General features: G+C 67.2%; 94 protein-coding genes, 1 tRNA gene, 1 other RNA gene and 1 riboswitch. Of the genes, 50 read left to right on the top strand and 46 right to left on the bottom strand.

Annotation, left to right across the window (positions count from 1 at the left end):
• Positions 1-181: 181 nt before the first annotated feature.
• Complete coding sequence (locus tag SB786_RS26495; protein ID WP_410730060.1) at positions 182-1,309, top strand: exonuclease domain-containing protein; 1,128 nt, start codon at positions 182-184, stop codon at positions 1,307-1,309.
• A gap of 35 nt (positions 1,310-1,344) precedes the next feature.
• Here the strand turns inward: SB786_RS26495 and SB786_RS26490 are convergent, their stop codons facing one another.
• Together SB786_RS26490 and SB786_RS26485 are read right to left on the bottom strand one after the other, a co-directional pair.
• Positions 1,345-1,938, bottom strand: coding sequence for a chorismate mutase (locus tag SB786_RS26490; protein WP_410730059.1), 594 nt, complete (start codon positions 1,936-1,938; stop codon positions 1,345-1,347).
• A 220-nt stretch (positions 1,939-2,158) separates the two neighbouring features.
• The gene (locus SB786_RS26485; protein WP_162269111.1) at positions 2,159-2,263 is read right to left on the bottom strand and encodes a chorismate mutase; all 105 of its coding nucleotides are present in this window, start codon (positions 2,261-2,263) and stop codon (positions 2,159-2,161) included.
• Between the two features lie 239 nt (positions 2,264-2,502).
• Here SB786_RS26485 and SB786_RS26480 point away from each other — a divergent pair, with 239 nt between their 5' ends.
• The 4 genes from SB786_RS26480 (at position 2,503) to SB786_RS26465 (ending at position 7,100) form a co-directional block, all read left to right on the top strand.
• Positions 2,503-2,892 (top strand): DUF2946 domain-containing protein, encoded by a 390-nt coding sequence (locus tag SB786_RS26480; RefSeq protein ID WP_410730058.1) that lies wholly within the window; start codon positions 2,503-2,505, stop codon positions 2,890-2,892.
• Between the two features lie 127 nt (positions 2,893-3,019).
• Entirely contained in the window at positions 3,020-5,374 is a 2,355-nt protein-coding gene (locus SB786_RS26475; protein ID WP_410730057.1) for a TonB-dependent receptor, read from the top strand.
• On the top strand, positions 5,362-6,621 hold the full coding sequence (locus SB786_RS26470; RefSeq protein WP_410730056.1) for an exo-alpha-sialidase: 1,260 nt from the start codon (positions 5,362-5,364) through the stop codon (positions 6,619-6,621). The genes SB786_RS26475 and SB786_RS26470 overlap by 13 nt, the downstream gene beginning before the upstream one ends.
• A complete protein-coding gene (locus SB786_RS26465; protein ID WP_011656233.1) occupies positions 6,618-7,100 on the top strand; it encodes a TlpA disulfide reductase family protein in 483 nt (160 codons plus the stop codon). Before SB786_RS26470 ends, SB786_RS26465 begins: the two co-directional genes overlap by 4 nt.
• A gap of 82 nt (positions 7,101-7,182) precedes the next feature.
• Here the strand turns inward: SB786_RS26465 and SB786_RS26460 are convergent, their stop codons facing one another.
• The 4 genes from SB786_RS26460 to pepN form a co-directional block, all read right to left on the bottom strand.
• Positions 7,183-7,437 carry a GlsB/YeaQ/YmgE family stress response membrane protein gene (locus SB786_RS26460; protein WP_006753220.1) on the bottom strand — a complete coding sequence of 85 codons (255 nt, stop codon included), beginning with the start codon at positions 7,435-7,437 and terminating at the stop codon, positions 7,183-7,185.
• Positions 7,438-8,001: 564 nt separating this feature from the next.
• Positions 8,002-8,077: transfer RNA gene (locus tag SB786_RS26455), tRNA-Thr, on the bottom strand.
• A gap of 211 nt (positions 8,078-8,288) precedes the next feature.
• The gene (locus tag SB786_RS26450) at positions 8,289-9,308 is read right to left on the bottom strand and encodes a class 1 fructose-bisphosphatase (protein ID WP_410730055.1); all 1,020 of its coding nucleotides are present in this window, start codon (positions 9,306-9,308) and stop codon (positions 8,289-8,291) included.
• A gap of 288 nt (positions 9,309-9,596) precedes the next feature.
• On the bottom strand, positions 9,597-12,290 hold the full coding sequence (pepN, locus tag SB786_RS26445; protein WP_410730054.1) for an aminopeptidase N: 2,694 nt from the start codon (positions 12,288-12,290) through the stop codon (positions 9,597-9,599).
• A 186-nt stretch (positions 12,291-12,476) separates the two neighbouring features.
• On the opposite strand from pepN, the gene SB786_RS26440 reads away from it, so the two are divergent.
• Positions 12,477-13,181 (top strand): DUF4136 domain-containing protein, encoded by a 705-nt coding sequence (locus tag SB786_RS26440; protein ID WP_410730053.1) that lies wholly within the window; start codon positions 12,477-12,479, stop codon positions 13,179-13,181.
• 88 nt (positions 13,182-13,269) lie between these two features.
• Here the strand turns inward: SB786_RS26440 and SB786_RS26435 are convergent, their stop codons facing one another.
• From SB786_RS26435 to SB786_RS26400, 8 genes are all read right to left on the bottom strand, one after another.
• Entirely contained in the window at positions 13,270-13,842 is a 573-nt protein-coding gene (locus SB786_RS26435) for a TMEM165/GDT1 family protein (protein ID WP_126227339.1), read from the bottom strand.
• 78 nt (positions 13,843-13,920) lie between these two features.
• Positions 13,921-14,058, bottom strand: a riboswitch (yybP-ykoY riboswitch).
• Between the two features lie 93 nt (positions 14,059-14,151).
• Positions 14,152-15,471 carry a guanine deaminase gene (guaD, locus tag SB786_RS26430; RefSeq protein WP_410730052.1) on the bottom strand — a complete coding sequence of 440 codons (1,320 nt, stop codon included), beginning with the start codon at positions 15,469-15,471 and terminating at the stop codon, positions 14,152-14,154.
• Positions 15,468-15,851: a hypothetical protein gene (locus tag SB786_RS26425; RefSeq protein WP_410730051.1), complete on the bottom strand. Its 384-nt coding sequence runs from the start codon at positions 15,849-15,851 to the stop codon at positions 15,468-15,470. The genes guaD and SB786_RS26425 overlap by 4 nt, the downstream gene beginning before the upstream one ends.
• Positions 15,852-15,878: 27 nt before the next feature.
• Complete coding sequence (locus tag SB786_RS26420) at positions 15,879-16,904, bottom strand: adenosine deaminase (protein ID WP_410730050.1); 1,026 nt, start codon at positions 16,902-16,904, stop codon at positions 15,879-15,881.
• A gap of 18 nt (positions 16,905-16,922) precedes the next feature.
• Positions 16,923-17,927 (bottom strand): xanthine dehydrogenase accessory protein XdhC, encoded by a 1,005-nt coding sequence (gene xdhC / locus SB786_RS26415; protein WP_410730049.1) that lies wholly within the window; start codon positions 17,925-17,927, stop codon positions 16,923-16,925.
• Positions 17,928-18,527: 600 nt separating this feature from the next.
• Entirely contained in the window at positions 18,528-19,040 is a 513-nt protein-coding gene (locus SB786_RS26410) for a disulfide bond formation protein B (RefSeq protein ID WP_410730048.1), read from the bottom strand.
• Between the two features lie 149 nt (positions 19,041-19,189).
• Positions 19,190-20,566 carry an amidase gene (locus SB786_RS26405; protein WP_410730047.1) on the bottom strand — a complete coding sequence of 459 codons (1,377 nt, stop codon included), beginning with the start codon at positions 20,564-20,566 and terminating at the stop codon, positions 19,190-19,192.
• Positions 20,567-20,573: 7 nt separating this feature from the next.
• The gene (locus SB786_RS26400) at positions 20,574-21,254 is read right to left on the bottom strand and encodes a GntR family transcriptional regulator (protein ID WP_410730046.1); all 681 of its coding nucleotides are present in this window, start codon (positions 21,252-21,254) and stop codon (positions 20,574-20,576) included.
• Between the two features lie 279 nt (positions 21,255-21,533).
• Here SB786_RS26400 and SB786_RS26395 point away from each other — a divergent pair, with 279 nt between their 5' ends.
• Together SB786_RS26395 and SB786_RS26390 are read left to right on the top strand one after the other, a co-directional pair.
• Complete coding sequence (locus tag SB786_RS26395) at positions 21,534-22,733, top strand: gamma-glutamyl-gamma-aminobutyrate hydrolase family protein (RefSeq protein ID WP_410730045.1); 1,200 nt, start codon at positions 21,534-21,536, stop codon at positions 22,731-22,733.
• A gap of 164 nt (positions 22,734-22,897) precedes the next feature.
• Positions 22,898-23,542, top strand: coding sequence for a DUF2968 domain-containing protein (locus SB786_RS26390; RefSeq protein WP_410730044.1), 645 nt, complete (start codon positions 22,898-22,900; stop codon positions 23,540-23,542).
• 77 nt (positions 23,543-23,619) lie between these two features.
• Here the strand turns inward: SB786_RS26390 and SB786_RS26385 are convergent, their stop codons facing one another.
• Positions 23,620-24,546: a hypothetical protein gene (locus SB786_RS26385; protein WP_410730043.1), complete on the bottom strand. Its 927-nt coding sequence runs from the start codon at positions 24,544-24,546 to the stop codon at positions 23,620-23,622.
• A gap of 293 nt (positions 24,547-24,839) precedes the next feature.
• On the opposite strand from SB786_RS26385, the gene SB786_RS26380 reads away from it, so the two are divergent.
• A complete protein-coding gene (locus SB786_RS26380) occupies positions 24,840-26,135 on the top strand; it encodes an MFS transporter (protein WP_410730042.1) in 1,296 nt (431 codons plus the stop codon).
• Positions 26,136-26,211: 76 nt separating this feature from the next.
• On the opposite strand, the gene SB786_RS26375 is transcribed toward SB786_RS26380, so the two are convergent.
• Positions 26,212-28,050 carry a tetratricopeptide repeat protein gene (locus tag SB786_RS26375; RefSeq protein WP_410730041.1) on the bottom strand — a complete coding sequence of 613 codons (1,839 nt, stop codon included), beginning with the start codon at positions 28,048-28,050 and terminating at the stop codon, positions 26,212-26,214.
• A 130-nt stretch (positions 28,051-28,180) separates the two neighbouring features.
• Here SB786_RS26375 and SB786_RS26370 point away from each other — a divergent pair, with 130 nt between their 5' ends.
• Positions 28,181-29,833, top strand: a complete 1,653-nt coding sequence (locus tag SB786_RS26370) for an FAD-dependent monooxygenase (protein WP_410730040.1) — start codon at positions 28,181-28,183, stop codon at positions 29,831-29,833.
• An 8-nt stretch (positions 29,834-29,841) separates the two neighbouring features.
• Here SB786_RS26370 and SB786_RS26365 read toward each other — a convergent pair whose 3' ends face one another.
• Genes SB786_RS26365 through SB786_RS26350 form a run of 4 tightly spaced genes read right to left on the bottom strand, consistent with a single transcriptional unit; the run spans position 29,842 to position 35,144 of the window.
• Positions 29,842-30,093, bottom strand: a complete 252-nt coding sequence (locus SB786_RS26365; protein WP_410730039.1) for a formate dehydrogenase subunit delta — start codon at positions 30,091-30,093, stop codon at positions 29,842-29,844.
• Positions 30,094-30,100: 7 nt separating this feature from the next.
• Entirely contained in the window at positions 30,101-33,052 is a 2,952-nt protein-coding gene (fdhF, locus tag SB786_RS26360) for a formate dehydrogenase subunit alpha (RefSeq protein WP_410730038.1), read from the bottom strand.
• 17 nt (positions 33,053-33,069) lie between these two features.
• Positions 33,070-34,647, bottom strand: coding sequence for a formate dehydrogenase beta subunit (locus SB786_RS26355; RefSeq protein ID WP_410730037.1), 1,578 nt, complete (start codon positions 34,645-34,647; stop codon positions 33,070-33,072).
• Positions 34,644-35,144, bottom strand: coding sequence for an NAD(P)H-dependent oxidoreductase subunit E (locus tag SB786_RS26350; protein WP_006756781.1), 501 nt, complete (start codon positions 35,142-35,144; stop codon positions 34,644-34,646). Before SB786_RS26350 ends, SB786_RS26355 begins: the two co-directional genes overlap by 4 nt.
• Positions 35,145-35,275: 131 nt before the next feature.
• Between SB786_RS26350 and SB786_RS26345 the strand changes: the two genes are divergently transcribed.
• The 3 genes from SB786_RS26345 to SB786_RS26335 all read left to right on the top strand — a co-directional run bounded on the left by SB786_RS26345 (position 35,276) and on the right by SB786_RS26335 (position 37,426).
• Positions 35,276-36,382 (top strand): substrate-binding domain-containing protein, encoded by a 1,107-nt coding sequence (locus tag SB786_RS26345; protein WP_410730036.1) that lies wholly within the window; start codon positions 35,276-35,278, stop codon positions 36,380-36,382.
• Positions 36,383-36,482: 100 nt separating this feature from the next.
• On the top strand, positions 36,483-36,752 hold the full coding sequence (locus tag SB786_RS26340; protein WP_410730035.1) for a hypothetical protein: 270 nt from the start codon (positions 36,483-36,485) through the stop codon (positions 36,750-36,752).
• 320 nt (positions 36,753-37,072) lie between these two features.
• On the top strand, positions 37,073-37,426 hold the full coding sequence (locus SB786_RS26335; protein ID WP_410730034.1) for a DUF4148 domain-containing protein: 354 nt from the start codon (positions 37,073-37,075) through the stop codon (positions 37,424-37,426).
• A 235-nt stretch (positions 37,427-37,661) separates the two neighbouring features.
• On the opposite strand, the gene ssrA is transcribed toward SB786_RS26335, so the two are convergent.
• The 4 genes from ssrA to ompA all read right to left on the bottom strand — a co-directional run bounded on the left by ssrA (position 37,662) and on the right by ompA (position 40,300).
• Positions 37,662-38,031: a transfer-messenger RNA gene (ssrA, locus tag SB786_RS26330) on the bottom strand.
• Between the two features lie 17 nt (positions 38,032-38,048).
• On the bottom strand, positions 38,049-38,765 hold the full coding sequence (gene gph / locus SB786_RS26325) for a phosphoglycolate phosphatase (RefSeq protein WP_410730033.1): 717 nt from the start codon (positions 38,763-38,765) through the stop codon (positions 38,049-38,051).
• Positions 38,766-38,778: 13 nt separating this feature from the next.
• Positions 38,779-39,477 (bottom strand): bifunctional 2-polyprenyl-6-hydroxyphenol methylase/3-demethylubiquinol 3-O-methyltransferase UbiG, encoded by a 699-nt coding sequence (gene ubiG, locus SB786_RS26320; protein WP_166722797.1) that lies wholly within the window; start codon positions 39,475-39,477, stop codon positions 38,779-38,781.
• A gap of 154 nt (positions 39,478-39,631) precedes the next feature.
• Positions 39,632-40,300, bottom strand: coding sequence for an outer membrane protein OmpA (gene ompA / locus SB786_RS26315; RefSeq protein WP_006400736.1), 669 nt, complete (start codon positions 40,298-40,300; stop codon positions 39,632-39,634).
• Between the two features lie 542 nt (positions 40,301-40,842).
• Between ompA and gyrA the strand changes: the two genes are divergently transcribed.
• The 16 genes from gyrA (at position 40,843) to cysM (ending at position 58,574) form a co-directional block, all read left to right on the top strand.
• Entirely contained in the window at positions 40,843-43,446 is a 2,604-nt protein-coding gene (gene gyrA, locus SB786_RS26310; RefSeq protein ID WP_410730032.1) for a DNA gyrase subunit A, read from the top strand.
• An 88-nt stretch (positions 43,447-43,534) separates the two neighbouring features.
• Positions 43,535-44,134 carry a DUF2059 domain-containing protein gene (locus SB786_RS26305; protein WP_006750759.1) on the top strand — a complete coding sequence of 200 codons (600 nt, stop codon included), beginning with the start codon at positions 43,535-43,537 and terminating at the stop codon, positions 44,132-44,134.
• Positions 44,135-44,295: 161 nt separating this feature from the next.
• Entirely contained in the window at positions 44,296-45,378 is a 1,083-nt protein-coding gene (serC, locus tag SB786_RS26300; protein ID WP_006756788.1) for a 3-phosphoserine/phosphohydroxythreonine transaminase, read from the top strand.
• A gap of 34 nt (positions 45,379-45,412) precedes the next feature.
• Complete coding sequence (pheA, locus tag SB786_RS26295; protein WP_006756789.1) at positions 45,413-46,495, top strand: prephenate dehydratase; 1,083 nt, start codon at positions 45,413-45,415, stop codon at positions 46,493-46,495.
• A 187-nt stretch (positions 46,496-46,682) separates the two neighbouring features.
• Entirely contained in the window at positions 46,683-47,609 is a 927-nt protein-coding gene (locus SB786_RS26290; RefSeq protein ID WP_410730031.1) for a prephenate dehydrogenase/arogenate dehydrogenase family protein, read from the top strand.
• Positions 47,610-47,623: 14 nt separating this feature from the next.
• Positions 47,624-48,928, top strand: coding sequence for a 3-phosphoshikimate 1-carboxyvinyltransferase (gene aroA / locus SB786_RS26285; RefSeq protein WP_410730030.1), 1,305 nt, complete (start codon positions 47,624-47,626; stop codon positions 48,926-48,928).
• A 13-nt stretch (positions 48,929-48,941) separates the two neighbouring features.
• Positions 48,942-49,628 (top strand): (d)CMP kinase, encoded by a 687-nt coding sequence (cmk, locus tag SB786_RS26280; RefSeq protein WP_006756792.1) that lies wholly within the window; start codon positions 48,942-48,944, stop codon positions 49,626-49,628.
• A 141-nt stretch (positions 49,629-49,769) separates the two neighbouring features.
• Positions 49,770-51,482, top strand: a complete 1,713-nt coding sequence (rpsA, locus tag SB786_RS26275) for a 30S ribosomal protein S1 (protein WP_410730029.1) — start codon at positions 49,770-49,772, stop codon at positions 51,480-51,482.
• Between the two features lie 22 nt (positions 51,483-51,504).
• A complete protein-coding gene (locus SB786_RS26270; RefSeq protein ID WP_006750752.1) occupies positions 51,505-51,828 on the top strand; it encodes an integration host factor subunit beta in 324 nt (107 codons plus the stop codon).
• 209 nt (positions 51,829-52,037) lie between these two features.
• On the top strand, positions 52,038-52,331 hold the full coding sequence (locus SB786_RS26265) for a lipopolysaccharide assembly protein LapA domain-containing protein (RefSeq protein ID WP_006756794.1): 294 nt from the start codon (positions 52,038-52,040) through the stop codon (positions 52,329-52,331).
• A gap of 54 nt (positions 52,332-52,385) precedes the next feature.
• Entirely contained in the window at positions 52,386-53,558 is a 1,173-nt protein-coding gene (gene lapB / locus SB786_RS26260) for a lipopolysaccharide assembly protein LapB (RefSeq protein WP_410730028.1), read from the top strand.
• A gap of 90 nt (positions 53,559-53,648) precedes the next feature.
• Positions 53,649-55,049: a UDP-glucose dehydrogenase family protein gene (locus tag SB786_RS26255; RefSeq protein WP_410730027.1), complete on the top strand. Its 1,401-nt coding sequence runs from the start codon at positions 53,649-53,651 to the stop codon at positions 55,047-55,049.
• Between the two features lie 7 nt (positions 55,050-55,056).
• The gene (gene rfaE1 / locus SB786_RS26250; protein ID WP_410730026.1) at positions 55,057-56,007 is read left to right on the top strand and encodes a D-glycero-beta-D-manno-heptose-7-phosphate kinase; all 951 of its coding nucleotides are present in this window, start codon (positions 55,057-55,059) and stop codon (positions 56,005-56,007) included.
• Between the two features lie 55 nt (positions 56,008-56,062).
• Positions 56,063-57,055: an ADP-glyceromanno-heptose 6-epimerase gene (gene rfaD, locus SB786_RS26245; RefSeq protein ID WP_006756798.1), complete on the top strand. Its 993-nt coding sequence runs from the start codon at positions 56,063-56,065 to the stop codon at positions 57,053-57,055.
• 73 nt (positions 57,056-57,128) lie between these two features.
• Positions 57,129-57,479 (top strand): ComEA family DNA-binding protein, encoded by a 351-nt coding sequence (locus tag SB786_RS26240; RefSeq protein WP_410730025.1) that lies wholly within the window; start codon positions 57,129-57,131, stop codon positions 57,477-57,479.
• Between the two features lie 192 nt (positions 57,480-57,671).
• On the top strand, positions 57,672-58,574 hold the full coding sequence (gene cysM / locus SB786_RS26235) for a cysteine synthase CysM (RefSeq protein ID WP_410730024.1): 903 nt from the start codon (positions 57,672-57,674) through the stop codon (positions 58,572-58,574).
• Positions 58,575-58,649: 75 nt separating this feature from the next.
• On the opposite strand, the gene mltB is transcribed toward cysM, so the two are convergent.
• Positions 58,650-59,996, bottom strand: a complete 1,347-nt coding sequence (gene mltB, locus SB786_RS26230) for a lytic murein transglycosylase B (protein WP_410730023.1) — start codon at positions 59,994-59,996, stop codon at positions 58,650-58,652.
• 43 nt (positions 59,997-60,039) lie between these two features.
• Between mltB and SB786_RS26225 the strand changes: the two genes are divergently transcribed.
• Positions 60,040-60,963: a histone deacetylase family protein gene (locus tag SB786_RS26225; protein ID WP_006750743.1), complete on the top strand. Its 924-nt coding sequence runs from the start codon at positions 60,040-60,042 to the stop codon at positions 60,961-60,963.
• Between the two features lie 14 nt (positions 60,964-60,977).
• On the opposite strand, the gene SB786_RS26220 is transcribed toward SB786_RS26225, so the two are convergent.
• Positions 60,978-61,898: an alpha/beta hydrolase gene (locus tag SB786_RS26220; protein WP_410730022.1), complete on the bottom strand. Its 921-nt coding sequence runs from the start codon at positions 61,896-61,898 to the stop codon at positions 60,978-60,980.
• 214 nt (positions 61,899-62,112) lie between these two features.
• On the opposite strand from SB786_RS26220, the gene SB786_RS26215 reads away from it, so the two are divergent.
• The 5 genes from SB786_RS26215 (at position 62,113) to SB786_RS26195 (ending at position 66,545) form a co-directional block, all read left to right on the top strand.
• The gene (locus tag SB786_RS26215; protein ID WP_410730021.1) at positions 62,113-63,147 is read left to right on the top strand and encodes a methionine ABC transporter ATP-binding protein; all 1,035 of its coding nucleotides are present in this window, start codon (positions 62,113-62,115) and stop codon (positions 63,145-63,147) included.
• A complete protein-coding gene (locus SB786_RS26210; protein WP_006756804.1) occupies positions 63,137-63,790 on the top strand; it encodes a methionine ABC transporter permease in 654 nt (217 codons plus the stop codon). Before SB786_RS26215 ends, SB786_RS26210 begins: the two co-directional genes overlap by 11 nt.
• A 29-nt stretch (positions 63,791-63,819) precedes the next feature.
• Entirely contained in the window at positions 63,820-64,614 is a 795-nt protein-coding gene (locus SB786_RS26205) for a MetQ/NlpA family ABC transporter substrate-binding protein (protein WP_410730020.1), read from the top strand.
• Positions 64,615-64,843: 229 nt separating this feature from the next.
• Positions 64,844-65,593 (top strand): electron transfer flavoprotein subunit beta/FixA family protein, encoded by a 750-nt coding sequence (locus SB786_RS26200; protein ID WP_410730019.1) that lies wholly within the window; start codon positions 64,844-64,846, stop codon positions 65,591-65,593.
• A 16-nt stretch (positions 65,594-65,609) separates the two neighbouring features.
• The gene (locus SB786_RS26195; RefSeq protein ID WP_410730018.1) at positions 65,610-66,545 is read left to right on the top strand and encodes an electron transfer flavoprotein subunit alpha/FixB family protein; all 936 of its coding nucleotides are present in this window, start codon (positions 65,610-65,612) and stop codon (positions 66,543-66,545) included.
• Positions 66,546-66,714: 169 nt separating this feature from the next.
• On the opposite strand, the gene SB786_RS26190 is transcribed toward SB786_RS26195, so the two are convergent.
• Positions 66,715-68,001, bottom strand: a complete 1,287-nt coding sequence (locus SB786_RS26190) for a D-amino acid dehydrogenase (protein ID WP_410730017.1) — start codon at positions 67,999-68,001, stop codon at positions 66,715-66,717.
• Positions 68,002-68,146: 145 nt separating this feature from the next.
• Here SB786_RS26190 and SB786_RS26185 point away from each other — a divergent pair, with 145 nt between their 5' ends.
• Both SB786_RS26185 and SB786_RS26180 read left to right on the top strand, forming a co-directional pair.
• On the top strand, positions 68,147-68,635 hold the full coding sequence (locus tag SB786_RS26185; protein ID WP_006762687.1) for an Lrp/AsnC ligand binding domain-containing protein: 489 nt from the start codon (positions 68,147-68,149) through the stop codon (positions 68,633-68,635).
• 103 nt (positions 68,636-68,738) lie between these two features.
• Complete coding sequence (locus tag SB786_RS26180; protein ID WP_410730016.1) at positions 68,739-69,917, top strand: PA0069 family radical SAM protein; 1,179 nt, start codon at positions 68,739-68,741, stop codon at positions 69,915-69,917.
• A gap of 17 nt (positions 69,918-69,934) precedes the next feature.
• Here SB786_RS26180 and SB786_RS26175 read toward each other — a convergent pair whose 3' ends face one another.
• Both SB786_RS26175 and SB786_RS26170 read right to left on the bottom strand, forming a co-directional pair.
• Entirely contained in the window at positions 69,935-70,402 is a 468-nt protein-coding gene (locus tag SB786_RS26175) for an NINE protein (protein ID WP_410730015.1), read from the bottom strand.
• Positions 70,403-70,511: 109 nt separating this feature from the next.
• The gene (locus SB786_RS26170) at positions 70,512-71,651 is read right to left on the bottom strand and encodes a PQQ-dependent sugar dehydrogenase (RefSeq protein WP_410730014.1); all 1,140 of its coding nucleotides are present in this window, start codon (positions 71,649-71,651) and stop codon (positions 70,512-70,514) included.
• A 153-nt stretch (positions 71,652-71,804) separates the two neighbouring features.
• Between SB786_RS26170 and rpsP the strand changes: the two genes are divergently transcribed.
• The 6 genes from rpsP (at position 71,805) to SB786_RS26140 (ending at position 75,931) form a co-directional block, all read left to right on the top strand.
• The gene (gene rpsP, locus SB786_RS26165) at positions 71,805-72,059 is read left to right on the top strand and encodes a 30S ribosomal protein S16 (protein WP_006476550.1); all 255 of its coding nucleotides are present in this window, start codon (positions 71,805-71,807) and stop codon (positions 72,057-72,059) included.
• 42 nt (positions 72,060-72,101) lie between these two features.
• Complete coding sequence (gene rimM / locus SB786_RS26160) at positions 72,102-72,779, top strand: ribosome maturation factor RimM (RefSeq protein WP_410730013.1); 678 nt, start codon at positions 72,102-72,104, stop codon at positions 72,777-72,779.
• A complete protein-coding gene (gene trmD / locus SB786_RS26155; protein ID WP_006761287.1) occupies positions 72,779-73,573 on the top strand; it encodes a tRNA (guanosine(37)-N1)-methyltransferase TrmD in 795 nt (264 codons plus the stop codon). Before rimM ends, trmD begins: the two co-directional genes overlap by 1 nt.
• Positions 73,574-73,706: 133 nt before the next feature.
• Positions 73,707-74,099, top strand: a complete 393-nt coding sequence (gene rplS / locus SB786_RS26150; RefSeq protein WP_006761288.1) for a 50S ribosomal protein L19 — start codon at positions 73,707-73,709, stop codon at positions 74,097-74,099.
• An 86-nt stretch (positions 74,100-74,185) separates the two neighbouring features.
• Positions 74,186-74,872, top strand: a complete 687-nt coding sequence (locus tag SB786_RS26145; protein ID WP_410730012.1) for a CoA pyrophosphatase — start codon at positions 74,186-74,188, stop codon at positions 74,870-74,872.
• 120 nt (positions 74,873-74,992) lie between these two features.
• Positions 74,993-75,931: a CobD/CbiB family protein gene (locus tag SB786_RS26140; RefSeq protein WP_006761290.1), complete on the top strand. Its 939-nt coding sequence runs from the start codon at positions 74,993-74,995 to the stop codon at positions 75,929-75,931.
• Positions 75,932-76,008: 77 nt separating this feature from the next.
• Here SB786_RS26140 and SB786_RS26135 read toward each other — a convergent pair whose 3' ends face one another.
• The 3 genes from SB786_RS26135 to SB786_RS26125 are packed head-to-tail and all read right to left on the bottom strand — an operon-like array spanning position 76,009 to position 78,576.
• Positions 76,009-76,326, bottom strand: a complete 318-nt coding sequence (locus tag SB786_RS26135) for a hypothetical protein (protein ID WP_006761291.1) — start codon at positions 76,324-76,326, stop codon at positions 76,009-76,011.
• 52 nt (positions 76,327-76,378) lie between these two features.
• The gene (gene rsgA / locus SB786_RS26130) at positions 76,379-77,320 is read right to left on the bottom strand and encodes a ribosome small subunit-dependent GTPase A (protein ID WP_410730011.1); all 942 of its coding nucleotides are present in this window, start codon (positions 77,318-77,320) and stop codon (positions 76,379-76,381) included.
• Positions 77,317-78,576, bottom strand: coding sequence for a M48 family metallopeptidase (locus SB786_RS26125; RefSeq protein WP_410730010.1), 1,260 nt, complete (start codon positions 78,574-78,576; stop codon positions 77,317-77,319). The genes rsgA and SB786_RS26125 overlap by 4 nt, the downstream gene beginning before the upstream one ends.
• Positions 78,577-78,675: 99 nt before the next feature.
• On the opposite strand from SB786_RS26125, the gene orn reads away from it, so the two are divergent.
• On the top strand, positions 78,676-79,296 hold the full coding sequence (gene orn / locus SB786_RS26120; RefSeq protein WP_410730009.1) for an oligoribonuclease: 621 nt from the start codon (positions 78,676-78,678) through the stop codon (positions 79,294-79,296).
• A gap of 34 nt (positions 79,297-79,330) precedes the next feature.
• Here the strand turns inward: orn and mog are convergent, their stop codons facing one another.
• Complete coding sequence (mog, locus tag SB786_RS26115) at positions 79,331-79,939, bottom strand: molybdopterin adenylyltransferase (protein WP_126360347.1); 609 nt, start codon at positions 79,937-79,939, stop codon at positions 79,331-79,333.
• Positions 79,923-80,525 carry a ribosome biogenesis factor YjgA gene (yjgA, locus tag SB786_RS26110; protein WP_410730008.1) on the bottom strand — a complete coding sequence of 201 codons (603 nt, stop codon included), beginning with the start codon at positions 80,523-80,525 and terminating at the stop codon, positions 79,923-79,925. Before yjgA ends, mog begins: the two co-directional genes overlap by 17 nt.
• A 127-nt stretch (positions 80,526-80,652) precedes the next feature.
• Here yjgA and pmbA point away from each other — a divergent pair, with 127 nt between their 5' ends.
• On the top strand, positions 80,653-82,023 hold the full coding sequence (gene pmbA, locus SB786_RS26105; protein ID WP_410730007.1) for a metalloprotease PmbA: 1,371 nt from the start codon (positions 80,653-80,655) through the stop codon (positions 82,021-82,023).
• Positions 82,024-82,106: 83 nt separating this feature from the next.
• On the opposite strand, the gene SB786_RS26100 is transcribed toward pmbA, so the two are convergent.
• Together SB786_RS26100 and SB786_RS26095 are read right to left on the bottom strand one after the other, a co-directional pair.
• Positions 82,107-82,607 (bottom strand): dihydrofolate reductase, encoded by a 501-nt coding sequence (locus SB786_RS26100; RefSeq protein WP_006753184.1) that lies wholly within the window; start codon positions 82,605-82,607, stop codon positions 82,107-82,109.
• A gap of 306 nt (positions 82,608-82,913) precedes the next feature.
• On the bottom strand, positions 82,914-83,240 hold the full coding sequence (locus tag SB786_RS26095) for a hypothetical protein (RefSeq protein ID WP_410730006.1): 327 nt from the start codon (positions 83,238-83,240) through the stop codon (positions 82,914-82,916).
• Positions 83,241-83,745: 505 nt separating this feature from the next.
• On the opposite strand from SB786_RS26095, the gene SB786_RS26090 reads away from it, so the two are divergent.
• Together SB786_RS26090 and SB786_RS26085 are read left to right on the top strand one after the other, a co-directional pair.
• Positions 83,746-85,143, top strand: a complete 1,398-nt coding sequence (locus tag SB786_RS26090; protein WP_410730005.1) for a sigma 54-interacting transcriptional regulator — start codon at positions 83,746-83,748, stop codon at positions 85,141-85,143.
• 42 nt (positions 85,144-85,185) lie between these two features.
• Positions 85,186-86,157, top strand: coding sequence for a thymidylate synthase (locus SB786_RS26085; RefSeq protein ID WP_410730004.1), 972 nt, complete (start codon positions 85,186-85,188; stop codon positions 86,155-86,157).
• 106 nt (positions 86,158-86,263) lie between these two features.
• Here SB786_RS26085 and SB786_RS26080 read toward each other — a convergent pair whose 3' ends face one another.
• Together SB786_RS26080 and SB786_RS26075 are read right to left on the bottom strand one after the other, a co-directional pair.
• Positions 86,264-88,801 (bottom strand): DUF6600 domain-containing protein, encoded by a 2,538-nt coding sequence (locus tag SB786_RS26080; RefSeq protein WP_410730003.1) that lies wholly within the window; start codon positions 88,799-88,801, stop codon positions 86,264-86,266.
• A 161-nt stretch (positions 88,802-88,962) separates the two neighbouring features.
• On the bottom strand, positions 88,963-89,670 hold the full coding sequence (locus SB786_RS26075) for an ArsR/SmtB family transcription factor (RefSeq protein WP_410730002.1): 708 nt from the start codon (positions 89,668-89,670) through the stop codon (positions 88,963-88,965).
• A 176-nt stretch (positions 89,671-89,846) separates the two neighbouring features.
• On the opposite strand from SB786_RS26075, the gene SB786_RS26070 reads away from it, so the two are divergent.
• Complete coding sequence (locus SB786_RS26070) at positions 89,847-89,987, top strand: hypothetical protein (RefSeq protein ID WP_006753078.1); 141 nt, start codon at positions 89,847-89,849, stop codon at positions 89,985-89,987.
• 143 nt (positions 89,988-90,130) lie between these two features.
• The gene (locus tag SB786_RS26065; protein ID WP_006753077.1) at positions 90,131-90,643 is read left to right on the top strand and encodes an acyl-CoA thioesterase; all 513 of its coding nucleotides are present in this window, start codon (positions 90,131-90,133) and stop codon (positions 90,641-90,643) included.
• A 66-nt stretch (positions 90,644-90,709) separates the two neighbouring features.
• Here SB786_RS26065 and fumC read toward each other — a convergent pair whose 3' ends face one another.
• The 3 genes from fumC to SB786_RS26050 all read right to left on the bottom strand — a co-directional run bounded on the left by fumC (position 90,710) and on the right by SB786_RS26050 (position 93,996).
• Positions 90,710-92,104: a class II fumarate hydratase gene (gene fumC, locus SB786_RS26060; protein ID WP_410730001.1), complete on the bottom strand. Its 1,395-nt coding sequence runs from the start codon at positions 92,102-92,104 to the stop codon at positions 90,710-90,712.
• Positions 92,105-92,260: 156 nt separating this feature from the next.
• Positions 92,261-93,649 (bottom strand): multidrug efflux MATE transporter NorM, encoded by a 1,389-nt coding sequence (norM, locus tag SB786_RS26055; RefSeq protein WP_011656317.1) that lies wholly within the window; start codon positions 93,647-93,649, stop codon positions 92,261-92,263.
• A 128-nt stretch (positions 93,650-93,777) separates the two neighbouring features.
• Entirely contained in the window at positions 93,778-93,996 is a 219-nt protein-coding gene (locus SB786_RS26050; protein WP_006753074.1) for an RNA-binding S4 domain-containing protein, read from the bottom strand.
• Positions 93,997-94,282: 286 nt separating this feature from the next.
• Here SB786_RS26050 and SB786_RS26045 point away from each other — a divergent pair, with 286 nt between their 5' ends.
• Positions 94,283-94,693, top strand: coding sequence for a hypothetical protein (locus SB786_RS26045; RefSeq protein ID WP_410730000.1), 411 nt, complete (start codon positions 94,283-94,285; stop codon positions 94,691-94,693).
• A 116-nt stretch (positions 94,694-94,809) separates the two neighbouring features.
• On the opposite strand, the gene SB786_RS26040 is transcribed toward SB786_RS26045, so the two are convergent.
• The 5 genes from SB786_RS26040 to SB786_RS26020 all read right to left on the bottom strand — a co-directional run bounded on the left by SB786_RS26040 (position 94,810) and on the right by SB786_RS26020 (position 98,434).
• Positions 94,810-95,586, bottom strand: a complete 777-nt coding sequence (locus tag SB786_RS26040) for a DUF4088 family protein (protein ID WP_410730061.1) — start codon at positions 95,584-95,586, stop codon at positions 94,810-94,812.
• A 156-nt stretch (positions 95,587-95,742) separates the two neighbouring features.
• A complete protein-coding gene (locus SB786_RS26035) occupies positions 95,743-96,081 on the bottom strand; it encodes an AzlD domain-containing protein (protein ID WP_012363382.1) in 339 nt (112 codons plus the stop codon).
• Positions 96,078-96,851, bottom strand: coding sequence for an AzlC family ABC transporter permease (locus tag SB786_RS26030; protein WP_410729999.1), 774 nt, complete (start codon positions 96,849-96,851; stop codon positions 96,078-96,080). Before SB786_RS26030 ends, SB786_RS26035 begins: the two co-directional genes overlap by 4 nt.
• A 119-nt stretch (positions 96,852-96,970) precedes the next feature.
• The gene (locus SB786_RS26025) at positions 96,971-97,888 is read right to left on the bottom strand and encodes an AraC family transcriptional regulator (RefSeq protein ID WP_410729998.1); all 918 of its coding nucleotides are present in this window, start codon (positions 97,886-97,888) and stop codon (positions 96,971-96,973) included.
• A gap of 60 nt (positions 97,889-97,948) precedes the next feature.
• Positions 97,949-98,434 (bottom strand): CreA family protein, encoded by a 486-nt coding sequence (locus SB786_RS26020; RefSeq protein ID WP_410729997.1) that lies wholly within the window; start codon positions 98,432-98,434, stop codon positions 97,949-97,951.
• Between the last annotated feature and the right edge of the window lie 150 nt (positions 98,435-98,584).

Raw genomic sequence — 98,584 nt, 5'->3', positions numbered from 1 at the left:
ACCGCCCGGTGCGGACCCGCATGCCGGGTGGTGTGGGAGGGGATCGGTCAGTTTATCTGACCGCCCCTATCCCGATTTCGGGGCATGAAACCGGGCCGCCGGCGAATCGATTCCGGTTCGGACTGGTCGTGAACGTGCATGCCGGTGCATACTCACGAAAGCACCGTTTCCCTGCCTTTTCATGCCCGATTTCCGTCCGTCCGATCCAGCCTGCGAGCAGCCGCTCGTCTTCGTCGACCTTGAAACCACCGGTGGCTCGTCCGCCGAGCACCGCATCACCGAAATCGGCGTGGTCGAAATCGGCCCGCTCGGCGTGTCGACGTGGACGACGCTGCTCAACCCGGGACAGTCGATTCCGCCGTTCATCCAGCAACTGACCGGCATTTCGGACGAAATGGTGCGCGACGCGCCGTCGTTCGCGTCGCTCGCGACCACGCTGTTCGAGCGGCTCGATGGCAAGCTGTTCGTCGCGCACAACGCGAGCTTCGACCGCGGCTTCCTGCGCGCCGAATTCGACCGTGCCGGCCTCGCGTTCAATCCGGACGTCCTGTGTACGGTGAGGCTGTCGCGCGCGCTGTTTCCGCGCGAGGCGCGGCACGGACTCGATGCTTTGATCGAGCGTCATGGCCTCGTCCCCGCGGCCCGCCACCGGGCGCTCGCGGATGCCGATCTCCTTTGGCAGTTCTGGCGGCAGTTGCACGAGATCGTGCCGCTCGAGCGTCTGCGCGACCAGATCGCGCGTACGACGCGCCACTTCCGTCTCGCGGGCGGCATGACCGAAGCTTGGCTGGATACCGCGCCCGCCGGATGCGGCGCGTACGCGCTGTTCGGGGAGGGCGACGAAGCCCTTTACGTCGGGCGCAGTGTGCGTGTGCGGCAGCGCTTGCGCGCATTGCTGACCGGCGAGCGGCGCTCGTCGAAGGAAATGCGGCTCGCGCAGCAGGTGCGGCGAGTCGAATGGCGGGAGACCGGCAACGAGCTGGGCGCGATGCTCGCCGAAGCACAGTGGATCGCCCGCCTGCGTCCGTCTCACAACCGGCGTCCCGCGGCCGATAAAGCCCGTGCGGGCAACGCGTGCTGGCCGTTCGACGGCGCGGTCGCGTTCGAAGCGTGCGGCGAGCGCCGCCTGTTTCACGTGATCGACGGGTGGCGCTATCTCGGTGCGGCCGAATCACTCGACGCGGCCATGCGGCTCGCGGCCGACGGCCTGGACGGTGCGTACGAACCCCATACCCATCGCCTGCTGCAGACCCATCTCGCGCGCGGCCTGCAACTGATTCCGCTCGCGGCGCTCACGCCCGCCGACTGAGCGCCGCGTGCCGCGGCGCGCGGTGGCCGAGTGCGTCAGCCGATCGCGCTGGCGCCGCCGGCCGAGCAGACGTGGGACAGCGCGGTGCCGAGCGCCTGCGTGCGGCTGGCGTCGTAGCGGGTGAGCGTCTTCCAGTTCGCGATGCTACGGGCGAGCCGCGCCTGACAATCGGGCGCGTCGTGCAGCGGCGCGATTCGTGCGAGGCCGGCCAGCATCTTTTGCGTGAGCTGGTCGAGCGCCGGCCGCGTGCTGGTCGCGAGGTCGGGCGGCGTGCCTTCGGGCGGCCGCGTCGCGAGCCAGGTGGCAAAGAGCGCGTTCTGCACGTCCTTGCTCGCGGCGATCTGATCCTCGAAGAACGTCCGCGCGAACGCGGGATCCACGCCCGACTGTGCGGCGCGCTTCTCCACCGATGCGAGCAGTGCCGCTTCGCGCGGCTGGTCCTCGATCGCCTTGTGGTTCGCCCATTTCCAGCGTGCGACGGGTTCGGCAAGCGCGATCCGCTGCGATGCGAGCGCGACGAGATTGGTGAGCGCGGTGTCGTCGCCGTCGGCGCGCGCGACGGGCGGTGACGAAAAAAGGGCGACGCCGAGCGCGGCGACAGCGATGCTGGCACGAATGGCTTGTTTCATCGGAACGATCGGGTGAGCCGGGCGGGCCGCAGGGGGAAAACCAGAAGGATAGACGAAGACAGTCGCGCGGCGAAACGACGCGACAGAAGAATCAGCGGACGCGCTGACCCGACACCATCAGGCCGTTGCAGCCCGGGTGCGAAGCGATCTGCGCCGAAAACGCAGCGATGAACCGCACGATATCGATCGACACGTGGCGGTTACGGAACCGAACGTAGGTTCACTTCGGCGAGTACAGCTTGTGCTGCTCGTCGAAGAATGCCCGCACGTGGTCGGGCAATTCGGCGAGGAATTCCACGCCGACGGGTTCCGGATCCGGGCTCATTACTTGCTCGGGCGGGGGCATGCGAGTTGGTCTTTCGTCCATGGTCGTTTCTCCAGCAGGTTGAATAATTATCAACCTCGTGCTCGGATTTGTGCCAGTGGCGAATCGTTAGATTTTGTCTCTGTTGTATTAACGGCACATGCGCTGCGGCGCGCCGTGCGATGCCGACTATTGCATCCGGCTCACTCGGCAACCATCGGGCGCTTGCTATACTTGCGCGCACTTTTTCCTGGACCGCGATGAAACGGACGACGCGATGGATCGGCCTCGTATGGCTGGCGCTGGTACTGAACGTACTGTCGCCCGTCATCGGCTACGCGCGTCTCGCGTCGAGCGGTTCCGGCGAGCTCACGCTCGAGCTGTGCAGCGCGGCAGGTGCTCGCCAGGTCATCCTCGCGCAGTCCGGCGACGGCCGCGGCGCAGCGTCGTTCGACCATGCCGGCGTGCCGCACTGCGTGTACTGTCCCGGCTTCGCTGCGAACGTCGCGCTCGGCACGAGCCTGCCCGCGTTGCCGGGTTTCGTACGCGCGTTCGCGTACCGGGCGGCCGCCCCGGCCGTTCCCGATTTTCCCCGCAAGGGCATCCGCCTCGCGCAGCCGCGCGGTCCGCCTGAAAACGTCCCGATCTGATTGACATCGTTCGCGCGCCCCAGTGGCGCGCGTGCCGCCCGCGGCCCGGTCCGCGCGCCGCGCCGTATGCGCGCGGCGCGGCGGCTCGCGTGCGGCGGCTCCCGGTCACGTTTTCAGGAATTCATCCATGTCGTTCACCTTCGCCGCGCGGCCGTCGCGCGGTCGGCTCGCGCTCGCTTGCGCGGCCGCTTTTGCGTGGCCTGCCGCACAGGCGGCTGCGATCGATGGCGCGCCCGCCGACCCGGCGCCCGGCCGCTCGGGCAACCCGGCCGGCCGTGCCGCATCGGTCGCCGCGGTCGTGCCCGCGCAGCCGGGCGACACGCTGACCGAAGTCAGCGTCACCGCCCGGCGGCAACCCGTCGATCCGGATACGCCTGCCGTCGTCGAGTCGATCACGCGCGAGCAGATCGACGCGCACACCAACGTCACGACCGAGGACGCGTTGAAGTACGCGCCCAACCTGATGGTTCGCAAGCGCTACATCGGCGATCGCAACAGCGTGTTCGCCGGCCGCGATTTCAACGAACTGCAGAGTGCGCGCGGGCTCGTGTATGCCGATGGCCTGCTGCTGTCGAACCTGCTCGGCTCCAGCTATGCGTACCCGCCGCGCTGGTCGCTGATCGCGCCCGACGATATCGAGCGCGTCGACGTGCTGTATGGCCCCTTTTCCGCGCTGTACCCCGGCAACGCGATCGGCTCGACCGTGCTGCTGACCACGCGGCGCCCCGACAAACTCGAGGGGTCGCTGTCGACGCAGTTCTTCACGCAGCGCTATCACGACGGCTACGGGCTGGCGGACAGCTTCGGCGGCAATCACCAGACCGCGCGGATCGCGAACCGGATCGGCAAATTCTGGTTCTCGCTGTCGCTCGACCGGCTGGAGAACGACGGTCAGCCGATGCAGTATGCAAGCCCCAATTCCGCGTACAACCCGAAGCTCGGCGCCGCGGTGCCCGTGTCGGGCGCGGCCACCGACATCGGACCCAACGGCAAGCCGCGCACGATCGTCGGCGCGCAGAACCTCGAGCGGACCGAGCAGCTCAACGAGACGGTCCGGATGGGCTATGCGTTCACGGACCGCGTCGACGCGACGCTGACGCTCGGGCACTGGGAGAACCATTACCGGCAGCACGGCGAAACCTTCCTGCGCGACGCGGCCGGCAATCCCGTCTACGGCGGCAACGTGTCGATCGGGGGCAGGAACATGACCGTCGCGCCGAGCGCGTTCGCGCCGCAGCGCGGCGACCAGGAGAACTGGCTGTACGCGCTCGGCCTGAACGGCCGGCTCGATTCGGGCTGGCGGCTGTCGGGCGTGGTGTCCGCGTACGACGTGTCGCGCGACGTGCTGCGCGCGGCATCGAACGCGCAGGGCGGGGCCGGCACGCTGTTCCAGGGCGACGGCACGGGCTGGCGTACGCTCGACCTGAAGGCCGAGGCGCCGGAAGTGAAGGGCCACACGTTCACGTTCGGCTATCACTACGACAACTATTTCCTGCGCAACGTCACGTACAACACGGCCGACTGGCTGGCCGGGCCGACCACCTCGCTCGCGAGCGTCTACCAGGGCGACACGCGCACGCAGGCGCTGTTCGCGCAGGACGCGTGGCGTTTCGCGCCCGGCTGGCTCGCGACCCTCGGCCTGCGCTACGAGCGCTGGGATGCATACGGCGGCGCGCTCGGCAACGCGGGCGGCACGCTCGGCTACGCGGACCGCGGCGCGAATGCGCTGTCGCCGAAAGTCGCGCTGCAATGGGACGCAACGGACGTGTGGCGCTTCCGGGTGTCGTTCGCGACGGGCACGCGCTTCCCGACGGTCGGCGAGCTGTTCCAGGGCACGATCTCGAACAACGCGATCGTCAACAACAACCCGAGCCTGCGGCCGGAAAAGGCGATCGACTGGGACTTCACGGCCGAGCGCGACGTGGGCGTCGGCGTCGTGCGCGCGAGCGTGTTCCAGAGCGACCTGCGCGATTCGATCTACAGCCAGACGACGGTGGCGGGCGCGTCGACCGTCACCAACATCTCGAACGTCGATCGCGTGCGCGTGCGCGGCGTCGAACTCGGATTCAGCGGTCGCAACGTCGGGCTGCGCGGGCTCGACGTCGACGCGAACGTGTCGGCGAGCAACGCGCAGATCCTGGCCGACACCGCGAATCCCGCGTACGTCGGCTCGCGCTTTCCGCGCATCCCGCGCATGCGCGCGAACCTGCTCGCGTCGTACCGCTTCGACGAGCACTGGCTCGCGAGCGTCGGCGTCCGGTACTCCGGTCGCCAGTTCAACACGCTGGACAACAGCGACGTGAATCCGGACGTATACGGCGGCACGAGCATCTTCACGGTCGTCGACCTGAAGGCGCGCTACCGGTTCGACCGTCACTGGACCGCATCGGTCGGCATCGACAACCTGACGGACCGTCGCTACTACGTGTTCCACCCGTATCCGGGCCGCACTTTCTTTGGAGAACTGAAATGGTCGCTGTGAAATCGTTCGCGGCAGGCTGCGCGCTGTGGCTCGCGGCGCTGTCGCCCGCCGGTGCGCACGACGCACCGCAAACCGCCGATCCGCATGCCGCGCACATGAGCATGCAGGCTGCGCCGGCGCAACAGAAGCAGCCGCTCGCGACCGGCGCCGCGTTCGACGCGCGGCACCGGCTGTGGGTCGCATGGGTCGAAGGCGCGCACGTCGTCGTCGCGCACTCGGACGACGCGGGCCGCACGCTGTCCGCGCCCGTGACCGTGAACGCGATGCCCGAGCCGATCTACACGAGCGCGGAGAATCGGCCGAAGATCGCGACGAGCCCCGACGGCCGTGCGGTGTACGTGTCGTGGTCGATGCCGCTCGATGCGCCGTACACCGGCATGGTGCGCTTCTCGCGCTCGCTCGACGGCGGTGCAAGCTGGAGCGTGCCCGTCACCGTGCATCGCGACCGGCAGGCGATCACGCACCGCTTCGACATGATGGCCGTCGATCCGGCCGGCAACATCGCGATCGCGTGGATCGACAAGCGCGATCTCGTCGCGGCGAAGGCGGCGGGGCACGCGTATGAAGGCGCGGCCGTCTACTACGCGGTGTCGCGCGACGGCGGCGCGTCGTTCGAGCCCGAGCGCAAGGTGACCGACCACACGTGCGAATGCTGCCGCATCGCGATGGCGATCGATCCGGCCGGACACATCGAAGGCGTGTGGCGCAACGTGTTCCCGGGACAGATCCGCGACCATGCGCTCGCGGTACTGCCCGTGTCGGCAGCGGAGCCCGTCGTGCCGGTGCGTGCGACGTTCTCGAACTGGCATGTCGAGGCCTGTCCCGAGCACGGGCCGGCGCTTGCGATCACGCCCGACGGTACGCGTCATATCGCGTGGTTCGGCGTCGTCGATGGCCGCGCCGACGTGTTCTACTCGCGCATCGGCGCCGACGGCCAGCCGCGCGGCACGCCGTGGGCATTCGGCGCGAATCCGGCGGCGCCGGCCGAGCAGGCGTCGCATGCGGCGCTCGTCGCGCGCGGCGACGTCGTCTGGCTTGCGTGGAAGGCGTTCGACGGCGACACGATGCAGATCAAGCTGCGCCGCTCGGACGATCGCGGCGAGCACTGGTCGGCGCCGCGCGTGCTCGCGTCGACGTCGGGCGCGAGCGACAATCCGCAACTGCTCGACGACGCGGGGCGCATCTATCTGTCATGGCGTACGCGTAACGACGGCTACCGGCTGATTCCCGTGGAGGGCGCACAATGAAACGGCTGATGGTGTTGATCGGCGCCGTGCTCGCGAGCCTGCCGGCGTGGGCCGGCGAGCTGCAGCCGCTGCGTGCGGCCGAGGTCGCGAAGTTGTACGCGACGGCGCACGAACGGCCGCTCGCGGTCGAGATCTGGTCGCTCGATTGCGGATACTGCCGCGAGAACGCCGCGCATCTCGTCGCGTGGCAGCGCCGGCATCCGGACGTGCAGCTCGCCATGGTCGCGATGGACGCTTATGACGACAACGGCGCCGCGATCGCCCAGGCGCTCGCGCAAATGAACCTGCCGCCGCAGGTCGCGCAGTATGCGAACGCGGAGCCGATGCCCGAGCGTCTGCGGGCGGCGCTCGATGCGGGATGGCGGGGAGAAATGCCGCGTACCGTGTGGATCGGTCGCGATGGCGCACGCGAAGCGCGCAGCGGATTGCTGACGACCGACGTGCTCGACGGCTGGTCGCAGCGCGGCAAGCGCCGCTGAAACGGAAGGCGGCGCGCGGGATGTCGCGCGCCGCTTCGATGCGAAAACAAAGGGGCGCGCCCGAAGGCGCGCGAGAAGATCGTCAGGCCGCGCGCCTGAATAGCCGGATCACGAACAGCAGGACCACGGCGCCGATGACAGCGACGATCACCGAGCCGATGAAGCCGCTGCCGATGGTGATGCCGAGCATCCCGGCCAGCCAGCCGCCGATCACCGCGCCGACGATACCGACGATGATGTCGACGATCAGGCCGAATCCGCCGCCCTTGACCAGCAGGCCAGCCAGCCAGCCGGCGATCGCGCCGATGATGAGCCACATAATCAAGCCATGAGTCATGGTGATCCTCTCCTTGTATTGAGTCGAAATGACCGGACGTCGGCTGTTTCGCCGCAAGCTGCAGGAAGGCGGCATGCGACCCGCCGCGCCGCCCACGCAATGTAACGCGATAGACGGGTCGGAATCGTTAAGTAATGTTATGCACCCTTAACGGGTTTTTCCAGGGGATTCGTCTGCCTACGGCGCGGCGGGTGTGCAAACGATGCGCGGCGAACGACGGATCCGGTGCGCCGTCGCGCGTGCAGCGCAACGCCGTGAAGCATGGGCCGACGAGATCGGTCAGATGGCCGCGGCGTGCACGTCCGGCTCGCTGCTGCCGATCGCGGCGATGAGGCCGGTCGCACGGGACACGTCCAGTTGGCGGCCGAGGTTCGATCGCTCATGACGCCAGGTGCGCATGATGCAAGGAGAGGGCAGGATGAACCGGCGATTGCAATCGCCGGTGCGCGGGGCGAGGATGCTGCCCGCAAGCGGAAACGAGGGGGCGCACGATTTCGTGTACGGAAAACGCGGCTGGAAAAGAGAAAAGGCCTGACAAGCGATGCTTGTCAGGCCTTTATGTCTTGGTGCCGGAGATAGGAGTCGAACCTACGACCTTCGCATTACGAATGCGCTGCTCTACCAACTGAGCTACACCGGCAGCAGAGAAATGAAATTATATGGTCAAATCCGAGATCTTGGCAATAGGTTTTGCGAAATTTTTTCAGCTTGCTGGTGCTGCTGCTTCGCGAAACCATCGATCCGGCGGACTTCCCGCTTTCACTTCACTGCGACGCAGCCTGTCAGGGCCACATCGCGAAGGCGCGATTGTACTGACGTCTCGCACCTTCGTCCAGTGCCGCGGGGCAAATTTATTTGCCTTCGCCTTCGGTGTGATAGCCGGTCACGCGTTCGACTTCATTCTTCGAACCGAGGAAGACCGGCACGCGCTGGTGCAGGCCGGTGGGCTGCACTTCCATGATGCGCTGCGTGCCCGTCGTCGCGGCGCCGCCGGCCTGTTCGACGATGAACGACATCGGGTTCGCTTCATACATCAGGCGCAGCTTGCCCGGGCGATCGGGCGTGCGCTTGTCGGCCGGGTACATGAAGATGCCGCCACGGTTCAGGATCCGGTGCACGTCGGCCACCATCGATGCGATCCAGCGCATGTTGAAGTTGTCGCCGCGCGGACCGTCCTTGCCGGCATTCAGTTCGTCGACATAGCGCTGGACCGGCTCGTACCAGTGGCGCGCGTTCGACGCGTTGATCGCGTATTCGCGCGTATCGGCCGGGATCTGCATGTTGCTTTGCGTGAGCACCCACGAACCGACTTCGCGGTCGAGCGTGAAGCAGTTCACGCCGTTGCCGGTCGTCAGCACGAATACGCTTTGCGGGCCGTACACCGCGTAGCCGGCCGCGACCTGCTCCGTACCCGGCTGCAGGAACGATTCCTCGGTGGCCTGCTTGCCGTCCGGGCAGCGCAGCACCGAGAAGATCGTGCCGATCGACACGTTCACGTCGATGTTCGACGAGCCGTCGAGCGGATCGAACACGAGCAGGTATTCGCCGCGCGGGTAGTTCGCCGGGATCGGGAAGAACGTTTCCATTTCCTCCGACGCCATCGCGGCGAGGTTGCCGCCCCATTCGTTCGCGTCGAGCAGGATCTCGTTCGACAGGATGTCGAGCTTCTTCTGCACTTCGCCCTGCACGTTCTCGCTGCCGGCGGTGCCGAGCGCTTCGCCGAGCGCGCCCTTCGACACGTTGTAGCTGATCGCCTTGCACGCGCGTGCGACGACTTCGATCAGCAGGCGCAGGTCGGCGGGGAGGTTGTTGGTCTCACGTTGCTGTTCGATCAGGAACTTCGACAGCGTGGTGCGGCGGGCAATGGACATGACTGACTCCGAAAGGCCAAAGAATCCTTGAATGCCCGCAATTTTACCCGCCGGGCCTCCCGTGCCACCGGCTTTTTTCGTCCGGTTACATGGCCGCGCGGCCCATTCGGCCGGGTTCCCGCGTGCGCGGCGCGGCGCACCGGCCCAGCGGCGGCGCCACTGCCGGCGGTTGAGCGCGCTCTCCGGCTCCGACCCCGGGCACCTTTCAGCCGATAAAAAAGCCGGCGCCGCAACGGAGCGGCGCCGGCTTCTTCGCGCGGGAGCGCGACGCGAATCGCGTGCGTGCCGTTACGCGAGCGCCTTCTCGACGATCTCGCGCACGTCGCGCGATTTCGCGCCGGCCGCGACCTGCTCGAGCGCTTCGCGCATCCGGTCGCGCAGCGCCGGCGTGAAGCGGCGCCACAGTTCGAGCGAGCGGGCGAGGCGCGCGGCGACTTGCGGGTTGATTGCGTCGAGCGCGAGCACCTGTTCGGCCCAGAACGCGTAGCCCGAACCGTCCGCCGCGTGGAATTGCGCCGGGTTCGCCGCGCAGAAGCTGAAGATCAGCGAGCGTGCGCGGTTCGGGTTCTTCAGGTTGAACGCGGGGTGGGCCATCAGCTTGCGGACTTTCGCGAGCGTCGGCTGGGCGGACGTGCCGCGTTGCGCGGCCTGCATCGCGAACCACTTGTCGATCACGAGCGCTTCCTTCTCGAAGCGACGGTAGAAGTCGTCGAGCGCACGCGTGGCCGCGTCGTTCGCGCCCGAGGCCGCGGCGGACAGCAGTGCGCCGAGCGCGGCGGCGCGATCGGTCATGTTGTTCGCCGCGTCGTACTGCGCGGTGGCGATGCGCACGGTGTCGGCCGGATCCTCGAGTTCGGCGAGATACGCGAGCGCGAGGTTCTTCAGCGCGCGGCGGCCGGACGCTTCGGGCGTCGGCTCGTACGCGCCGGGCGTCTGGTGCTGCTCGTGCGCTGCCAGCCACTCGGCGCGCAGCGCGGTCGCGAGCTGGCGGCGCACGAACTGGCGTGCGCGATGCACGGCGGCCGGATCGGCTTCCGCCATCTGGTCGGCGAGATAGGTTTCCGACGGCAGCGTCAGCGCGAGTTCGCGGAACGCGGGCGACAGGTTTTCATCGGTCAGCACGCGGCGGAACGCGGCGACGAAGTTCTCGCCGAGCGTGAGCGGCTGGTTCGCGGCGGCGCGCGCGGCGAGCGTCAGCAGCGCGCGCGTCGCGAGGCGCTGGCCGGCTTCCCAGCGGTTGAACGGGTCGCTGTCGTGCGCGAGCAGGAACGCGAGATCGTCGTCGCCGTAGTCGTACTCGACGATCACCGGCGCCGAGAAATTGCGCAGCAGCGACGGCAGCGGCTGTTCCGGCACGTCGACGAACGTGAAGGTCTGCTCGGTGTCGGTGAATTCGAGCACGCGCGTCGTACCCGACGCGGCGGCTTCGCCGTCGACGCGCAGCGGCAAGTCGCGGCCGTCGCGGCCGATCAGGCCGATCGCGAACGGAATCAGCAGCGGCCCCTGTTGCGTCTCGCGCGCCGCCGGCGACGCGTCGCCGTAGCCCTGCGCGAGCGTGACGGTGTAGCGGCGTGCGGCCGCGTCGTACGCGGTACGCACCGACACGCGCGGCGTGCCGGCCTGGCTGTACCAGCGCTCGAACTGCGCGAGATCGCGCCCGTTCGCGTCGGCCATCGCGTGACGGAAGTCGTCGCACGTCACGGCGTGACCGTCGTGGCGCTGGAAGTACAGGTCCATCCCCTTGCGGAACCCGTCGCGGCCGAACAGCGTCTGGTACATCCGCACGACTTCCGAGCCTTTCTCGTAGACGGTCATCGTGTAGAAGTTGTTGATCTCGACGTAGCTTTCCGGACGCACCGGATGCGCCATCGGGCCCGCGTCCTCGGCGAACTGCAACTGGCGCAGCACGCGCACGTCCTCGATGCGCTTGACCGCGCGGGCCGCCGATGCGACCTCGTCGCCCGCCGCCATGTCGGCCGAGAACTCCTGATCGCGGAACACAGTCAGGCCTTCCTTCAGGCTCAACTGGAACCAGTCGCGGCAGGTCACGCGGTTGCCGGTCCAGTTGTGGAAGTACTCGTGGCCGACCACCGACTCGATGTTCGCGAAGTCGGTGTCGGTCGCGGTCTCGGGGTTCGCCAGCACGTACTTCGTGTTGAAGATGTTGAGCCCCTTGTTCTCCATCGCGCCCATGTTGAAGTCGCCGACCGCGACGATCATGAAGCGGTCGAGATCGAGCTCGAGACCGAAGCGCTTCTCGTCCCAGTGGATCGAGTGGACCAGCGAATCCATCGCGTGACGGGTCTTGTCGAGATCGGCCGGTTCGACCCACACCTGCAGCAGCTTTTCCTTGCCGGAGCCGGACGTGATCTTCTCCTCGATCGCCACGAGCTTGCCCGCGACCAGCGCGAACAGGTAGCTCGGCTTGCGGAATGGGTCTTCCCATTTCGCGAAGTGGCGGCCGTCGGGCAGCTCGCCCGAGTCGACCAGGTTGCCGTTCGACAGCAGCACCGGATAGGCGGCCTTGTCGGCGCGCAGCGTGACGGTGTACGAGGCCATCACGTCGGGGCGGTCGAGGAAGTAGGTGATGCGGCGAAAACCTTCGGCCTCGCACTGCGTGAAGAAGTTGCCGCTCGATACGTACAGGCCGGACAACGTCGTGTTCTGGTCCGGCGCGCACGCGCTCTCGAGCGTGAGCTCGAACGCATCGGCCACGTTTTCGACGGTCAGCCCGTGTTCGTGCGCGCGCACTGCACCATACGGCGCGCCGTCGAGCCGCGCGCCGAGGAATTCGAGCGCTTCGCCCATCAGCTCCAGATGCGGGGTGGGCGCCGCGTCCGGATTGCGGCGCACGCGCATCGTATTCCTGACGATCGTGCGGGCCGGCGCGAGATCGAATTCGAGTGCGACGGAATCGATGAGGAAGGCCGGCGGCGTGTAGTCGGCGCGGCGGATCACGGTGGAGGATGCGTTGTCGGACATGGTCGTCGAGATCGGTGGGGTGGGGATCGGGTCCGCAGCGCGGACCGGGCGAACCGGGCCATTGTACAAAGGCTTGCGGCCGCGTGCCGGGCGAACTTTTTACCGGTTCGGACAGTCCGCGTATTATCGGCATCCCGTGCGGTTCGCGCGGTGCGACATACGGATGACGGATCGACGAGGATCGACATGAAACGCGAATGGATTCAACGCGGTGCGGGATGGGCGGCGGTGCTGTGCGTGGCGCTGCTGACGGGCTGCACCAGCTACGTGACGACGCAGGTCACGGCCTTCTCCGACTGGAGCGGCAGCGACGCGACACGCACATACGCCTTCACGCGCACCGATGCGCAGAAACACAGTATCGAGCAGTCGACCTACGAGCCGATCGTCGCGAACGAGTTGTCCGCGTACGCGTTCCGGCCGGTGCCGGCCGCGCAGGCGCGCTATCTGGTCGGGCTGACCTACGGGGTCGGCAGCGATCTGGTGACGGTGCCGCAGCCGGTCTACTACGACCCGTGGTTCATGGGGCCGGGGCCGTACTGGCGGGGCGGGCCGTGGGGACCGTGGGGGCCCTGGGGGCCGATGCCGGCGGGTTATGTCGCGCAGACCTACCAGGTGTTCGACTACACGCTCGGCATCCGGATCACCGAGCGCGCGACCGGCAAGGAGGTCTACAACGTGACCGCGCGCACAACCGGCGACAACGGCGCGCTGCTGTATGCGATGCCGTTCCTCGCGCGCAGCGCGCTCGCCGATTTCCCGTTGGCGAACGGCGCGATCCGCACGGTGCGGCTGCCGGTGGACAAGCGCGGCGGGCCCGCGGCGGTGCCGGCCGCCAACGAGCGTGCGGTGCCGGCCGTGCCGGCCTCGGGTGCGGCGGTCGCGAAGTAACGCGCTGTCGGCACTGGCGCGGCCGCCCGGCCGCGCCACCTGCCTGCCTGCGTTGTGTGCGTCGTATGTGTCGTATGCGTCGTATGCGTCAGAACCCGACGCCCAGCAACGCCAGCACGCCCAGCACGACGAACAGCACGGCCGCGATGCCATGCACGAGCTTCGTCGGCAGCCGGTGCGCGAAACGGTCGCCCAGCAGGATCGCGGGCACGTTCGCGAGCATCATCCCGAAGGTCGTGCCGGCCACCACGCCGATGTAATCCTGGAAGCGCGCGGCGAGCGCGACGGTCGCGATCTGCGTCTTGTCACCCATTTCCGCGAGGAAGAACGCGACGAGCGTCGCGCCGAACACGCCGAGCCGCGACCGGGCCGCATTGGCTTCATCGGCATCGAGCTTGTCCGGCACGAGGATCCACAACCCCATCGCGATGAACGAGAACGCGAGCGCCCAGCGCATGATCGACGGCGTGACGAGTATGCCGAGCCACTCGCCGAACGCACCGGCGAAGCCGTGGTTCACGAGCGTCGCGACGAGCACGCCGAGAATGATCGGCACGGGCTTGCGATAGCGCGCGGCCAGCACGAGGGACAGCAGTTGGGTCTTGTCGCCGATTTCAGCGAGGGCGACGGCGCCGGTGGAGATCAGGAAGGCTTGAGACACGTACGGGGTTCCACGGGCCGGTGTTGTGCGTGCGAGCGACGATCCGCCGCGCGCCGGGCCCTGATGCGGCGCGCAGTGAACCATCGGTCTCGCCAGGCCTCGGTGGCTGCGTCCGCCATGGCCGAATGGCCAAGTCTGTTGACGGACGCCTCCGTCACGATGCGCGCCGGGAGCGCGGGACATCGAGCGGAGCGGCTACTCCCCAATGAGGGGCGGATTCTAGCACGGCGCGTGCGGCGGGCGGCGCGAAGCCGGCGGCTCCGGGATGCGCCGGAGCGGGAGGGGAACCGGCGCGGGCAAACGCGCCTGTTACGCGGCGGCGGCGCGGCGTGCGGCACCGCGCTCGTGCACGAGCCGGCCGGCCGCGTACGTGCGGTACACGGCGCGATCGTCGCCGAGCAGCGCGAACGCGAACAGCAGTTCCTCGAGCGAATCCGCGCGCTTCGTGCGGCGCGCGAGCAGCGGCGTGGCCTGCGGGTCGAGCACGATGAAGTCGGCTTCGGTGCGCGGCGCGAGCGTGCCGACCGTATCGGCGAGATCGAGCGCCTGCGCGGCGCCGGCCGTCGCGAGCCAGAACATCCGGGTCGCGCTCAGGTGGTGGCCCGACAGCCGCGCGACCTTGTGCGCCTCGTTCATCGTCTGCAGCATCGAGAACGACGTACCGCCGCCGACGTCGGTCGCGAGCGTGACCGGCACGCCGTATTCGCCGGCCTTGTCGAAGTCGAACAGTCCGCTGCCGAGAAAGAAGTTCGACGTCGGGCAGTGCGCGACGACGGTGCGCGTCTGGGCCATCCGGCGGCGGTCCTCGTCGTCGAGGTGGATGCAGTGGCCGTACACCGCCCGCGGACGCAGCAGCCCGTAGCGATCGTAGATGTCGAGATAGCTGCGGTGGCCGGGGAACAGCTCCGCAGCCCATTTCACTTCATCGACGTTTTCCGCGACGTGGCTCTGCACGAACACGTCCGGATGGCGGCGCGCGAGTTCGCCGCACGCTTCGAGCTGCGCCTCGGTGGACGTCGGCGCGAAGCGCGGCGTGAGCGCGTACAGCTGGCGGCCGTTGCCGTGCCAGAGGTCGATCAGCTCGGCGCTGTCGTCATAGCCCGATTGCGCGGTGTCGCGCAGGAACTCGGGGCAATTGCGGTCCATCAGCACCTTGCCCGCGATCATCCGCAAGTCGCGGGCATCGCTCGCCGCGAACAGCGCGTCGGCCGACTGCTTGTGCACGGTGCAGTAGACCAGCGCGCTCGTCGTGCCGCAGGCGAGCAGTTCGTCGATGAAGAAGTCGGCGACCTCGCGCGCATGCTCCGGGTCACCGAACTTGCGCTCGGTCGGGAACGTGTACTTGTCGAGCCACGGCAACAGGCCGGGGGCCGGCGACGCGATCATGTCCGTCTGCGGATAGTGGATGTGCGTGTCGATGAAGCCGGGCACGATCAGCTTGTCGCGCAGGTCGTGGACGACCGCGTCGCGCGCGAGCGTCGGGGCGAGCCGCGCATACGGGCCGGCCGCGACGACCTTGCCGTCGTCGACGATCAGCAGGCCGTCGGTCTCGTGGTTCGCGGCCTGGCTCGACTGCGCCGGGTCGCCGTTGAAGGTCAGCAGCTGGGAACGGAAAGCGGTTTGCGTCATGACGAATGGTCCTGCATCAAGGTAAGGCAAACAGAAGAAAACGGTCGGTGCCGCGCGCGCGACGGCATGAAGGGCTCGGCCCATGCCTGCGCGAGGCGGCGACGCGAGAAGGCGGACACGCCGCGCACTGCGCGTGCGCACGCGAGCGTCGCGGCCGCCATCACGCAGTTGCCGGCGGACGGCGCCGCAATCGCGCCGCGCGCGGCGGCGAGCGGCATGACGCGCCGCAACGACACGCTTCGGTGCACGACGACGCGCAACGCCGTCGCCGCAATCGCGACGCGCGCGATGCCGGCGCGCAGGCGCCGCGCACGCATGCGGCCGGCGCGGCGCAGGGCCGAACCGGTCGTCGCGAAGCGGATGTCGTCGCGGTGTTTCATCTGTCTAGCGAACCTCGATGCCGGCCGTCACGCGGCCTGCCAGTACGAATCGAGACGCGCGATCAGCGCATCGCGCGCTGCCGCGTCGACGAACGATGCCTCGAAGCCGTTGCGGATCACGGCGTGCACTTCGGCGTCCGTCAGCTGCAGCCCCTCGACCGTCGCGAAGTAGTTGTCGTTGACGTAGCCGCCGAAGTAGGCCGGATCGTCGGAGTTGATCGTCACCGCGACGCCGCGATCGAGCAGCGCCTTCAGCGTGTGCTTCGCCATGTCGTCGAACACGCACAGCTTCAGGTTCGACAGCGGGCACACGGTCAGCGCGATGCGCGTGCGCGCGAGGCGCTCGACGAGCGCCGCGTCCTCGATGCTGCGCACGCCGTGGTCGATCCGGTCGACCTTCAGCACGTCGAGCGCTTCGTGGATGTAGGCGGGCGGGCCTTCCTCGCCCGCATGCGCGACGAGCTTCAGCCCGAGCGCGCGCGCCTTCTCGAACACGCGCGCGAACTTCGCCGGCGGATGGCCGAGCTCGGACGAGTCGAGGCCGACGCCGATCAGCCGGCGGCGATAGCGTTCGAACAGCGGCCGCGCGGATTCGAACGTCGCGAGCGCGTCGTCTTCGGACAGGTGGCGCAGGAAACACAGGATCATCTTGCTCGACAGCCCGCGTGGCTCGGCATCGGCGAGTGCGCGGTCGATGCCGGCCACCACCGTCTCGATCGGCACGCCGCGTTCGGTGTGCGTCTGCGGGTCGAAGAACAATTCGGTGTGGACGACGTTGTCGGCGAGCGCCCGTTCGCAGTACGCGGCCGTCATGTCGTAGAAATCCTGCTCGGTCAGCAGCACGCTCGCGCCCGCGTAATAGATGTCGAGGAACGACTGCAGGTCGGTGAACGCGTAAGCGGCGCGCAGCGCGTCGATCGACTCGTACGCGAGCTTCACGCCGTTGCGTTGCGCGAGCGCGAAAATCAGTTCCGGCTCGAGCGAGCCTTCGATGTGGATGTGCAGTTCCGCTTTCGGCGCGCGGGCAATCTTGTCCTTGAATGTCGGGGTCATGGCGTTGTTCTTGGTCGGTCAGAATGTAGGGGAAGCCTGCGTGGGTGCGTTCGCCTCGACGGCCTGCAGCAACTGCGCGGCCACCGAGATCGCGATTACTTCGGGCGCCTTGTCGATGATGCCTTCGACGCCGATCGGGCAGCGCATGCGCGCGACCTGGGCCGGGTCGATGCCGATCGCTGCCAGCCGATGATCGAACTGCACGCGCTTGGTGCGCGAGCCGGTCATTCCGAAGTACGCGTAGTCGCCGCGCCGCAGGATGCGCTCGGCCAGTACGAAATCGAGTGCGTGGTCGTGCGTCATCACGACGAAGTACGCGTGCGGCGGCGCCGTGTCGACGGCGTCGGCCGGGCTGGCAACCGCGTCGATCGCGAGATTGCCGATCCCGGCGAGCGCCTCGGCCGGCGGGAACGCCGCAGCGGGCCCGTCGATCCAGCGCACGTGGCACGGCAGCGTCGCCAGCACCTTCACGAGCGCGGTGCCGATGTGTCCTGCGCCGAACAGCATGACGGGGAACGCATACGGCGCGATCGTTTCGGTCATCAGCGACACGCCGCCGGTTTCCCACAGCAGGCAGTCGGCACGCGCGGCGGGCGATTCGGGCTCGCTCAGCAGCGGTGCGCCCGGCGCGGGGCCGAATGATACGCTACGCACGGTCCCGGCGCCGGCCGCGACGCGCTTCGCGAGCGACATGATCCAGCCGAGGTCGCCGACATCGAGCCGCTCGAACGCGAGCACGACCGCGCCGCCGCAGCACTGGCCGAGGCTCGGGCCGAGCGCGAGCCGTTCGAGCCTGCGCGCGTGGGGCACGTGCGCGCCGTCCTTCAGCAGATGCCGCGCGATTTCGATCGCCTTCCATTCCAGATGACCACCGCCGATCGTATGGCGGGCCGTGTCGCGCGTGACGAGCATCTTGGTGCCGGCCTCGCGCGGCGCGGAACCGTCGGTATGCGCGACCGTCACGAGCACGGCCGCTTCGCCGTGCGCGAGCAATTGCTGCAGATCGCCGATCCATGCTTCCATCAGCACGCTCCGTTCCGGACGACGCGGCGCGACGCGCGGCGCGCGCTGGCGGCCGACGCGATAACGAGGGCTGTCGGGAGCGATGCAGGCCGGTCGCACGGTCGATGCGGTGCGGCGGCGGTGCGCCGCAGGCGCGGGCGAACGATGCCGCGGGACGTGCGGACGGCATGAGGGTGACGGATGCGGATGGTGTGCGTTGTCATGAGAAATCCAGTCGACATTGCGGATCGGGCGCGCGTTACGCAGGAGGTGAGACCGCCTGGCCTCGCGCACGTAGATCGCCATCCAGTCGCGAAGATAGCACCGCAACGCGGCGGGAACATCACCGGGCGGTGATCCGGGCTATCAGGCAGCGATCATGTCGATCATAGGCCCGCCGCGCGGGATCGGGGGCGTTGGTGCGCGCGCATCGGGCCGAAACGCTTGCGTGGCGGGGCATGCGCGGGGATGTCGCGCGATGCGCGTTCGCCCTGACATCCGGGCTGCGACGGGGTTAGGTGTTTACGCGCGGCCGGCGAGGCGTGGCCGGCCAGGTGCGGCCGCGCGGGACGTCGCGGGCGGCGCCGGACGAACGCGGGGCGGCTACGCCGCCCCGACCGGTCAGCTTGCCAGCTTGCGGCGATGGCGCCAGAGGCTCGACGCGACGGCGATCAGCATCACGGCGAAGCCGATCAGCGCCCAGCCGGGCAGCAGGACGCCGAAAATCGGCGGGTAGACCGTCTCGCACAGGCCGGCGACCTTGAACATGCTGGGGAACCACTGGGCGGGCGGCAGGCTGTCGACGATCGGCTGCAGCGTGTCGAAGCCGCAGCTGAAGCCCGGATTCATCTGGATCGACAGGTGTCGCGCGGCGGTGCCGACGCCGCCGGCCGCGGCGATCGCGATCAGCAGCTCGAGCACCCAGATGCCGCGCCAGTTGCGTATCCCGGCCGCCAGGAACGCGAAGATGCCGATCGCCGCGAAGAAGTAGCGCTGGATGATGCACAGCGGGCACGGATCTTCGTTCTTCACATATTGCAGGTACAGCGCGCCGGCCAGCAAGGCGATGCACACCCAGCCGAGCAGCATCAGCAGGCGGCGTTCACGGCGGAGTGCGAGCGTGGAGTCATTCATGTCGGCGGGATTCCTGTCGTTGGTCGGTCCGATAAACAATCGCGCGATTTTAGCGCGAACGATCTGGCACGAAACTGACAGCGCGCGTGCGGCACCCAGCCGCACCCGCATCGTCCGGTGCATCGTCCACCGCCATTGCGCTTGCGCGGTCACCGGATCGTGTTCAGTACGGCCTCGACCGCCTGGCCGATCGCGAGCAGCGCGTCGTCGCGATGCGGCGCGGCCGCGAGCATCAGGCCGACCGGCGCCGCGTCGCGCGGATGGCAGGGCAGCGACAGCGCGCATGCGTCGAGGAAGTTGAAGGCGCTCGGATTGCGCAGGATCAGCGCATTGGTGCGCGTGAACGCGGCGTCGTCCGCTTCGAGTTCGGCGATGCGCGGCGGCACGACGGGCACCGTCGGGGCGACGAGTGCGTCGAAGCGCGACCAGACCGTGTGTGCCGCTTCGTCCAGCATCGCCTGGCGGGCGGCGAGCAGGTCGAGATAGTCGGCCGCGCTCGCCGGCTCGCCCTTCAGGATGCGCGACAGCACGCGCGGGTCGTATCGGTCGCGGTGCCGCGCGAGCAGCGGGCGATGCCACGCGTACGCCTCGATCGGCGAGAAGCCGAAGCGGTTGATGTCCGGCAGCCGGTCGAGCGCGGAAAAGCGCACTTCCGTGACGATCGCGCCAGCGGCCTCGAGATGCTTCAGCGATGCGTCGAGCGCGGCGGCGACGTCGGCGTCGACGCCGTCCGTCACATAGTTGGTCAGCACGCCGAGCCGCACGCCTTCGAGCGGCCGCGCGGCCGGCACGTGCGGCTCGAGACCCGCGAGCATCCGGTCGACGAGCGCGCAGCAGGCAACCGTCAGGCCGATCGGGCCGAACGAGTCGAGCGTCGTCGACAGCGGCACGCCGCCTTGCGTCGGAATCCGGCTCGCGGTCGGCTTGAAGCCCGTGAGCCCGCACAGCGCGGCCGGGATCCGGATCGAGCCGCCGGTGTCGGTGCCGAGCGCGACCGCCGCCATCCCGTCGGCGACGGACGCGGCCGCGCCGGACGACGAGCCGCCGGCAATGCGTGCGTCGCCCGGTACGTCGCGGCGGTACGGCGAGCGCGGCGTGCCGAAGTGCGGATTCAGGCCGAGGCCGGAGAACGCGAACTCGCTCATGTTGGTGCGGCCGACCAGCACCGCGCCCGCACGCTTGAGCCGCGCGACGGCGACGGCATCGGCCTGCGCGGGCGGCGCGCCGTCGAGCACGCACGAGCCGGCGCGCGTCACCTGGCCCGCGACGTCGAACAGGTCCTTCACCGACACGGGGATGCCCGCGAGCGGCGACAGCACGGTGCCGGCGGCACGCAGGCGATCGTGCGCGTCGGCGGCCGCGCGTGCGTTGTCGGCGTCGACTTCGGTGAAGACGGCCGCGCCCTGGCCCGACGGATCGGCGATCCGTTCGAGCGCGACGTCGACGAGCGCGCGGCTCGTGGTCCGGCCGGCGGCGAGGTCGGCGGCGAGCCGGGCGAGCGGGGGGAAGGGCGTGAAAGTGGTCATGGGCGGCTCAGGGGCGAAGATGTTGGACAAGGGTGGCGCGAAACGAATCGATATGGCGTTCGACGGCCGCGCGCGCGCCGGCGGCGTCGCGCGCGCACAGCCGCTCGAACAGTTCGCGGTGTTCGTGCTGGACGTCGGACAGGTGGTGCGGTTCGGACAGCGTGACGAACCAGAAGCGCAGCGAGCGTTCGTGCAGCGCGCGCAGGATCTCCGCGAGCACCGTATTGCGTGCCGCCGCGGCAATCGCCTGATGGAATGCGCGGTCGAGCTCCATCATGCCTTCGACGTCGTGCGTGTCCACGCACGACTGCCCGTCGTCGAGCAGCGCGGCGATGCGGGCGAGATCGTCGGGCGTCGCATGGCGGGCGGCGAGTTCGACGCAGTGCGCTTCGTTGATGCGCCGCACGTCGATCACCGCGACGATGTCGTCGAGCGACAGCGGCTGCACCAGCAGCCCCTTGCGCGGCATCACGGACAGCAGCCCTTCGAGCACCAGCCGGTGCACGGCCTGATGGACGGGCGTGCGGCCGATGCCGGTGCGTGCGACGAGGTCGGCTTCGTTGAGCGCGGCGCCGGGTTTCAGGCGCATCGTGATGATGTCGCGCTGGATCAGTGCGTACGCGCGCTCGGCGAGGCTGAGCGCCGAGGCGGCGGGCCGGTCGGGCGTGGCGTCGGTCAGGGCGTTCATGCGGGGGGCGGCGCGGTGGCCGGGCGGAGCACGATCATGACGCGGGCGATCGGATGAGGTGGGCAATCCGTGAATATTATTGTGATATATCACTGGTGTCCAGTTCACCGGGGCGCCCCCGATGCCGCCGGACGACGTACGCTGGCGTGTCCGGCGCCGCATGCGACGATTTGCAACAATGTCGACAGGATGTTGCCGGTTTACCGCGCGATCGTGCGCTGAAGCATAATGAATCCTCGTCAATCCAAATACGCGCGAGCGACGCACCAGACCATCGTCATGAGCGAAACCACGCCTTCCCCGGCCGGTCTGTCCGGCACCCCTTCCGCGTCTTCCCATTCCCCTCGTTCCGGTCCGGCACAAGCGCCGGAGGTACCCGCCACGCAGCCCTCCGTCGCGCAGGCTGCCGCGGCCGAGGATGTCGCGGCGGACGGCGCATCGCCGGTCACGGCGGCGTCCGAGCCGGGCGCCGCGGGCACCACGGCCGCTGCCGAACCCACTGCCGCGCCGCCAAAAACCGGTGCCGTGCCGCCCGGTTTTGGCGCGCAGCCCGATTTCGACACGCCACGGCCGCCGCCCGCGAGCGCGCAGAATGCGCCGCCGGCTTACCTGAAGAACAGCGACACGCCATGGTCGGTGTTCGGTCGCATCGTCGCGGCGCGTGCGCGCCGGCTGTTCGATCGCGCCGGCCAGCGGATCACGCAGCGCACGTTGCGCATCGGCGTGTCGGCGCGGATCTTCCATCCGGAGCCGGGTGCGAAGGGGTTGCGCGGCAAGACGCTGCAGTATCTCGAGGAATCGATCGCGCACTGGGTGATGTCGCGCGACGTGCTCGTGTTCATGATTCCGACCGTCGGTCACCAGGGCATGCTGCATCCGAGCAACATCCGCCTGCGCGACTACGCGAAGCATCTCGACGGCCTGCTGCTGCAAGGCGGCGCCGACGTGTCGCCGCAAACCTACGCGGCATCGGATGCGCGCCCCGAATGGCCGGGCGACCGCGTGCGCGACATGTACGAGCTCGAGCTGTTTCACGAGTTCGTCGAGTCCGGCAAGCCGGTGCTCGGCGTGTGCCGCGGCTGCCAGCTGATCAACGTTGCGTTCGGCGGCTCGCTGTACCAGGACATCGCGACCGATGTGCCGACCGCGCATCCACACGTGAGCGAGCATTACGACCAGCATCGCCATTCGATCCGCTTCCCCGACTCGTCGACGCTCGCGAGCATGTTTCCCGGGCGCAGCGAAGCGATCGTGAACTCCATCCACCATCAGGCGATCCGCGATCTCGGCCGCGATCTGAACATCGAGGCCGTGTCGGCCGGCGACGGGATCATCGAAGGCATCCGCTACCGGCGCGCACCGTTCGTCGTCGGCGTGCAATGGCACCCCGAGTTTCATCGCGCGGGCGGCTCCGAGCTGCTCGACTGCACGCCGTTGCTCGACGCATTCCTGCGCGCGGCACGCGAAACGCGCCTGTAGCCGGCGCTTGCCTCGCGTCGCAGGAAGGCCGGCCGCATCCCGTAAATTCGAGATGCGGCCGTTTCGTTTTGAACGATAATCGCGACTTCCGATTCGTTCGCCGGAGTCTGACGTTGGTCTTCCGAAAATTTCCCCTCGCACGATGCGCAACGTGGATCGTTGCGATGGCCGCCTGCGCGCACGAGGGCGCAGCATGGTCCGCCGATGCGACCGCGCCCGTTGCCGGTACGCGCCCCGCGGTGACGAGCCTCAGCGGCGATGCCGCGCCGGCATCCCCCGCATCCGCGACGGATGCCACCGCGCTCGGCAATGTCGCCGAACTCACGCAGATGCTGCACGACGGGCGGATCGTCGAGATGCGCACCACCTATAACGGCAGCTACGGCGCGAGCCTGATGTTCGATCAGCGCGAGATGACGTATTACGTCGCGCTGTTCCAGGACAAGCATCTGTGGCGCGTGATCAAGTCGCAGGAGAAGAACCGTGCGGAGATGGTGTACGCGAACTTCGTCCAGCAGACGGTGCAGCTCGCGGACGTCGAGATCCGTCGCACCGAACTGCAGGCGCAGAAGACGTTCCTCGAACGCGTGATCGCGCTGCAGGCGAGTCGCGCGCAGCAACTGCAGGCCGATCTGAGCGTCGCGCGCAGTCAGCAGGCCGAGGTCGCGCAGCGGCAGCAGTCGGCGCAGGAGCAGACGCGCGTGCTGCAGGTCGAGAAGCGGGCCGCGCAGGCGCAACTGCGCGATTTGCAGGAGCAGGTGCGGCAACTCGAGAAGCAGACCGAGACAGGGCTCACCGCGCACAAGTGACGATGCGTCGGACGGACCGAGAGAGACGAGCGAAACCCGGCGAAGCGATCTTCGCCGGGTTTTTTGTTGGGCGAGTGTCAGCGCGCGAACGCGTCAGGTGTGTCGGTCAGGCGGCGATGCGACAGTTGCGACGTCCAGTCGAAACCGGCGGCGGGCGCATGTGTTGAACGGGCAGGCGGTGGGCTGCGCAGCGCGTTGGCCATTGCGATCAGCGTGAGCGGATCGTCCAACGTATCGCGTGCGTCCGTTGCACGCGGCGGCGGCGCCAGCCGATCGCGGGTGCGGGTGGTATCGCTCAGGACCGGTGCCCGCGCCACCGTCTTGCGCGGGCCGTTTGTTTGATGCGGCGATGCCGGCAATGCGATGTCGGCGCGCCGCACGCCGGACGTTGCCCGCGGGCGAAGCGATGCCGGACGAGCGGCGGCGTGCCCCGTGGCCGGTGGTAACGCCGCCGCTTTCGCGACAGGCGCCGACGCCGACGCCGTGCGCTGAAGCGAAGCGTTCGTCGACGCATCCGGCCAGACCTTCGCGAGCTGCACGCTTCCGGTCGATGATGTGGCGTGATCCGACACACCGTCGCTTGTCCGGATCGCGAGTACCGGTGTGGAACCGGTAGGCAGCTCATGCGCCGCGATCAGCCAGCCGATGATGCCGAGCGCGCCGATGGTCCAGCTGATTGCGTACATCGCACGCCGATCGCGAGGGCTGCCCGCGGTACCGCGCCAACGTCGCCCGATAACGGTGGCCGACACGGCCGCCGATCGGGCCGAAGCGGACGTCGAAGCGGGGGTAGAAGCGAACGCCGATGCCGGTGCAGGCAGGGGCTGCCAGTGGCACCCGCAGTGCGGTTGGTCGACGTTGATGCAGGATGTCGTCAGTGTGGCGAGGCAGTGTTTGCCGGGCCGAAATCTCCATTCGTGGCCGAACGACGGCATGTGATCGAGCGGCGCGACGCGAGGGCGAGCCAGCGCGCCTTGGACGGGAACCAGGGGGGATGGGGTCATGAGGGCGGTCCGCCGTGCGACACGGGCAACCGTGCCGGCCGCGGCGCGAAAATGTCGTCGTCGCAAATCCGACATTGTGGTCGGCCGGCGAACGGCGGTCGATCAGATCGATCCGATTTTTACTTCCGTTTCGGGGCGACTTGTACGAGGCGAGTGTCGCGATGAGCATCGCAGGGCGGCACAACGCAAATGTCGGCGTGGCGTGGCATCATTCGCGGACCATGCCGGTGCGTCGCGCGTCGTCGGATCCATGCGACGCGCCCATGTCGCACCATCCGAAACGAGAGAACAACATGTCCACAGCAACACAAACCATCGCGCAGGAATCGAAAGTCCGCACCGTGTTCCGCGTCGTCAGCGGCAACTTCCTGGAAATGTACGACTTCATGGTCTACGGGTATTACGCGTCGGCCATCGCGAAAACCTACTTTCCGAGCGGCAACGCATTCGCGTCGCTGATGCTGTCGCTGTCGGTGTTCGGCGCGGGCTTCCTGATGCGCCCGATTGGCGCGATCGTGCTCGGCGCGTACATCGACCGTCACGGCCGCCGCAAGGGGCTGATCTTGACGCTCGGGCTGATGGCGCTCGGCACGCTGACGGTGGCCGCGGTGCCCGGCTACGCGACGATCGGCGTCCTCGCGCCGGCACTCGTGCTGCTCGGCCGGTTGCTGCAGGGCTTTTCCGCGGGCGTCGAGCTGGGCGGCGTGTCGGTCTACCTGTCGGAGATCGCGACGAAGGGCAACAAGGGGTTCTATACGTCGTGGCAATCGGGCAGCCAGCAGGTTGCCGTCGTGTTCGCCGCGTTTGTCGGCGTGCTGCTGAGCCGCGTGCTGCCGGTCGAGGACATGAGCGCGTGGGGCTGGCGCATTCCGTTCCTGATCGGCTGCCTGATCGTACCGTTCCTGTTCCTGCTCCGTCGTTCGCTGAAGGAAACCGACGAGTTCCTCGCGAAGCGTCACCGTCCGACGATGGGCGAGATCATGCGTTCGATGCTCGAAAACTGGCGTATCGTGATCGCCGGCATGGGGATGGTGATCATGACGACGGTGTCGTTCTACATGATCACCGCATACACGCCGACGTTCGGCAAGGAAGTGCTGCACCTGTCGTCGCTCGACGCACTCGTCGTGACCTTCTGCGTCGGCCTGTCCAACCTCGTGTGGCTGCCGCTGTCCGGTGCGCTGTCGGATCGCATCGGCCGCCGGCCGGTGCTGATCGCGTTCACGGTGCTCACGCTGCTGTCGGCCTATCCGGCCATGCTGTGGCTCGTGGCCGAACCGTCGTTCCTGCGGCTGTTGGCGGTCCAGCTGTGGCTGTCGTTCCTGTACGGCTCTTACAACGGCGCGATGGTCGTCGCGCTGACCGAAGTGATGCCGGTCGATGTGCGCACCGCCGGCTTCTCGCTCGCGTACAGCCTGGCGACGACGATCGGCGGCTTCACGCCCGCGATCTCGACGTTGCTGATCCACCAGACCGCCAATAACGCGGCGCCGGGGCTGTGGCTGAGCGTCGCGGCGCTTTGCGGGCTGATCGCGACGCTCGTGATGTATCGCACGCACGAGTCGCGCAACCAGTACAAGGCGGCCTGACGCCGCCTGCACCGAGCCACGTCGGATGAAACCAGGGAGCGCGCCGCGCTCCCTTTTCTTATTGGCCCTCGCGCATTCAGGCGGCGCGCAGCGCGTCGGCGACCGTCGCCGCCACGTCGAGCCATTGTCCCGGTGCGGACTGGCGGGCGAGCCTGGCGTGCGGATACCACGGACAGTCGTCGCCGCTGAACCAGCGCCAGTCGGGCGCGAACGGCAGCATGATCCACAGCGGCTTGCCGAGCGCGCCCGCCAGATGCGCGACGGCCGTATCGATCGTGACGACGCCGTCGAGCCGTTCGATCAGCGCGGCCGTGTCGGCGAAGTCGTTCAGCCGCCCGTCGAGGTGATGCACGCGCGGATGCGCGTCGACGCGGGCCCGTTCGTCTTCGTCGAGCGCGGGCTGCAGCACGACCCAGTCGATGTCCGGCAGCGCGAGCAGCGGCGCGAGTGCGTCGAACGGCATCGAGCGGTTTTCCTGTGCCTGGCGACGCCCCGACCACGCGAGGCCGAACTTGCGCTTCGACTGGCCGCCGAGCGAGCCGCGAAAGCGCCGGCGCGCGCTGTCCGGCGCATCGAGGTAACGCTTGCCTGCGACGATGTCGGACGGCTGCAGACCGAGCAGGAAAGGCAGGCTCATCAGCGTGCACGCGACGTCCGCCGCCGGCGGCTTCGCCGCGCCCTGTGCGACGAGCGTCACGCGCCAGCGCGTCGCCGCCGGCGCGAGCAGCGCGACGAGCTCCGGCTGCACTTCGAGCACGACGCGGGCGCAGCGCGCGCGGGCCAGCGGCACGAAGCGGACGAACTGCAGCGTGTCGCCGAAGCCTTGTTCCGCGCGGATCAGCAGCGTGCGCGACACAATCGGCTCGCCTTGCCAGCGCGGCAGCGTGCCGAGCGGCGTCGCGCCCGGCGTGTCGTGGCGCGTTTCATACGCGGGCAGGCCGCGCGTGAAGTCGCCCAGCGTCAGCAGCGTGACGGCGCGGTGCAGTTGCGCGAGCTTCAGGTCCGGCGCGACGCGCAGCGCCTGGTCGAACGCGCGCAGCGCCATTTCGTGCGCACCGAGTGCGTGATGCGCATTGCCGAGGTTCAGCCACGCGAGACTGAACGACGGATCGAGGCCGACCGCGCGTTCGTAGTAGGGCAGCGCTTCGCGCTGGCGGCCCAGCGCGCACAGCGCATTCGCGAGCCCGAACAGCGCGAGCGGGAACGGCGGGTGCAGCGCGAGCGCGGCTTCGAACGCCGCCGCCGCTTCGCCGTGACGGCCGAGCGCCTCGAACGTGTTGCCGAGATTGAAGTGCGCGGCGACGAAGCGCGGCTGCGCGGCGATCGCCGCCTGGAAATGCGCGATCGCGTCGTCGGCCCGGCCCATCGCGTTCAGCGCCATCGCGAGATTGTTGTGCGCGCCGGCATGTCCGGGCCGCAGCTCGAGTGCGCGATGGAACGCGGCGAGCGCATCGTCGTGACGGCCGAGCGCATTCAGCGCGTTGCCGAGATTGTTGTGGATCGACGCGTCGTCGGGCGTGAGGCGAAGTGCGCGGCCGAACGCGTCGACGGCATCTTCGTGGCGCTGTAGCGCCGCGTACGCGTTGCCGAGGTTGTAATGCGCAAGCGGGAATTCGGGCGCGAGCGTCAGCGCGTTGCGAAACCGCTCGATCGCTTCGTCGAGCCGGCCGAGCGCCTTCAGCGCGTTGCCGAGATTGAGCTGCAGCGCGGCGTCGCCCGGGCGCAGCTCGACCGCACGCCCGACGAGATCGGCTGCCTCGGCGTGCTGGCCCTGCTGATGCCGCAGCACGCCGAACAGATGCAGCGCGTCGGCGTCGGCGGGATTGGTGCCGAGCGCGGCACGATAGCCGTGCTCGGCCTCGGCGAGGCGGCCCGCGCGGTGCGCGGCGTACGCTCGGTCGAATGCGGAATCCATGACGCGAAAACTGGCGGAAAGCGCGTATTTTCCCACACTGCGCGCGGGCGCCCCGGATTGGCCGGTCGGCATATGGCCCCGTCACGCGGAGCGGCGTAGACTTGCAGGATCGCGTGTCATCGAGGTGCTCATGGCTGACACACTGCTCGACATCCCGCCCGTGCTGATCGTCGGCGCAGGCCCGACCGGCCTTGCCGCCGCGATGAGTCTCGCACGCGCCCGCGTGCCGGTGCGCATCGTCGACCGGCTCACCACGCCCGCTCCGTATTCGCGGGCGATCGGCATCCAGGCGCGCACGCTCGAATTGCTGGAGCAGCATCGCGCGGTCGAACCATTTCTCGTGCTGGGGCATCGCGCGCACGCGGCCGCGTTGCATGCGGGCGGCCGCGTGATCGCGCGGCTCGATTTCGATCCGCTGCAAACGCGCTATCCGTACCTGCTGTTTCTCGACCAGAGCATCACCGAGCAGCTGCTCGCCGAGCATCTGGCCGGCCTCGGCGTGACGGTCGAACGCGGCGTCACGCTCACGGCGTGCGACGCGGGCGGGACATCGCTCGACGTGACGATCCGCGGCGCCGACGGGCATGAACAATCGTTCGCGCCGTCGTACCTGATTGCCGCCGACGGCGCGCACAGCACGGTGCGCCATCTGCTTGGCCTCGGCTTCGCCGGACAAGCGTTCGAGCAGACCTTCCTGCTCGCCGATTTCTCGGCGATACCCGACTGGCCGGAAGAGGAGATCCACCTGTTCACGACGCCCGACGGCATCGCGGGGCTGTTCCCGATGGGCGGCGGCCGCTACCGGCTCGTCGCCGACCGGCCGCCTGGCGATGCTTCTCCCGATGCGCCGCCGCCGTCGCTCGCGCAATGCGAGGCGATCGTGCGCGCTCGCGTCGGTGCGTCGATCGCGCCGAGCGACCTCGCGTGGTCGTCGTATTTCCGCCTGCATAGCCGGATGGTCGACCGGCTGCGTCACGGGCGCGTGTTCTTCGCGGGCGACGCCGCGCACGTTCACAGCCCGGCAGGCGCGCAGGGCATGAACACGGGCATCCAGGAAGCGTTCAATCTCGGCTGGAAGCTCGCGCGCGTGCTTGGCGGGGGCACGCCGGAGCGGCTGCTCGACACGTATCACGCGGAGCGCCATCCGATCGAGCGTGACGTATTGCGGCAGACCGGCCTCGTCACGCAGATCGTCGAAGCCGATCACGGCGCGATGAAGCTGCTGCGCGATCATGTCGTGCCGCTACTGGCCACGTTTGGGCCGGTGCGCGACGCGGTGCGGCGCACCGTCAGCGAGCTTGGCGTGCAATACCGGAAAAGCCCGCTCACGCTCGAGCGCGTGCTCGACGGCGGGCCGCGCGCAGGCGAGCGTGCGCCGGACGCGCTCGTGCATGTGGTCGACGGGCCGCTCGGGCGGGCACCCGGAACCGCGCGGCTATACGACCTGCACGACCCGGCGAGCTTCACGCTGCTGCTGCTCGAGGAGCCGGCAGGCGCCGACGCCGGCGATACGAACGACGTGCCGCCGATGTCAGCGGATGCGCGGGCGCTCGCGCAGGGGCTGGAGCGGATCATGCCGGGCGCCGTGCGCACCTGGCGCGTGGCCGATGCCGAAAGCGACGGTGCGGACGGGCTTGCGCAGGCATACGGCCGTTCGCGGCCGTCGTTCTACCTGCTGCGGCCCGATGGTTACATCGCGGCGCGCGGTCGTACCGCCACCGACGCGCACGCGCTGCTGCGCCACTGCGAAAGCTGGTTCGCGGGCATGTCGCTGCCCGCGTAGCGGGGCGCTCAGGCGGAGGCTGCGGCCGGGACGAGCGACGCGCGGTGCGCGGCGATCGCGGCGAGCACGATCGGCGCCGCGCGTTGTGCGGCTGCGCTCGACGGGTCGTCGAGCGCAGCCAGCAACGCACGTCGCATCCGCGGTTCCCAGAAGCGCCGGATATGCTCGGCGATTCCGGTCAGCGCTTCTTCGCGATCGGGCATCGATTCGAAGAAAGCGCCGATCTGGTTGGCCATGTCGATCAGGTGTCCGTTGTCCATCGCGTCCTCACTTGCCCGTCGTCACGGTGGCCGGCGCGGCTGCACGGCGCTCGAGCAGGTCGAGCTGCTCCGAGTTGAAGCGCGCGTATGCACGCTGCCACTCGGACGGCTGCGCAACCGGCATCACCTGCACGGCCGTGACCTTGTATTCGGGGCAATTCGTCGCCCAGTCGGAGCTGTCCGTCGTGATCACGTTCGCGCCCGATTCGGGGAAGTGGAACGTCGTGTACACGACACCCGGCTGCATGCGATCGGACACGAGCGCGCGCAACACCGTCTGGCCCGCCCGCGATTCGATGCCGACCCAGTCGCCGGTCCGGATCCCGCGATCCTCCGCGTCGTGCGGGTGGATCTCGAGGCGGTCCTCTTCGTGCCACTGGACGTTCTCGGTCCGGCGCGTCTGCGCGCCGACGTTGTATTGCGACAGGATGCGGCCCGTGGTCAGGATCAGCGGATAGCGCTGCGTGACCTTTTCCGGCGTCGGAATGAACTGCGTGATCACGAAGCGGCCCTTGCCGCGCACGAACGCGTCGATGTGCATCGTCGGCGTGCCGTCCGGTGCCTGTTCGTTGCACGGCCACTGGATACTGCCGAGCGCGTCGAGCTTCGCGTACGACACGCCCGAGAAGGTCGGTGTGAGCCGTGCGATCTCGTCCATGATTTCCGACGGATGCGTGTAGTGCATGTCGTAGCCGAGCGCCTGCGACAGCAGCAGCGTCACTTCCCAGTCCGCGTAGCCGGCGAGCGGCGGCATCACCTTGCGCACACGCGAGATGCGGCGCTCCGCGTTCGTGAACGTACCGTCCTTCTCGAGGAACGTCGAGCCCGGCAGCAGCACGTGCGCGTATTTCGCGGTTTCGTTCAGGAAGATGTCCTGTACCACGACGCATTCCATCGACGACAGCGCGGCCGCGACGTGCTGCGTGTTCGGGTCCGACTGGACGATGTCCTCGCCCTGGCAGTAGAGCCCCTTGAAGCTGCCGTCGAGCGCCGCGTCGAACATGTTCGGGATGCGCAGCCCCGGTTCCGGTTGCAGCGTGGCCGACCATGCCTGTTCGAACAGCGCGCGCACGCTGTCGTCGCCGATATGGCGGTAGCCGGGCAGTTCATGCGGGAACGAGCCCATGTCGCACGAGCCCTGCACGTTGTTCTGGCCGCGCAGCGGATTGACGCCAACGCCTTCGCGGCCGATGTTGCCGGTCGCCATCGCGAGGTTCGCGATGCCCATCACCGTCGTCGAGCCTTGCGCGTGTTCGGTCACGCCGAGGCCGTAGTAGATCGCGGCATTGCCGCCGGTCGCATAGAGGCGCGCGGCTTCGCGTACCACCTCGGCCGGCACGCCCGTCACATCGGCGGTCGCTTCGGGCGAGTTCTCGGCACGCGACACGAACTCGCGCCATTGCTCGAATGCGCGCGCTTCGCAGCGCTCGGCGACGAACGCGTCGGCGACGAGCCCTTCGGTGACGATCACGTGCGCGAGCGCGTTGACGATCGCGACGTTGGTGCCGGGGCGCAGCTGCAGGTGGTGCGTGGCCTTCACGTGCGGGCCGTCGACCACGTCGATGCGGCGCGGATCGATCACGATCAGCTTCGCGCCTTCGCGGATGCGCCGCTTCAGGCGCGAGCCGAACACCGGGTGGCCGTCGGTCGGGTTCGCACCCATCACGACGATCACGTCGGCGTGGTCGACCGACGCGAAGGTCTGCGTGCCGGCCGATTCGCCGAGCGTCGCCTTCAGGCCATAGCCGGTCGGCGAATGGCACACGCGTGCACAGGTGTCGACGTTGTTGTTGCCGAAGGCGGCGCGCACGAGCTTCTGCACGAGGTAGGTTTCCTCGTTCGTGCAGCGCGACGACGTGATGCCGCCGATCGAATCACGGCCGTACTTCTGCTGCAGCTTGCGGAATTGCGTTGCCGCGTAGGTGAGCGCCTCCTCCCAGCTGACTTCGCGCCACGGGTCGGTGATCCGCTCGCGGATCATCGGCTTCGTGATGCGGTCCTTGTGGGTCGCGTAGCCCCACGCGAAGCGCCCCTTCACGCACGCGTGGCCTTCGTTCGCGAGGCCGTTCTTGTGCGGCGTCATGCGCACGACCTGCGTGCCCTTCATCTCCGCCTTGAACGAGCAGCCGACGCCGCAGTACGCGCAGGTCGTGACGACCGAGTGCTCGGCCTGGCCGAGCCTGACAACGGATTTTTCCTGCAGCGTGGCGGTCGGGCAGGCGGCGACGCACGCGCCGCACGATACGCATTCCGAGTCCATGAACGATTCGCTTTCGCCGGCGGCGACGCGCGATTCGAAGCCGCGCGCGGCGATCGTCAGCGCGAACGTGCCTTGCGTTTCCTCGCACGCGCGCACGCAGCGGTTGCATACGATGCACTTCGACGGATCGTACGTGAAGTACGGATTCGATTCGTCCTTCTGCTCGCGCAGGTGATTCGCGCCGTCGAAGCCGTAGCGCACTTCGCGCAAGCCGACGACGCCCGCCATGTCCTGCAGCTCGCAGTCGCCGTTGGCGGGGCAGGTGAGGCAGTCGAGCGGGTGATCGGAGATGTACAGCTCCATCACGTTGCGGCGCAGCGACTGCAGCCGGTCCGACTGCGTGCGCACCTTCATCCCGGCTTCGGCGGGCGTCGTGCACGATGCCGGATAGCCGCGCCGGCCTTCGATCTCGACGAGGCACAGACGGCACGAGCCGAACGGTTCGAGCGAATCGGTCGCGCAGAGCTTGGGCACGTTGACGCCGGCTTCGATCGCGGCGCGCATGACCGACGTGCCGGCCGGTACCGTCACCGGCTGGCCGTCGATTTCGAGTGTGACGTCGGTGTCGGCATGCCGTTGCGGCGTGCCGTAGTCGGTGTCATCGAACGGATCGAAGGCGCGCGCCTGGGCGGCGCTCTTGCACGCGCATTGGCCTGAGCCGCAGCCGCCTTGGCGGACGTTGTTCGTGTCGAGGGACATGCAGGGCTCCTTCTGGGTCAGGCCGCAGCCTTGACCGGACCCGACGCGGCTTGCTTGCCGGCGGCGAGCCCGAAATCTTCGGGGAAGTGATCGAGCGCGGACAGCACCGGGTACGGTGTCATCCCGCCCATCGCGCACAGCGAGCCGGCGAGCATCGTGTCGCACAGGTCGCGCAGCAGCGTGACCTGTCGCTCCGACGTATCGCCTTCGCGAATGCGTGCGATCGTCTCGACGCCGCGCGTCGATCCGATCCGGCACGGCGTGCACTTGCCGCACGATTCGATCGCGCAGAACTTCATCGCGTATTCGGCGAGCGCCGCGAGATTCGACGTGTCGTCGTGCAGCACGATGCCGCCGTGGCCGACGACCGCACCGATGGCCGTATAGGCCTCGTAGTCGAGCGGCACGTCCCACTGGTGTTCGGGCAGATAGGTGCCGAGCGGGCCGCCGACCTGGGCGGCGCGCGCGGGCCGGCCGCTCGCCGTGCCGCCGCCGTAGTCGAACAGCAGCTCGCGCAGCGTGACGCCGAACGCGAGCTCGACGAGCCCGCCGTGGCGGATGTTGCCGGCGAGCTGGAATGGCAGCGTGCCGCGCGAGCGGCCCATCCCGTAGTCGCGATAGAACGCGGCGCCGCGCGCGAAGATCACCGGCGCGGTCGCGAGCGTGATCACGTTGTTGATCACGGTCGGCTGGCCGAACAGGCCGGAGAGCGCAGGCAGCGGCGGCTTCGCGCGCACGACGCCGCGCTTGCCTTCGAGCGACTCGAGCAGCGCCGTTTCCTCGCCGCACACGTACGAACCGGCGCCCTTCGCGACGTGCAGGTCGAACGCATGCGCGCAGCCGAGCACGCGTTCGCCGAGCCAGCCGGCTTCACGGGCCCGCACGATCGCGGTTTCGAGCGCCGCGATCGCGTGCGGATATTCGCTGCGCACGTAGATGTAGCCGAGGGTCGCGCCCGTCACGATGCCCGCGATGATCATCCCTTCGATCAGGCAGTACGGATCGCTTTCCATGATCAGGCGATCGGAGAACGTGCCCGAATCGCCTTCGTCCGCGTTGCAGACGATGTACTTCTGCGTCGCGCTGGCCTGCCGGACGGTGCGCCACTTGATGCCGGCCGGGAACGCCGCGCCGCCGCGGCCGCGCAGCCCCGATTCGATCAGCGTCTCGCACGCGGCGTCGCCGTCGAGCGCGAGTGCGTTCTTCAGGCCGGCGAGGCCGTCGTGCTTCAGGTAGTCGTCGATCGACAGCGGGTCGGTCAGGCCGATGCGCGCGAACGTGAGGCGCTGCTGGCGCGCGAGATAGGGCAGGGCGTCGACGAGGCCGACGCCGCTCGGATGCGCGCCGCCGTCGAGCCAGTTCGCGTCGAACAGCGCGGGCACGTCGGCGGCCGACAGGTTCGCGTAGCCGACGCGTCCGGCGGCCGTGCCGATCTCGACGAGCGGCTCGAGCCAAAGCAATCCGCGCGAACCGTTGCGGACCAGTTCGATCGCGATGCCGCGCCGCTCGGCTTCCGCGACGATCGCGGCGGCGAGGGCGTCGGCGCCGAGCGCCAGTGCGGACGAATCGCGCGGAACGTAGATGCGGGTCGTCATGCGGCCTCCGGGGTGTGGGCGGCCGCGTCGGCGAGCAGCGCGTCGAACTTCTCGGGCGTGACCTTCGCGTGCAGCACGCCGTTGACCGTCATCGATGGCGATTGCGCGCACAGCCCGAGGCAGTAGACCGATTCGAGCGCGACGTCGCCCGGCGCGTGCGCATCGGCGCCCTCGCCGTGCGCGGCGTCGAACCGGCAACCCGTGCGCGCTTCCGCATGCGCCGCCAGCGTTTCGCAGCCCATGCTGCGGCACGCCTCGGCGCGGCACATCTGGATCGTCACGCGCGCGGGCGGCGCGGTGCGGAAGTGGTGATAGTAGGTGAGCACGCCGTGCACTTCCGCGCGCGACAGGTTCAGTGCCTTCGCGAGCGGCGCAACGCAGCCGGCCGGCACGTAGCCGGCGTCGTCCTGGATCGCATGCAGGATCGCGACGAGCGAGCGGCCGGCGTGCGCATGGCGCTCGACGAGCACGTCGGGCGCAGGGGAATTCGGGGACATCGGTTATGCTCCTCCAAAGTCTCATATGCGCTGGGAATGCATATAGTGCGCAGCAGGACTTCGTGCTGATTGATTTTCCCCAACGATAAGCGGAAGATTTCGCAGTCGCAATAGGAAATCGGAGTGCATAATTGATTCGAATCGAATGCGACGCGTATCTGACCGTACGCGACACGGAGGGCCGGACCGCGAGCCTGTCGGACGTCGCGCCTTTGCTCGAACTCGTTGCCGATACGGGCAGCATCGCGCAGGCCGCGCAGGCGAAAGGGCTGTCGTATCGGCACGCGTGGGGCTTGCTGCGGGCGCTGGAGTCGTGCGTCGGCGGCGAGCTGATCGAAACCGCGCGCGGCAAGGGGTCGACGCTGTCGGAGTTGGGGCAGGCGGTCGTCGACGCGCAGCGCCTCGCGCGCAGCCGTCTCGACGGGAACCTGCGCACGCTGGCGGCCGAGGTGGCGAGCGACCTGAACCGGCGGCTCGCGCAACGCGACGGCGCCGTGCGCATCCATGCATCGCACGGCTACGCGGTCGCGGCACTCGTTTCCGCGCTCGTCGATGCACAGGCGGCCGTCGACATCAAATATCGCGAGAGTGTCGAGGCCGTGCAGGCGCTCGCGCGCGGTGAATGCGAGCTGGCCGGGTTCCATCTACCGCGCGGCGCGTTTCGCGAGCAGTGCGCGCAGATCTACCGGCCGTGGCTCGACGACACGCGTCACGTGCTGATTCATCTGACGCGTCGCCAGCAGGGGCTGTTCGTGCCGCGCGGCAACCCGAAGCAGGTCCGGGGCCTCGCCGATCTCGCGCGCAACGACATCCGCTTCGTGAACCGGCAGCCAGGGTCGGGCACGCGCATGCTGCTCGATCTCGCGCTGCGCGCGATCGGCATCGATCCCGAGCGTATCGACGGCTACGCGTCAGCCGAACTCACGCACTCGGCGATCGCCGCGTTCGTCGCGAGCGGGATGGCCGATCTCGGCTTCGGCGTAGAGCCGGCCGCCCATCATTTCGGGCTCGATTTCATCCCGGTCGTCGACGAGGACTATTACTTTGCGTGCGAACGCGCGCGGCTCGATTCGCACCCGCTCGCCGGCGTGCTGGCGTTGCTGCGCGATGCGCGCTTCATCGAGCGTGTCGCGCATCTCGACGGCTACGATCCGGCCGCGTGCGGGACGCTGACCGGCATCGCGGCAGGGCTTGCCGGCACGGCCGAGGCAGGTGGGCCGAACGGCAACGCACGGTAACGGGAAGTGTGTGAAGCGCGCTGCAGCAGCGGGGGATTTGCGCTACGCTTGCCGCTTGATCAACGTTCCAACAAGCACGCCGTTCAGGCGTCATCCCGCCATGAAATTTTCCGTTCCCCTCGCCGCGGCAGCGTTGACCGCGGGGCTTCTGATCGCTGTTTCGCCGTTTGCGTTTGCGCAGAATTCCCCGGGCGTGCCCGGGGGGATCCTGAGCGAACAGTTCCGCCTGGCCGAGCATCCGCAGATGCCGTTCGCTGCGTCGACGCCGTCGCAGAAATACCAGAGCGGCAAGAAGTCGGCGTTGCGTCGCAAGGGCGATATGGGCGATCCGAACGGTTGCAACCTGAAGTGCCCGCTGGACACCCAGTAAGCTCGCGCCGGCGCGCGGCATCGCTGCCGCCGCGCGCGCGTTGCCGATAACCGCACGGGGTTGGGCGGTCGTCTCGGGCCCCGCGAAGCTTGCTGCTTCGCGGGGCCGTGTTTTTTGCGGCACGTCGTGGTTTGCGCCCGAGCGTCCGGCGCCAGAGCGGCTGGATATCGAATCCATGAATATAGGGTTAACCCTGAATCCAGGAAGGATGTCTTCCTGAAACCTGCCTTATTCTTAAGCACGCGCCTACATAAACTTCGGTTTGTCAGCGATGAACGGGTGTTCACCGCGAAATCAGACAAATCTGGAGGTAGGTCATCATGAAGTCGCTCGTTCAAGCTGTTGTCGTTGCTGCCGCTCTCGTCGCCCCGGTCGTGTCGTTCGCGCAGCCCGGCTCGGCACTCACGCGCGCACAGGTTCGCGCCGAACTGGTTCAGCTCCAGCAGGCCGGTTACAACACCGCCCGCGGCGAAGATCCGCACTATCCGGAAGCGATTCAGGCAGCCACTGCGCGCGTCGCCGAGCAGCAGCGCGGCGCGCTCGCCCAGTCACAAGGCGCCGATGCCAGCGGCTATGGCGCACAAGTGCAGGGCGCATCGGCATCGGGCTCGCGTGCGATCGGCGTGCGCCCGGCCAGTGCCGAAGAAATGAAGTCGCTGTATCGCGGCAGCTAAGCGGCGCGTCGCCCGGTGACGCTGCGCGGCCGGCGGCCGACCCGTCGCGCCCCCGGTGCGTTGCTCGGCGGTACGAACATCCGTTACCTCCTGCCGCCGGCATACCGGCGGCATTCCGCCCGTCCCGTCCGGGGCTGGGCGCTTTTTCGGGAAGGCGCGGCAGGTACGGTTTCGCCGGCAACAAAAAACCCCGCAGACTCGCGTCGTGCGGGGCTTGTGCGTCAAGCGCGGAATTTGGTGGAGGCGGCGGGAATCGAACCCGCGTCCAGAAGCGCTCCACGACTAGTTCTACATGTTTAGTTCAGTCATTTGATTTAACCGCAGCGACGCGGACGAACACGCTGCACTACGGCGATTCGCTAGGTTTTCGACCCTGGCGTCGCGACGCCGACAGGGCTTAACTGACGTAAATGACCTCTGGCGGTATTGCTACCGGTCTTGCGACACTAGCCCGTCAGTGAACTAGGCAGAGGACGGCGGCCGTTAGGCTGCCAGTGCGAACGTTTCGTCGTTTGCAGTTACGATTTTCCCATTGATTAACGAGGTGACGGGTCCTCGACATGCCCTAGCCGCTTCACAACCCCTGTCGAAACCAGGTCGCCCCCGCGGATCAGATCAATCATTATAGCCCAACATCGCGCAGCAGTTCGCGTAGTTCCTGCGTCGAGCCGACGAGATGCTGCGCTTGCCAGTCAGCCGGCGGGGCGCCGTCGCCGCAATAACCATAGGCGGCCGCGACCGTCGCCATGCCTGCCGCGCTGCCGGCCTGGATGTCGCGAAGATCGTCGCCGACATAGACGATGCGCTCGGGCGCGAGCGTCATTTGTTCGGCTGCATGCAGCAGCGGGGCCGGATGCGGTTTCGAGTGCGGCGTTGTGTCGCCCCCGACGATGCAGGCCGCGCGCGGCGCCAGGCCGAGCAGGTCGGCGAGCGGTGCGGTGAGGCGCATCGCCTTGTTCGTGACGATGCCCCAGCGCACGCCGCGTGCATCGAGTTCGTCGAGCACGTCGCCGATGCCGGGGAACAGCGTCGTCTGCACGCAGATGTCGGTCGCGTAATTGGTCAGGAACTCGTCGCGCATCGCATCGTAGCCGGGCGATTGCGGGTCGATGCCGAACGCGCCGCCGAGCAGGCCGCGCGCACCGGCCGATGCCAGCCGGCGCAGCACGTCGAGCGGTGTTTCGGGCAGGCCGCGCACGCGCTGCATCTTGTTGACGGCAGCGGCGAGATCGGGCGCCGTATCGGCGAGCGTGCCATCGAGGTCGAACAGCACCGCGTCGCAGTGCAGCAGGCGCGGCGCGTCGAGCGCGGCCCGCTCGGTCGAAAGGGGAGTCGTCATGCCGGTCGGAAGGTCACGCGCCGCGGCGGCACGCGACGAGATAGTTGATGTCGGTGTCGTTCGACAGCGCGAAGCGCTTGCCGATCGGGTGATAGGTAATGCCCTTGATCTCGACGATGTGCAGGTCAGTCCCGCGTACGAAGCTCGCCAGTTCCGACGGGCGGATGAAGCGCGCGTAGTCGTGGGTGCCCTTTGGCAGCATTCGTGCGATGTATTCCGCACCGATCACCGCGAACAGGTACGACTTCAGGTTGCGGTTCAGCGTCGAGAAGAACACCCAGCCGCCCGGTTTGACGAGCGTGGCGCACGCAGAGACGATGCCGGCCGGCGACGGCACGTGCTCGAGCATCTCCATGCACGTGACGACGTCGTAGGTGCCCGGCTCGCGCTCGGCGATCGCTTCGGCGGCGATCGCCTCGTAGTCGACCGTGACACCGCTCTCGAGGCTGTGCAGATCCGCGACGCCGAGCGCCTCGGTCGACAGGTCGATGCCTTTGACCTGCGCGCCGAGCCCGGCCATCGATTCGGACAGGATGCCCCCGCCGCAACCGATATCGAGCGCGCGCTTGCCGGCCAGGTGCGCATGCGCATCGATCCAGCCGAGCCGGACCGGGTTCAGTTCGTGCAAGGGCTTGAATTCGGCATTCGGATCCCACCACCGATGGGCGAGGTCGCTGAATTTCTGGAGTTCGTGCGGATCGGCGTTGGTCATGTCGGCAAACGGGCTACGGGAGGAGGGCGGTGCAACGGTGCGTCAGCCCCGAGTATATAAGATGCGGGCGAGCGGCGAAGCGACGAGCGCGTGGACGGCCGGCAACGAAAAAGCCCCGCCGGAGCGGGGCTTTGAAGCAGTCGAAAACCGTGGCTTACTGCGCCGGAACGGTCGTCTTCTGGACTTCTTGCGTACCGACCACTTCCACTTCCACGCGGCGATCCGGTGCGAGGCAGGCGATCAGTTGCTTGCGGTTCTTCTGGTTGCAGCCCGTCGTGACCGGATTGCGCTTGCCCTTGCCTTCCGTGTAGATCTTGTTGGCCGGGACACCCTTGCTGACCAGGTACGACTTGACTGCTTGCGCACGGCGCAGCGACAGACGGTCGTTGTACTTGTCCGAACCGATGCGGTCCGTGTAGCCCGTTGCGACGACCACTTCCGTGTTCATGCCCTGGATCTTCGAAGCCAGTTCGTCCAGCTTTTGCTTGCCCAGCGGCTTGAGCGTTGCCTTGTCGAAGTCGAACAGTGCGTCGGCTTGGTACGTGATCTTCTGGCTCGTGATGGCCGGAGCGACCGGAGCGACCGGCGGCTGCGGTGCCTGGGCGACCAGTGCGCCATCGCACTTTGCGTTGGCGGTGGCCGGCGTCCAGAACGCGTCACGCCAGCAGAGCTCGTTCGTGCCGTTCATCCACACCCATTCGCCCGTGCCGTTCACCCAGTTGTCGTTGACGGCTTGACGCGACGCCGGCACCGACTGTGCCGAAGCGGATGCAGCCATAACTGCGGTAGCTGCAATGAACGCGAGCTTTGAAAGTTTATTCATATTTCTCCTCTCGAAATTGAGATTACCGCAGGTTTACTGCGAGCCTGTTGACGGTGACAAGTCATACATTGCTCGAAGTATAACATTGGTGCGGCACAAAAAACGTGGGCACCGCTCTGTGTAGACTTCGAGCAGCGTCTAACTTTCAGTGCGTTGGCATTTTGCCATATCGTTCCCTTCCTACGAAAAAAAATCCTCCCCACCCCAAGATCGCCTCAACGTTTGTGGCGCATGCGCAACACCGACCTGCCGTAACTTTTAGGGATTGTCAAGAGCGTGTCGGCGAAATTGCGCGAAAAGCTGCTTATGTTTATTTACGCGCGTGCGTGACGCAGATTCGTGTGGCCCCCTAGCGCAGTGAAGGGGCGTGATCAGGGGTGGTGCGGGGCGGCCCGCCCATGGCAACGTTTCCTGCTGTTTACATATAGAGGGGGTAGCGAACTGGCGGCTGATGGGCGCATGTTAGAATCTCGCGTTGCGTTGCGCATGCAGCGCCCACGCGAAAGGCGGTCGCCGTCTTCGCTCCGAAACGATACGGATACATGGATCAATTCGCCAAAGAGACCCTGCCCACCTCCCTAGAGGAGGAAATGCGCCGTTCGTATCTCGATTACGCGATGAGCGTGATCGTCGGACGTGCCCTTCCGGATGTCCGCGATGGCCTGAAGCCCGTGCACCGGCGCGTACTGTTCGCGATGCACGAACTGAACAACGACTGGAACCGCGCGTACAAGAAATCGGCGCGTATCGTCGGTGACGTGATCGGTAAGTATCACCCGCACGGCGATACCGCGGTGTACGACACGATCGTGCGGATGGCGCAGGACTTCTCGCTGCGCTACATGCTGATCGACGGGCAGGGCAACTTCGGCTCGATCGACGGCGACAATGCCGCGGCGATGCGTTACACCGAAATTCGCATGGCGAAGATCGGTCACGAGCTGCTTGCCGACATCGACAAGGAAACGGTCGACTTCGAGCCGAACTACGACGGCAACGAAATGCAGCCGGCGGTCCTGCCGTCGCGCATTCCGAACCTGCTGATCAACGGCTCGTCGGGTATCGCGGTCGGCATGGCGACCAACATCCCGCCGCACAACCTGAACGAAGTCGTCGACGCTTGTCAGCACCTGCTGAATAACGCCGAAGCGACGATCGACGAGCTGATCGAGATCATCCCGGCCCCGGACTTCCCGACGGCCGGCATCATCTACGGCGTCGCCGGCGTGCGCGACGGCTATCGCACCGGCCGCGGCCGCGTCGTGATGCGCGCCACCACGCACTTCGAGGAGATCGACCGCGGCCAGCGGATGGCGATCATCGTCGACGAGTTGCCGTACCAGGTGAACAAGCGCTCGCTGCTCGAGCGGATCGCCGAGCTCGTCAATGAGAAGAAGCTCGAGGGCATCTCCGACATCCGCGACGAGTCCGACAAGAGCGGCATGCGCGTCGTGATCGAGCTCAAGCGCGGCGAAGTGCCGGAAGTCGTGCTGAACAACCTGTACAAGGCGACGCAGCTGCAGGACACGTTCGGCATGAACATGGTCGCGCTGGTCGACGGCCAGCCGAAGCTGCTGAACCTGAAGGAAATCCTGCAGTGCTTCCTGTCGCACCGACGCGAAGTGCTGACGCGCCGCACGATCTACGAACTGCGCAAGGCCCGCGAACGCGGCCACGTGCTCGAAGGTCTCGCGGTCGCGCTCGCGAACATCGACGAGTTCATCGCGATCATCAAGGCCGCGCCGACGCCGCCGATCGCGAAGCAGGAACTGATGGCGAAGCCGTGGGATTCGTCGCTCGTGCGCGACATGCTCACGCGCGCCGAGACCGAGAACGCGTCGGCGGGCGGCCGCTCCGCGTATCGTCCGGAAGGCCTGAACCCCGCGTTCGGGATGCAGACCGACGGGCTGTACCGTCTGTCCGACACGCAGGCGCAGGAAATCCTGCAGATGCGTCTGCAACGCCTGACCGGTCTCGAGCAGGACAAGATCATCGGCGAGTACCGCGAAGTGATGGCACAGATCGCCGACCTGCTGGACATCCTCGCGCGCCCCGAGCGGATCACGACGATGATCGGCGACGAGCTGACGTCGGTGAAGGCCGAATTCGGCGACGCACGCCGCTCGCGGATCGAGCTGAACGCGACCGAGCTGAATACGGAAGACCTGATCACGCCGCAGGACATGGTCGTCACGATGTCGCACGCGGGCTACGTGAAGTCGCAGCCGCTGTCCGAGTATCGCGCGCAGAAGCGCGGCGGTCGCGGCAAGCAGGCGACGCAGATGAAGGAAGACGACTGGATCGAGACGCTGTTCATCGCGAACACGCACGATTACATCCTGTGCTTCTCGAACCGCGGCCGCGTGTACTGGGTCAAGGTCTATGAAGTGCCGCAGGGCTCGCGCAACTCGCGCGGCCGCCCGATCGTGAACATGTTCCCGCTGCAGGACGGCGAGAAGATCAACGTCGTGCTGCCCGTCAAGGAATTTTCGGCCGACAAGTTCGTGTTCATGGCGACGTCGCTCGGCACCGTGAAGAAGACGCCGCTCGAGGCATTCAGCCGCCCGATGAAGAAGGGCATCATCGCGGTCGGCCTCGACGAGGGCGACTACCTGATCGGTGCGTCGATCACCGACGGCGCGCACGACGTGATGCTGTTCTCCGACTCCGGTAAGGCCGTGCGCTTCGACGAGAACGACGTGCGCCCGATGGGTCGCGAGGCGCGCGGCGTGCGCGGCATGCAGCTCGAGGACGGGCAGCAGGTCATCGCGCTGCTGGTCGCCGGCAGCGAGGAGCAGACCGTGCTCACCGCGACCGAGAACGGCTACGGCAAGCGCACGCCGATCGCCGAGTACACGCGTCACGGCCGCGGCACGAAGGGGATGATCGCGATCCAGACGTCCGAGCGCAACGGCAAGGTCGTGGCCGCGACGCTCGTCGACGCCGAGGATCAGATCATGCTGATCACGACCGCCGGCGTGTTGATTCGTACCCGCGTTTCCGAGATACGCGAGATGGGGCGCGCTACGCAAGGTGTTACACTCATCAGTCTCGATGAGGGTACCAAGCTCTCCGGCCTGCAGCAGGTCGCGGAAGCCGAAGAGGGCGAAGGCGAGGCCGACGAGGCGTCGGACGGCGAAGCCTGAATAACGGATGAGACTCGAGCCGCCGCGGGCGCCACGCCACGCGCCGCGGTCGGCGAGCAACCATTCATATTTCCAAAAGGGAGTGATGATGCAAAAGCAATTCAAGCAACTGGTTCTGCTGGCTGCACTGGTGCCGACGTTCGCGATGGCGCAAGCGCTGTCGAATTCCGCACCGGCTGCGACCGCGGCAGCTGCGCCGATCGACGCCGACAAGAAGGCTGCGATCAAGGATCTGCTCGACGCGATCGACGCGCCGAAGCTCGTGTCGGCTATCGGCAACAGCGCCGAGATGCAGGCAAAGCAGCTCGTGCCGGCGATCCTGTCGGACGCGCTGTCGGAAAACAAGTCGCTGAACGACAAGCAGAAGCAGGCGGCCGTGCCGTCGCTGCAGAAGAACGCGGTGCCGAAGCTGGTTGACGGCGCAGGCAAGGTGTTCGGCACGCAGCAGTTCCAGAGCGACGCGATGTCGGCTCAGTACGACGCCTACGCGAAGTACTACAGCACGTCGGAGATCAAGGATCTGACGACGTTCTACAAGAGCCCGACGGGCCGCAAGTTCATCCAGGTTCAGGATCAGGTCGGTCGCGACGTGGTCAACGGCCTGATGCAGAAGTACATGCCGCAAGCGATCCAGGCGACGCGCGCGCAGGCTGACAAGGAAGTCGCGGCAGTCAAGCCGGGCAAGTAAGCCGTCCGGGCACGCCGTCCGGCCGTTCGGCCGGGTTTGGCGGGAGCCTGATGACAGTGCGATAATGGCCGTTTGCGCGCGAGCGCAAGCGGCCATTCCTTTTCTGGCGCGGTTCTTACTGCCGGCGACAAGCCGGTCGCGTCCCTCCCGAGGTTTTCACGATGCGCGTCTTTAATTTCTCCGCCGGTCCTGCGGCGCTGCCCGAGGAAGTGCTGCGGCAGGCCGCCGACGAAATGCTCGACTGGCACGGCAGCGGCATGAGCGTGATGGAGATGAGCCATCGCGGCAAGGAATTCATGTCGATCCACGAGGCGGCGCTGGCCGACCTGCGCGAGCTGCTCGATGTACCGGCCAGCCACCGCATCCTGTTCCTGCAGGGCGGCGGAATTGCCGAGAACGCGATCGTGCCGATGAACCTGCTCGGTTCGCGCAAGACCGCCGACTTCGTCGTGACGGGCTCGTGGTCGCAGAAATCGTTCAACGAAGCGAAGAAATACGGCACGCCGCATCTGGCCGCATCGGGCAAGACGGCGGACGGTTTCACGCGCGCGCCCGCCCGCGCCGAGTGGCAATTGTCGGACGATCCGGCGTACGTGCATCTGTGCACGAACGAGACGATCGACGGCGTCGAGACATTCGAGATCCCCGACCTCGGCGACGTGCCGCTCGTCGCGGATGTGTCGTCGCACATCCTGTCGCGCCCGATGGACGTCGCGAAGTACGGCGTGCTGTTCGGCGGCGCGCAGAAGAACATCGGGATGGCCGGCGTGACGGTCGTGATCGTTCGCGAGGATCTGCTCGATCGCGCACTGTCGATCTGCCCGTCCGCATTCGAATGGAAGACCGTCGCCACGAACAACTCGCTGTACAACACGCCGCCCACCTATGCGATCTACATCGCGGGCCTCGTGTTCCAGTGGCTGAAGCGGCAGGGTGGCCTCGAGGCAATCGAGGCCCGCAATATCGAGAAGGCGAAGCTGCTCTACGACACGATCGATGCGAGCGGCTTCTACCTGAACAAGGTCGAGCCCACGGTGCGTTCGCGAATGAACGTGCCCTTTTTCCTGGCCGACGAAACGCGCAATGAAGACTTCCTTGCCGGCGCAAAGGCGCGCGGGCTGCTGCAGCTGAAGGGCCACAAGTCCGTCGGCGGCATGCGGGCGTCGATCTACAACGCGGTGCCGCTCGAGGGCGTGAAGGCGCTCGTCGAGTACATGAAGGACTTCGAACAGCGCGGCGCCTGAGCGCGACGCTGTTCAAACAGCACGGCAACTACGCATGGACGACGAACTGAATTCCCGCCTGAAACCGCTGCGCGACCGCATCGATGCGATCGACGCGCAGCTGATCGCGCTCCTCAACCAGCGCGCCGCGGTGGCGCTCGAGGTAGGTGAGGTCAAGAAGCATTTCAACGCGCCGGTGTTTCGGCCGGAGCGCGAGCTGCAGGTGATCGCACGCCTGCAGGACATGAGCGCGGGGCCGCTCGCGGGCGAGCACATCAGCGCCATCTGGCGCGAGATCATGGCCGCGAGCCGCGCGCTCGAGCAGACGATCCACGTCGCATTCCTCGGGCCGGTCGGCACGTACAGCGAACAGGCGATGTTCGAGTATTTCGGCCAATCGATTGAAGGGCTGCCGTGTCCGTCGATCGACGAGGTGTTCCGCTCGGTCGAGGCCGGCGCGTCCGCATTCGGCATCGCGCCCGTCGAGAATTCGACCGAAGGCGCGGTGTCGCGCACGCTCGACCTGCTGCTGCAAACTCAGTTGCTGATCAGCGGCGAGCTCGCGCTGCCGATCCATCACAACCTGCTCACGCAGAGCGGCACGCTCGACGGCGTGACGCGCGTCTGCGCACATGCGCAGGCGCTCGCGCAATGCCAGCAATGGCTTGCCGCGAACGCGCCGCAGCTCGAGCGGCAAGCAGTGTCGAGCAACGCGGAGGCCGCGCGTCTCGCAGCGGCCGATCCGAGCGTCGCGGCAATCGCGGGCGATCGCGCGGCCGCGCACTACGGGTTGCAGATCGCGTTCTCGCTGATCCAGGACGATCCGCACAACCGCACGCGCTTCGTGATCGTCGGCAAGGAGCCGGCCGGGCAGAGCGGTCATGACCAGACGTCGCTGATCGTGTCGGTGAAGAACGAGCCAGGCGCCGTGTTCAAGCTGCTCGAACCGCTCGCGCGGCACGGTGTGTCGATGACGCGCTTCGAGTCGCGTCCGGCGCGCGTCGGCACGTGGGAGTATTACTTCTACATCGACATCGAAGGGCACCGGGACGAGGCGGCGGTGGCCGCCGCGCTCGCGGAGCTCGGCCAGAAGGCCGCGTTCCTGAAGATACTCGGTTCGTATCCGCGCGCGCGCTGACGCGCGGCGGCCCGTCACCTGCACCGCACGGGCGGTGCAGTGCAGCGGGCAGGGCAGGCCGGGCGGCACTGCCGAAGGCGGGCTCGGGCAGTATCCGGTGCAGGGCGCGCCGGGTGCGGGCCCGTTGCCCGGGATCTGGACTTCCATGCGCGGGGCGTCGTTCCGCGCGCGTCACTTGGCTCTTGTCGTGTCAGGCTTTGCATTCAACAAACTGGTCATTTTCGGCGTCGGCCTGATCGGCGGATCGCTGGCGCGCGCACTGCGCGAGCACGCGCCCGGCGGCGCGGGTGAAGTCGTCGGCGTCGGCCGTTCGCGTGCGTCGGTCGAACGCGCGCTGGCACTCGGCGTGATCGACCGCGCGGCGGCGCTCGATGACGACGCGCAACTGCGCGACGCACTCGCTGGCGCCGATCTGGTGCTGCTGGCCGCCCCCGTCGCGCAAACGGGCCCGTTGCTCGCGCGCATCGCGCCGTGGCTCGACGCCGCGACGATCGTCACCGACGCGGGCAGCACCAAGTCCGATGTCGTCGCGGCCGCGCGCGCGGCGCTCGGTGCGCGGATTGCGCAGTTCGTGCCGGGGCATCCGATCGCCGGGCGCGAGTCGAGCGGCGTCGAAGCCGCGCTGCCCGATCTGTACGTCGGCCGCAACGTCGTGCTGTGCCCGCTGCCGGAGAACGCGCCCGCATCGGTCGCGCGGATCGACGCGATGTGGCGGGCGACCGGCGCCGACGTGCGCACGATGAGTACCGAGCAACACGATCGCGTGTTCGCGTCGATCAGTCATCTGCCGCACGTGCTGTCGTTCGCGCTCGTCGAGCAGATTCTCGGCGAGGTGGATGCCGAACTGAAATTCTCGTACGCGGCGGGCGGCTTCCGCGACTTCACGCGGATCGCGGCGTCGAGTCCGGAAATGTGGCGCGACGTGTGCGTCGCGAATCGCGCGGCGCTGCTCGACGAGCTCGACGGCTACACGCGCGTGCTCGCACGGCTGCGTGCTGCGATCGACGCCGGTGACGGCGCGGCACTCGAAGCCGTGTTCACGCGCTCGCGCGCCGCACGCAAGGCATGGCAGGAGCGCGGTGCGCAGCCCGCTGCCGAACCGGTCAAGAAATAACAAGGACGATTCCCATGGACTATCTCGATCTCGGCCCGTATTCCAGCGCTTCGGGCACCGTGCGCCTGCCCGGCTCGAAGAGCATCTCGAACCGCGTGCTGCTGCTCGCGGCGCTTGCCGAAGGCGACACGACGATCACCAATCTGCTGGATTCCGACGACACGCGCGTGATGCTCGATGCGCTCGGCAAGCTCGGCGTGAAGCTCGCGCGCGACGGCGACACCTGTGTCGTCACCGGCACGCGCGGCGCGTTCACCGCGAAGACTGCCGACCTGTTCCTCGGCAACGCGGGCACGGCGGTGCGACCGTTGACGGCGGCGCTCGCGATCAACGGCGGCGACTATCGCGTGCACGGCGTGCCGCGCATGCACGAGCGGCCGATCGGCGACCTCGTCGACGGCCTGCGCCAGATTGGCGCGCAAATCGACTACGAGCAGAACGAAGGCTTTCCGCCGCTGCGGATCAAGCCCGCTGCGATCGCGGTCGACGCGCCGATCCGCGTGCGCGGCGACGTGTCGAGCCAGTTCCTCACCGCGCTGCTGATGACGCTGCCGCTTGTGAAGGCGAAGGATGGCAGGACGGTCGTCGAAATCGACGGCGAGCTGATCTCGAAGCCGTACATCGACATCACGATCCGGCTGATGGAGCGCTTCGGCGTGACCGTCGAGCGCGACGGCTGGCAGCGCTTCGTCGTGCCGGCCGGCGTCCGCTACCGGTCGCCGGGGCGCATCATGGTCGAGGGCGATGCGTCGTCGGCATCGTATTTCCTCGCGGCCGGCGCGCTCGGCGGCGGTCCGCTGCGCGTCGAGGGCGTGGGGCGCGCGAGCATCCAGGGCGACGTCGGCTTCGCGAATGCGCTGATGCAGATGGGGGCGAACGTGTCGATGGGCGACGACTGGATCGAGGTGCGCGGCATCGGCCACGACCACGGCAAGCTCGATCCGATCGACATGGACTTCAACCTGATTCCCGACGCGGCGATGACCATCGCGGTCGCGGCGCTGTTCGCGAGCGGCACGAGCACGCTGCGCAACATCGCGAGCTGGCGCGTGAAGGAAACCGACCGCATCGCGGCGATGGCGACCGAGCTGCGCAAGGTCGGCGCGATCGTCGAGGAAGGTGCCGACTATCTGGTCGTCACGCCGCCGCAACGGCTCACGCCGAATGCCGCAATCGACACGTACGACGATCACCGCATGGCGATGTGCTTCTCGCTCGTCAGCCTGGGCGGCGTGCCCGTGCGGATCAACGATCCGAAGTGCGTCGGCAAGACGTTCCCCGACTATTTCGACCGCTTCGCCGCGCTCGCCAAAGCCTGACCCGACTCACCCGATGAAATCCACCCGACCCTTTCACCCGACCCCCGTCATCACGATCGACGGCCCGACTGCTTCCGGCAAGGGGACCGTCGCGGCGCTCGTCGCCGCGCATCTCGGCTTCCACTTGCTCGACAGCGGCGCGCTGTACCGTCTCGCGGCGCTCGCGAGCGTGCGCTACGGCATCGCGGCGGAAGACATCGATGCGCTCGTGAAGCTGATCGACGATCTTCACATCACGTTCCGCGAGGGCTGCGCGCAGCTCGACGGCGTCGACGTGTCGAACGACATCCGCGCCGAAGCGGTCGGCAACCGCGCGTCGGCGATTGCCGTGCATGGCCCGGTGCGCTCCGCGCTCGTCGCGCGCCAGCGCGCGTTCCGCAAGACGCCGGGCCTCGTCGCCGACGGGCGCGACATGGGCACCGTGATCTTCCCGGACGCCGTGCTGAAGGTGTTCCTGACGGCCAGCGCCGAGGCACGCGCGACCAGACGGCATAAGCAATTGATGCAAAAAGGTTTTTCTGCTAATATAGATGACTTGCTCCGGGATCTTCGTGAACGTGACGCGCGCGACAGCAATCGCGCAGCGGCGCCGCTGAAGCCCGCGGCAGATGCCGAGCTGCTCGATACGTCGGCGCTTTCGGTCGATGAAGCCGTCGACCAGGTGCTGCAGTGGTACCGGGCGCTTGGCCAGCCCGCCTGAGAAGGCGGGTGGTTGTAGGTGCTTCGCGCTCGAGTGCGAAGCGTGTTTCGAACCCTTAACCCCGTGTGGATTTCGATCTGGCCCTTTCAGCCTGCCATTTCGGCCGGCGTGGCACAGCGATCCATGCACAATCAGATTTTTATGTCCGACCTGCAAACCTCCACCCCGAATACCGAATCCTTTGCGGCTCTGTTCGAAGAGTCGCTGACCCGTCAAGACATGCGCGCCGGCGAAGTGATTTCCGCCGAAGTCGTGCGCGTCGACCACAACTTCGTGGTCGTCAATGCAGGCCTGAAGTCCGAGGCTTACATTCCGATCGAGGAATTCCTGAACGATCAGGGCGAGGTTGAGGTGCAGTCGGGCGATTTCGTGTCCGTCGCGATCGACGCACTCGAAAACGGCTACGGCGACACGATCCTGTCGCGCGACAAGGCGAAGCGCCTTGCATCGTGGCTGTCGCTGGAAAAGGCCCTCGACAACAACGAACTCGTCACCGGCACGATCACCGGCAAGGTGAAGGGCGGCATGACTGTGATGGTCAACGGCATCCGCGCGTTCCTGCCGGGTTCGCTGGTCGACACGCGTCCGGTCAAGGACACGACCCCGTACGAAGGCAAGACGCTCGAGTTCCGCGTGATCAAGCTCGATCGCAAGCGTAACAACGTCGTGCTGTCGCGTCGTGCCGTGATCGAAGCGACGCAGGGCGAAGAGCGCGCGAAGCTGCTCGAGACGCTGAAGGAAGGCGCGATCGTCAACGGCGTGGTCAAGAACATCACCGACTACGGCGCGTTCGTCGACCTCGGCGGCATCGACGGCCTGCTGCACATCACCGACATCGCATGGCGTCGTGTGCGTCACCCGAGCGAAGTCCTGTCGGTTGGCCAGGAAGTCACCGCGAAGATCCTCAAGTTCGACCAAGAGAAGAACCGCGTCTCGCTGGGCATCAAGCAACTGGGCGACGATCCGTGGGAAGGCATCTCGCGCCGTTACCCGTCGGGCACGCGCCTGTTCGGCAAGGTCACGAACATCACCGACTACGGCGCATTCGTCGAAGTGGAATCGGGCATCGAAGGCCTTGTCCACGTGTCGGAAATGGACTGGACCAACAAGAACGTTGCTCCGTCGAAGGTTGTCCAGCTGGGCGACGAAGTCGAAGTCATGGTCCTCGAGATCGACGAAGACCGTCGTCGTATCAGCCTCGGCATGAAGCAGTGCAAGCCGAATCCGTGGGATGACTTCAGCCGCAACTTCAAGAAGGGCGACAAGATCACGGGCGCAATCAAGTCGATCACCGACTTCGGCGTGTTCATCGGTCTGCCGGGCGGCATCGACGGCCTGGTCCACCTGTCGGACCTGTCGTGGAGCGAAGCCGGCGAAGAAGCCGTTCGCAAGTACAAGAAGGGCGACGAAGTCGAAGCAATCGTGCTGGGCATCGACGTCGAGAAGGAGCGTATTTCGCTCGGCATCAAGCAGCTCGAAGGCGACCCGTTCAGCAACTACGTTGCAATGAACGACAAGGGCTCGCTCGTCGACGGTGTGGTGAAGTCGGTCGATGCGAAGGGCGCTGTCATTACGCTGACGGGCGACATCGAAGGCTACCTGCGCGCATCGGAAATCTCGCAGGATCGCGTCGAAGACGCACGCAACGTGCTGAAGGAAGGCGACAAGGTCAACGCGATGGTGATCAACATCGATCGCAAGTCGCGTGGCATCAACCTGTCGATCAAGGCGAAGGATTCGGCTGAACAACAGGAAGCGATCCGCGGCCTGCAGTCCGATTCGAGCGCTGCCGCGACCGGTACGACCAACCTCGGCGCGCTGCTGAAGGCGAAGCTCGACGGCCAGAACCAGTAAGCCTCACGAGGTCTGCTGAAGTATGACCAAATCCGAGTTGGTCGCGCAGCTGGCACTGCGATTTCCGCAACTTGTCCTCAAGGATGCGGATTTCGCGGTGAAAACGATGCTCGATGCGATGTCCGACGCCCTGTCGAAAGGGCATCGCATCGAAATTCGGGGTTTCGGCAGCTTCGGCCTCAACCGTCGCCCGGCGCGCGTCGGACGCAACCCGAAGTCGGGGGAGAAAGTGCAGGTGCCCGAGAAGTTCGTGCCTCACTTCAAGCCCGGCAAGGAATTGCGCGAACGCGTCGACGGCCGCGCCGGCGAGCCACTGAAAGCTGATGATCCGGACGACGAGCGTTGAGCGTCGTTCGGCTTGCCCGGAATCTGTCCGGCAAAGGCTGAAGAAAAAGCGCCCCTAGCGGGCGCTTTTTTCGTTTTCGGCGGCCGCGTGGCAACGCGCATCCGCAGGATGTGCGGTGACGCGGAAACGCTTCCTTTACAATACGGGTCGATTCGGCGTCGCGAAGGGGAGTCGCGCGTCACGGCAAACCTCAACAAAGAGAGGGCTACATGAAGTTTATCGTCTGGCTGATCCGGGTATTGGTGTTCGTGCTGCTGCTGGTGCTCGCACTGGCCAATACGCAAACCGCGACGCTGAATTTCCTTGCCGGCTACGCATGGCAAGCGCCGCTGATCCTGATCGGCCTCGCGTTCTTCGTCGTGGGGCTGCTGGCCGGCCTGCTGTCCGCGCTGCCGGCGATCTTCCGTCTGCGCCTCGAGAACGGGCGCCTGAAGCGCGACTTGCGCGCGGCGCGCGAAACCCCGGTCGTCGTCGATCAGCCGCCGATGCCGCCCGTCATTTAATACCGGACGCCGCGCGACTCTCGCGCGGTTTTCGTCTCTGCTTCGATATTTCGCATGGATCTGGATTTCTGGTGGTTGCTCGCAATTCCGGTGGCGTTCGCGCTCGGCTGGGCGGCGTCACGCTATGACCTGAAGAACCTCCTGTCGGAGAGCGCCAACCTGCCGCGATCGTATTTCCGCGGCCTGAACTTTCTGTTGAACGAACAACCGGACAAGGCGATCGACGCGTTCATCGAGGTCGCGAAGCTCGACCCCGAGACGGTCGAACTGCACTTCGCGCTCGGCAACCTGTTTCGCCGCCGCGGTGAAACGGACCGGGCGATCCGCGTGCACCAGAATCTGCTGAGTCGCACGGACCTGCCGGTGAACGAGCGCGACCACGCGCTGTATGAACTCGGTCAGGATTTTCTGAAAGCCGGCCTGCTCGATCGTGCCGAAGAGGCCTTCCACCGCCTCGCCGACGGCGACTACGCGTTGGGTGCGCAGCGGGCACTGCTGACGATCTACGAGATCGAGAAGGACTGGAACAAGTCGATCGATACCGCGAAGCGTATCGAGTCGATGAGCGACAAGCCGCTCGCTACCGAAATCGCGCAGTTCCACTGCGAACTCGCGCAGGACGCGCTTCAGCGCAAGAACGCCGCGGCAGCGGCCGAACAACTGAAGCTCGCGCTCGCCGCGAACCCCCAGAACGTGCGCGCGACGATATTGTCAGGCGATGCCGCGGCGGCGGCGGGGGATCACGCGGCCGCAATCGAGCACTGGAAGCGCGTCGAAGCGCAGAACCCGGCTTATCTGCCGCTCGTCGCCGACAAGCTGATGAAGGCCTATGTCGCGCTCGAGAAGCCGGTCGACGGCGCCGAGCTGCTGATGGGCTATGTCGAGCGTTATCCGTCGAACGACCTGCTCGAAATCGCATATCAGCACATCGCCGGGTTGCGCGGCCAGGAGGCCGCGCATACGCTCGCACGCACGCAGATGGAGAAGTCGCCGAACCTGTCCGGCATGCTGCACCTGCTCGACGCGCAGATCGCGGCCGCCGACGAGCCGCGCCGTAAGGAACTTGAAATGATGCGCGCGCTGATCAAGCAGCGCACCAAAAATCTGCCACGCTATACGTGCCAGAATTGCGGTTTCCGGGCACGGCTTTTCTACTGGCAGTGCCCCGGATGCAGCGGCTGGGAAACCTATGCGCCGCGCCGCGTCGAACCTGCGATGCCGGGCTGATCCCGGCGTGCGGCGCCGACGCGCTGCGGTTGCCGCCGGGTCCGGCCCGGCGGCCAAGTTAGTCAATTACCGGGACGTACCGGAACATCTATGAAAATCACCATCATCGGCACCGGCTATGTCGGTCTTGTCACGGGCTCCTGTCTCGCCGAGATCGGCCACGACGTCTTTTGCCTGGATGTCGATCCGCGCAAGATCGATATCCTGAACAATGGCGGGATGCCGATTCACGAACCGGGCCTGCTGGACATCATTGCGCGCAACCGCGCGGCGGGACGCCTGCGCTTCTCGACCGACATCGCGGCGAGCGTCGCGCACGGCGAGATCCAGTTCATCGCGGTCGGCACGCCGCCCGACGAGGACGGGTCGGCCGACCTGCAATACGTGCTCGAGGCCGCGCGCAACATCGGCCGTCACATGACGGGTTTCAAGGTGATCGTCGACAAGTCGACGGTGCCGGTCGGCACCGCGCAGCGCGTGCGTGCGGTGGTCGACGAGGCGCTCGGCGCCCGCGGGCTCGCGGGCAGCGTCGCGCACCGGTTCTCGGTTGTATCGAATCCGGAATTCCTGAAGGAAGGCGCGGCAGTCGAGGACTTCATGCGCCCGGACCGAATCATCATCGGCGTCGACGACGACGAGACGGGCACCGTGGCGCGCGAGAAGATGAAGAAGCTGTATGCGCCGTTCAACCGCAATCACGAGCGCACGATCTACATGGACGTGCGTTCGGCGGAATTCGCCAAGTATGCGGCGAATGCGATGCTCGCGACGCGCATCTCGTTCATGAACGAGATGTCGAATCTCGCCGACAAAGTCGGCGCCGACATCGAAGCCGTGCGCCGCGGGATCGGCTCGGATCCGCGCATCGGCTATCACTTCCTGTACGCGGGCGTCGGTTACGGCGGCTCGTGCTTCCCGAAGGACGTGCAGGCCCTGATCCGCACCGCGGGCGAAAACGGCCAGCCGCTGCGCATCCTGGAGGCCGTCGAAGCCGCCAACTCCGCGCAGAAGGATGTGCTGATCGGCAAGATCGAGCAGCGCTTCGGCGCGGACCTGACCGGCCGCGAATTCGCGGTCTGGGGCCTCGCGTTCAAGCCGAATACCGACGACATGCGCGAGGCGCCGAGCCGCAGGCTGATCGCCGCGCTGCTCGAGCGTGGCGCGACCGTGCGCGCGTACGATCCGGTCGCGATCGAGGAAGCGCGCCGTGTGTTCGCGCTCGATCTTGGCGAGGCTGCCGACGCACTTGCACGCCTCCATTTCGTCGATACCCAGGACGCAGCCGTGACCGCCGCGGATGCGCTCGTGATCGTCACCGAGTGGAAGGAATTCAGGAGCCCGGATTTCGCGCGCCTGAAGGCCGAGCTGAAGGCGCCGGTGATCTTCGACGGGCGCAACCTGTACGAGCCGGACGCGATGGCCGAACTTGGCATCGACTACCATGCGATCGGGCGTCCGCATGTCGCTCCCCAGTCCCTCTCCCGTGGATGAACGCACGATGACTACCCTTCGAGAAGTGGTGCCGGTACCGCGTGCGCAGCTCGCGGGTTCGCGCGTGCTCGTCGTCGGGGACGTGATGCTCGACCGCTACTGGTTCGGCCACGTCGACCGCATTTCGCCGGAAGCGCCGGTTCCCGTCGTGCTTGTGCAGCGTCAGGAGGAGCGCCTGGGCGGCGCGGCCAACGTCGCGCGCAACGCCGTGACGCTCGGCGGTCAGGCCGGGCTGCTGTGCGTGGTCGGCTGCGACGAACCGGGCGAGCGGATTGTCGAGTTGCTCGACAGCAGCGGCGTGACGCCTCATCTCGAGCGTGATGCGTCGCTGCCGACGACGATCAAGCTGCGCGTGCTCGCGCGTCAGCAGCAATTGTTGCGGGTCGATTTCGAGGCGATGCCGAAGCACGAGGTGCTGCTCGCGGGGCTCGCGCGTTTCGATGTACTGCTGCCGCAGCACGACGTCGTGCTGATGTCGGATTACGCGAAAGGCGGCCTGACGCACGTGACGACGATGATCGACAAGGCCCGCGCGGCCGGCAAGCCGGTGCTCGTCGATCCGAAGGGCGGCGACTGGGCGCGCTATCGCGGCGCATCGCTGATTACGCCGAACCGCGCCGAGTTGCGCGAAGTCGTCGGTCAGTGGCAATCGGAAGACGACCTGCGCGCGCGTGTCGCCAGGCTGCGTGCGGATCTCGATCTCGACGCGCTGCTGCTCACGCGTTCGGAAGAGGGGATGACGCTTTTTTCCGCAACCGGCGAACTGCATGCGCCGGCGCTTGCGCGCGAGGTGTATGACGTGTCCGGCGCGGGCGATACCGTGATCGCGACGGTCGCGACGATGCTCGGTGCCGGCGTGCCGCTCGTCGATGCCGTCGTGCTCGCGAACCGCGCGGCAGGCATCGTGGTCGGCAAGCTCGGTACTGCCACGGTAGACTACGACGAACTGTTTCACTGAGCGCATTCGGCGGCGCGCCGCACGGATGTCTCGTAATTTTTCAGGCAGAACGGTCATGACCATCATCGTCACCGGCGCAGCCGGTTTTATCGGTGCGAACATCGTCAAGGCGCTTAACGAGCGCGGCGAGTCGCGCATCATCGCGGTCGACAATCTGACGCGCGCGGACAAGTTCCGCAACCTCGTCGATTGCGAGATCGACGACTATCTCGACAAGACGGAATTCGTCGAGCGCTTCACGCGCGGCGATTTCGGCAAGGTACGCGCGGTGTTCCACGAAGGCGCCTGTTCGGACACGATGGAAACCGACGGCCGCTACATGATGGACAACAACTTCCGCTACAGCCGCGCGGTGCTCGATGCGTGCCTCGCGCAGGGCGCGCAGTTCCTTTACGCGTCGTCGGCCGCGACCTACGGCGGCTCGACGCGGTTCGTCGAGGAGCGCGAGGTCGAGGCGCCGCTGAACGTCTACGGCTATTCGAAGTTCCTGTTCGACCAGGTAATCCGCCGCGTGCTGCCGGGCGCGAAGAGCCAGATCGCCGGGTTCCGCTACTTCAACGTGTACGGCCCGCGCGAGACGCACAAGGGCCGCATGGCATCGGTCGCGTTCCACAACTTCAACCAGTTCCGCGCGGAAGGCAAGGTCAAGCTGTTCGGCGAGTACAACGGTTATGCGCCGGGCGAGCAGACGCGCGACTTCGTGTCGGTCGAGGACGTCGCGAAAGTGAACCTGTTCTTCTTCGATCATCCGGAGAAGTCGGGCATCTTCAACCTCGGCACCGGCCGTGCACAACCGTTCAACGACGTCGCATCGACGGTCGTGAACACGTTGCGCGCGCTCGACAACCTGCCGCCGCTGACGCTCGCGCAGCAGGTCGAGCAAGGGCTGATCGAATACGTGGCGTTCCCCGACGCGCTGCGCGGCAAGTACCAGTGCTTCACGCAGGCGGACCAGACGAAGCTGCGTGGTGCCGGCTACGATGCGCCGTTCCTGACGGTGCAGGAAGGTGTCGACCGCTACGTGCGTTGGCTGTCCGGCCAGGTTTAAACGCACGCGCTGCATCGCTAGACTGGGTCTCACGGTCGGCAGTCGCCGATCGTTTTCATCGGAGATCCAGCACATGATCAAAAAATGGTTTGCCGCGGTCGCGATGCTCGGCGCGATCGCATCGGCATGGGCGGCCGTCGACGTCAACACCGCGAACGAGGATGCACTCGTCGGCATCAAGGGCATCGGTCCCGCGCGGGCAAAGGCGATTCTCGATGAGCGCGGCGCACACGGCCCGTTCAGGAATGCAGAAGATCTCGCGTCGCGCGTGAAAGGCATGGGCGGCCATACGGTCGAACGCCTTCAGCAGGAAGGGTTGACGATCGGCGCGGCCGGTTCGGTGGCGATGGCCCCGGCCCCGGCCGCGGGCAAGCCCGCCGCGGCGAAACCTGCCGCGGCGCCCGCCCGCACCGCGCAGAAGTAACGCACACCATACGAAAGGCTCCTTCAGTCGCCGTCTTGCGACGGCTTCCCGCGGCATGCCGCGGGTTTTTTGCGTCATGCGTCATGCCGCGTGCGGCAGACCTGTTCCATCGTCGCGATGGGGTTGCCGGCGCGCGCCCCCGCGCTGGTTTACAATCGATTGATTGATCGGCCTCGCACTCACGGTATCTCCATGGCTTACAAAACTATCGAAGACACGATCGGCAACACGCCGCTCGTGCAACTGGTCCGCCTGCCGGACGACGAGATTCGCGCACGCAACAACGTGGTGCTCGCAAAGCTGGAAGGCAACAATCCGGCGGGTTCCGTGAAGGATCGTCCGGCGCTGTCGATGATCAGCAAGGCCGAGGCGCGCGGTCGCATCAAGCCGGGCGATACGCTGATCGAGGCGACGAGCGGCAACACGGGCATCGCGCTCGCGATGGCCGCGGCGATCCGGGGCTACAAGATGGTGCTGGTCATGCCCGAGGACCTGTCGGTCGAGCGCCGCCAGAGCATGGCTGCTTACGGCGCCGAAATCATCCTGACGCCGGTAAAGGGCGGGATGGAACTGGCGCGCGACCTCGCGGAGCAGATGCAGCGCGAAGGCAAGGGCGTGATCCTCGATCAGTTCGGGAACCCCGACAATCCGGTCGCGCACTACGAAGGAACGGGTCCGGAGATCTGGCGCGACACCGAAGGGCGCATCACGCACTTCGTGTCGGCGATGGGCACGACGGGCACGATCATGGGCACGTCGCGCTATCTGAAGGAACAGAATCCGGCGATCGAGATCGTCGGCGCGCAGCCGGAAGACGGGTCGCGCATTCCGGGCATTCGCAAATGGCCGGAAGCCTACATGCCGACGATCTTCGATCGCAGCCGCGTCGATCGCGTCGAGAGCGTGAGCCAGGCCGCGTCGGAAACGATGACGCGCCGGCTCGCGGCCGTCGAGGGCATCTTTGCCGGCATTTCGTCGGGCGGCGCGTGCGAAGTCGCGATGCGCATCGCCCGCCAGGTCGAGAACGCGACGATCGTGTTCATTGTCTGCGACCGCGGCGACCGCTATCTGTCGACCGGGGTATTTCCTGCCTGAGCCGATCGGCATCCGCAGCGTCAAGCGATAAAAAAACGCCGCATCAGCGGCGTTTTTTCTTTGCGCGGGCCGTGCTTACTGCGCCGGCGTCTCCGTATCCGCGGCAGGCAGCGGCAGCGCGCCGCTCGCTTCCATCTGCGCCTTCACGGCTTCGCCGAGCTGGTACACGGTGAGCGCATAGAAGAAGCTGCGGTTGTAGCGCGTTAGCACGTAGAAATTCTTCAGGCCGAGCATGTATTCGGTCGCGCGTCCCGGCGACGGCAGGTCGACCACGGTGACCGGCGTGCCGGCTTCGGTCGTGATGTTGACCGTCGGCTCGTTGAGGGTCATGCCGGCCCGCAGCAGTTGCGACAGCGCCCAGTGCGGCTCGGGCTGACCGTCCGCGGCAGCCTGCGCGATGCCGAGGCTGCCCGTGTCGGGCGTGATGCGCCAGACCACCGGGCGATCGGTCTCCCAGCCATGCTGCTTCAGGTAGTTCGCGACGCTGCCGATCGCATCGGCAGGACTGCTGCGCAGATCGACGTGGCCGCCGTCGTAGTCGACCGCATACTGGCGGATGCTGCTCGGCAGGAACTGCGGGATGCCGATCGCGCCCGTGTACGAGCCGAGCACGGTGGTCGGGTCGAGCTGGTTGTCGCGGGTCCAGACCAGGAAGTCCTCGAGGTTCTTGCGGAACGTTGCCTGGCGGCTGTCGCGATTCGGCGTGTCCGGATAGTCGAACGTGAGCGTCGTCAGCGTATCGAGCACCCGGAAGTTGCCCATGTAGCGGCCGTAGATCGTTTCGACACCGATGATGCCGACGATTACTTCGGGCGGCACGCCGAATTCCTCGGACGCGCGCTTCAGCGTCGCCTGGTTCGCCTTCCAGAATTTCACGCCCGCGTTGATGCGGATCGGCTCGATGAAGCGCGAACGATAGACGCTCCAGTTCTTCACCGAAGGCGTCGGCGCCGGCTTCACGAGCTTGACGGCGGTGGCCGAATAGCTGATGCGCGAGAACAGCGCATGCAGGCTCGCGGAATCGAAGCCGTTGCGGCTCACCATCTCGTCGATGAACGCATCGACCTTCGCATTGTTCGCGTAACGCTGCGGAACGATTTCCTCTTCGAAGGTCTGGCCTTGCGGCGCCGGCTGCTGCGGTTGCTCCTGCGCGACGCGCGTGCCGGAGGACTTCGCAGGCTGTGTCTGCGCGACGGCGGGCGCGGCGGCCAGCGCAGCGGCGACGGCAGCGGCAACGAGCGGAACGCGAACGCGCGACAGTGCGGAGAGAAGGGCGGCAGGCTTGCTGGAATTCATGTCGAAGCGGGCGGACAGGGCGATGGGGTTCGGCGCAGTATACCCGAGGCATCCCGCGTGCCGGGGCGAAGCAGCGCACCGTTGTGGTAAGTTAGCGGCGAATTCGCGGCAGACGATGGACATCATTGATGGAGACTCGTGGCGCACCTTGCGTCGCGGATGACACCTTATGGCAACCGCCTTCTATACGCACCCCGATTGCATGCTGCACGAGATGGGGGAATGGCATCCGGAATGCCCGGCCCGACTGTCGGCGATCCAGGATCAGCTGATCGCGAGCCGCATCGACGACCTGATCGTGCACGAAACCGCCCCGTTCGCGAGCGAGGTGGCGCTGGGCCGCGTGCATACGCAGGCCCATATCGACTACATCCGCAGCATGACGCCCGTCGACGGCTACGTCGAGATCGATCCCGACACGCTGATGAACCGCGACACGTGGCGTGCCGCATTGCGCGCGGCCGGCGCCGCGATCGCGGCGACCGACGCGGTGATCGAAGGCCGCTACGCGAATGCCTTCTGCAGCGTGCGGCCGCCCGGCCATCACGCGGAACCCGCGCGCGCGATGGGCTTCTGCTTCTTCAACAACGTGGCGATCGCCGCGCGGCATGCGCTCGACGTCCACGGTATCGAGCGCGTCGCGATCATCGATTTCGACGTGCATCACGGCAACGGCACCGAAGCCGCGTTCGCGAACGACGAGCGTGTGCTGATGTGCAGCTTCTTCCAGCATCCGCTGTACCCGTTCTCGGGCGCCGATCATCAGGCGCCGAACATGGTCAACCTGCCGATGCCGGCACGCAGCAACGGGATGGCGATCCGCGAAGCGGTCGACATGTTCTGGCTGCCGCGTCTCGACGCGTTCAAGCCGCAGATGCTGTTCGTGTCGGCCGGTTTCGATGCGCATCGCGAGGACGACATCGGCAACCTCGGTCTCGTCGAGGCCGATTTCGAATGGCTGACCGCGCAGGTCGTCGACGTCGCGCGCCGGCATGCGCAGGGCCGCATCGTGAGCTGTCTCGAGGGCGGCTACAACCTGTCCGCGCTCGGCCGCAGCGTCGTCGCGCACCTGCGCGTGCTGGCCGGCATTTGACCGGCAGCGCGCGTTCAGCGCGCCGGCACGCGCGCGTGAATCCACGCGATCAGCGCATCGATCACACGATCGCGCTCGAGATCGTTCATCGTCTCGTGGAGCCCGCCTTCGTATAGCGTCAGCGTGCGATCGGGCGAGCCGGCGTGGGCGCCGAATGCGCGGCTTCCGTCGGGCTCGGTCAGCTTGTCCTCGGTGCCGTGATAGACCAGCAAGGGCACGCGCAGTGCACCGCGACCGCGCTCGATGCGCGCCATCGCGTCGAGGATTTCGGCACCGGTGCGCGCCGGCACCGCGCCATGGTGCACGAGCGGATCGGCACGATTGGCCGCGACGACGGCCGGATCGCGCGACAGCAGCGCCGCATCGATCCTGATTGCGGGGAAGGTCGGCCATGCGCGGCTGATGAAGCGGCTCATCGTGAGCATCCAGCGGGGCACGTCGCGCCCCGGCGCGAGCGCCGGGCTCGACAGCACGAGACCGCGCAGCGCGTGGCCGCGGGCGGGCACGCGTTCGATCGCATACAGCGCCGCGACGGCGCCGCCCATGCTGTGCCCCATCAGGAAGAGCGGCGTATCGCCGCGGGCGGCTTCAGCAACGAGCGCATCCGCATCGTTCAGGTAATCGTCGAAACGCTCGACCCACGCGCGTTTGCCGGGCGACTGGCCGTGCCCGCGCAGATCGATCGCCAGCACGTCGATGTCGGCCGCGCTCAGTCGGGCCGCAAGCGCCGCGTAACGGCCCGCATGCTCGGCGAGGCCGTGCACCAGCGCGAGCGTCGCGCGCGGCGGCACCGTGCCGTCGCCGGCCGTCCAGCGGTACGACGCCAATTCGAGTCCGTCGGCGGTGCGCAGCCGGCCCGTGCGCGGAGCGGGCGGCGACGCCGGCTCCGCTGCCGCGGTGACGGGTGCGGCGGTCGGCGTGGTGATGGCGGTCATCTGGCGGGTCCCCTGTTCGTTGGCATTGGTGTTCCGGATCATAGTCGCCGCATTCCAGAGGCGGGCAGCAGCGCCCCTCTAATTTCGTCTGGTTATGAAAAGATCGAAATCGATTATTAAGGGGAATGAGGCGTTTGCGGTAAAATCGCCGGCTATTCCAGATGCATCGGCGGCCGACTGGCGGGCCTCGCCAGCCGGCCGCCGTTTTGTTTACATGATCGAATTACGCAATCTGTCTCAACGTTTCCCCGGCCCGACCGGCTGGGTCGACGCGTTGCACAACGTCAATCTGACGATCCCGCAGGGCGAGGTATTCGGCATCATCGGCCGAAGTGGCGCCGGCAAGAGCACGCTCGTGCGCACCATCAACCTGCTCACGCGGCCGACCGAGGGCAACGTCGTCGTCGGCGGACGCGATCTCACGCTGCTGCCGGCTGGCGCGCTGCGCGAAGCGCGCCGCGAAATCGGCATGATCTTCCAGCACTTCAACCTGCTGTCGTCACGCACGGTGTTCGACAACGTCGCGCTGCCGCTCGAGCTGGCGGGTGCAAGCCGCGCCGACATCGAGGCGGCCGTGCTGCCGCTGCTCGACCTCGTCGGGCTGTCCGCGCAGAAGGACCGCTATCCGGCCCAGATCAGCGGCGGCCAGAAGCAGCGCGTCGGCATCGCCCGCGCGCTCGCGAGCAACCCGAAGGTGCTGCTGTCGGACGAAGCGACGTCGGCGCTCGACCCCGAGACCACGCGCTCGATCCTCGATCTGCTGAAGCGCATCAACCGCGAACTCGGCCTGACGATCGTGCTGATCACCCACCAGATGGAAGTGATCAAGCAGGTGTGCGATCGCGTGGCGGTGCTCGACGCCGGCCGGGTGGTGGAAGAAGGCCGCGTGATCGACGTGTTCCTGCAGCCGCATCACGAAGTGACGCGCGCGCTGATCGGCGACGTGATCGCGCAGGAGCTGCCGCCGGCGCTGAAGGCACGGGTGGCCGAGCGGCTGAAGACGGGCAGCGGGCATTTGCTGCGGCTGGCGTTCACCGGCTCGGGTGTCGATCAGCCGATCCTGTCGGAGACGATCCGCCGGTACGAACTCGATTTCAACATCCTGCACGGCCAGATCGACGAGATCCAGGGGCAGGCGTTCGGGTCGCTCGCGGTGCTCGCGGGCGGCGAACCGGGCAAGGTCGGGCAGGCGCTCGCGTTCCTGCGCGAGCAAGGTGTGGTGGTAGAGGAGCTTTCGTATGTTGAGTGAGATGTTCGATATGTTCGTGCAGTCGTTCTGGGAGACGCTGATCATGGTCGGCATCTCGGGAGCGGTCGGCGCACTCGTCGGGCTGCCGCTCGGCGTGCTGCTGTATCTGACCGACCGCCAGGGCGTGCTGCAGAACCTCGGCTTGAACCGCGTGCTCGGCGGCATCGTGAATGCGGTGCGCTCGACGCCGTTCATCATCCTGCTCGTTGCCGTCATTCCGCTCACGCGGCTCGTCACGGGGTCGTCGATCGGCACGGCCGCGGCGGTCGTACCGCTGACGCTCGCGGCCGCGCCGTTCGTCGCGCGGCTGGCCGAGACCGCGCTGCGCGAAGTCGACCGTGGGCTGATCGAGGCCGCGCAGTCGATGGGCGCGACGACGTCGCAGATCGTATTCAAGGTGCTGCTGCCCGAATCGCTGCCGGGGATCGTGGCGGGCCTGACGATCACGTTCGTGTCGCTCGTCGGCTATTCGGCGATGGCCGGCGCGATCGGCGGCGGCGGGCTCGGCGATCTGGGGATCCGCTACGGCTATCAGCGCTATCTGCCGGAAGTGATGTGGACGGTCGTCGCGATCCTGATCGTGTTCGTGCAGATCGTGCAATCGTTCGGCGACTGGCTCGTGCGCCGGCTGAGCCACAAGTAACAACGACATTCAACCATTTGGGGGAGACGATGCAACGACGCTTCATGCTGAAGTTCGCGGCCGCACTCGGCGCGGCCGCGCTGTTCGCGAGCGCACATGCGCAGGCCGAAACCATCAAGGTGGGCGTGACGGGCGGCCCGCACGCGCAGATCATGGACGTGGTGAAGAAGGTCGCGGCCAAGAGCGGCCTCGACATCCGAATGGTCGAATTCTCCGATTACGTGCAGCCGAACGCGGCGCTCGCGTCGGGCGATCTGGACGCGAACAGCTACCAGCACGATCCGTATCTGCAGGCGCAGGTGAAGGATCGCGGCTACAAGCTGATCAAGGTCGCCGAGACTGTCACGTTCCCGATGGGCATCTATTCGAAGCGGGTGAAGTCCCTGGCCGAGCTCAAGCCTGGCGCGCGCATCGCGGTGCCGAACGACCCGACCAACGGCGGCCGCGCGCTGCTGTTGCTGCAGAAGCAGGGGCTCTTGAAGCTGCGCGCGGACGCAGGCCTCAAGGCGACGCCGCTCGACATCGTCGACAATCCGCGCAAGCTGAGGATCGTCGAGCTCGATGCGGCGCAGATTCCGCGCTCGCTCGCCGACGTCGATGCGGCCGCGATCAACACCAACTACGCGATGGAAGCGGGGTTGAAACCGAAGCAGGATGCGATCGCGATCGAGGGCCCGAACGGCCCGTACGCGAACGTTCTCGCGATTCGCGAGGCCGACCGGAGCAAGCCGTGGGTCGCGAAACTGGTCGCTGCCTACCATTCCGCGGAAGTGAAGCAGTTCATCGAACAGAAGTTCGGCGGGGCGGTCATCGCCGCCTGGTAACGCGATGTACAGGGCGCGCCCGGCGACGATTAGAGGCGATGATCGAAAACCCGGGCTTTGCGTCCGGGTTTTTTCTCTTTTAAAATAGAACGACCGTTCGCTATTGCCGGCACGCCGAAGAGGCGCGCTATCCTCGATAGCCGCGATGGATGGGTCCGCTGGGCCGCGCAGTCACGAGGCCTCGCTATAGAATGGCCTCTGGTCGTATTCGTAACTTTGGAGCGTGTGCATGAAAATCCTGGTGCCAGTGAAAAGAGTGGTCGATTACAACGTGAAGGTCCGCGTGAAGTCGGACAACACGGGCGTCGACATCGCGAACGTGAAGATGTCGATGAACCCGTTCGACGAGATCGCGGTGGAAGAAGCGGTGCGCCTGAAGGAAGCGGGCGTGGCGACCGAAGTGATCGCGGTGTCGGTCGGTGTCACGCAAGCGCAGGAAACGCTGCGCACGGCGCTGGCGATCGGCGCGGATCGCGCGATCCTGGTTGAGTCGAACGACAGCGTCGAGCCGCTGGCCGTCGCGAAGATCCTGAAGGCGCTGGTCGACAAGGAGCAGCCGCAGTTGGTGATCCTCGGCAAGCAGGCGATCGACGACGATTCGAACCAGACGGGCCAGATGCTGGCTGCGCTCGCAGGTCTCCCGCAAGCGACGTTCGCGTCGAAGGTGACGGTGGCCGACGGCAAGGCCACCGTTGCGCGTGAAGTCGACGGTGGCGCGGAAACGCTGTCGCTTCAACTGCCGGCGGTCGTGACCACCGACCTGCGCCTGAACGAGCCGCGCTACGTGACGCTGCCGAACATCATGAAGGCGAAGAAGAAGCCGCTGGAAAACGTGAAGCCGGAAGACCTGGGCGTGGACGTCGCGCCCCGTCTGAAGACGCTGAAGGTGGTCGAGCCGCCGAAGCGCGCGGCCGGCGTGAAGGTGCCGGACGTGAAGACGCTGGTCGAGAAGCTGAAGACCGAAGCCAAGGTGCTGTAAGAGGGAGCGGAAAGAAATGACGATTCTGGTGATTGCAGAACACGACAACGCGTCGATCAAGGCCGCGACACTGAACACGGTGGCGGCGGCAGCGAAGATCGGCGGCGACATCCACGTGCTGGTCGCGGGCCACAACGCGCAAGGCGCAGCCGACGCGGCCGCGAAGATCGCGGGTGTGTCGAAGGTGCTGCTGGCCGACGCGCCGCAGCTCGAAGCGGGCCTGGCGGAAAACGTCGAGGCGACCGCGCTGAATATCGCGAAGGACTATTCGCACATCCTCGCGCCGGCCACGGCCTACGGCAAGAACATCGCGCCGCGCATCGCCGCGAAGCTGGACGTCGCGCAGATCTCCGACATCACGGCAGTCGATTCGGCCGACACGTTCGAGCGCCCGATCTACGCGGGCAACGCGATCGCGACGGTGCAGTCGAGCGACCCGATCAAGGTGATCACGGTACGTGCGACAGGTTTCGATCCGGTAGCAGCCGAAGGCGGCAGCGCATCGGTCGAGAAGATCGATGCGGCAGCCGATGCAGGCAAGTCGCAGTTCGTGAGCCGTGAAGTGACGAAGCTGGACCGTCCGGAACTCACCAGCGCGAACATCATCGTGTCGGGCGGTCGCGGTCTGGGTAGCGGCGAGAACTACACGAAGGTGCTGGAGCCGCTCGCCGACAAGCTGTCGGCGGCACTCGGCGCATCGCGCGCGGCAGTCGACGCGGGCTACGTGCCGAACGACTACCAGGTCGGCCAGACCGGCAAGATCGTCGCGCCGCAGCTGTACATCGCGGTGGGCATCTCGGGTGCGATCCAGCATCTGGCCGGCATGAAGGATTCGAAGGTGATCGTCGCGATCAACAAGGATCCGGAAGCGCCGATTTTCAGCGTGGCGGACTATGGCCTCGTCGGCGATCTGTTCGCGCTCGTGCCGGAGCTCGTGAGCGAGCTCGGCTGACCCGGCGGGCCGCTTCGGCGGTAAGCACGCAGCAAGACAAGGGGCGCGATGAGCGCCCCTTTTTTGTGGCATGCAGACGAGGGCGGGGGCTGCGATCAACAAAAAAGGCGCCCAAGAGGCGCCTTTCCATCGCTGCCGACCGTCGTGCGTCGCCGCGGGCCGTTCCGGCTTATGCGTATGCCGGGCGCGTCTGGCCGGCCACGTCCTTCAGGTAACGATGCACCGACAGGTCGTCGGCCTGAATCGCCGGCTGCTTGCCCGAGATCAGATCGGCGAGCAACTGGCCCGACCCGCACGACATCGTCCAGCCGAGCGTGCCGTGGCCGGTGTTCAGGAACAGGTTCGAGACCGGCGTGCGGCCGACGATCGGCGTGCCGTCCGGCGTCATCGGGCGCAGGCCCGTCCAGAACGTTGCCTTCGACGTATCGCCGCCGCCGGGAAACAGGTCGTTCACGCACATTTCGAGCGTTTCGCGGCGCGCGGCGCGCAGGTTCTTGTCGAAGCCGACGATCTCGGCCATGCCGCCGACGCGGATGCGCTGGTCGAAGCGCGTAATGGCGATCTTGTAGGTCTCGTCGAGCACCGTCGATACGGGGGCCGCCGCCTCGTTGACGATCGGCGCGGTGATCGAATAGCCCTTCAGCGGATAGACCGGGATCTTCATCAGGTTCGAGATGAAGCTGGTCGAGTACGAGCCGAGCGCCACGACATACGCATCCGCGCGCACCGTCTCGCTGCCGCACTGCACGCCGGCGATCCTGCCGCCCGCAATCGCGAGCGCGTCGATCGGCGTGTTGTAGCGGAACTTCACCCCGAGCGATTCCGCGAGCGCCGCGAGGCGCGTCGTGAACAGCTGGCAGTCGCCCGTTTCGTCGCCCGGCAGGCGCAGGCCGCCCGTCAGCTTGTGCGTTACGGCGGCGAGCGCCGGTTCGGCGTTCTTCAACTCGGCCGGCGACAGCAGTTCGAACGGCACGTTTGCTTGCTGCAGCACCGCGATGTCCTTCGCCGCGCCGTCGAGTTGCTGTTGCGTGCGGAACAGTTGCAGCGTGCCGCCCGTGCGCCCTTCGTACTGGATGCCGGTATCGGCGCGCAGCGCCTGCAGGCAATCGCGACTGTATTCGGCCAGGCGGACCATGCGGCCCTTGTTGACTGCATAGCGGTCGGCCGTGCAGTTGCGCAGCATCTGCCACATCCACTGGAGCTGGAAGCGCGTGCCGTCGAGGCGGATCGCGAGCGGCGCGTGCTTCTCGAACATCCACTTGACGGCCTTCAGCGGCACGCCGGGCGCGGCCCACGGAGCCGCATAGCCGGGCGAGATCTGGCCGGCATTCGCGAAGCTCGTCTCGAGCGCCGGGCCGGCCTCGCGGTCGATCACCGTGACTTCATGACCGGCGCGCGCGAGGTAATACGCGCTTGCCACGCCCACCACACCGCTGCCCAGAACGACGACTCGCATAGCTGCTCCAGATGGAAGGGATCAGGTCAAGGCCGGGCGCACCTGCGGCTCCGTGTAACCTCTAGCTGATCTAGTTTTTTGAGCTATGGTATTGTCGAATGTGCAGGTTTTGTTATCGTATTTTTCAGGTTTTCAGAATAAACAAATGAGAACGCAACGCCAGCCAGTACGCTCGCTCGACAAGCTCGACCGCCGCATCCTCAAACTGCTGCAGGACGACGGCCGGATGGCGATGAAGGACCTCGCGGAACAGGTCGGGCTGACCGTGACGCCGTGCATCGAGCGCGTGCGGCGCATGGAGCGCGACGGTGTCATCACCGGCTATCACGCACGCGTCGATCCGGGCCAGCTCGGCGCCGCGTTGCTGGTGTTCGTCGAGATCACGCTCGGCCACAAGGGCGGCAACATGTTCGAGCAGTTCCGTCGCGAAGTGATGAAGATCGACGAGGTGCTCGAATGCCATCTCGTGTCCGGTGACTTCGACTACCTGATCAAGGCGCGGATCGGTGAAATGGCCGACTATCGCAAGCTGCTCGGCGACATCCTGCTGCAACTGCCCGGTGCGGTGCAGTCGAAGAGCTATGTCGTGATGGAGGAAATCAAGGAAACGCTGACGATTTCGGTCGGCGAATGACCGCTGCGGCGGTCATTCGCCGGGCCCGCTGTCGGGCCCCTTTTCTCACTCTTGGCATGCTGCACCCAATACTGTATAAATATACAGTATTGGGTGCAGGTGAATGGGTGAGCGCATGGACGGCCGGTCCGACAACGAATTTCCAATAGCACCGCCGGCGCCCCGCAAGGGGCGCGGTGCGGTCGACAACCTCCAGGGGCGGTACGAAACGGCGCTGCGCGAAGCGGTCGACGACGGCTGGGCGCACGAATCGGACGACGCCGATCTACCCGCGCCGCTGCGCACGCAGGTGTTCGAGGAGCGCGCGAAGAGCATCCTGACGCACAACCAGTCGCCGGACATACCGTTCAGCGTGTCGCTCAATCCGTATCGCGGCTGCGAGCACGGGTGCATCTACTGCTTTGCACGGCCGACCCACAGCTATCTCGGCCTGTCGCCGGGGCTCGATTTCGAGAGTCGCATCTATGCGAAGGTCAATGCGGCCGAGCTGCTCGAGCGCGAGATTTCGCGCAAGCGTTACGTGCCGGAGCCGATCGCACTCGGCGTCAACACAGACGCATACCAGCCGGTCGAGCGCGACCTGCGCATCACGCGCAGCGTGATGCAGGTGATGCACGATCACGGGTTGCCGTTCGCCGCGATCACGAAATCGTCGCTGATCGAGCGCGATCTCGACCTGCTTGCTCCGATGGCCGAGCGCGGGCAGGTGATGGCGGCGGTCACGATCACGACGCTCGACGCCGATCTCGCGCGCACGCTCGAGCCGCGCGCGGCGACGCCGGCGCGCCGGCTGCGTACGATCCGCGCGTTGCGCGACGCGGGTGTGCCGGTGGGTGTCAGCATTGCACCGATGATCCCGTTCGTCACCGAGCCGGACATGGAGCGCGTGCTGGAGGCCTGCGCGGAAGCAGGCGCGACGCATGCGAGCTACATCGTCCTGCGGCTGCCGTGGGAGGTCGCGCCGCTGTTCAGGAACTGGCTCACCGCGCATTTCCCCGATCGCGCGGAGCGCGTGATGAACCGTGTGCGCGACATGCGCGGCGGGAAGGACTACGACTCGGATTTCTCGAAACGGATGAAGGGGGAGGGGATCTGGGCCGACCTGTTGCGGCAGCGTTTCCGTCAGGCCGTCAAGCGGCTCGGGTTGAACGAGCGCACGAACGGCATTCTGGATCTGTCGCAGTTTCGCGGCGCGCCGGTGGCCGCGCTGGCCGCTCGGCGCACCGTGGCGGGCGCAACGAGCACGAAGTCGCGTGACGACATGCAGTTGAGCCTGTTCTGACCGGTGCGCGTCGGCGCTTACTGCGAAATCTGCTTCGCCGCTTCGACTTGCGATTCGAAATACGTCTGGAACGACAGCGCGAGCGCGGTCATCAGCAGGAACGCGCCGATCAGCAGCGAGAAGATCACGATGAAGATCACCGTCCAGCCCGACCGGCTGTGCTCGCCCGTATCGGCATTGAATTGCGCGTCCCATTTCTCGTCGGGGCGCAGGCCATAGACGAGCGCGGCGAGGAACGCGGCCAGCAGCGAGATCGCACCCGGCACGGCGAGCCACCAGCCGAGGCTGGCGCTGCGCTGGGTCGCGGCGAGCAGCATGAAACCCGGAATCCCGACGATCGTCGCGAGCAGGTGCGCCCAGCCGTACACGTCGCGAAGGCCGTACAGGTAGAAGCGGTGCGCGCCGAGCGAGCCGAACAGGAACGCGAGGGCGGCGGTGAGCGTCTTGGAGCGGAAGCGGCGGGACGGTGCGGTGCTGCTGGACATGGGTGGCGGCGGATTATCGTTGGCGTGGCGGCCGGCAGGCCGGCGCGGGGCGCTCGGCCCGGCACGCATTCTACGATGCGCGGTCGGCCCCGGTCACCCCTCGCCTGCGTCAAGGTGCCGCATAGGTGACGCGGTAGATGGCGCCTGCATGGTCGTCGCTGACGAGCAGCGAGCCGTCCGGCAGCGGCAGCACGTCGGCCGGGCGTCCCCACACGGTGCCGTCGGCGCGCAGCCAGCCCGTGATGAACGGTGTCTGGCGCGCGTGACTGCCGTCGGCCGACACGACCGCGCGCATCACGCGGTAGCCGACCTTCGTGCTGCGGTTCCACGAACCGTGCTCGGCAATGAAGACATTGTTGCGATACGACGCCGGGAACATCGGTCCCGTATAGAAGCGCATGCCGAGTGCCGCGACGTGCGCGCCGAGTTTCAGCACCGGCGGCACATGGCGGCGGCACACGTCGGCGCTCCCGAATTCGGGGTCGGGCGTGTCGCCGCCATGACAGTATGGAAAGCCGAAGTCGAGGCCCGCGCGCGGCGCGCGGTTCAGCTTGTCGTGGGGTACGTCGTCGCCCATCAGGTCGCGCCCGTTGTCGGTGAACCACAGCTCGCCCGAGTCGGGGTGCCAGGCGAAGCCGACGGTATTGCGCACGCCGCGGGCGAATACCTCACGGCCGCTGCCGTCGGCGTTCATGCGTGCGATGATCGCGTAGCGGCTGCGATCGGCGACGCACACGTTGCACGGCGCGCCGGTCGGAACGTAGAGCTTGCCGTCGGGGCCGAACGCGATGAATTTCCAGCCGTGATGATGATCGGTCGGCAGCGCGTCCGTCACGACCGCCGGCGCGGGCGGCCTCGCGAGCCGGTCATCGATGTGGTCGAGGCGCAGGATGCGCGACACGGCCGAGATATAGAGCGCGCCGTCGCGATATGCAACACCGACGGGCATGTCGAGACCCGATGCGATCACGTAGCGGCCAGTGATCCGACCCTCCCGCATCACGAAGGCATGCACGCGGCCTTCCCGCGAGCCGACATACAGGATCCCGCGCGGCGACCACGCCATTTCGCGGGCGGTCGGCACGGCGTCGGTCAGTACGTCGACGTGGAAGCCGGGCGGCACGACGAGTTCGCCCACCGGCGGCGCGGCGCAAGCCGCGGTGGCGACGAGGCAGGTGACGAAACCGGCCAGCAGGCCCGTGAGGCGATGCTGCGCGCGGCACGCCAGGGCGGCGCGAAATGGCGGCATGGCGGCGGAGAGCGTCGTGAACACGACGATTGTAGGCCCGGCGAACACGGCGTCCGCGGAATTTTTGCGCGTAAGTGTTTGTTGTGGCTTTGGTTTCCGGCTATAATCGCACGTTTCAGTAGTTTCGAACCCGGTTTCCCCGAAGGATTTCATATGGTTATCATCCGTCTGGCTCGCGGCGGCTCGAAGAAGCGCCCGTTCTACAACATCGTTGCTACCGATTCGCGCAACCGTCGTGACGGCCGCTTCATCGAGCGCGTCGGCTTCTACAACCCGGTCGCCACGAAGGGCGAATCGCTGCGTATCGCTCAGGATCGCCTGACGTACTGGCAAGGTGTTGGCGCGCAACTGTCGCCGACCGTCCAGCGTCTCGTGAAGGAAGCGCAAAAGGCGCAACCGGCCGCCTAACATGGCGCGGTGTGCCGGTCGTGCCGGCTGCAAGGAGCATTGATGTCCGGTCACGATTCCGGTAACGCAAAGCGCGGGCGAGCGTCGTTTGGCGCATTCGTCCGCAAGCCGGTCGAGCGCGACGTTGTCGCGAGCGCCGGCGAGGCTGCCGAGCAGGGCAGTCTCGAAGCGGTGCAAGCCTGGCCCGACGATGCTGTCGAGGTCGGGGCAGTGGTCGACGCCTATGGCCTGAAAGGCTGGATCAAGGTGGCGACGCATGCCGACGCCGGTCGCGGCGGCGATGCGCTGCTCGACACGCGCCGCTGGTGGCTGGAACGGGGTGGGGAGCGGTTGTCCGCCCGCATCCTGCAGTCGAAAACGCACGGCGACACAGTCGTCGCGCATGCCGCGGGTGTCAGCGACCGCGATGCCGCATTGGCTTTGCGCGGCTTTCGCGTGTTCGTGCGCCGGGAAGATTTCCCGGCGTTGGCCGCGGACGAATTCTATTGGGTCGACCTGATCGGTCTCGAGGTCGTCAACGAGCAATCGGTGGCGCTTGGGAAAGTGAGCGGAATGATCGACAACGGCGTGCATTCGATCATGCGCGTCGAGTATCCGGCAGTCGGCAAGGATGGTCAGCCGACCACCGATGAACGGCTGATTCCGTTCGTCGGCGTATACGTCAAGACGGTGGATCAGGCGGCACGTCGCATCGTCGTCGACTGGGAAGCCGATTACTAATGAACCAGGTTACGGAGAGCGCGGTGCAGTTCGACGTCGTCACGCTCTTTCCCGAAATGTTCCGCGCGCTGACCGACTGGGGCATCACCAGCCGGGCCGTGAAGCAGGAACGCTTCGGGTTGCGCACCTGGAACCCGCGTGATTTCACGACGGACAACTACCGCACGGTCGACGATCGTCCGTACGGTGGCGGTCCGGGCATGGTGATGCTGGCCAAGCCGCTCGAGGCCGCGATCGGCGCTGCGAAGGCAGCGCAGGCGGAGCAGGGCGTCGCGAGCACGCGTGTGGTGATGATGTCGCCGCAAGGTGCGCCGTTCACGCACGAACGTGCGGTGCGGATGGCGCAGGAGCCTGGTGTCATTGTGCTGTGCGGCCGCTACGAGGCGATCGATCAGCGTCTGCTCGACCGTTGTGTAGACGAGGAAATCAGCCTCGGCGATTTCGTTCTGTCCGGTGGCGAACTGCCGGCGATGGCGATGATGGATGCTGTCGTGCGCCTGCTGCCCGGCGTGCTGAACGATGCGCAGTCGGCCGTGCAGGACAGCTTCGTCGACGGGCTGCTCGATTGCCCGCATTACACGCGCCCCGAGGAATACGAGGGAATGCGCGTGCCGGACGTGCTGCTTGGCGGGCATCATGCCGAGATCGAGCGGTGGCGCCGTCAGGAAGCATTGAAGAATACGTTGCGGAAGCGGCCGGACCTGATCGTTCGGGCGCGCCGCGAGAAGTTGTTGAGCCGGGCCGACGAGGCGTGGCTTGCGAACCTCGCACGCGAAGCGAAGAACGCCTCCTGAGGCGGCGTCGCGGGCGGGAAATGGCGGTGCCGTGCATGCGTGCGCGGCGCCTGATGTGAATCCATCCTCTGTCGGGGCCAGGCCTGGAAGCAGGCGGGCGCAAACGCCGACACGATGGCTTTAGGAGTCAGTGATGAATCTGATTGCAAAACTTGAGCAGGAAGAGATCGAGCGCGCGCTCGCCGGCAAGACGATCCCCGAATTCGCCCCGGGCGACACGGTGATCGTGAACGTGAACGTGGTTGAAGGTACCCGCAAGCGCGTTCAGGCTTACGAAGGCGTCGTGATCGCGATTCGCAACCGTGGCCTGAACTCGAACTTCATCGTCCGCAAGATTTCGTCGGGCGAAGGCGTCGAGCGTACGTTCCAGACCTACTCGCCGCTGCTGGCGAGCATCGTCGTCAAGCGTCGCGGTGATGTGCGTCGTGCGAAGCTGTACTACCTGCGCGAGCGTTCGGGCAAGTCGGCTCGAATCAAGGAAAAGCTGGTGTCGAAGGATCGCACCGCAGCAGCTTCCCAAGAGTAAGAGCTGTAAGGAAAAAGCACCCTCCCGGGTGCTTTTTTCATTCTGGCGCGACAATATGCTCGATACGTCACGAACCGAGAGTCCCATTGAATCGCCGCCCCATCGTTGATCCCGAAGTGCTGCCGGTCGAAGGCACCGGCGCCGGCCTGCCGTCCATCGATGCACGCCTGATGACGCCGCCCGGGCTGCGCGAACGTTTCACGCGCACGCTCGAATGGAACGTCGAGCCCGGCGAGGCTCGCCTGGTGGAGGGCGTCGATCCGCGCAGCGCTGCCGTCCTCATACCGCTCGTGGTTCGCGAGAGCGGCCTCACAGTGCTGCTGACCCAGCGCGCCGATCACCTGAACGACCATGCCGGGCAGATCAGCTTCCCCGGCGGCCGTCGCGAGCCGTTCGATCGCGATGCGACGGCGACCGCGTTGCGCGAGGCGAAGGAAGAAATCGGCCTGACGGCCGAGCGGGTGGAGATCCTCGGTGCGCTGCCCGACTACCTGACGGGTACCGGCTTCTGCGTGACGCCCGTCGTGGGGCTCGTGCATCCGCCGTTCACCGTGCAGGCCGACGCATTCGAAGTCGCCGAGATTTTCGAGGTGCCGCTCGCGTTCCTGATGAGTCCCGCGAACCACCAGGTGCGCGTGTTCCGCTGGGAAGGCGGCGAGCGTCGTTTTTTTGCGATGCCCTATCCGAATGGAGAGTCGGCCGGGCATTACTTCATCTGGGGCGCAACTGCCGCCATGTTGCGCAATCTGTACCGCTTCTTGGCAGCCGGATAGCATCCCGCCCGAGCCCGCCCACGCGGTCGGCTCGCGGCCCGTCGCGCCAGCAGCCATCCGTCGCTTACGCTGTGCTATCGTTATGCAAAAAATGACATAACTCGGAAGACGGCGCCACGCATGACTTTCTTTTCGGTTCTCCTCGCTCTCATCATCGAACAGGTCCGCGCGTTGTCGCCAAGCAATCCGGTGTTCGCGCTGTTCCAGTTTCATGCGGAAACCGTGGCGCATGGCCTCGACGCTGGCAAGCAAAAGCATGGCGTGCTCGCATGGCTCGCAGTCGTGCTGCCGTGGGTGCTGATCGTCGCGCTGATCTACTTCCTGCTGTACAAGGTGAGCTTCGTGCTCGCGTTCATCTGGAACGTCGTCGTCGTGTATTTCACGCTCGGCTTCCGCCAGTTCAGCCACTACTTCACCGATATCCATCTCGCGCTCAACAACGACGACGTGCCGCGTGCCCGCGAAATCCTGCACGAATGGACGGGCCTCGACACGGTCGACATGCCGGTCGGCGAAATCGTCCGCCATACGCTGATTCATGCGGTCGTTGCGTCGCATCGCCACGTGTTCGGCGTGTTCTTCTGGTATGTGCTGCCGATCGGTCCGGCAGGCGCCGTGCTGTATCGCATCTCCGAATATCTCGCGCGCAGCTGGTCGACGCCGGGCGACGAACGCACGGCCGCGTTCTCGACATTCGCGCAGCGGGCGTTCTTCGTGATCGACTGGATTCCGTCGCGGTTGACCGCGCTCGGCTTCGCGATCGTCGGCAACTTCGAGGATGCGATCTACGCGTGGCGCAATCACACGCGCCAGTGGCCCGACCCGAACGACGGCGTGCTGCTCGCGGCCGGTAGCGGCGCGCTCGGCGCGCGCCTCGCAGGGCCGCTCGCGGAGCCGTCGAGCCTCGACGCGCTCGCGGTCGGCGACAGCGGTCCGTTGACGGTCGGTGACGATTGCACGCCGCGCACGCTGCAGTCGGCGGTCGGCCTGGTGTGGCGCGCCGTGATCCTGTGGATGATCCTGCTGTTGATGCTGACGCTGGCGGTCTGGGTATCGTAACGCGCTCGCCCGGCCGCCCGATGAAATGAAAAGGCCGGCTCGATGCCGGCCTTTTTGCTGTGCGTCGGTCAATCCGGTCAGTCGTCGAGCGGATCGCGCACGGCGCCGCATTGCCAGCAGGCAGTGAACTGGGCCTCGAGCGCCTCGCCGCACTGGCGGCAGCGCCACGGCGCGGCGCCGGCCGACGGGCCGTGTGACGCCGCATCGAGAAGCCGCCGCGCGAGCGCATCGTCGCGCTCGTCGTCGAGCCACAGCTCGGGCGCGCATGCGTCGGCGGGCAGGCCGCCGAGCGCACCGGGCGCGTAGCAGTTGTGCAGCTCGCAACCGATGCCGGCCACCTGCAGCACATTCGCCCAATGCTGCGCAGTGGCGAGATCGGGGGCCTTGAAACGCATCGCGGCTCCTGTCGGTGAACGCCAGGCCGGCCGCCGTCTGCCCGTCGTGCGGTCAGCGGACGATCTGGCTCGCCTCGTGCACGAGCTGCGCGTAGAGCGCATGCCGCGACGGCGCAATGCGGCCGTCGGCCACGGCTTCGAGAATCGCGCAGCCGGGCTCGTGCAGATGATGACAATTATAGAAACGGCAGTCCGCGAGCAACGGGCGGAATTCCGGAAACGCGCGCTCCAGGCGCCCCTCCGTCAGGTGATACAGGCCGAACTCCTGGAAGCCCGGCGAATCGATCAGCGCGCCGCCGCCTTCGAGCGGGTAGAGGCGCGTGAACGTCGTAGTGTGGCGGCCGCTGTTGAGCGCGGCCGAGATTTCGCGGGTCGCGGCCTCGGCATCGGGCACGAGCAGGTTCACGAGCGTCGACTTGCCCATCCCGGACTGGCCGAGGAGGATCGTCGAGTGTCCGGCCAGATGCGGCATCAGCTGCGCGCGCGCATCGTCGGGCGAGCCCTTCACCGACAGTTCGAGCACGTCGTAGCCGAGCGCGCGGTAGGGCGCGAGGCGCTCGCGGGCGACCGGCAGCGCGGCTTCGACGTCGATCTTGTTCAGCACGACGAGCGGCTTCAGTTCGTTCGCTTCGGCCGCGATCAGCGCACGGCCAAGCAGATCCTCGCTGAAATAGGGCTCGGTCGCCAGCACGATCAGCAACTGGTCGAGGTTGGCCGCGAACAGCTTCGACTTGAACTGGTCGGAGCGGTACAGCAGGTTGCGCCGCTCGCCGATCTCGACGATCACGCCCTGGTCGGCCGAGGCCTGTTCGTACACGACGCGGTCGCCGACCGCGATCTCGCTTTTCTTGCCGCGCGGGAAGCATTGCAGCATCGGGCCGCCGTCGTCGGGCGCGACGATGTAGTGGCGACCGTGCGCCGCGATCACGCGGCCTTCGACACGCTGCGCGCCCGATGCGCGCGGGGCCGGCTTGCGGGAGGTCGGCCGGATCATGCGTGCTGCATCAGGCGGTCGATCCGCTGCGACGCAGGCGGATGCGAGTAGTAGAAGGCCGTATAGACGGGGTCGGGCGTAAGCGTCGACGCGTTGTCTTCGTAGAGCTTCACGAGCGCGCTGACGAGATCCTGCGCGTCGGTCTGGCTGGCCGCGAACGCGTCGGCCTCGAATTCATGCTTGCGCGACGTGAGGCTGCTGAACGGCGTCGCGAAGAACAGGAACACGGGGATCGCGAGGAAGAACAGCACGAGCGCGGCGCCCGCGTTGCTCGTGTCGAGCGACGGCGCGACGCCGAGCCCCGTGTAGAACCACGTGCGCTGCGCGAGCCAGCCGAGCAGCGCGAGCAGCACGAGGCTCAGCACGAACGACACGAGCATCCGCTTCAGCACGTGGCGGCGCTTGAAGTGGCCGAGTTCGTGCGCGAGCACGGCCTCGATTTCCTCGCCGGACAGCCGCGCGAGCAGCGTGTCGAAGAACACGATCCGCTTCGATGCGCCGAAGCCCGTGAAGTATGCGTTGCCGTGCGCGGAACGGCGGCTGCCGTCCATCACGAACAGGCCCTTCGCCGCGAAGCCGCACCGTTTCATCAGCGACTCGATGCGCGCGCGCAGCGCTTCGTCCTTCAGCGGCTCGAACTTGTTGAAGATCGGCGCGATGAAGGTCGGGTAGATCAGCAGGACGAGCATCTGGAACGCGACCCAGACGATCCAGGTCCACAGCCACCACAGGCCGCCGGCCTGGTTCATCAGCCACAGCACGACGAACAGCAGCGGCAGGCCGAGCACCGCGCCGAGCAGCGTGTTTTTCAGCATGTCGGTGAAGAACAGGCGCTTGGTCATCCGGTTGAAGCCGAACCGCTGTTCGATCCCGAACTGGCGGTAATACTCGAACGGCACGTCGATCACGCTCGTGATCACGAGCACGGCGGCGACGAGCGCGACCTGCTGCCCGTAGCCGCGGCCCAGCCAGCCCGTCAGCAGCGTGTCGAGCGCGCCGACGCCGCCGAGCAGCGTGAGGCCGACCAGCACGACCGCGCTGACGACGATCTCGAACATCGCCAGCCGCGTGCGCTCGACCGTGTAGTCGGCCGCGCGCTGGTGGGCGGTCAGCGGAATGGTGGCGCTGAACTGCGCGGGCACGCCGTTGCGGTGCGCGGCGACGAAGCGGATCTGCCGCGACGCGAGCCACAGCTTGGTGACGACCATCGCGAGCACGGCGATCGCGAACAGCAGGGTGAACGAAAAGGGTGACATCGAAGGCGCCAAAGGGTTCTATGCGAGAATTATATGTTCTTGCGGACCGGGCCCGCTCACGCGATGCCGCCCGCCGTCCGCCATTTTCCAGGATGACTCATGACCGATACCGCCGCTTCCGCCAGCCAGCCCGCGCTCGTGCGCAACGAGTTGAACCTCGTCTGGCTCGACATGGAGATGACGGGCCTCGACCCGGATAACGACCGCATCATCGAAATCGCGGTCGTCGTGACCAATTCCACCCTCGACATCGCGGTGGAAGGCCCCGTGTTCGCGATCCATCAGAGCGACGAAACGCTCGCGAAGATGGACGACTGGAACAAGTCGACGCACGGCCGTTCGGGGCTGATCGATCGCGTGCGCGCGTCGACCGTGACCGAGGCGGACGCCGCCGCGCAGCTGCAGGCGTTCCTCGCGCAGTACGTGTCGCCCGGCAAGTCGCCGATGTGCGGCAACTCGATCTGCCAGGATCGCCGCTTCATGGCGCGCTGGATGCCGGAGTTCGAGCGGTTCTTCCACTACCGCAACCTGGACGTCAGCACGCTCAAGGAGCTGTGCCGCCGCTGGCAGCCCGCGATCTACAAGGGTTTTCAGAAGCGCGCGATGCACACGGCGCTCGCGGACATCCACGAGTCGATCGACGAGCTGAAGTACTACCGCGAGCATTTCCTGATTCCGGCCGCGTCGGCGCCGGCAGGCGCGTCCGCGCCGGCCGCCTGAGCCGGCCGGCCCGCGCTCGGCGCCCGATACACGCTTAGCGCCGCGCGCTCTTCGGCCGGAACGCCGCGACCACCGCGGCGTCGGTCTCGATGTACGGGCCGCCGATCAGGTCGATGCAGTAGGGCACCGCGGCGAAGATGCCGGGCACGGTCGACTTGCCGTCGGCGTCGCGCAGCCCTTCGAGCGTTTCCCGGATCGACTTCGGCTGGCCGGGCAGGTTGATGATCAGCGCCGCATGGTCGGCCGTCTCGCGGATCACCGCGACCTGCCGCGACAGGATCGCGGTCGGCACGAAATTCAGGCTGATCTGCCGCATCTGTTCGCCGAATCCCGGCATTTCCTTCGTTGCCACGGCCAGCGTGGCTTCCGGCGTCACGTCGCGGCGCGCGGGGCCGGTGCCGCCGGTCGTCAGCACCAGATCGCAGCCGGCGACGTCGACGAGTTCGGTCAGCGTGGCGGAGATCGTCGGCGCGTCGTCCTGGATCAGGCGCGTTTCGGCGCGCCACGGCGACACCAGCGCGCCGGCGAGCCACTCCTGCAACGCCGGAATGCCCTTGTCCTCGTACACGCCCGTGCTCGCGCGGTCGCTGATCGACACGAGGCCGACGACGAGTTCGTCCGGGTGGTTACGCTTCGTCGTCATGGTCGTTCCCGGCCTCGTCGGCCGCTTCGTCGTCCCCGCCGGGCGTGCCGCTTGCGGTCTTGATCCATTGGAACAGCTCGCGGAAATAGCGCGGCGGCTTGCCTTGCTGGGCTTCCTTGCGCGCGTTGCGGATCAGCGTGCGGCCTTCCTGGATGTCGGCTTCGGGGTGCTGGCGGAGGAATTCGGTCAGCGCGTCGTCGTTGGCGAGCAACTGGTCGCGCGTGCGCTCGATCCAGTGCAGGCGGGCCGTCGCGGCCTTGTTCACGCCGCGCTGCGCGTCGAGCGCGGTGCGCAGGGCGGCCGTCTCGTCGTCGGTCAGCGTGCGCATCACGCGGCCGACGTACTGGAGCTGGCGGCGCTTGCCTTCGTGATCGGTGATCCGGCGCGCCTCGCGAACGGCGTCCGACAGGCTTTCGGGCATCGGCATGCGTTTCAGCGCGTCTTTCGGCAGATCGACGAGCGCCTGGCCGAGCACTTGCAACTCGTGCATTTCGCGCTTCAGTTGGGATTTGCTGGGGCGATCGTAGCCATTGTCGTCGACTTCGGCGGCAGGCTCGATCGGCTGGATTCGGGTTTTGCGTGTCATGGGCGGCATTGTATCGCGGTGCGGACACCCCAAGCTTGTCTGTGCCCGGCCCCGGACCTTGCTATGATCGCGGGATACGTAACATTTTGACCATGCGGGCGCCCGCCCGCCACCGGATACCAAGACGATGGCAGCCAATCTCGACGTACAAGCGCGCTATTTCCCGCACACGCAGGACCAGCTCAAAGAAATTGCCTCGGACATCCTCCGCCATGCGAAGGCCCTCGGCGCGACGGACGCCGCCACCGAAATCTCCGAAGGCGACGGCCTGTCGGTGTCGGTGCGCCGCGGCGAGGTCGAGACGATCGAACACAACCGCGACAAGATGGTCGGCGTGACGGTGTTCATCGGCAAGAAGCGCGGCAACGCGAGCACGTCGGACTTCTCGCCAGCCGCGATCAAGGATACCGTCGCCGCCGCGTACAACATCGCGCGCTTCACGGCAGAGGACGACGCGGCCGGCCTCGCCGAGGCCGAGCTGCTCGAAACGGACCCGCGCGACCTCGACCTTTATCACCCGTGGGCGCTGACGGCCGACGAGGCCGTCGAACTTGCCCGCCGCGCGGAAGACGCCGCGTTCGCGGTCAGCCCGCAGATCCGCAACTCGGAAGGCGCGAGCGTGTCGGCGCAGCATTCGCAGTTCGTGCTCGCGACGTCGCGCGGCTTCCTCGCCGGTTATCCGTACTCGCGCCACTACATCGCATGCGCGCCGATCGCGGGCAGCGGTCGCCACATGCAGCGCGACGACTGGTATTCGTCGAAGCGCAGCGCGGTCGATCTCGCGGCGCCGGAAGCTGTCGGGCGCTACGCGGCCGAGCGTGCGCTCGCGCGGATGGGCGCGCGCCGTCTCGACACCCGCAAGGTGCGCGTGCTCTTCGAGGCGCCGCTCGCGGCCGGCCTGCTTGGCGCGTTCGTGCAGGCCATCAGCGGCGGCGCGCTGTACCGCAAGACGTCGTTCCTCGTCGACAGCCTCGGCAAGCCGGTGTTCGCACCGCACGTCCAGGTCGTCGAGGATCCGCACGTGCCGCGCGCGATGGGCAGCGCGCCGTTCGACGAGGAGGGCGTGCGCACGCGTGCGCGCAGCGTCGTCAAGGACGGTGTCGTCGAGGGCTATTTCCTGTCGACCTATTCTGCACGCAAGCTCGGCACGCAGACGACCGGCAACGCGGGCGGCTCGCACAACCTCGCGCTGCGCAGCTCGGACACGCAGCCGGGCGACGACTTCGACGCGATGTTGAAGAAGCTCGGCACGGGCCTGCTGCTGACCGAGCTGATGGGGCAGGGCGTCAACTACGTGACCGGCGATTATTCGCGCGGTGCGGCGGGCTTCTGGGTCGAGAACGGCGTGATCCAGTATCCGGTCGAGGAAATCACCGTCGCGAGCACGCTGCAGGAGATGTTCCGGCATATCGTCGCGATCGGCGCGGATTCGATCGTGCGCGGGACGAAGGAAACGGGCTCGGTGCTGATCGAGCAGATGACGATCGCCGGGCAGTAAGCGGCGCGGCAGCGGCCGCCACGATACGAAAAGCCCGACCGGCGCGAGCCGGTCGGGCTTTTTTATCGCGTGCCGCGTGTCGGTCAGTCGCGCTTGCGCGCGTAGACGACAAACGCATAGCCGAACGTGTTCGGCGCGGCCGCCTGATGCGGTTCGCGCGACACTTCGTGCCAGTGTGCGGGATCGGGCGCCGGGAACGACGCATCGCCGTCGAAGTCCGCGTCGATCTCGGTGACGATCAGCTTGTCGGCGAGCGCGAGGCCTTCCGCATAGAGCTGCGCACCGCCGATCAGGAATGCTTCGGCCGCGCCGTCACGCGCGGCGAGCGCGAGTGCGTCGGCGAGCGACGTGACGGTGTCGCAGCCGTCGAAGCGGCGCGCTGCGTCGCGCGTGACGACGATGTTGCGGCGGCCCGGCAGCGGCCGGCCGATCGACTCGTGGGTCTTGCGGCCCATCACGATCGGCGCGCCCATCGTCGTGCGCTTGAAGAACGCGAGGTCCTCGGGAAGTTTCCAGGGCAACTGGTTGTCGCGGCCGATGATGCCGTTGCGGGCACGCGCGACGATCAGGGTCAACGTCGTCATGAAGGTCGGGGAAGAGGGGAACCGGAATGGCGCCGATTCTACCGGAACGGCAGCGCGCGCCGGCTTCGGTGCGGACGCACCGGCAGAGCCGCCGTTCCGGCCCATGCGCACATCGTCGCTGCGCGCGCCGATGTGCGGCCTTCGCATCGCGACGTCCTGAATAAAAAGAGTGCCCGCCGGGGGACGGACACGAAAACGGTTCGCGTCGTTACGTCGACGATACCGAGCGCGCTCGTCATTGTCCGCTGCGCATCAATTCAATACGACATCCTGATCAAATTTCGGGTGTGCAGTCTCGTATGCGTATCATTGCACCGTGCCGTTGCGGGCATGTCCTGCCATCGCGTGCTGCACGTGGCCGGGCCGCGGCGCAGGGATCGGCATCGGCAGCGGAGAGCGCGGAACGATTTCGTCCCACAGCGTCACCGATGCCTTGTCGGCCGAATGCGGTTGTGGCACCGCCACGGGCACGATGCCGAAGCTGTTGTCCCGTTGGATGCTGGATGCACTGTCGGCGAGCAGCGTCGTGTGTGCGGGCATCACGCTTTCGTCTGCACGTATCGACATGAACGGGAGCGCGGCGGAGAGCGCAAACGTTGTCTGCAAGAAGGTAAGCAAAATTGGTTTGCGCATGGTCACGTGCTCCGATCTGTCATGAATTCAGCGAAATGCATGCCATCGCGTCGCAAGCGTTGTCGCGCTTGCGATTCCGGCGCGGGCGTTGTGAATCGCGATCGAAAGTGCCGGGAAATGTTTCAGGCTTGAAACGATGGGGCTCGGGAATACTGCGGATTCAACCGATGCGCTTCAAGGATGAAAATCGGCGCGTGTGTCGATGCAGGTACGGGTCGCTGCGCATATGTTCTGTGCAGATGATTGATGAACGTCGACCACTGAGCGATTCGGCCACTCGCTCATCCGCGCTGCAATCGCTTTGTCGTATTCGGCGCCTATAACTCAGTAAGCTGTCTTGATCAAAAAATAACTGGACGCGAGATAAGCGCCATCATGCGAGGCTCTGTCGTCGCCGCGCATCGGCATGGCGAATCGAGCGGCTTCGGCTGACCCGGTTCGATCCTTTTGCACGTGACTTGGCACGTGCGGCAATCGTTAGACGGTTGATGAACGGGGTGAGGATATGGGAGCCGAGCAGCGGCATGTGATCTATTTCTCGCGCGAGCCGAACGAAGCGTTGCGCGGGCATTTCGACGAATGCGGATGGTGCGTCGACCTCGCGGAAAGCGCACGTGACTTGCGGCGTGTCGTGCAGCACGGCGTGGCATCCGCCGGCCTGCTCGATTTCTCGCCGGGTTTCAAGCCCGCGGATCTACGTGAACTCGAAGCGTGTCTGAGCATCCAGCACATCGGCTGGATCGCGGCGACCCGGCGTGGCCAGTTGCAGGACGCCACGTTGCGCCATCTCATTCGTGACTATTGCTTCGACTATGTGACGATGCCGTACGAGACGTCGCGCATCGTCGAGACCGTCGGCCACGCGCACGGCATGATCGCGCTGACCGACCCGGTGGCGTCGCCTGTCGGCGCCGCGCGCGCCGAAGGCGAGATGGTCGGCACCTGCGATGCGATGATGGGGCTTTTCAGGACGATCCGGCGCGTCGCGACGACCGATGCGCCGGTGTTCATCTCCGGTGAATCGGGTACCGGGAAGGAGCTGACGGCCGTCGCGATTCACGAGCGCTCGGCGCGCGCGCACGCGCCGTTCGTCGCGATCAACTGCGGGGCGATTCCGTCGACGCTGCTGCAAGCCGAGCTGTTCGGCTATGAGCGCGGCGCGTTTACGGGCGCGAACCAGCGCAAGATCGGCCGCGTCGAGGCCGCCAATGGCGGCACGCTCTTTCTCGACGAAATCGGCGACCTGCCGCTCGAGAGCCAGGCGAGCCTCCTGCGGTTCCTGCAGGAAGGCAAGATCGAGCGGCTCGGCGCGCATGTATCGGTGCCGGTCGACGTGCGCGTGATCTGCGCGACGCATGTGGACATGGAAACGGCGCTGCGCGAAGGGCGCTTCCGCGAGGACCTGTTCCATCGCCTGTGCGTGCTGAAGATCGAGGAGCCGCCGCTGCGCGCGCGCGGCAAGGATATCGAGGTGCTCGCACGTCACATGCTCGAGCGTTTCAAGGGCGATGCGCATCGTCGGCTGCGCGGCTTCTCTCCGGACGCGATCGCCGCGCTGTACGGCTATTCGTGGCCGGGCAACGTGCGCGAGCTGATCAATCGCGTGCGCCGCGCGATCGTGATGTCGGAGGGCCGGATGATTACCGCGGCCGATCTCGAGCTCCATGAATTCGCGATACTGGCGCCCATATCGCTCATGGAGGCGCGGGAAGCGGCCGAGCGGCAGGCGATCGAGCAGGCGCTGCTGCGTCATCGCGGCCGTTTTGCCGATGCGGCGCGTGAACTCGGCGTGTCGCGCGTCACGCTGTACCGGCTGATGTGCGCGCATGGCATGCGCGACCGCGGCGACACGCTGTCAGGGTTTTCGGCGCCGGTGCCGGAGGTTCCGCGTCACGCTTGCTAAAATTGGCGGGTGACGGCCGCCCTCGCGGCCGAAGGAACCCGCATGAAACAGTACCTCGACCTCGTTCGCACCATCCTCGACACCGGCACCTGGCAGGAGAACCGCACGGGCATCCGCACCATCAGCATGCCCGGTGCGATGCTGCGGTTCGACCTGCAGCAAGGCTTTCCGGCCGTGACGACCAAGAAGCTGGCGTTCAAGTCCGCGATCGGCGAACTGGTCGGTTTCCTGCGCGCGTCGCGCAGCGCGGCCGAGTTCCGCGCGCTCGGCTGCAAGGTGTGGGATGCGAACGCGAACGACAACGCGCAGTGGCTCGCGAACCCGTACCGCCAGGGCGTCGACGACCTGGGCGACGTGTACGGCGTGCAATGGCGCCAGTGGCCCGGCTACAAGGTGCTCGACGCGGGCGCCGACGCGCAGATCGCCGACGCGACGCGCCGCGGTTTCCGGGTCGTCACGCACTTCGACGAGGGCGGGGCGCCGAAGGTGCTGCTGTACAAGGCGATCGATCAGCTGCGCCAGTGTCTCGATACGATCATGGAGAACCCAGCCGACCGCCGCATCCTGTTTCACGCATGGAATCCGGCCGTACTCGACCAGATCGCGCTGCCCGCGTGCCATCTGCTGTACCAGTTCCTGCCGAACGTCACGAAGCGCGAGATTTCGTTGTGCCTGTACATCCGCAGCAACGATGTCGGCCTCGGTACGCCGTTCAACCTGACGGAAGGCGCCGCGCTGCTGGCGCTCGTCGGCCGGCTGACGGGCTATACGCCGCGCTGGTTCACGTATTTCATCGGGGACGCGCACATCTACGAGAATCAGCTCGACATGCTGCAGCAGCAGCTCACGCGCGAGCCGTACGAGAGCCCGCGACTCGAGATTGCCGAGCGCGTGCCCGATTACGCGAAAACGGGCGTGTACGCACCCGAATGGCTCGAGCAGATCGAGCCATCCGATTTCTCGCTCGTCGGCTACCGGCACCATGAGCCGCTGACCGCGCCGATGGCGGTCTGAGCCCAGCGTCCGCCGGCGACGCGGGTGACGCGATCCGCGTCAGGCAGGATGACGAAGGCCCGAACGGCACCCGCCGCTCGGGCCTTTCTGTTTCGTCGGCCGACGCTCATTGATGGCGTCGTTCGTCGTGGCCGCCGGGTGGCGGATTGCTCGCGTGCGGCGCCTCGACGTGCGGCGCCGGTTGCGGCCGCGGTTCCATGTGTGGTGCGGGCATCGACGGGCGGGGTTCCATGTGCGGCGCGGGCATCGATGGCCGCGGCTCCATCCGCGGGGCCTGCGGCTGCGGTCGCGGCGTTTCATGCACCGCCGGCGCGGGCGGGCGGTACTCGTTCACGTGCGGCGGTGCGACTTCGCGGTGGGGTGCCGGTTGCGCGAATTCGGGGCGCGGCTGCGGCGCCGGCGCAGCGCGCTCCGGACGCGGCTGCGCTTGCTGGGCCGGTGTCTGGAAATCGGGGCGCGGATGCGGCTGCGGAATCTGCGCGGTCGTGTCGAGTCGCGGTTGCGGCACCGCGCGCGGCGTTTCCTGATGGCCGCCGGGTTGCGTTCCGGGCGTGCGTTCCGGATGCGGGACCGGCGCCGCGCTGCGCACGGGCGGCAGCGCATTCTGGCCCGCCGTGTGGAGGGCGCTCGGCGGTGTCGGGCGCTGACGCTCCATCGGCGTGTGCGGCTGCATCCAGACCGGGGCAGGCTCCGCGGCTGCATGCGCGTTGTCGTGCCGGGTCGGCTCGTTGCCGGCCGTCGGCGGGTGCGGGACGCCATTACCCGGGCCCAATGCCTGATGCGGAGCCGAATTGCCCGGCGCCTGTGGCGTCGCGCCATTGGCGAAACGCGGCGCATTGGGGGCTTCGGCGTTCATGGGCCGCGCGCCATTCGGCACGACCGGCGTCGGCGCGCCCGGCCGTGCAGCCTGTGTGAGGGCCGGCTGGCCTGCATGCGGCGCGTGCGCCGGCTGCACGACGGGGCCGTGCGGATTCACGAGCTGCACGTTGCGCATCGCCCATGCACCGGCTGTCGGATTGCCCGGAACACGGACCGGGCGGGCCGTATAGTCGGCCGGCACGCTGGTTCTCGCGACCGGGGCGCCCGCGCCCGGCACGTGTGCGCCCTGCCGTGCGAGATGGGCGGCCGCCTGATCGCGATAGGCCGCCGGCACCGCCGGATTGCGCGTCGCGACGAACGAGTGCTGTCCGATCGCTGCCGGCGGACGGTAGCTGGCCGTGCGCAGTCCGCCGTTCAGGCTCTGGCGTACCGGCGCAATGCCGGGCGTGCCCGGCATCACGTGCGCGTTGCGCCACTGCCGCGGATCGACGTGCTGCGAGAAATGCGCGACCGGCTGGCCGTGCACGAACGCGGACGCCGGCACGGCCGTGATCGCGTGCGGCGCGCGGAAGTTCACGTACGTCTTGTTGATGTTCGTGATGTTGGTGATGTTCGTCACATTCACGGTCTTGTTCACCGTGACGTTGTTCACCACGATGTTCCGGTTCACGCGTTCGTAGTAATGCGGGCTCCAGCCGCCCCAGCCGGGATGCCAGGCTTCGCCCGGGCCGAGTGCGAACCATGCGCAGCCGGCTGCGGCGACGCCGCCGACCGTCAGCGCGACGCTCCAGTCGGGACCGCCGCCGCCGCCCACGAACGCGACCAGCGCCGGCGCATAGGCGGGCGGCTGGCTCACGGCCACCGGGCCGGGCACCCACGCCCAGCTGTCGTCCACATGGGCCCAGCGGCCGTAGTGATACGGCGCGAAGCCCCACGGTGCATCGTCGACCCAGGTCCAGCCCCACGGCGCCTGCCAGATCCAGTGACCGTCGTGATACGGCGCCCAGTCGGCCGGCGTGTCGTTCGGCACCCAGACCGCACCGTAGTTCGGGGTCTCGCGCCAGGTCCCGTTCGCGTCGAGATCCTGGTAGCCGGGAATGTCGCGCGACACGTAGCGCGCCGATACCGAGCGCTGCTCGGCCGCATCGCGGCTGGCGGCCCACTGGTCGAGCGCGTCGGGGGCCGGCGCGGCCGATTGCTGCGCGACCTGCAGGTCGGTGCCGGTGAACACGACCTGCTGGCCGGGCGACAGCGGATACTGCCCGTTGCTGCCGTACACGGTCGCGCTGCCGCTGCGCACGGTGACCGTCGTGCTCGCGCCGTTCGGCGCGACATCGACGCGATAGTCGCCGGGGCCCGTGAGGCCGAGCGCGAGATTGGGCGTATCGATTTCGTACGACCCGCCGGGTGGCAGGTCGCGCACGTGCGTCGATACGGTGCCGAGTCCGAGCTTCAGTTGCGTCGTGGTGTCGTCGAGGTTCAGCACCGACAGGCTCGTCGATTCGCCGAGTCGCACCGCGGTCGAGCCGATGTGCAGTTCGGAGCGCGCGCCGGCGTCGTTCCACAGCTGGTCGCCCGTGGTCAGCGGCCGGTTCACGGCGGCGTATGACCACGTATCGGTGCCGACCGGCTCCGTCGTCACGGCGCCCGACATGTAGTTGAGCCGGGCGACGCGGCTCGGCGGATCACCGCCCGGTTGCCCGGCGGCGGCGGCGTACGGCGCGGCCTGTGTCGCTTGCGCGAGTGCGCAAGGCAGGGGCGCCAGCGCGGCGAACGCGAGCAGCGTGCAGCGGGCGGTTCGCTTGAGCGTGAACAGGGAGGCCATGTTGAGCGTCTTCGTCGTTATTGCGGCGCGTCGATTCGTGCCGTCAGTTCACGATATCCGCTCGGCCTGTTTCAGTGCTCGGTGTTTTGTAAGTCGAATGGCACGCGATGTAACAAAACCTGTCCGTCGCGCGCCGTTGTCGTCCGGTCGCAATGCGCATGTCAAGCAGACGTAAGCCAGTCGTCGAAAACCTGCCGTCCGGGCACGGTAACCCGCAGCACGCGCGGCCGCGCCGTGCGTTCGATCCAGCCGTTGGCGCAGAAGCTGTCGAGCAGTGCCGCGCCCAGTGCGCCGCCGAGATGCGCGCGCCGTTCGCTCCAGTCGAGGCAGCCGCATGCGAAGCGGCGCCGGCGCGTGCGCTGCTGCGCGACGTCGATGCCCCAGCGCGCGAGGGCTTGTGTGCCGAACTCGGTGGTCTCGATCGCATCGCCGTCCGCGCGTAGCCAGCCACGCGCGGTGAGCCCGTCGAAGATGCGGACCGCGAGTTCGCCGGCCATGTGATCGTAGCAGGTGCGCGCGTAGCGCAGCTCGGCCGGCACCGTGCGCGCCGGCGGCGGCACGGGCCGGTTCGGCGCGGCCGCCCGGGCCAGGTTCGCGAGCGCCTCGAGCGACGCCGCGATGTCGGCCGACGCGAGCCGGTAATAGCGGTGCCGGCCGCGCACGTCGAGCGCGAGCAGGCCGCCTTCGGTCAGGCGCGCGAGGTGCGCGCTCGCCGCGGACGGCGACAGCCCCGCGATCATCGTCAGTTCGCCGGCCGGCCGCGCGCTGCCGTCCATCAGCACCCATAGCATCGCGGCGCGTCCCGGATCGGCGAGCAGTGCGCCGATCCGGCTCAGGCCCGGAAAGTGGTGGTCGTCTTGAGCGGTCATCGTCGTGTCTCGTCAGGCGGAATGACTGCAGTGTAGGCGCTGCGCACATTCGATGTTTCGCGTTTGGATGAAATGTCGGATGCGGCGGGGCGCGTGCGGCCGCGGTCGCCGGCCGCGCACGCGTAGAATGGCCGGACGCGGCGGCAGTGGGCCGCCGGATGCGACACGATGCAACGATGAAGACGATTTTCTGCCTGTTGGCGGCCGCGCTGGTATGCGCGGCCTGTGCGCAGGGCGGCGCGGGCGCCGCCGGCGAGCGGGGCGGCAGCCTCGAGATGTACGGGACGATCGATCAGGGAATCACGGTGCGCCGCTGACGGGCGCCGCTTTCCTGGGCCGATGCCGGGTCGACGCACGGGTGGGCGTGCGGTCGCGGCTACGCGGGGGCCACTGCCACCGGTTGCCGCGGTGCAACGTATAATGCGCCGATTGCAGTACCCCGCCGCCTGGAGCTACCACGATGTCCCCACAGTCCCCCGTACCGGCCGCCCTGGACCGCACCGAAACCGTATTCCGCTTCCTCGCCGAGCCGTCGTCCGTGAACTTTGGCGGCAAGGTGCACGGCGGCGCGCTGATGAAGTGGATCGACGAGGTCGCGTATGCGTGCGCGGCAGTCTGGTCGAGCCGCTATTGCGTGACGGTCAGCGTCGGCAACATCCGTTTCCAGCGTCCGATCCTCGTCGGCAACCTGGTCGAGCTGAAGGCGCGCGTCGTCGCGACGGGCCGCACCAGCATGCACATCCATGTGTCCGTGCATGCCGGCGATCCGAAGGGTGGCGTGCTGCGTCAGACGACCGACTGTCTCGTCGTGTTCGTCGCGGTCGACGAGAACGGCAATCCGGTGCCGGTACCGCCGTTCGTGCCCGAGACCGACGAGCAGAAGGTGCTCGCGAAATATGCGGCCGACGTGCGCGCCGCGCTCGACAAGATCGTCGAGATGAAGCCCGAGGAAGTGGCGAAGGGCACCGTCTGACGGCAACGGGCGCAGCGTTCGCGCCGCGCCCGTCCCGTCATCGCATCACACCCGCGATCACAGCGATTATCGCGATCCGATCATCTCTTCGGGTCGCACCCACGCATCGAATTCCGCCTCGGTCAGGTAGCCGAGCGCGAGCGCGGCGCCCTTCAGCGTCGTGCCTTCCTTGTGCGCCTTCTTCGCGATCTGCGCGGCCTTGTCGTAGCCGATGTGCGGATTGAGCGCCGTCACGAGCATCAGCGATTCGTTCAGCAGCAGGTCGATGCGCGCGCGGTTCGGCTCGATGCCCGCCGCGCAGTGATCGTTGAAGCTTTGCGCGCCGTCGGCGAGCAGCCGCACCGACTGCAGCACGTTGTGCGCGATCATCGGCCGGAACACGTTCAGCTCGAAGTTGCCGCTGGCGCCGCCGACGTTCACGGCGACGTCGTTGCCGAACACCTGGCAGCACAGCATCGTCACGGCCTCCGACTGCGTCGGATTCACCTTGCCCGGCATGATCGAGCTGCCCGGCTCATTTTCCGGAATCGACAGTTCGCCGAGACCGCAGCGCGGCCCGCTCGCGAGCCAGCGGACATCGTTGGCAATCTTCATCAGGCCGGCCGCGACCGTCTTCAGCGCGCCGTGCGCGAACACCAGCGCGTCGGCGGCGGCCATCACCTCGAACTTGCTCGGCGCGGTCACGAACGGCAGCTTCGTCAGCCGGCCGATCTCGTCGGCGACGCGCACCGCGAACTCCGGATGCGCGTTCAGCCCGGTGCCGACCGCGGTGCCGCCGAGCGCGAGTTCGTACAGGTGCGGCAGCGCCGACTCGACGTGCCGGACGCCCTGGTCGAGTTGCGCGACATAGCCGGAAAATTCCTGCCCGAGCGTGAGCGGCGTCGCGTCCTGAAGGTGCGTGCGGCCGATCTTCACGATGTCGGCGAAGGCCTTCGATTTCGCGTCGAGCGTCGCGCGCAGCGTGCGCAACGCGGGCAGCAGGTGGTTGACGATCGCGTACGCGGCCGCGACGTGCATCGCGGTGGGGAACACGTCGTTCGACGACTGGCCGCGGTTCACGTCGTCGTTCGGGTGGACCTTGCGCGCTTCGCCGCGCTCGCCGCCGAGCAGCTCGCTCGCCCGGTTCGCGATCACCTCGTTGAGGTTCATGTTGGTCTGCGTGCCGGAGCCGGTCTGCCACACGGCGAGCGGGAATTCGCGCGGATGCTTGCCCGCGATGATCTCGTCGGCCGCGTCGATGATCGCGCGCGCCTTGTCGTCGGCCAGCACGCCGAGCGACAGGTTCACGGCGGCCGCGGCGCGCTTGACGATCGCGAGCGCGTGGATCAGCTCGGGCGACTGCTTCTCGGTCGAGATCCGGAAATTCTGCAGTGAGCGCTCGGTCTGCGCGCCCCAGAGCCGGTCGGCCGGCACGGCGATCTCGCCGAATGTGTCGCGTTCCATCCGAACTGCTTCGTTCATGATGCACTCCTCTTGGGAAGGGGAAAGGCCGCGCGTCGCGCGGCGTCGGGCGTATCGTGAGGCAGGCGCGCCGCTGGCGCGGCGTCTTGGGGCTTCAGCCGACAAGCATAGCGCCGGCCGCGAATTCGCGTCGTGTCGCGCCGTGTTGTATCGCGCTCAGCGCGCCGACGCGATGAGCGACGCGGTCTTCATGTGAAACCGACAGGCCATCAGCACGGCGACGCTCGCGAGGCCGGCCGCGAGCCCCCACCACAGGCCGCGTGCGCCGAGGCCCGCGTGGAACGCCAGCCAGTAACCGGTCGGGAAGCCGATGCCCCAGTAGCCGAGGGTTGCCGCGAGCATCGGAATGCGCGTATCCCGCAGCCCGCGCAGTGCGCCCGACGCGACGGTCTGCATCCCGTCCACGATCTGGAACACCGCGGCGATGCCGAGCAGCGACGCGGCAAGCGATACGGTCGCCGCATTGGCCGGGTCGTCGAGGTGCAGGTACAGGCCGACGATCGCATGTGGCGCGACGATCAGCACGAGCCCCGACAGCGACATGAATGCGACGCCGAGGCCGAGCGCGACGAAGCCCGCGTGCCGTGCCGCGACCGGCTCGCCGGCGCCGACCCAGTAGCCGACCCGTACGTTCGCGGCCTGCCCGATCGCGAGCGGCACCATGAACGCCAGCGATGCGACGTTCAGCGCGATCTGGTGCGCGGCGAGCGACGTCGCGCCGAGCACGCCGACGGTCAGGCCCGTGGCGAGAAACAGCGTCGATTCGACCCCGTACGTGATCGCGACCGGCCAGCCGATGCCGATCAGCTCACCCATCATCGGCAGTTTCGGGCGGGCGGCGGTCACGAAATGGCGGAACCGCTCGCGTCCGTGCAGCAGCCAGATCAGCGCGAGCGCGGTAAGCCAGATCGTGATGGTCGTCGCGACCGCGGAGCCGAGGAAGCCGAGCCGCGGCAAGCCGAATGCGCCGTGGATCAGCCCGTAGTTCAGCACGGCGTTGACGCCGACGCCGCCGATCGACACCCACAGCAGCCGCCGCGCGGCGCCGATCGCGGGGAGGAAGGCGCGCATCAGCCCGACGCCGATCAGGCTGCCGAGCGCCGCGAACCGCAGGATGCCGGTGTATTCGCCGACGTGATGCGCGAGCGTCGGCGGCTCGTGGAACATCAGCAGGATCGGTTCGGATAGCGACAGCGCGACGATCGCCGGAATCGCGAGCAGCAACGACAGCACGAAGCCGGTCCAGTAGATGTGCGGCACGCGGTGTTCCGCCTGCGCGCCGCGCGCATGCGCGACGCTCACGCTCACCGACGACAGCACGCCCTGCAGCACGGTCACGATGACGAAGAAGTAGTTCGCGCCGAGGCCGCCCGCCGCGAGCGAATCGGGGCCGAGCGAGCCGAGCAGCACCGTGTCGGTGACGCTCATCGCCATCTGCGAGAGCTGCGCGATCGCGAGCGGCGCGGCGAGGCGCGCGGTATCGGCGGCATGACTGGACAGGGATGGCGGCGCGGCGGCCGTCCGCGTAAGACCGGAATGCGACATGGAATGGGTGCTCGCGCGGGTGCGGGCCCGCGCTGTCTGTATTTATTTTGAGAGACGGCTAGCTTACGGCTTTATTCGAACGGTGTCGAACGCGCGCGCCGATGGCCATGTCACGGTCAGGGGAACGGCTATGCGTCGTGCACCGCGATCCGCGTATCGCCGAACAGCACCACCTGGCCCGCGCGGATCTTGCAGGTCTTGCGCAGCTCGACCACGCCGTCGACTTTCACCGCGCCGGACGCGACGAACATCTTCGCGGTGCCGCCGCTGTCGGCGAGACCGGTGATCTTGAGAAGGTTGTGCAGTTCGACGTATTCGCCGGTCAGCGTGAAATCCAGATTGGGCATGACGAAGGAGGCGCGCGATGCGCGGGAGGAATCGCTCCGCATCATACGGCACCGCGGCCCGGCGCGCGAGCGCGGACGTTCCGGTCGGTTCGTACGGATTCGCGTGCAGTTGTTAAGGACTGTGAGCGATTCGTCAGCAAATGAAACGGTGGGTAACAGTCTGAGAGATTGGAGAACCGGCCGGCCGGCGCGCGGGTCTTCTGTCGTACCTGCTGCGTGTTGCGGCAGGGACGCGACGGAGCGTATCGATGTGCTCCGCGCCCACAACTTCTCGAGGAGGATAGTCATGTCCAAGATTCGTACGATGCTGATCGGTGCCGCGCTGACGGCGTTCGCAACTTCGGCCGCATTTGCGCAGACGGGCGTCGCGACACAGGGTGCCGCAGGCGCCGGCGTGCAGACGCAGACCCCCGCAGCAGGGGCCGGCGCCGGCGCGGGCATGCAGGGTGGGGCCGGCATGAATGCGTCGGGCAGCGCGGTCGGTGGCGCGACCGATGCGGTCGGTGCGGCAGCTGACGGCGCGAACGATACGGCGGCGTCGTCGGTCCATTCGGCCAAGAAGCACGCGAAGCATGCGACGAAGTCGGTCAAGCACCAGGCCCGCTCGACGAAGTCGAAGGTCGGCGACGAGGCAGTCGAAGGCGGCGCGTCGACAGGTGTGCAGGGCGGTGCATCGGCCTCGGGCGGCACGCAGTAAGCGGCACCCGCCGTCGCACGATGCTTGCCCCGGACGGCGCGTCGTGACGGCGATCGAACGGCGGCCCGGTTCGCTTCGCGCGAGCCGGGCCGCTCTTCATTCGGGCGGGCCGACCGTCATGGCCGGCGCTGTTCCGGCCCCGGCCCGTGGGCCGGGCGTGCGGCGGACGGCGCGAACACGCTGCGCAGCCACGCGGCAAGCCGCGCGAATACGTCGTACGGTTCCTCGATGAAGATCTCCGGCTTCAGAAGCCGCAGGTATTCCATGATCTGCTGCGCTTCCGGTTTCTGGAACGAACCGTGCGCGAGCCCGAGCCGCAGCAGGCCGCGCAATTCGCCGAGTTTGTCGCGCGCGGCGCTGCCGACGCTCATCTCGCACGCGAGCTTTGCTTCGTAAATGCGCTGGCGCAGCGATTCCGCGAGCCGCCACGCGGGCGTCTGCATCGTTTCCTCGAGCGCCTGGATGTCGTGCACCGCGCTCTTGATCTGCGCGGCGAGCGGATCGACCAGCGACGCGTCGCCCTGCGCTTCGGCGACGATCGCCTTGGCCCAGTCGCGGCAAGCCTTCGCGAGCTCGTCGGGTGTCCACTCGGCGCGCGACGCGAAGCCGAAGCCGAATTCGCCGGCCTGCCGCATCAGGATCGCGACGACGTCCGGGAATTCCTTGTCGAGCGTGCGCTTCGCCCACGCGTACTGGCCGCCTTCGAGCATCCGCTGCACGGCATGCTCGGTCAGCGGCACCATGTTGTCGAGCAGCTTGGCGCGCAGGAAATCCTCGAACGACGGCGTCGCGAACTGCGGGTCGAGTTTCAGCGATACGCGTACGAACGCGTCGTAGTCCTTGCGCAAGGACGCAAGCGTGTCGTCCTTGAGGGAAAGGGTGATCTGGCCCATGAATCGTCTCGATGGCGGCCCGCGCGTGCCGGCGCCCGGCGCCGTGCACCGGTACGGGCGCAGCGTCGACGGACCGTTCGCGCCGAGGCTGTGGCGGGTCTTCATTCCCTATATCGGCGCGCCGGGCGGAAACTTGAGCGCGGCGGCGACGTCCGCTCAGGCCGGCAGCCAGTGCGGCATCACGATCCCTTGCCAGAAGAAGAACACCGCGAGCCCGACCGCGATCGTCACGAGCGGCCGGCGCGTCGTCGCCGACACCAGCACCGCGGCGAGTGCGCCGACGAGCTGTGGGTTGCGCCAGGTCAGCTCGGCCGTGCCGCCGTGCGGAGAGACGGTCATCGGCACGATGATCGCGGTCAGCACCGTGACGGGCACGAAGCCGAGCGCGGTCCGCACGAGCGGCGGGAAGGTCAGCCGCTCGCCGAACAGGAACAGCGTCGTCCGGATCGCATAGGTGATCGCGGCCATCCCGAGGATCAGCAGCGCATAGCTCACGATGCGGCCTCCGTGCGTGAACCGGTGCGCGAGCGCTCGTGCCTCAGCGTGAGCGCGACACCGACCGCGACGCCGGCGGCGACCGCGCCCAGTAACCCGAGCTTGTACGGCCAGCCCTGCCAGAAGTAGGCGAGCGTGCCGGCCGTCGCGGCGGCCGCGAAATAGCGCAGCTTGCCGAGCTGCGGGACGACGATCGCGATGAAGGTCGCCGCCATCGCGAAATCGAGGCCGAGCGACTGGAGGCCCGGGAAGGCCGCGCCGAAGCCGATGCCCGCGAGCGTCCAGACCTGCCAGTTCAGGTACATCGCGAGGCCCGAACCGAAGAAGTAGTGGGGGCCGATCGCACCGGGCGGGAAGTGCCGGTAGTGCGAGTAGGCGACCGCGAATACCTCGTCGGTCAGCAGCGCGCCGAGCGTCGCGCGCCAGCGCAGCGGCAGGTGCGCGACGTACGGCGCGAGCGTCGCGCTGTACAGCAGGTGACGCAGGTTCACGATCAACGTCGTCGCGAGCACGACGACAAAGCTCGCGCTGCCGGCGATCAGGCCGAGCGCAATGAACTGCGCGGAGCCCGCGAACACCGCGAGCGACATCAGCGCGCCGTGCCATGGGGCCAGCGGCCCGCCGGCGACGAGCGTGCCGAAGATCACGCCGAACGGCGCCGCGCCGATCATCATCGGGATCGTGTCGCGCGCGCCGTCGAGCCATTCGTTGAACGGACGGCGAGGCGGGGGCGACGGTGTGGAAGGGGGATTCAAGGGGCGCTTCTCCATGACAGCGAGGATAGCGGGCCGATGCCGTGGCGGCTTGTATGTTCTTGCGCCCGCGGGGGCCGGCGGCGCAATCCGCGTGCCGGTTGTCGCCGGTGGTCGATGCAGGGGGGGCGGGCGCGTCAGCGCGCCTGCCAGCGTCCGGGCGGTACGCCGAACATCCGTTTGAAATGTCGCGTGAAGTGACTCTGGTCGACGAAGCCGCTGGCCGCGGCGACATCAGCAATCGACACGCCCGCGCGCAACGGCGCGAGCGCACGCTGCAGCCGCAACTGGTTGCGCCACGCATGCGGCGGCATGCCGGTCGTGCGGGTGAACAGGCGCGCTGCGTGAAACGGCGACAGGCCGGCGGCCTGCGCGACGTCGTCGAGCGTGACCGGGCACGTGAGATCGGCGGCGAGCCGTTCGCGCATCGCCTCCACACGCGGCTCGTCGGTCGCGAGCACCGCGGGCTGCAGCCGCGCATCGGCATGGCGCGTGATCAGTGTCGACAGCGCATCGAGCATCGCCGTTTCGGCGGCGAGCGGATCGTAGACGTGCGGCGCACGCGCCGCCGGATCGCCGGCCGCCGGAACGTCATCGGCCGGCTGGTCGTGCGGGTGGGCGGACGGTATGCGTTCGCTGCCGGCCTCCATCATCCGGTGGGCCAGCGTGAGCCGCGCGGCGAGATCGGGGTCGCGGATCACGTCGGACGGGAACCACGGCGCATCCTGCGGCCGACCGGCGATCGTGCTGGCGAGTGTGCGAATGTAGTCCACAGGCACGTAGCTCACGCGATAGCACCAGCCTTCGTCGGTCGCGCGCGAGCCCGTGTGCACTTCGCCGGGATTGATCACGGGCACCGTGCCGGTTTCGGCGACATGGCCGCTGCCGCGACACGTATAGCGCTCCGCACCCTCGAGGATCACGGGAATCGTGTAGGCGTCGTGCCAGTGCGGCGCGAACGCGTGGTTGCGATAGGTGGCCGTGAGCAGATCCGCATCCGGCAGCAGCGGCGTGCGCCAGTAGCGTGCGGCGTCGGGAAGGCGGGTGGCGGACATGGTCGGGCGCGGAGCGGTCGAATGGGAAGTGTAGCGCTCGCGCACCCGGCAGGCGCGGGCTTACTTGACCGGAATCGTCGTGCCGGCCGGCATCGGCACCGCGGTCACGGCGTTCTTCGGGCTGCCGCTGACGATGCGATCGCTGTAGGTCAGGTAGACGAGCGTGTTGCGCTTCTTGTCGACCACTCGCACGACATGCAGCGTCTTGAAGATGAACGACATTCGCTCGCTGAACACGTCGGTCTGCTGCTTGAGCGGCTCCTTGAAGCTGAGCGGGCCGACTTGCCGGCACGCGATCGATGCTTCGCTCGGATCCTCCGCGACGCCGAGCGTGCCCTTGATCCCGCCGGTGCGCGCCCGCGACACGTAGCAGGTGACGCCGGCCACGAGCGGATCGTCGTACGCTTCGACGACCACGCGGTCGGAGCCCGTGACACGGAAATGGGTGTTGACGCTGCCGACTTCCTCCGCGTGCGCGAGCGGCGCGGCGGCAAAGGCGGAGAGCAGCAGGGTGAACGGCAAGACGGAAAGGAGGCGGTGCTTCATCGACGGAACCGGATGCGAATGCGAGACAACGACTCTAGCATGCGCGGCGGTGGCCGACGGGCGCCGGAAAAACAAAAGGTTCTTCACGGATTAGCGTGAAGGCGAGGCCTAAAAGGAAAGCGGTGCCCGAAGGAATAGACTGGTTGTGCG

It is taken from the genome of Burkholderia sp. SIMBA_062 (assembly GCF_046534765.1).
Classification (GTDB): domain Bacteria; phylum Pseudomonadota; class Gammaproteobacteria; order Burkholderiales; family Burkholderiaceae; genus Burkholderia; species Burkholderia ambifaria.
The sequence above is the reverse complement of the archived record's forward strand: the minus strand, read 5'-3'. Positions and strand labels throughout refer to the sequence as shown.

Bases quoted from the DNA above. Each gene is read 5' to 3' on its own strand.
- SB786_RS26375 (WP_410730041.1), bottom strand. From the start codon at position 28,050: ATGGATTCCGCATTCGACCGAGCGTACGCCGCGCACCGCGCGGGCCGC.
- SB786_RS26195 (WP_410730018.1), top strand. From the start codon at position 65,610: ATGACGATTCTGGTGATTGCAGAACACGACAACGCGTCGATCAAGGCC.
- SB786_RS26125 (WP_410730010.1), bottom strand. From the start codon at position 78,576: ATGTCACCCTTTTCGTTCACCCTGCTGTTCGCGATCGCCGTGCTCGCG.
- SB786_RS26220 (WP_410730022.1), bottom strand. From the start codon at position 61,898: ATGACCGCCATCACCACGCCGACCGCCGCACCCGTCACCGCGGCAGCG.
- SB786_RS26080 (WP_410730003.1), bottom strand. From the start codon at position 88,801: ATGGCCTCCCTGTTCACGCTCAAGCGAACCGCCCGCTGCACGCTGCTC.
- SB786_RS26020 (WP_410729997.1), bottom strand. From the start codon at position 98,434: ATGAAGCACCGCCTCCTTTCCGTCTTGCCGTTCACCCTGCTGCTCTCC.
- pepN (WP_410730054.1), bottom strand. From the start codon at position 12,290: ATGTCCGACAACGCATCCTCCACCGTGATCCGCCGCGCCGACTACACG.
- SB786_RS26095 (WP_410730006.1), bottom strand. From the start codon at position 83,240: ATGCGCAAACCAATTTTGCTTACCTTCTTGCAGACAACGTTTGCGCTC.
- SB786_RS26440 (WP_410730053.1), top strand. From the start codon at position 12,477: ATGAAACGCGAATGGATTCAACGCGGTGCGGGATGGGCGGCGGTGCTG.
- rpsA (WP_410730029.1), top strand. From the start codon at position 49,770: ATGTCCGACCTGCAAACCTCCACCCCGAATACCGAATCCTTTGCGGCT.
- SB786_RS26135 (WP_006761291.1), bottom strand. From the start codon at position 76,326: ATGCGTTTCAAGGCCCCCGATCTCGCCACTGCGCAGCATTGGGCGAAT.
- pheA (WP_006756789.1), top strand. From the start codon at position 45,413: ATGGACGACGAACTGAATTCCCGCCTGAAACCGCTGCGCGACCGCATC.
- SB786_RS26475 (WP_410730057.1), top strand. From the start codon at position 3,020: ATGTCGTTCACCTTCGCCGCGCGGCCGTCGCGCGGTCGGCTCGCGCTC.
- SB786_RS26180 (WP_410730016.1), top strand. From the start codon at position 68,739: ATGGGTGAGCGCATGGACGGCCGGTCCGACAACGAATTTCCAATAGCA.
- pmbA (WP_410730007.1), top strand. From the start codon at position 80,653: ATGGCAGCCAATCTCGACGTACAAGCGCGCTATTTCCCGCACACGCAG.
- SB786_RS26305 (WP_006750759.1), top strand. From the start codon at position 43,535: ATGCAAAAGCAATTCAAGCAACTGGTTCTGCTGGCTGCACTGGTGCCG.
- rfaE1 (WP_410730026.1), top strand. From the start codon at position 55,057: ATGACTACCCTTCGAGAAGTGGTGCCGGTACCGCGTGCGCAGCTCGCG.
- gyrA (WP_410730032.1), top strand. From the start codon at position 40,843: ATGGATCAATTCGCCAAAGAGACCCTGCCCACCTCCCTAGAGGAGGAA.
- SB786_RS26450 (WP_410730055.1), bottom strand. From the start codon at position 9,308: ATGTCCATTGCCCGCCGCACCACGCTGTCGAAGTTCCTGATCGAACAG.
- serC (WP_006756788.1), top strand. From the start codon at position 44,296: ATGCGCGTCTTTAATTTCTCCGCCGGTCCTGCGGCGCTGCCCGAGGAA.
- ompA (WP_006400736.1), bottom strand. From the start codon at position 40,300: ATGAATAAACTTTCAAAGCTCGCGTTCATTGCAGCTACCGCAGTTATG.
- SB786_RS26030 (WP_410729999.1), bottom strand. From the start codon at position 96,851: ATGGAGAAGCGCCCCTTGAATCCCCCTTCCACACCGTCGCCCCCGCCT.
- SB786_RS26045 (WP_410730000.1), top strand. From the start codon at position 94,283: ATGTCCAAGATTCGTACGATGCTGATCGGTGCCGCGCTGACGGCGTTC.
- SB786_RS26365 (WP_410730039.1), bottom strand. From the start codon at position 30,093: ATGGACAACGGACACCTGATCGACATGGCCAACCAGATCGGCGCTTTC.
- SB786_RS26400 (WP_410730046.1), bottom strand. From the start codon at position 21,254: ATGAACGCCCTGACCGACGCCACGCCCGACCGGCCCGCCGCCTCGGCG.
- SB786_RS26025 (WP_410729998.1), bottom strand. From the start codon at position 97,888: ATGTCCGCCACCCGCCTTCCCGACGCCGCACGCTACTGGCGCACGCCG.
- SB786_RS26265 (WP_006756794.1), top strand. From the start codon at position 52,038: ATGAAGTTTATCGTCTGGCTGATCCGGGTATTGGTGTTCGTGCTGCTG.
- SB786_RS26385 (WP_410730043.1), bottom strand. From the start codon at position 24,546: ATGACCCCATCCCCCCTGGTTCCCGTCCAAGGCGCGCTGGCTCGCCCT.
- SB786_RS26175 (WP_410730015.1), bottom strand. From the start codon at position 70,402: ATGTCCAGCAGCACCGCACCGTCCCGCCGCTTCCGCTCCAAGACGCTC.
- orn (WP_410730009.1), top strand. From the start codon at position 78,676: ATGACCGATACCGCCGCTTCCGCCAGCCAGCCCGCGCTCGTGCGCAAC.
- SB786_RS26255 (WP_410730027.1), top strand. From the start codon at position 53,649: ATGAAAATCACCATCATCGGCACCGGCTATGTCGGTCTTGTCACGGGC.
- SB786_RS26390 (WP_410730044.1), top strand. From the start codon at position 22,898: ATGGCCGCCTGCGCGCACGAGGGCGCAGCATGGTCCGCCGATGCGACC.
- SB786_RS26185 (WP_006762687.1), top strand. From the start codon at position 68,147: ATGAGAACGCAACGCCAGCCAGTACGCTCGCTCGACAAGCTCGACCGC.
- SB786_RS26090 (WP_410730005.1), top strand. From the start codon at position 83,746: ATGGGAGCCGAGCAGCGGCATGTGATCTATTTCTCGCGCGAGCCGAAC.
- SB786_RS26225 (WP_006750743.1), top strand. From the start codon at position 60,040: ATGGCAACCGCCTTCTATACGCACCCCGATTGCATGCTGCACGAGATG.
- SB786_RS26170 (WP_410730014.1), bottom strand. From the start codon at position 71,651: ATGCCGCCATTTCGCGCCGCCCTGGCGTGCCGCGCGCAGCATCGCCTC.
- SB786_RS26085 (WP_410730004.1), top strand. From the start codon at position 85,186: ATGAAACAGTACCTCGACCTCGTTCGCACCATCCTCGACACCGGCACC.
- SB786_RS26205 (WP_410730020.1), top strand. From the start codon at position 63,820: ATGCAACGACGCTTCATGCTGAAGTTCGCGGCCGCACTCGGCGCGGCC.
- SB786_RS26040 (WP_410730061.1), bottom strand. From the start codon at position 95,586: ATGGGCCAGATCACCCTTTCCCTCAAGGACGACACGCTTGCGTCCTTG.
- mltB (WP_410730023.1), bottom strand. From the start codon at position 59,996: ATGATGTCCATCGTCTGCCGCGAATTCGCCGCTAACTTACCACAACGG.
- norM (WP_011656317.1), bottom strand. From the start codon at position 93,649: ATGTCGCATTCCGGTCTTACGCGGACGGCCGCCGCGCCGCCATCCCTG.
- SB786_RS26405 (WP_410730047.1), bottom strand. From the start codon at position 20,566: ATGACCACTTTCACGCCCTTCCCCCCGCTCGCCCGGCTCGCCGCCGAC.
- SB786_RS26380 (WP_410730042.1), top strand. From the start codon at position 24,840: ATGTCCACAGCAACACAAACCATCGCGCAGGAATCGAAAGTCCGCACC.
- SB786_RS26050 (WP_006753074.1), bottom strand. From the start codon at position 93,996: ATGCCCAATCTGGATTTCACGCTGACCGGCGAATACGTCGAACTGCAC.
- fdhF (WP_410730038.1), bottom strand. From the start codon at position 33,052: ATGTCCCTCGACACGAACAACGTCCGCCAAGGCGGCTGCGGCTCAGGC.
- SB786_RS26350 (WP_006756781.1), bottom strand. From the start codon at position 35,144: ATGTCCCCGAATTCCCCTGCGCCCGACGTGCTCGTCGAGCGCCATGCG.
- gph (WP_410730033.1), bottom strand. From the start codon at position 38,765: ATGACGACTCCCCTTTCGACCGAGCGGGCCGCGCTCGACGCGCCGCGC.
- SB786_RS26210 (WP_006756804.1), top strand. From the start codon at position 63,137: ATGTTGAGTGAGATGTTCGATATGTTCGTGCAGTCGTTCTGGGAGACG.
- rplS (WP_006761288.1), top strand. From the start codon at position 73,707: ATGAATCTGATTGCAAAACTTGAGCAGGAAGAGATCGAGCGCGCGCTC.
- SB786_RS26480 (WP_410730058.1), top strand. From the start codon at position 2,503: ATGAAACGGACGACGCGATGGATCGGCCTCGTATGGCTGGCGCTGGTA.
- SB786_RS26460 (WP_006753220.1), bottom strand. From the start codon at position 7,437: ATGACTCATGGCTTGATTATGTGGCTCATCATCGGCGCGATCGCCGGC.
- SB786_RS26100 (WP_006753184.1), bottom strand. From the start codon at position 82,607: ATGACGACGTTGACCCTGATCGTCGCGCGTGCCCGCAACGGCATCATC.
- SB786_RS26420 (WP_410730050.1), bottom strand. From the start codon at position 16,904: ATGACCCCGACATTCAAGGACAAGATTGCCCGCGCGCCGAAAGCGGAA.
- mog (WP_126360347.1), bottom strand. From the start codon at position 79,939: ATGACGACGAAGCGTAACCACCCGGACGAACTCGTCGTCGGCCTCGTG.
- SB786_RS26395 (WP_410730045.1), top strand. From the start codon at position 21,534: ATGAGCGAAACCACGCCTTCCCCGGCCGGTCTGTCCGGCACCCCTTCC.
- trmD (WP_006761287.1), top strand. From the start codon at position 72,779: ATGAACCAGGTTACGGAGAGCGCGGTGCAGTTCGACGTCGTCACGCTC.
- SB786_RS26465 (WP_011656233.1), top strand. From the start codon at position 6,618: ATGAAACGGCTGATGGTGTTGATCGGCGCCGTGCTCGCGAGCCTGCCG.
- SB786_RS26410 (WP_410730048.1), bottom strand. From the start codon at position 19,040: ATGAATGACTCCACGCTCGCACTCCGCCGTGAACGCCGCCTGCTGATG.
- cmk (WP_006756792.1), top strand. From the start codon at position 48,942: ATGAAATCCACCCGACCCTTTCACCCGACCCCCGTCATCACGATCGAC.
- rfaD (WP_006756798.1), top strand. From the start codon at position 56,063: ATGACCATCATCGTCACCGGCGCAGCCGGTTTTATCGGTGCGAACATC.
- SB786_RS26190 (WP_410730017.1), bottom strand. From the start codon at position 68,001: ATGCGAGTCGTCGTTCTGGGCAGCGGTGTGGTGGGCGTGGCAAGCGCG.
- SB786_RS26485 (WP_162269111.1), bottom strand. From the start codon at position 2,263: ATGAGCCCGGATCCGGAACCCGTCGGCGTGGAATTCCTCGCCGAATTG.
- cysM (WP_410730024.1), top strand. From the start codon at position 57,672: ATGGCTTACAAAACTATCGAAGACACGATCGGCAACACGCCGCTCGTG.
- SB786_RS26140 (WP_006761290.1), top strand. From the start codon at position 74,993: ATGACTTTCTTTTCGGTTCTCCTCGCTCTCATCATCGAACAGGTCCGC.
- rsgA (WP_410730011.1), bottom strand. From the start codon at position 77,320: ATGATCCGGCCGACCTCCCGCAAGCCGGCCCCGCGCGCATCGGGCGCG.
- rpsP (WP_006476550.1), top strand. From the start codon at position 71,805: ATGGTTATCATCCGTCTGGCTCGCGGCGGCTCGAAGAAGCGCCCGTTC.
- SB786_RS26075 (WP_410730002.1), bottom strand. From the start codon at position 89,670: ATGACCGCTCAAGACGACCACCACTTTCCGGGCCTGAGCCGGATCGGC.
- aroA (WP_410730030.1), top strand. From the start codon at position 47,624: ATGGACTATCTCGATCTCGGCCCGTATTCCAGCGCTTCGGGCACCGTG.
- SB786_RS26215 (WP_410730021.1), top strand. From the start codon at position 62,113: ATGATCGAATTACGCAATCTGTCTCAACGTTTCCCCGGCCCGACCGGC.
- SB786_RS26470 (WP_410730056.1), top strand. From the start codon at position 5,362: ATGGTCGCTGTGAAATCGTTCGCGGCAGGCTGCGCGCTGTGGCTCGCG.
- SB786_RS26355 (WP_410730037.1), bottom strand. From the start codon at position 34,647: ATGACGACCCGCATCTACGTTCCGCGCGATTCGTCCGCACTGGCGCTC.
- SB786_RS26340 (WP_410730035.1), top strand. From the start codon at position 36,483: ATGAAATTTTCCGTTCCCCTCGCCGCGGCAGCGTTGACCGCGGGGCTT.
- xdhC (WP_410730049.1), bottom strand. From the start codon at position 17,927: ATGGAAGCATGGATCGGCGATCTGCAGCAATTGCTCGCGCACGGCGAA.
- SB786_RS26370 (WP_410730040.1), top strand. From the start codon at position 28,181: ATGGCTGACACACTGCTCGACATCCCGCCCGTGCTGATCGTCGGCGCA.
- guaD (WP_410730052.1), bottom strand. From the start codon at position 15,471: ATGACGCAAACCGCTTTCCGTTCCCAGCTGCTGACCTTCAACGGCGAC.
- SB786_RS26240 (WP_410730025.1), top strand. From the start codon at position 57,129: ATGATCAAAAAATGGTTTGCCGCGGTCGCGATGCTCGGCGCGATCGCA.
- SB786_RS26270 (WP_006750752.1), top strand. From the start codon at position 51,505: ATGACCAAATCCGAGTTGGTCGCGCAGCTGGCACTGCGATTTCCGCAA.
- rimM (WP_410730013.1), top strand. From the start codon at position 72,102: ATGTCCGGTCACGATTCCGGTAACGCAAAGCGCGGGCGAGCGTCGTTT.
- SB786_RS26065 (WP_006753077.1), top strand. From the start codon at position 90,131: ATGTCCCCACAGTCCCCCGTACCGGCCGCCCTGGACCGCACCGAAACC.
- yjgA (WP_410730008.1), bottom strand. From the start codon at position 80,525: ATGACACGCAAAACCCGAATCCAGCCGATCGAGCCTGCCGCCGAAGTC.
- ubiG (WP_166722797.1), bottom strand. From the start codon at position 39,477: ATGACCAACGCCGATCCGCACGAACTCCAGAAATTCAGCGACCTCGCC.
- SB786_RS26200 (WP_410730019.1), top strand. From the start codon at position 64,844: ATGAAAATCCTGGTGCCAGTGAAAAGAGTGGTCGATTACAACGTGAAG.
- SB786_RS26335 (WP_410730034.1), top strand. From the start codon at position 37,073: ATGAAGTCGCTCGTTCAAGCTGTTGTCGTTGCTGCCGCTCTCGTCGCC.
- SB786_RS26425 (WP_410730051.1), bottom strand. From the start codon at position 15,851: ATGAAACACCGCGACGACATCCGCTTCGCGACGACCGGTTCGGCCCTG.
- SB786_RS26490 (WP_410730059.1), bottom strand. From the start codon at position 1,938: ATGAAACAAGCCATTCGTGCCAGCATCGCTGTCGCCGCGCTCGGCGTC.
- SB786_RS26070 (WP_006753078.1), top strand. From the start codon at position 89,847: ATGAAGACGATTTTCTGCCTGTTGGCGGCCGCGCTGGTATGCGCGGCC.
- lapB (WP_410730028.1), top strand. From the start codon at position 52,386: ATGGATCTGGATTTCTGGTGGTTGCTCGCAATTCCGGTGGCGTTCGCG.
- fumC (WP_410730001.1), bottom strand. From the start codon at position 92,104: ATGAACGAAGCAGTTCGGATGGAACGCGACACATTCGGCGAGATCGCC.
- SB786_RS26495 (WP_410730060.1), top strand. From the start codon at position 182: ATGCCCGATTTCCGTCCGTCCGATCCAGCCTGCGAGCAGCCGCTCGTC.